Annotated in this window: 105 protein-coding genes (2 of these 105 only partly in view); 48 read left to right on the forward strand and 57 right to left on the reverse strand. The window is 68.5% G+C overall.

The features are described 5' to 3' along the window. A protein-coding gene (locus A176_RS03325) for a hypothetical protein (RefSeq protein ID WP_002636784.1) crosses the window boundary here: on the reverse strand, positions 1-167 show its 5' portion. It extends 115 nt beyond the left edge of the window; only the first 167 of its 282 coding nucleotides appear in the window; it begins with the start codon at positions 165-167; its stop codon lies off the left edge, out of view. 148 nt (positions 168-315) lie between these two features. Here A176_RS03325 and A176_RS03330 point away from each other — a divergent pair, with 148 nt between their 5' ends. The 5 genes from A176_RS03330 to A176_RS03350 all read left to right on the forward strand — a co-directional run bounded on the left by A176_RS03330 (position 316) and on the right by A176_RS03350 (position 3,683). Continuing rightward, a complete protein-coding gene (locus A176_RS03330; protein ID WP_002636783.1) occupies positions 316-1,047 on the forward strand; it encodes a suppressor of fused domain protein in 732 nt (243 codons plus the stop codon). Beyond that, entirely contained in the window at positions 1,047-1,640 is a 594-nt protein-coding gene (locus tag A176_RS39595; protein WP_002636782.1) for a toxin-antitoxin system YwqK family antitoxin, read from the forward strand. Before A176_RS03330 ends, A176_RS39595 begins: the two co-directional genes overlap by 1 nt. Next, positions 1,621-2,745 carry a S1 family peptidase gene (locus tag A176_RS03340; protein WP_044889735.1) on the forward strand — a complete coding sequence of 375 codons (1,125 nt, stop codon included), beginning with the start codon at positions 1,621-1,623 and terminating at the stop codon, positions 2,743-2,745. Before A176_RS39595 ends, A176_RS03340 begins: the two co-directional genes overlap by 20 nt. A 148-nt stretch (positions 2,746-2,893) precedes the next feature. Beyond that, entirely contained in the window at positions 2,894-3,268 is a 375-nt protein-coding gene (locus tag A176_RS03345) for an ArsR/SmtB family transcription factor (protein WP_002636780.1), read from the forward strand. Continuing rightward, on the forward strand, positions 3,261-3,683 hold the full coding sequence (locus tag A176_RS03350; RefSeq protein WP_002636779.1) for a VOC family protein: 423 nt from the start codon (positions 3,261-3,263) through the stop codon (positions 3,681-3,683). The genes A176_RS03345 and A176_RS03350 overlap by 8 nt, the downstream gene beginning before the upstream one ends. A 46-nt stretch (positions 3,684-3,729) precedes the next feature. Here the strand turns inward: A176_RS03350 and A176_RS03355 are convergent, their stop codons facing one another. Next, positions 3,730-3,969: a hypothetical protein gene (locus A176_RS03355; RefSeq protein WP_002636778.1), complete on the reverse strand. Its 240-nt coding sequence runs from the start codon at positions 3,967-3,969 to the stop codon at positions 3,730-3,732. A gap of 48 nt (positions 3,970-4,017) precedes the next feature. Between A176_RS03355 and A176_RS03360 the strand changes: the two genes are divergently transcribed. The 5 genes from A176_RS03360 to A176_RS03375 all read left to right on the forward strand — a co-directional run bounded on the left by A176_RS03360 (position 4,018) and on the right by A176_RS03375 (position 9,163). Next, a complete protein-coding gene (locus tag A176_RS03360) occupies positions 4,018-4,842 on the forward strand; it encodes an SDR family oxidoreductase (RefSeq protein WP_002636777.1) in 825 nt (274 codons plus the stop codon). Positions 4,843-4,971: 129 nt separating this feature from the next. Continuing rightward, positions 4,972-5,616 (forward strand): DNA glycosylase AlkZ-like family protein, encoded by a 645-nt coding sequence (locus A176_RS40675; RefSeq protein WP_250635853.1) that lies wholly within the window; start codon positions 4,972-4,974, stop codon positions 5,614-5,616. Then, positions 5,613-6,257: a winged helix DNA-binding domain-containing protein gene (locus A176_RS40680; RefSeq protein WP_420811433.1), complete on the forward strand. Its 645-nt coding sequence runs from the start codon at positions 5,613-5,615 to the stop codon at positions 6,255-6,257. The genes A176_RS40675 and A176_RS40680 overlap by 4 nt, the downstream gene beginning before the upstream one ends. Positions 6,258-6,398: 141 nt before the next feature. Continuing rightward, positions 6,399-7,715, forward strand: a complete 1,317-nt coding sequence (locus A176_RS03370) for a family 16 glycosylhydrolase (RefSeq protein WP_002636775.1) — start codon at positions 6,399-6,401, stop codon at positions 7,713-7,715. Between the two features lie 26 nt (positions 7,716-7,741). Beyond that, positions 7,742-9,163, forward strand: coding sequence for an RICIN domain-containing protein (locus tag A176_RS03375; RefSeq protein ID WP_002636774.1), 1,422 nt, complete (start codon positions 7,742-7,744; stop codon positions 9,161-9,163). A gap of 79 nt (positions 9,164-9,242) precedes the next feature. Here A176_RS03375 and A176_RS03380 read toward each other — a convergent pair whose 3' ends face one another. After that, the gene (locus A176_RS03380; RefSeq protein ID WP_002636773.1) at positions 9,243-10,130 is read right to left on the reverse strand and encodes an RNA polymerase factor sigma-32; all 888 of its coding nucleotides are present in this window, start codon (positions 10,128-10,130) and stop codon (positions 9,243-9,245) included. A 312-nt stretch (positions 10,131-10,442) separates the two neighbouring features. Here A176_RS03380 and A176_RS03385 point away from each other — a divergent pair, with 312 nt between their 5' ends. Further along, on the forward strand, positions 10,443-10,889 hold the full coding sequence (locus A176_RS03385) for a hypothetical protein (protein ID WP_002636772.1): 447 nt from the start codon (positions 10,443-10,445) through the stop codon (positions 10,887-10,889). A gap of 118 nt (positions 10,890-11,007) precedes the next feature. Further along, on the forward strand, positions 11,008-11,955 hold the full coding sequence (locus A176_RS03390; protein ID WP_002636771.1) for an alpha/beta fold hydrolase: 948 nt from the start codon (positions 11,008-11,010) through the stop codon (positions 11,953-11,955). A gap of 17 nt (positions 11,956-11,972) precedes the next feature. Here the strand turns inward: A176_RS03390 and A176_RS03395 are convergent, their stop codons facing one another. Both A176_RS03395 and A176_RS03400 read right to left on the reverse strand, forming a co-directional pair. Continuing rightward, the gene (locus A176_RS03395) at positions 11,973-12,542 is read right to left on the reverse strand and encodes an imm11 family protein (protein ID WP_044889733.1); all 570 of its coding nucleotides are present in this window, start codon (positions 12,540-12,542) and stop codon (positions 11,973-11,975) included. 19 nt (positions 12,543-12,561) lie between these two features. Next, positions 12,562-13,917 carry an AHH domain-containing protein gene (locus tag A176_RS03400; protein ID WP_044889732.1) on the reverse strand — a complete coding sequence of 452 codons (1,356 nt, stop codon included), beginning with the start codon at positions 13,915-13,917 and terminating at the stop codon, positions 12,562-12,564. Positions 13,918-14,194: 277 nt separating this feature from the next. Between A176_RS03400 and A176_RS03405 the strand changes: the two genes are divergently transcribed. Continuing rightward, positions 14,195-14,977, forward strand: a complete 783-nt coding sequence (locus A176_RS03405) for a hypothetical protein (RefSeq protein WP_002640662.1) — start codon at positions 14,195-14,197, stop codon at positions 14,975-14,977. 135 nt (positions 14,978-15,112) lie between these two features. On the opposite strand, the gene A176_RS03410 is transcribed toward A176_RS03405, so the two are convergent. The 3 genes from A176_RS03410 to A176_RS03420 form a co-directional block, all read right to left on the reverse strand. Further along, positions 15,113-15,490: a RidA family protein gene (locus tag A176_RS03410; RefSeq protein WP_002640661.1), complete on the reverse strand. Its 378-nt coding sequence runs from the start codon at positions 15,488-15,490 to the stop codon at positions 15,113-15,115. Positions 15,491-15,661: 171 nt separating this feature from the next. Then, positions 15,662-16,228, reverse strand: coding sequence for an imm11 family protein (locus A176_RS03415; RefSeq protein ID WP_021781137.1), 567 nt, complete (start codon positions 16,226-16,228; stop codon positions 15,662-15,664). Between the two features lie 15 nt (positions 16,229-16,243). Continuing rightward, a complete protein-coding gene (locus A176_RS03420; RefSeq protein WP_044889731.1) occupies positions 16,244-17,599 on the reverse strand; it encodes an AHH domain-containing protein in 1,356 nt (451 codons plus the stop codon). A gap of 123 nt (positions 17,600-17,722) precedes the next feature. Between A176_RS03420 and A176_RS03425 the strand changes: the two genes are divergently transcribed. The 3 genes from A176_RS03425 to A176_RS03435 all read left to right on the forward strand — a co-directional run bounded on the left by A176_RS03425 (position 17,723) and on the right by A176_RS03435 (position 19,255). Beyond that, the gene (locus A176_RS03425; RefSeq protein WP_044889730.1) at positions 17,723-18,040 is read left to right on the forward strand and encodes a hypothetical protein; all 318 of its coding nucleotides are present in this window, start codon (positions 17,723-17,725) and stop codon (positions 18,038-18,040) included. Between the two features lie 79 nt (positions 18,041-18,119). Beyond that, complete coding sequence (locus A176_RS03430) at positions 18,120-18,632, forward strand: DinB family protein (protein ID WP_002635928.1); 513 nt, start codon at positions 18,120-18,122, stop codon at positions 18,630-18,632. A gap of 257 nt (positions 18,633-18,889) precedes the next feature. Then, on the forward strand, positions 18,890-19,255 hold the full coding sequence (locus tag A176_RS03435) for a hypothetical protein (RefSeq protein WP_002635929.1): 366 nt from the start codon (positions 18,890-18,892) through the stop codon (positions 19,253-19,255). A gap of 134 nt (positions 19,256-19,389) precedes the next feature. Here the strand turns inward: A176_RS03435 and A176_RS03440 are convergent, their stop codons facing one another. Further along, the gene (locus tag A176_RS03440; protein ID WP_002635930.1) at positions 19,390-20,685 is read right to left on the reverse strand and encodes an AAA family ATPase; all 1,296 of its coding nucleotides are present in this window, start codon (positions 20,683-20,685) and stop codon (positions 19,390-19,392) included. A gap of 216 nt (positions 20,686-20,901) precedes the next feature. Between A176_RS03440 and A176_RS03445 the strand changes: the two genes are divergently transcribed. Further along, entirely contained in the window at positions 20,902-21,759 is an 858-nt protein-coding gene (locus tag A176_RS03445; protein WP_002635931.1) for a DUF2911 domain-containing protein, read from the forward strand. A 21-nt stretch (positions 21,760-21,780) separates the two neighbouring features. Here A176_RS03445 and bshA read toward each other — a convergent pair whose 3' ends face one another. From bshA to bshC, 3 genes are read right to left on the reverse strand one after another with little or no spacing between them, the layout of a single operon-like run. Then, positions 21,781-22,944 carry an N-acetyl-alpha-D-glucosaminyl L-malate synthase BshA gene (bshA, locus tag A176_RS03450; RefSeq protein ID WP_002635932.1) on the reverse strand — a complete coding sequence of 388 codons (1,164 nt, stop codon included), beginning with the start codon at positions 22,942-22,944 and terminating at the stop codon, positions 21,781-21,783. Beyond that, the gene (gene bshB1, locus A176_RS03455; RefSeq protein ID WP_002635933.1) at positions 22,941-23,747 is read right to left on the reverse strand and encodes a bacillithiol biosynthesis deacetylase BshB1; all 807 of its coding nucleotides are present in this window, start codon (positions 23,745-23,747) and stop codon (positions 22,941-22,943) included. Before bshB1 ends, bshA begins: the two co-directional genes overlap by 4 nt. Then, complete coding sequence (bshC, locus tag A176_RS03460) at positions 23,744-25,417, reverse strand: bacillithiol biosynthesis cysteine-adding enzyme BshC (RefSeq protein WP_002635934.1); 1,674 nt, start codon at positions 25,415-25,417, stop codon at positions 23,744-23,746. The genes bshB1 and bshC overlap by 4 nt, the downstream gene beginning before the upstream one ends. 94 nt (positions 25,418-25,511) lie before the next feature. Between bshC and A176_RS03465 the strand changes: the two genes are divergently transcribed. The 4 genes from A176_RS03465 to A176_RS03480 all read left to right on the forward strand — a co-directional run bounded on the left by A176_RS03465 (position 25,512) and on the right by A176_RS03480 (position 31,030). After that, complete coding sequence (locus A176_RS03465) at positions 25,512-27,995, forward strand: PIG-L family deacetylase (RefSeq protein ID WP_002635935.1); 2,484 nt, start codon at positions 25,512-25,514, stop codon at positions 27,993-27,995. Beyond that, positions 27,992-28,171, forward strand: a complete 180-nt coding sequence (locus tag A176_RS03470; RefSeq protein ID WP_002635936.1) for a hypothetical protein — start codon at positions 27,992-27,994, stop codon at positions 28,169-28,171. The genes A176_RS03465 and A176_RS03470 overlap by 4 nt, the downstream gene beginning before the upstream one ends. Continuing rightward, positions 28,168-29,880: a sodium:solute symporter family protein gene (locus A176_RS03475; protein WP_002635937.1), complete on the forward strand. Its 1,713-nt coding sequence runs from the start codon at positions 28,168-28,170 to the stop codon at positions 29,878-29,880. Before A176_RS03470 ends, A176_RS03475 begins: the two co-directional genes overlap by 4 nt. 82 nt (positions 29,881-29,962) lie before the next feature. Then, entirely contained in the window at positions 29,963-31,030 is a 1,068-nt protein-coding gene (locus tag A176_RS03480) for a hypothetical protein (protein WP_002635938.1), read from the forward strand. 1 nt (position 31,031) lies between these two features. On the opposite strand, the gene A176_RS03485 is transcribed toward A176_RS03480, so the two are convergent. From A176_RS03485 to A176_RS03500, 4 genes are all read right to left on the reverse strand, one after another. Then, positions 31,032-33,179: a catalase gene (locus tag A176_RS03485; protein ID WP_002635939.1), complete on the reverse strand. Its 2,148-nt coding sequence runs from the start codon at positions 33,177-33,179 to the stop codon at positions 31,032-31,034. A 225-nt stretch (positions 33,180-33,404) separates the two neighbouring features. Beyond that, positions 33,405-34,052 carry an SRPBCC family protein gene (locus A176_RS03490; RefSeq protein WP_002635940.1) on the reverse strand — a complete coding sequence of 216 codons (648 nt, stop codon included), beginning with the start codon at positions 34,050-34,052 and terminating at the stop codon, positions 33,405-33,407. A 124-nt stretch (positions 34,053-34,176) separates the two neighbouring features. Next, on the reverse strand, positions 34,177-35,592 hold the full coding sequence (locus A176_RS03495) for an L-serine ammonia-lyase (RefSeq protein WP_002635941.1): 1,416 nt from the start codon (positions 35,590-35,592) through the stop codon (positions 34,177-34,179). A 216-nt stretch (positions 35,593-35,808) separates the two neighbouring features. Next, a complete protein-coding gene (locus tag A176_RS03500) occupies positions 35,809-37,350 on the reverse strand; it encodes an SNIPE associated domain-containing protein (protein WP_044889727.1) in 1,542 nt (513 codons plus the stop codon). A 138-nt stretch (positions 37,351-37,488) separates the two neighbouring features. On the opposite strand from A176_RS03500, the gene A176_RS03505 reads away from it, so the two are divergent. Next, entirely contained in the window at positions 37,489-38,862 is a 1,374-nt protein-coding gene (locus A176_RS03505) for a tail fiber domain-containing protein (RefSeq protein WP_021781134.1), read from the forward strand. Positions 38,863-38,943: 81 nt separating this feature from the next. On the opposite strand, the gene A176_RS03510 is transcribed toward A176_RS03505, so the two are convergent. The 3 genes from A176_RS03510 to A176_RS03520 form a co-directional block, all read right to left on the reverse strand. Further along, positions 38,944-39,768 carry a hypothetical protein gene (locus tag A176_RS03510; protein ID WP_002635944.1) on the reverse strand — a complete coding sequence of 275 codons (825 nt, stop codon included), beginning with the start codon at positions 39,766-39,768 and terminating at the stop codon, positions 38,944-38,946. Positions 39,769-39,782: 14 nt separating this feature from the next. Continuing rightward, positions 39,783-40,586 (reverse strand): hypothetical protein, encoded by an 804-nt coding sequence (locus A176_RS03515; RefSeq protein WP_226994176.1) that lies wholly within the window; start codon positions 40,584-40,586, stop codon positions 39,783-39,785. 61 nt (positions 40,587-40,647) lie between these two features. Beyond that, positions 40,648-42,684: a serine/threonine-protein kinase gene (locus A176_RS03520; RefSeq protein ID WP_044889813.1), complete on the reverse strand. Its 2,037-nt coding sequence runs from the start codon at positions 42,682-42,684 to the stop codon at positions 40,648-40,650. Positions 42,685-42,846: 162 nt separating this feature from the next. On the opposite strand from A176_RS03520, the gene A176_RS03525 reads away from it, so the two are divergent. Then, positions 42,847-43,533, forward strand: a complete 687-nt coding sequence (locus A176_RS03525; protein ID WP_002635947.1) for a GNAT family N-acetyltransferase — start codon at positions 42,847-42,849, stop codon at positions 43,531-43,533. Between the two features lie 59 nt (positions 43,534-43,592). Here A176_RS03525 and A176_RS03530 read toward each other — a convergent pair whose 3' ends face one another. The 3 genes from A176_RS03530 to A176_RS03540 all read right to left on the reverse strand — a co-directional run bounded on the left by A176_RS03530 (position 43,593) and on the right by A176_RS03540 (position 46,554). Continuing rightward, positions 43,593-44,981: an ammonium transporter gene (locus A176_RS03530; protein ID WP_002635948.1), complete on the reverse strand. Its 1,389-nt coding sequence runs from the start codon at positions 44,979-44,981 to the stop codon at positions 43,593-43,595. A gap of 166 nt (positions 44,982-45,147) precedes the next feature. After that, positions 45,148-45,429 carry a hypothetical protein gene (locus A176_RS03535; protein WP_002635949.1) on the reverse strand — a complete coding sequence of 94 codons (282 nt, stop codon included), beginning with the start codon at positions 45,427-45,429 and terminating at the stop codon, positions 45,148-45,150. A 225-nt stretch (positions 45,430-45,654) separates the two neighbouring features. Beyond that, positions 45,655-46,554 (reverse strand): LysR family transcriptional regulator, encoded by a 900-nt coding sequence (locus A176_RS03540; RefSeq protein WP_002635950.1) that lies wholly within the window; start codon positions 46,552-46,554, stop codon positions 45,655-45,657. 145 nt (positions 46,555-46,699) lie between these two features. Here A176_RS03540 and A176_RS03545 point away from each other — a divergent pair, with 145 nt between their 5' ends. Continuing rightward, complete coding sequence (locus A176_RS03545; RefSeq protein ID WP_044889726.1) at positions 46,700-47,620, forward strand: pyridoxal-phosphate dependent enzyme; 921 nt, start codon at positions 46,700-46,702, stop codon at positions 47,618-47,620. A gap of 22 nt (positions 47,621-47,642) precedes the next feature. On the opposite strand, the gene A176_RS03550 is transcribed toward A176_RS03545, so the two are convergent. From A176_RS03550 to A176_RS03560, 3 genes are all read right to left on the reverse strand, one after another. Further along, on the reverse strand, positions 47,643-48,182 hold the full coding sequence (locus A176_RS03550; protein ID WP_021781132.1) for a GFA family protein: 540 nt from the start codon (positions 48,180-48,182) through the stop codon (positions 47,643-47,645). A gap of 155 nt (positions 48,183-48,337) precedes the next feature. After that, entirely contained in the window at positions 48,338-49,087 is a 750-nt protein-coding gene (locus A176_RS03555; protein WP_049872228.1) for a hypothetical protein, read from the reverse strand. Next, the gene (locus A176_RS03560) at positions 49,084-49,470 is read right to left on the reverse strand and encodes a hypothetical protein (protein ID WP_144429494.1); all 387 of its coding nucleotides are present in this window, start codon (positions 49,468-49,470) and stop codon (positions 49,084-49,086) included. The genes A176_RS03555 and A176_RS03560 overlap by 4 nt, the downstream gene beginning before the upstream one ends. A 989-nt stretch (positions 49,471-50,459) precedes the next feature. Between A176_RS03560 and A176_RS03565 the strand changes: the two genes are divergently transcribed. Together A176_RS03565 and A176_RS03570 are read left to right on the forward strand one after the other, a co-directional pair. After that, on the forward strand, positions 50,460-51,713 hold the full coding sequence (locus A176_RS03565; protein ID WP_226994177.1) for a M1 family aminopeptidase: 1,254 nt from the start codon (positions 50,460-50,462) through the stop codon (positions 51,711-51,713). A 19-nt stretch (positions 51,714-51,732) separates the two neighbouring features. Beyond that, positions 51,733-52,503 carry a glutathione S-transferase family protein gene (locus A176_RS03570; RefSeq protein WP_226994178.1) on the forward strand — a complete coding sequence of 257 codons (771 nt, stop codon included), beginning with the start codon at positions 51,733-51,735 and terminating at the stop codon, positions 52,501-52,503. Positions 52,504-52,632: 129 nt separating this feature from the next. On the opposite strand, the gene A176_RS03575 is transcribed toward A176_RS03570, so the two are convergent. Next, positions 52,633-53,577, reverse strand: coding sequence for a GlxA family transcriptional regulator (locus A176_RS03575; protein WP_226994179.1), 945 nt, complete (start codon positions 53,575-53,577; stop codon positions 52,633-52,635). 214 nt (positions 53,578-53,791) lie between these two features. Here A176_RS03575 and A176_RS03580 point away from each other — a divergent pair, with 214 nt between their 5' ends. Both A176_RS03580 and A176_RS03585 read left to right on the forward strand, forming a co-directional pair. Next, entirely contained in the window at positions 53,792-54,625 is an 834-nt protein-coding gene (locus tag A176_RS03580; protein WP_044889725.1) for a dienelactone hydrolase family protein, read from the forward strand. A gap of 225 nt (positions 54,626-54,850) precedes the next feature. Then, complete coding sequence (locus A176_RS03585) at positions 54,851-55,282, forward strand: hypothetical protein (protein ID WP_226994181.1); 432 nt, start codon at positions 54,851-54,853, stop codon at positions 55,280-55,282. A gap of 184 nt (positions 55,283-55,466) precedes the next feature. Here the strand turns inward: A176_RS03585 and A176_RS03590 are convergent, their stop codons facing one another. The 4 genes from A176_RS03590 to A176_RS03605 all read right to left on the reverse strand — a co-directional run bounded on the left by A176_RS03590 (position 55,467) and on the right by A176_RS03605 (position 62,327). Continuing rightward, positions 55,467-55,901, reverse strand: coding sequence for a hypothetical protein (locus tag A176_RS03590; RefSeq protein WP_002633455.1), 435 nt, complete (start codon positions 55,899-55,901; stop codon positions 55,467-55,469). A 166-nt stretch (positions 55,902-56,067) separates the two neighbouring features. Continuing rightward, positions 56,068-59,817 (reverse strand): bifunctional serine/threonine-protein kinase/formylglycine-generating enzyme family protein, encoded by a 3,750-nt coding sequence (locus A176_RS03595; RefSeq protein ID WP_002633454.1) that lies wholly within the window; start codon positions 59,815-59,817, stop codon positions 56,068-56,070. Beyond that, the gene (locus A176_RS03600) at positions 59,814-60,923 is read right to left on the reverse strand and encodes an ADYC domain-containing protein (protein WP_226994182.1); all 1,110 of its coding nucleotides are present in this window, start codon (positions 60,921-60,923) and stop codon (positions 59,814-59,816) included. Before A176_RS03600 ends, A176_RS03595 begins: the two co-directional genes overlap by 4 nt. 18 nt (positions 60,924-60,941) lie before the next feature. Continuing rightward, the gene (locus A176_RS03605; protein WP_021781130.1) at positions 60,942-62,327 is read right to left on the reverse strand and encodes a sigma 54-interacting transcriptional regulator; all 1,386 of its coding nucleotides are present in this window, start codon (positions 62,325-62,327) and stop codon (positions 60,942-60,944) included. A gap of 137 nt (positions 62,328-62,464) precedes the next feature. Here A176_RS03605 and A176_RS03610 point away from each other — a divergent pair, with 137 nt between their 5' ends. Both A176_RS03610 and A176_RS03615 read left to right on the forward strand, forming a co-directional pair. Next, positions 62,465-63,571, forward strand: a complete 1,107-nt coding sequence (locus A176_RS03610; RefSeq protein WP_002633450.1) for a helix-turn-helix transcriptional regulator — start codon at positions 62,465-62,467, stop codon at positions 63,569-63,571. A gap of 229 nt (positions 63,572-63,800) precedes the next feature. Next, on the forward strand, positions 63,801-64,163 hold the full coding sequence (locus tag A176_RS03615) for a hypothetical protein (RefSeq protein ID WP_002633449.1): 363 nt from the start codon (positions 63,801-63,803) through the stop codon (positions 64,161-64,163). Between the two features lie 63 nt (positions 64,164-64,226). Here A176_RS03615 and A176_RS03620 read toward each other — a convergent pair whose 3' ends face one another. Then, positions 64,227-64,472 (reverse strand): hypothetical protein, encoded by a 246-nt coding sequence (locus A176_RS03620; RefSeq protein ID WP_144429495.1) that lies wholly within the window; start codon positions 64,470-64,472, stop codon positions 64,227-64,229. A 343-nt stretch (positions 64,473-64,815) separates the two neighbouring features. On the opposite strand from A176_RS03620, the gene A176_RS03625 reads away from it, so the two are divergent. From A176_RS03625 to A176_RS03640, 5 genes are all read left to right on the forward strand, one after another. Next, positions 64,816-65,169 (forward strand): hypothetical protein, encoded by a 354-nt coding sequence (locus A176_RS03625; protein WP_049872232.1) that lies wholly within the window; start codon positions 64,816-64,818, stop codon positions 65,167-65,169. Between the two features lie 115 nt (positions 65,170-65,284). Further along, positions 65,285-67,636 carry a hypothetical protein gene (locus A176_RS03630; RefSeq protein ID WP_002633446.1) on the forward strand — a complete coding sequence of 784 codons (2,352 nt, stop codon included), beginning with the start codon at positions 65,285-65,287 and terminating at the stop codon, positions 67,634-67,636. A 422-nt stretch (positions 67,637-68,058) separates the two neighbouring features. Continuing rightward, the gene (locus tag A176_RS03635; protein ID WP_002633445.1) at positions 68,059-68,982 is read left to right on the forward strand and encodes a hypothetical protein; all 924 of its coding nucleotides are present in this window, start codon (positions 68,059-68,061) and stop codon (positions 68,980-68,982) included. 11 nt (positions 68,983-68,993) lie between these two features. After that, positions 68,994-69,158, forward strand: a complete 165-nt coding sequence (locus A176_RS41135) for a heavy metal-binding domain-containing protein (protein WP_226994183.1) — start codon at positions 68,994-68,996, stop codon at positions 69,156-69,158. A gap of 32 nt (positions 69,159-69,190) precedes the next feature. After that, on the forward strand, positions 69,191-70,270 hold the full coding sequence (locus A176_RS03640) for an SMI1/KNR4 family protein (RefSeq protein WP_002633444.1): 1,080 nt from the start codon (positions 69,191-69,193) through the stop codon (positions 70,268-70,270). Positions 70,271-70,592: 322 nt separating this feature from the next. Here A176_RS03640 and A176_RS03645 read toward each other — a convergent pair whose 3' ends face one another. From A176_RS03645 to A176_RS03660, 4 genes are all read right to left on the reverse strand, one after another. After that, positions 70,593-71,531, reverse strand: coding sequence for an alpha/beta hydrolase (locus A176_RS03645; protein WP_002633443.1), 939 nt, complete (start codon positions 71,529-71,531; stop codon positions 70,593-70,595). A 186-nt stretch (positions 71,532-71,717) separates the two neighbouring features. Next, a complete protein-coding gene (locus A176_RS03650; RefSeq protein ID WP_002633442.1) occupies positions 71,718-72,896 on the reverse strand; it encodes a metallophosphoesterase in 1,179 nt (392 codons plus the stop codon). Further along, positions 72,893-73,636 carry an SDR family oxidoreductase gene (locus tag A176_RS03655; protein ID WP_002633441.1) on the reverse strand — a complete coding sequence of 248 codons (744 nt, stop codon included), beginning with the start codon at positions 73,634-73,636 and terminating at the stop codon, positions 72,893-72,895. Before A176_RS03655 ends, A176_RS03650 begins: the two co-directional genes overlap by 4 nt. Then, positions 73,633-73,962 carry a putative quinol monooxygenase gene (locus A176_RS03660; protein ID WP_044889809.1) on the reverse strand — a complete coding sequence of 110 codons (330 nt, stop codon included), beginning with the start codon at positions 73,960-73,962 and terminating at the stop codon, positions 73,633-73,635. Before A176_RS03660 ends, A176_RS03655 begins: the two co-directional genes overlap by 4 nt. 112 nt (positions 73,963-74,074) lie before the next feature. Between A176_RS03660 and A176_RS03665 the strand changes: the two genes are divergently transcribed. The 3 genes from A176_RS03665 to A176_RS03675 all read left to right on the forward strand — a co-directional run bounded on the left by A176_RS03665 (position 74,075) and on the right by A176_RS03675 (position 76,406). After that, on the forward strand, positions 74,075-74,971 hold the full coding sequence (locus A176_RS03665; RefSeq protein WP_002633439.1) for an AraC family transcriptional regulator: 897 nt from the start codon (positions 74,075-74,077) through the stop codon (positions 74,969-74,971). Positions 74,972-75,033: 62 nt separating this feature from the next. Next, positions 75,034-75,720, forward strand: coding sequence for an IS5 family transposase (locus A176_RS03670; RefSeq protein ID WP_002633438.1), 687 nt, complete (start codon positions 75,034-75,036; stop codon positions 75,718-75,720). 380 nt (positions 75,721-76,100) lie between these two features. Then, the gene (locus A176_RS03675; RefSeq protein WP_021781128.1) at positions 76,101-76,406 is read left to right on the forward strand and encodes a hypothetical protein; all 306 of its coding nucleotides are present in this window, start codon (positions 76,101-76,103) and stop codon (positions 76,404-76,406) included. 407 nt (positions 76,407-76,813) lie between these two features. Here A176_RS03675 and A176_RS03685 read toward each other — a convergent pair whose 3' ends face one another. From A176_RS03685 to gstA, 10 genes are all read right to left on the reverse strand, one after another. Continuing rightward, positions 76,814-78,304: an MAC/perforin domain-containing protein gene (locus tag A176_RS03685; RefSeq protein WP_144429496.1), complete on the reverse strand. Its 1,491-nt coding sequence runs from the start codon at positions 78,302-78,304 to the stop codon at positions 76,814-76,816. A gap of 304 nt (positions 78,305-78,608) precedes the next feature. After that, entirely contained in the window at positions 78,609-78,800 is a 192-nt protein-coding gene (locus A176_RS38550) for a transporter substrate-binding domain-containing protein (protein ID WP_002633435.1), read from the reverse strand. Positions 78,801-79,523: 723 nt separating this feature from the next. Then, positions 79,524-80,936 (reverse strand): aminotransferase class V-fold PLP-dependent enzyme, encoded by a 1,413-nt coding sequence (locus A176_RS03690; protein WP_002633434.1) that lies wholly within the window; start codon positions 80,934-80,936, stop codon positions 79,524-79,526. A gap of 327 nt (positions 80,937-81,263) precedes the next feature. Continuing rightward, positions 81,264-82,028 (reverse strand): hypothetical protein, encoded by a 765-nt coding sequence (locus tag A176_RS03695; RefSeq protein WP_021781127.1) that lies wholly within the window; start codon positions 82,026-82,028, stop codon positions 81,264-81,266. 369 nt (positions 82,029-82,397) lie between these two features. Next, on the reverse strand, positions 82,398-82,772 hold the full coding sequence (locus A176_RS03700; protein ID WP_044889722.1) for a hypothetical protein: 375 nt from the start codon (positions 82,770-82,772) through the stop codon (positions 82,398-82,400). Positions 82,773-82,982: 210 nt separating this feature from the next. Then, entirely contained in the window at positions 82,983-83,309 is a 327-nt protein-coding gene (locus tag A176_RS03705; protein WP_144429497.1) for a hypothetical protein, read from the reverse strand. An 89-nt stretch (positions 83,310-83,398) separates the two neighbouring features. Then, positions 83,399-84,466 (reverse strand): excinuclease ABC subunit UvrC, encoded by a 1,068-nt coding sequence (locus tag A176_RS03710; protein WP_002633432.1) that lies wholly within the window; start codon positions 84,464-84,466, stop codon positions 83,399-83,401. 157 nt (positions 84,467-84,623) lie between these two features. After that, a complete protein-coding gene (locus A176_RS03715) occupies positions 84,624-84,899 on the reverse strand; it encodes a hypothetical protein (protein ID WP_002633431.1) in 276 nt (91 codons plus the stop codon). A gap of 120 nt (positions 84,900-85,019) precedes the next feature. Continuing rightward, positions 85,020-85,379, reverse strand: coding sequence for a VOC family protein (locus A176_RS03720; RefSeq protein WP_002633430.1), 360 nt, complete (start codon positions 85,377-85,379; stop codon positions 85,020-85,022). Beyond that, positions 85,376-85,984, reverse strand: coding sequence for a glutathione transferase GstA (gstA, locus tag A176_RS03725; RefSeq protein ID WP_002633429.1), 609 nt, complete (start codon positions 85,982-85,984; stop codon positions 85,376-85,378). The genes A176_RS03720 and gstA overlap by 4 nt, the downstream gene beginning before the upstream one ends. Before the next feature lie 234 nt (positions 85,985-86,218). Here gstA and A176_RS03730 point away from each other — a divergent pair, with 234 nt between their 5' ends. From A176_RS03730 to A176_RS03745, 4 genes are all read left to right on the forward strand, one after another. Continuing rightward, positions 86,219-87,073 (forward strand): hypothetical protein, encoded by an 855-nt coding sequence (locus A176_RS03730; RefSeq protein WP_002633428.1) that lies wholly within the window; start codon positions 86,219-86,221, stop codon positions 87,071-87,073. Between the two features lie 436 nt (positions 87,074-87,509). Next, positions 87,510-88,553 (forward strand): hypothetical protein, encoded by a 1,044-nt coding sequence (locus tag A176_RS03735; protein ID WP_002633427.1) that lies wholly within the window; start codon positions 87,510-87,512, stop codon positions 88,551-88,553. A gap of 108 nt (positions 88,554-88,661) precedes the next feature. Beyond that, positions 88,662-89,483, forward strand: coding sequence for a TIGR02452 family protein (locus A176_RS03740; RefSeq protein ID WP_002633426.1), 822 nt, complete (start codon positions 88,662-88,664; stop codon positions 89,481-89,483). 122 nt (positions 89,484-89,605) lie between these two features. Beyond that, positions 89,606-90,457: a DUF1206 domain-containing protein gene (locus A176_RS03745; RefSeq protein ID WP_002633425.1), complete on the forward strand. Its 852-nt coding sequence runs from the start codon at positions 89,606-89,608 to the stop codon at positions 90,455-90,457. A gap of 7 nt (positions 90,458-90,464) precedes the next feature. Here the strand turns inward: A176_RS03745 and A176_RS03750 are convergent, their stop codons facing one another. The 4 genes from A176_RS03750 to A176_RS03765 form a co-directional block, all read right to left on the reverse strand. After that, positions 90,465-90,839, reverse strand: coding sequence for a hypothetical protein (locus tag A176_RS03750; RefSeq protein WP_002633424.1), 375 nt, complete (start codon positions 90,837-90,839; stop codon positions 90,465-90,467). Between the two features lie 174 nt (positions 90,840-91,013). Beyond that, on the reverse strand, positions 91,014-92,705 hold the full coding sequence (locus A176_RS03755; protein ID WP_002633423.1) for a sensor histidine kinase: 1,692 nt from the start codon (positions 92,703-92,705) through the stop codon (positions 91,014-91,016). Between the two features lie 6 nt (positions 92,706-92,711). Next, positions 92,712-93,968, reverse strand: coding sequence for a hypothetical protein (locus A176_RS03760; protein WP_002633422.1), 1,257 nt, complete (start codon positions 93,966-93,968; stop codon positions 92,712-92,714). Positions 93,969-94,081: 113 nt separating this feature from the next. Next, positions 94,082-95,005: a hypothetical protein gene (locus tag A176_RS03765; RefSeq protein WP_002633421.1), complete on the reverse strand. Its 924-nt coding sequence runs from the start codon at positions 95,003-95,005 to the stop codon at positions 94,082-94,084. Between the two features lie 421 nt (positions 95,006-95,426). Between A176_RS03765 and A176_RS03770 the strand changes: the two genes are divergently transcribed. From A176_RS03770 to A176_RS03780, 3 genes are all read left to right on the forward strand, one after another. Further along, a complete protein-coding gene (locus tag A176_RS03770; protein WP_226994185.1) occupies positions 95,427-98,585 on the forward strand; it encodes an ATP-binding protein in 3,159 nt (1,052 codons plus the stop codon). Between the two features lie 89 nt (positions 98,586-98,674). Beyond that, entirely contained in the window at positions 98,675-100,411 is a 1,737-nt protein-coding gene (locus tag A176_RS03775; protein WP_002633419.1) for a DUF6311 domain-containing protein, read from the forward strand. 45 nt (positions 100,412-100,456) lie between these two features. Continuing rightward, positions 100,457-101,104, forward strand: a complete 648-nt coding sequence (locus A176_RS03780; protein WP_002633418.1) for an HAD family hydrolase — start codon at positions 100,457-100,459, stop codon at positions 101,102-101,104. Positions 101,105-101,166: 62 nt separating this feature from the next. On the opposite strand, the gene A176_RS03785 is transcribed toward A176_RS03780, so the two are convergent. The 3 genes from A176_RS03785 to A176_RS03795 all read right to left on the reverse strand — a co-directional run bounded on the left by A176_RS03785 (position 101,167) and on the right by A176_RS03795 (position 103,672). Continuing rightward, the gene (locus A176_RS03785) at positions 101,167-101,736 is read right to left on the reverse strand and encodes a hypothetical protein (protein ID WP_002633417.1); all 570 of its coding nucleotides are present in this window, start codon (positions 101,734-101,736) and stop codon (positions 101,167-101,169) included. Between the two features lie 132 nt (positions 101,737-101,868). Continuing rightward, on the reverse strand, positions 101,869-102,453 hold the full coding sequence (locus A176_RS03790) for a nucleotidyltransferase family protein (protein ID WP_002633416.1): 585 nt from the start codon (positions 102,451-102,453) through the stop codon (positions 101,869-101,871). 106 nt (positions 102,454-102,559) lie between these two features. Then, on the reverse strand, positions 102,560-103,672 hold the full coding sequence (locus A176_RS03795) for an XdhC family protein (protein ID WP_002633415.1): 1,113 nt from the start codon (positions 103,670-103,672) through the stop codon (positions 102,560-102,562). Between the two features lie 164 nt (positions 103,673-103,836). On the opposite strand from A176_RS03795, the gene A176_RS03800 reads away from it, so the two are divergent. After that, positions 103,837-104,238 carry a hypothetical protein gene (locus A176_RS03800; protein ID WP_002633414.1) on the forward strand — a complete coding sequence of 134 codons (402 nt, stop codon included), beginning with the start codon at positions 103,837-103,839 and terminating at the stop codon, positions 104,236-104,238. A gap of 7 nt (positions 104,239-104,245) precedes the next feature. Here the strand turns inward: A176_RS03800 and A176_RS03805 are convergent, their stop codons facing one another. From A176_RS03805 to A176_RS03815, 3 genes are all read right to left on the reverse strand, one after another. Next, entirely contained in the window at positions 104,246-105,298 is a 1,053-nt protein-coding gene (locus tag A176_RS03805) for a DNA glycosylase AlkZ-like family protein (RefSeq protein ID WP_226994186.1), read from the reverse strand. Between the two features lie 187 nt (positions 105,299-105,485). After that, on the reverse strand, positions 105,486-105,779 hold the full coding sequence (locus A176_RS03810; RefSeq protein ID WP_002633411.1) for a hypothetical protein: 294 nt from the start codon (positions 105,777-105,779) through the stop codon (positions 105,486-105,488). A 147-nt stretch (positions 105,780-105,926) separates the two neighbouring features. Continuing rightward, entirely contained in the window at positions 105,927-106,904 is a 978-nt protein-coding gene (locus tag A176_RS03815) for an NADPH:quinone oxidoreductase family protein (RefSeq protein ID WP_002633409.1), read from the reverse strand. Positions 106,905-107,223: 319 nt separating this feature from the next. On the opposite strand from A176_RS03815, the gene A176_RS03820 reads away from it, so the two are divergent. Continuing rightward, complete coding sequence (locus A176_RS03820) at positions 107,224-109,461, forward strand: M4 family metallopeptidase (RefSeq protein WP_002633407.1); 2,238 nt, start codon at positions 107,224-107,226, stop codon at positions 109,459-109,461. 81 nt (positions 109,462-109,542) lie between these two features. Here the strand turns inward: A176_RS03820 and A176_RS03825 are convergent, their stop codons facing one another. Together A176_RS03825 and A176_RS03830 are read right to left on the reverse strand one after the other, a co-directional pair. Further along, positions 109,543-110,373, reverse strand: coding sequence for a metallophosphoesterase family protein (locus A176_RS03825; protein WP_002633405.1), 831 nt, complete (start codon positions 110,371-110,373; stop codon positions 109,543-109,545). A 94-nt stretch (positions 110,374-110,467) separates the two neighbouring features. Continuing rightward, entirely contained in the window at positions 110,468-110,821 is a 354-nt protein-coding gene (locus A176_RS03830) for a response regulator (protein WP_002633404.1), read from the reverse strand. Between the two features lie 140 nt (positions 110,822-110,961). On the opposite strand from A176_RS03830, the gene A176_RS03835 reads away from it, so the two are divergent. Further along, on the forward strand, positions 110,962-111,216 hold the 5' portion of the coding sequence (locus A176_RS03835) for a helix-turn-helix transcriptional regulator (protein ID WP_044889718.1). 111 nt of this gene lie beyond the right edge of the window; only the first 255 of its 366 coding nucleotides appear in the window; the start codon lies at positions 110,962-110,964; its stop codon lies beyond the right edge, outside the window.

A 111,216-nucleotide genomic window follows, 5' to 3' on the forward strand; every position in this document is an offset into this window, starting at 1 on the left:
GGGTGCGGGACCTGACAGTGAAGCTCCGGGTCGAACGGGGGCTTGATGCTGAGGGCCGGGGACTCCTCCGCGGACTTCTCCATGTCGGACGCCTCGTCCGCCGGGCCACCACAACCCGCCGTCAGCACGGCGGCAAGGCACATCAGGGCTGCACGATTCAGGGGCATGGGTCTCTCCTGTGTTCGGCGTTGGTCGCCGGCCTCGGACATTAGGCCGGGAACTTCAGTTTTTCAGAGTGTGCGTATTGACGCTGATGTGCGCATCTATCTAGTTTCTCGCTCCCTGAGAATTCCCTACACCCCTGGAGTGAGCGCCATGAAGAGGGCTTTGTTGTGTGTGCTGATGGCTGTCGTGGTGGGTTGTTCCAACGCGCGGACGGAGCAGGCGGTGGACGCGGAGGGCTTCAAGCTCCTCCAGCACGACGCGACGACGTTGGAGGCCACGTACGGTTCGGGAGGCGCGTCCGTGCGGCTCCTGGTGGTGGAGACGCAGGCGGATGTCGTCGAGGTGACGTACGACTTTGGTGACCCCGTGGTCGGCTTCCACATCGACTACCGCCAGGGTGTGGGGCAGTTCATCCCGTCGGGCAGCCCGCTCGACGCCGCGCAGGCGCAGTTGCTCGCGCCGCTGCTGGAGGGGCTGGCCCAGGTCATCCCCGACGAGGGCCGCACGCGCGTGGAGACCGCCGCCGAGCGCCAGACGAGCTTCATGCAGATTGTCCCGGTGGGCGAGGTGCTCACCTCCTACGAGTACGTGTCCGAGCGCGGCTGGGTGCACATCTCCTGCTCCTGCAGCCGGCAGCACATCGGCTCGGGCCAGTACCGCACGGCGGGCATGGGCTGTGGCTGCACGGGCGGGTCGGGCAATGGCTGCAAGGGTCGCTGTGGCCAGGGGTGCGGTGGCACCAGCCTGCCGCGCTGCGTGGGCACCACGGCCTATACGCAGGACTGCGCCAAGCACGACTACGGCCTGGGCAGCTTCGCGGCGGCCTCGGATGACTACACGTTCGCGCGCAACAACTGCGGCTGCACGGGCTCGTGCTACTGATGTGGCGTCGGCTGTCACACGGGGCCCTGGCGCTCGTCGCCGGGGCGGTGCTGGGGTGCAGCAGCGCCGCCGGGCCCTGTCCGGACGGTGCTCGGCTCACGGGCCGCGCGCCGCCGGACGGTGTCCTTCAGTGGTGCGCGCGTGCCGACGGCCAGAAGCACGGCCGTTGGGCGGAGTGGCATGCCACCGGGAAGCTGAAGGCGGAAGGCTCCTACGCCGACGGGAAGATGGAGGGCCGCTGGGTCCACTACTTCGAGGACGGCGTGAAGCAGTTCGAGGGTGACTATCGCGGCGGGCTCAAGCAGGGCCTGTGGACCCTCTATTACGAAGAGGGGCAGAAGAACCGCGAGGAGGTCCATCCCCCCGGCGGTGGCGAGGTGCGGTGGACCGCCTGGCGTTCGGACGGCTCGAAGTGGGCGGAGGGCTCGATTCTGGGCCACCGCGCGCAGGGGACCTATTCGGAATGGCATGCCGGCGGCGCGTTGGCCGCGCAGGGCCAGTACGAGAAGGGTGAGAAGACAGGTGCCTGGAAGTACTGGGACGTCGAGGGGCAGTCCACGGACGTTCCGCAGGGTGACTTCACGAGCGAGTGAGTCCTGCGCCGCCGCCATCCTGTTCGGGGTGGCGGCGGCTGCTTGTGGCCCTGCGTTCGAGCCCGCTGCTCCATCCGCCGTGTCGCGGCGGGCCGTGGTGGGGGGCGCGCCCGAGCCGGGCTTTCCCTCCGTGGCCGCCATCGTCCCCGTGTCGCCTTTCTGCGGCGAAGCGGAGGCGGCGGCACCCGTCCTCTGCACGGGGACGTTGGTGTCACCCCGGGTGGTGCTGACGGCGGCGCATTGCGTGGAGAACGCCGATGCGCCGCAGGTGTTCTCGGTGGTGTTCGCGGAGGAGACGGCGCGCGCGTCCGCGGCGCAGCGCATCCGCGTGGCGGAGGGTCGGCCACATCCCGCGTGGCGGCCGGGCGTGAATGACATCGGGGTGTTGCTGCTCGCCGAGGACGCTCCGGTGACGCCGCTCGCGCTGGAGCTTGGGGCCTTGTCCTCGGACAGCGTGGGGCGGATGGCCCGCGTGGTGGGCTTCGGCTCGGATGCGCAAGGCGCCATGGGGCGCCGTCTGGGGGGCTTGTCTCGAATCACCTCGGTCAACGCGGACACGTTCTCCATCGAAGCTGCGCCCGCGATGTCGTGTGGCGGGGACAGCGGCGGACCGGTGTTCGTCTCGCAAGACGGAGTCGAGCAGCTCGCGGGCATCACGTCGTTTGGAGACCTCCTCTGCACGACGGGCACGAACACGCGTGTGGACGTGCACGCGGCCTTCGTCCAGGCGGCCATCGAGGATGCCGCGCGGCGGCCGCCGGCCCGGGCGCCGATGGACCCGAGGGTGGATGCGTGCGCGCAGCGGTGTGTCACGCACGCGGACTGTCCCCTGGGCATGGCGTGTGTTGCCCAGTCGGAGGACATCCGGAGTTGCGCGGTAGCGGGGCTCGAGGCGGGCCGCTTCGGGGATGTGTGCACCGGTGAGCAGGAGGGGCATCCGTGCGTGAAGGCCGCGGACACCTGTCGGCTGTGGCTGCCGTGCGCGGAGACGCCACCGGCCGCGGGGGGCTGTGCGGTGGTGGATGGGGCGCCGGGGCTCTTCGCGTGGGTGTTCGTGCTGCTCGCGCGCCGGCGAGTCGGCGCTGAGCGCTCGCGTCGCGTCTGACTTCCGGAGCGCGGCGCACGTTCAAGGCGCCGAATGGGAACGCGCCTGCCGGGATGCGGGGCGAGCGTCCGGCGCGCCCAGGAGACCTGCCGACCCACCCCCTGGTGCATTGTTTAACTGGGTGGTTTAATATGGGGTGGAGGTCCTCATGGTCAGCCCCACGATTCAGCAGCGCTCCGAGCAGCTCGACGCGGTCTTCCACGCGCTCTCCGACCCGACGCGGCGGGAGATGCTGCGCAGCCTCTCCGCGGGTTCACGGAGCATTGGCGAACTGGCGGCCCCCTTCAGCATGTCGTTCGCGGGAGCGTCCAAGCACGTCAAGGCGCTGGAGCGCGCGGGGCTCGTTCACAGGACGGTGGAGGGGCGCACGCACCGGTGCAGCCTCGCGCCCGAGCCCCTGGCGAGCGCGCTCGACTGGCTGCGCTTCTACGAGCGTTTCTGGAACGACCGTCTCGATGCGTTGGAGCAAGCGCTCCGCAAACCGGAGCGTGGCAGCTCCAGGAAGGGAGAACGTCATGAGTGAGGTCCGCATGCGGCCCGCCGTCCACATCATCACGCTGGGCGTGGATGACTTGAAGCGCGCGCTCGCCTTCTACCGGGAGGGCTTGGGGTGGACCGCGCCCGAGCTGGGAGAAGGGGAGGACCATGTGGCGCTCCCGCTCCAGGGCAACCTGTCGCTGGTGTTGTTCCCTCGCGGAGCGCTGGCGAAGGCGGGACGTCAGCCGGTGTCCACGAAGGGCCCACCGGCCGTCGTCCTGTCGCATGCGACGCCCACCCGCGAGGAGGTGGACGCCATCCTCCGGCGAGCGCAGGCGGCGGGCGGCACCGTGCCCGTTCCCGCCAGCGAGCAGCCCTGGGGCTACTTCGGCTACTTCGCGGACCTGGATGGGCACCTTTGGGAGGTGCTCTGTCATCCAGAACTCGCCGCCGGCGCGTAGCCGTGCGGTGGACCTCGTTCCGGGTTGCTCGTGCGCTCGCGTTGCGTCATCCCCCCTTGGGCCGCGTGCCCCACAGGCGCTTCAACAGGTGACGTGGCCAGAAGAACAGGGCCATTCCGGTCAGGACGAGGAAGAGGATGACGAAGGGCAGCAGCAGCACGCCACCCATGAAGCCGGCCGCCATTCCGCCCAGGCCCCACAGCAGGCCGTGGGGAAAGCCGAGGACGGCGCCAATGAGGGTGCCGACCACCGCGCCCGCGAGGATGCAGGGCTCGATGAGGTTCACGCTTCGCTCCCGCGTGGATGCACGTCACGGGCTCGAGTGGGAGCGCGCATGAGCAAGTCGCGACGCAAGGTGGTCTTCATCACGGGCGCATCCTCTGGAATCGGTCAGGCGTGCGCGGAGCTCCTGGGCGCGAGCGGACACACCGTCCATGGTACCAGCCGTCACCCTCGGGCGAATGGTGCGCACCACCGGATGACCGTGCTGGACGTCACGGACGAGGCGTCCGTGCAACGCGCCGTGGCATCGGTGCTCGCGGCCGAGGGCCGGCTCGATGTGGTGGTGAACTGCGCGGGATTCGTGTTGGCGGGCGCCGTGGAGGACGTGTCCGTCGAAGAGGCCCAGCGGCAGATGGACACCAACTTCTTCGGGGTGTTGCGCGTGTGTCGGGCGGTGCTGCCCGCGATGCGCGCGCAGCGCTCCGGCCTCATCGTCAACATCAGCTCGATGGGTGGGGCCGCGGGGCTTCCCTTTCAAGGCCTCTACAGCGCCAGCAAGTTCGCGTTGGAGGGCATGACGGAGAGTCTCCGGCAGGAGGTGGCCGCCTTCGGCATCGAGGCCACGCTGCTGCAGCCCGGAGACGTCCGCACCAACGTGCGCCAGTACCGGGAGCGCGCCCGGCAGTCCGGCCCCGGGTCCGCGTACAAGGAGGCCTTCGAGCGCGTCATGAACGTGGTGGAGTCCGGGGAAGGCGCGGGCATCGCTCCCGAGCAGGTCGCACGGAAGGTCCTGTCCCTGGTGGAGCGCGAGCGCGTGGACGTGCGCTACTCGGTGGGGCACCTGGCGCAGCGCGCCGCCCTGGTGTCGAAACGCCTGCTGCCCGCGCGTACCTTCGAGCACATCGTGATGGCGCTTCACGGGCTGTCGCGGCGTTGAGCGACGCCGCGTGGCGGGCCGCACATTCCTGACATACCACTGTCAGAGGCGGCTCGCAGGATGGCGTCCACGTAGCCCCTGGGGTCTCCAGACCTGGGGCTGCGCATCCACCCCCAGGTGCCACCCAACATGATTCCCTTCCTGATGTTGTTGCCGATGCTCGTCCCCACGGGTGTCAATCGTGGACGCTCCAGCAAGGCACGTGCGGCGCGGGCGCTGAGTCCGGTTCCCCCGCCCTCGGAAGCATCCGGGAAGGATGTCCCCGTCACGAAGCCTCCGGTCCGCGCCTCCTCACGGCGGCGCGGTCTGCCAGCCCAGGTCCTCAGCCAACGGGCGCTCAACCGGGCGCTGCTCCAACGGCAAGGGTTGTCGCAGCGCTCTCGGGCCGGCGTGGCGGAGACGCTGGAGCGCCTGATGGGGCTTCAGGCCCAAGCGACGCATGCTCCCTACGGCGCGCTGTGGACGCGGCTGGAGGGCTTCAAGCCCGAGGCGCTGACCCGCCTCATCACCGAACGTCAGGTGGTTCGCGCCGGGATGATGCGTGGGACGCTGCACCTGGTGACCGCGCGGGACTGCCTCGCGCTGCGGCCCGTGCTGCAACCCGCGCTGGACCGGGGGATGAAGCACGCCACCTTCCGCAAGCAGTTGGAGGGCGTGGACGCCCGTGCGCTGGTGGCCGAGGGCAGGGCGCTGCTGGCGGCCCGTCCCAGTCCTCGGGGGGGCTGGGTCAGCGGCTCCAGCAGAAGTGGCCGGGGCATGACGCGAACGCCCTGAGCATGGGGTTCTCCAGCCTGGAGCCGACCGTCGTGGTGCCGCCCTGTGGAACGTGGGGCCATGGCGAGCGGATGGCCTACACCACGGCGGAGTCCTGGCTCGGCCAGCGCTTCGAACCGGCCGGGCCCCCGGACGCGCTGGTGATGCGCTACCTCGCCGCGTTCGGTCCCGCGAGCGTCAGGGACCTCCAGGCCTGGTCGGGGCTGCCGCGCATGGGCGCTGTCCTGGAGCGGCTGCGGCCCGCGCTGCGCACCTTCCGCGACGAGCACGGCGCGGAGTTGTTCGACGTCCCCGGCGCTCGGCGGCCCGACCCGGACGCGCCCGCGCCGGTTCGCTTCCTGTCGGAGTTCGACAGCGTCTTGCTGGCCCACGCGGACCGCACACGCATCCTCTCCGAGGCCGCCCGCAGGCGCGTCTTCACCGTCAATGGCATCGTTCGCGCCACCATCCTCGTGGAGGGCTTCGTCCAGGGCACCTGGCGCATCGAACGGCAGCGGGGCACCGCGACGTTGTGCATCGACCCCTTCACGCGGCTGTCGCGGGAGACGCGCGGCGCGCTGACGGACGAGGGCGCACGGCTGCTCGGCTTCGCGGCCGAGGATGCCCGGCGCACCGACATACGCTTCGGCCGCGCGGGCTGATGGCGCCAAGCGCGGTCTTCTCGACCCTGCCCCCCTGCAAGACGGCCGCGTCCCAACAAAACGCCATTTAGCTTTAAATCGTGATTTCCTGGTGATATCCGGCGCCCTCTTTCCCGATTCGGGAGTCTGGAGGCGCGTCGCATGGCTCAGGGACACACCGTGGTGGCGGGGCGAAGCTGGGTGTTGGCGTTGGGATTGGGCGGTCTGTTGTCGGGACTGGCGGCGTGCGCGCCGTCCCCGGAGGTGGTCCCCTCGGAGCGGGAATCCCAGGCGCAGGGGCTGGCGGCGCCCATTGGCCGGAACATCGCGCTGAGGGCCTGTTCGACGCAGCAGTTCGTGTCCGCGGACCAGAACCTGGCCAACACGGCGCTGGTGGCGAACCGGGCCACGGCGCAGGGCTGGGAGCAGTTCCAGGTGGTGGACGCGGGCGGCGGCACCGTCGCGCTGCGCTCCGTGTCGACGGGCCTGTTCGTGTCGGCGGACACCAACCTGGGCGGGCAGCTCGTCGCCAACCGGAACGCCATCCAGGACTGGGAGCGGTTCGAGTGGGTGGAGTTCGGCGGTGACTCCGTGGGCCTGAAGGCGCGCAGCAACGGCTTGTTCGTGTCGGCGGACACGAGCCTGGGCGCGTCCGGGCCGCTGTACGCCAACCGGGCGGCGGCGGGGTGCTGGGAGTCCTTCTCCGTCAGCGTCATCGGCGGAGGTGGGGGCGGCTGGGTCGAGGTCTGGCGGGACGACTTCGACGGCAACAGCATCAACCCGGCGAACTGGTTCGCCAACACCGGCGTCCACGTGAACAGCGAGCAGCAGAACTACACGACGTCGCCGCGGAACATCCAGGTGAGCAACGGCACGCTGAAGCTCATCGCGCGCCACGAGTCGAGCAACGGCTATCCGTTCACGTCGGGCCGCCTGGAGAGCGCGGGCAAGCGCGAGTTCGGGCACGGCAAGGTGGAAGCGCGCATCAAGATGCCGGTGGGGCCGGGCCTGTGGCCGGCGTTCTGGATGCTCGGCAACAACATCGGACAGGTCGGCTGGCCCGAGTGCGGTGAGCTCGACATCATGGAGAACGTTGGCTATGCGGATTGGACGTCGGGCGCGCTGCATGGCCCGGGCTACTCCGGCGACACGCCCATCAACCAGCGCTTCCACCCCAGCTCTCCGGTGAGTGACTGGCACGTCTACGCCACGGAGTTCTCGTCCCAGGACGTCAAGTGGCTCATCGACGGCGTCGTGGTGAAGACGGTGACGCGCGCCGAGGTCGAGCGCTACGGCCGCTGGGTCTATGACCGGCCCTACTTCATCATCCTGAACCTCGCGGTGGGCGGCACCTATCCGTTCGGCCTCAACGGCGCGAGGACGCCGTCCTTCGGCGTGCCGCAGTCCACGCTGGACCACATCCGCAACACGGCGCCCGCGTTGGAAGTCGACTGGGTTCGCTACTCCCAGTGGCAGTGACTCGGCACGGAAACGAGGACTCCGTCATGCGAAAAGACATCGTCTCCATCAAGTCCCTGGCCCTGGCGGCCGCGTGTGTCTCCACCCTGTTGGCCTGCTCCGGCGCACCGGACGAGGCGGCAGTGGAGGCAGATTCCGTCGAGAGCACCGAGCGCGCGGCCCTGGCCACGCGGGTGGTGGGCTACCTGCCGACGTGGGCGGGTGACGTCAACACGCTCCAGTACGACAAGCTCACGCACATCAACTACGCCTTCGCGCTGCCCACGCCGCAGGGCGGACTCACCGGGGTGAGCAGCAATGACGCGCGGCTGCGCTCGCTGGTGCAGACGGCGCATGCGCGCGGCGTGAAGGTGCTCATCGCCGTGGGCGGTTGGAACAACGGCGACGACAGCGCCTTCGAGCAGCTTGCCGCCAACGCCTCCACGCGCACCGCGTTCGTGAACAACCTCATCCAGTTCGTCAACGCCACGGGGTTGGACGGCGTGGACCTGGATTGGGAGTACCCGGACCCGGGCGCGTCGGCGCAGAACTTCGCGGCGCTGGTGCGCGAGCTGGGCGCGGCGCTCCGTGCGCGCGGGAAGCTGCTCACCGCGGCGGTCATCGCGAACGGCTACTACGGCGAGGGCATCCCCACGTCGACGTTCAGCGACTTCGACTTCCTGAACATCATGGCGTACGACGGCGGCCATCCGCATTCGACGTACGACTTCGCCGTCCAGTCGCTCAACTACTGGGTGAACCGCGGGCTGCCGCGCTCGAAGGCGGTGCTGGGTGTGCCCTTCTACGGGCGCTCGCCGTCGTCCTACGTGGCCTACTCGGAGTTGGTGCGCCGGGATTCCCAGGCGCCGCACAAGGACTGGGTGGGCGACGTGCAGTACAACGGCATCGCCACCATCCAGGCGAAGTCGCGGCTGGCGCTCCAGCAGGGCGGCGGGGTGATGATCTGGGAGCTGTCCCAGGACACGCAGGGCGCCACGTCGCTGCTGAGCGCCATCGCACAGGTGGTGCAGACGCCCGGCGGTGGCAACGTGTACCGGCTGGTGAACAAGCTGACCGGCAAGTGCGTGGACATCGACGGTCCGAGCACGGCCGATGGCGCGAACATCCACCAGTGGGCCTGCCACACCGGAACGAGCCAGCAGTGGACGATGGAGCCCACCGACAACGGCTACGTCCGCTTCGTCTCCCGGCACAGTGGGAAGGCGCTGGACGTCCGGGACGTGAGCACCGCGGATGGGGCCCGGCTCCAGCAGTGGAGCTACTCGGGCGGCGGCAACCAGCAGTTCAGGGCCGTCGCGCTGGGCAATGGCTTCCACCGGCTGGAGGCGCGCCACAGCGGCAAGGTGCTGGACGTGGCCAACTGCTGGACCAGCGGTGACGGCGCGGCCGTGCAGCAGTGGGTGTGGTCCAACAACGATTGTCAGCAGTTCCGGCTCGAGCAGCGCTAGTCGAGTCGGTGCGGGGAGGCGGCGCTCCAGCCGGGCCGGGTTGGAGCGCCGTCATCTTCCCCGAGTGATGCGGTGCGGCTCAGGCGTTGAGCGTGGACTCGTCGACGCCGGCCTCGGCCATCAGCGTGGCCAGCGCGAGCTTGAGCTTGTCCTTCGCGCGAATCTCCAACTGACGGGCGCGCTCGCGGGAGAAGCCGAAGTGCTCGCCCAGCTCGCTGAGCGTCATCTCCGCGTCACCCATGACGCGCTGCTCGATGATGAAGCGCTCGCGCGGGTCCAAGCGGCGCAGGGCGCGCTGCACCAGCTCGCGGGTGAGGTTGGCCTGCTGCCGGTCGGCGACCTCGTCCACCGCGGAGGCGGACTCGGACTCGACGAAGTCCAGGTGCGTGGCGTCGCCGTCCTCGCCCATGGGGGCGTCCAGGGACAGGTCGCGGCCGCCCATGCGCTGCTCCATCTCGCGCACTTCCGAGGCCTTCACGTTCAGCTTGCGGGCAATCTCCTCGGCGTTGACGACGTTCGCGTCGCCGGCGCCCATCTTCTCCAGCTCACGGCGCGTGCGGGCCAGGCTGAAGAAGAGGCGGCGCTGCGCCTGCGTGGTGCCCAGCTTCACCAGGCTCCAGTTCTTCAGGATGCAGTTCTGGATGTACGCGCGAATCCACCAGACGGCGTACGAGATGAGGCGGATGCCCTTGTCCGGGTCGAACTTCTGCACGGCCTTCATCAGGCCGATGTTCGCCTCCTGGATGAGGTCGGACATCTTCAAGCCGTAGGAGCGGTACTCGTAGGCGACCTTCACCACGAAGCGCAGGTTCGCCGTCACCAACTGGTGGCCCGCGGCCAAGTCTCCCGCGCGGAAGCGCCTCGACAGCTCCTGCTCCTTCGGCTGGGTGAGCAGCGGGTACTGGTTGATCTCCGACAGGTAGGTGGAGAGCGAATCAGGGGAAGCGAAGGAGTTGGAAGCCTGCATGGTGTCTCTCGGGGAAAAAGAGATCTGGTTGGGGGAGCCGCGATGACGCTACGGGGGTTGCCCTTTGCGACCTGCGTGCCAAGGGGCACCAGCACTGTTTCCCAATGAGTCCAGGGGTTTGCTTCCAGGCCCGGCCATGCTTAAGGCCGTAAAACGGTCGTTTTTACAGCCAGCCCCACGGAAGTCTCTTCCGAGTGTCGACAGGCCAACATGGGTCTGGGCCCTGGGGGCGGACAGTCTCTTGCGGGCAAGCGGGGCCCCGCATGAGGGCTCGCTGTTTCTTGCTCAGCGCGTCATCGCCACCTTGAGGGGATGGGCGACCTCTTTCAGCTCTTCGCCGTCTCCGCCGTGGTGATGGGCGTGTCGCAGACGTTGTCGCGCGAGCGCATCTTCGCCCCGCTGCGCGCGAGGCTCGGCGGCAAGGACACCTGGCTGGGGTACCTGATGATGTGTCCCTACTGCGTGTCGCACTACGTGGCGTTCGCGCTGGTGCCGCTCACGGGGACGAACGTCGTCCGCGTCACGGTGGGGGGCTGGCCGGGCTATCTGCTGAGCTGGGTGCTCTCCGCGCTGCTCATCACCGTCATCGCCGCCTTCTTCCGGGTGGTGTTCTGGTTCTTCGACGAGTCCCAGGGCCTGGTGAAGCGGCGCCAGCGGACGGAAGAGGAAGAGACGGCCACGCGCCGCATCCAGCGCGAGCAGGCCGAGCAGACGCTGAATCACATCCATCATCCGCATGAGTCACAGCCGCCCCATTGACGCGGCGGGCCGCGTGCCCTGGGTATGGGTGGGATTGCACACGACATTTGCGCGCAACTTCCCGGAGCCTGCTGAGAGAATGGGGGAACACCCGTCCCCCATCGGGCAGGAGGTCCTCGTGAGCACCATCGACCGCAGCCGCAGCGCCGTCTCTCCCACGACCGTGAAGGCACCGGCGGCGGCTCCGAGGAACTCGCTGATTGGCGGTGTGGTGGATGCCATCAAGGGCGGCATCGCGGACGTGCCCCGCATCATCGACATGGGCAAGGACGTCTTCCAGGCCGCGCACGTGAACGAGCTGAAGCGCATCTTCGGCGGCGACGCGAAGCCGGACCGGATGGATGACGGCAAGTTCGTGGGGGCCAAGGGGCAGACCTTCCCTCCTGGCACGCCGCTGAAGGACATCCCGGGCGTGACGCCGCTGGACAACCCGAACCCGTCGAAGACGGTGCTCTACGTCAACGGCATCATGACGCCCACGGCGGGGCAGCTCTCCGAGATGCAGGCCATCGCGGAGACGGCGGACGCCAAGGTGGTGGGCATCCGCAACGCCACGCAGGGCCTGGTGGCGGACCTGGCTCAGTGCGTGGGAGACAAGCTGGACAAGGGCCACAACCCCGCGGTGGACACGCTGGCGGACACGCTCTACGGCGAGCTGAAGGCGGGCCGCGAGGTCCACCTCATGGGCTACAGCCAGGGCGGGCTCATCACCGCGCGGGCGCTGAATGACGTGGCGAAGCGGCTGCGCATCGAGGACGGCATGTCCCCGGCGCAGGTGGAGAAGACGCTGGGCAAGCTCAGCGTGGAGACCTTCGGCGCGGCGTCCACGCGGTACGTGGACGGGCCCAAGTACGTGCACTACGTCAACAACGCGGACCCGGTGCCCACGCTCACGGGCCTGGGCGGCAGCATCGACCCGACGGCCTTCCTGAAGGACGCGGGCAAGGGCGCGGTGGTGCACCGGTTCACGGATGGGAACGCGAACCTCGTCAGCAACCACATGCTGGACACGCTGTACATGAAGCACCGCGTGGACTTCGACCAGGCGCGGTCGGGGCAGTTCTGAGCGGGGTGCGGTGAGGGCTACACCGGTGTGAATTTCACGCCGGTGGCGCCAAGGTGCTCCAGGGCGAGCTTGATGTCCTCGGAGACGATGAGGGCGATGGTCCAGCCTTCCGTGCGGAAGACCTTGGCGTTGCCCACCTTCGTCGTGTCGATGCGCAGCCCCATCACGGATTTGTAGTCGCCAACCCGTTCGGGCTGCCCATGCGCGGGCTCCCAGTAGCGCACCTCCTCAGACGCTTGGTCGTCGATGCAGCGGATGCGCTGGGTTGCCACGAGGATGAGGTACTGGTCCGGGGCGCCCTGGATGTCCACGGGGACGAGCTGCACATCATCGGGAGCCATCTCCGCGAGGAGCGCTGCCACCCGGACATGGAGGATCGGCGCCGCACCGATGCCTGCCGTGCAGAAGTCCAATCTCTTCCCAGGCGCGTCCACGGGAACCTCTAGGCGCCCCTTGACGCTGACGGACTGTCCCGCGGCGAAGATGTAGGGGTCGTCCACCTCTTGCCCTTGCTCATCCAAGGGGTCGCCCAGGTCCCAGTGGCCAACCTGCATGTCCTCTTTGAGCCTGAAGTATCGCGTGGGCATGGTGGGTTGTCTCTCTACCTCACTTGCCCTGGGTCACGAGCTTATGGAGGCTCGTTCCCTTGGTCGTGACTTCCTCGGCCAGTTCCTTGAGCGCAGCCGTTAGCGCCGCACGACACGCAACCACGGTGCGGCATGTCCTTGTCGCATCTCGGAGTCTTTCGTAGACCGCCTCGTGGTACTCCTGCGGATGAGGGCCCTTGTGGCCGGGGACCGCAACGATGTTCTCGGGGTCCTTCAACTCCATCCCAGCCTTCTTGAAGATCCTCCTGAACTCTGGAGTCCAGGGCCCGCCGCGTGCCGTGGAGATGCTGTTCTTATCCGTGGCGAGGTGGTGGTTCTGGCTCCTGCCGGCGGAACCTCCCCGCACCCCCTGGTTCGCCATCGCGAGCGCATTGGGCGCGAGGGCCAGCGTGAATCCCTCGGCTGTCATGGCCACCGACTGCACTTCGCCCAAAGCCGCGTAGCGGTAACCCGCCTGCGCCTCCGCCGCGAGCGTGGCTTGGGGGGCGCCTGGAAGTCGTGGTGCCTTCGCCGCCAAGCCCACCGTGTGCCCAAGGGCCGCCGTGGCCAGCATGACGACGACGCGCGCCGCGTTCTCACCCAGGACTTCGCCGTACGCGCCACCTGCTGAGTGGAGTTGCTCGAAAGTGGTGGCCCGGTCGACCGCTTGCACGAGCGCCGTCCAGCCCTCCATCAGTCGCCAGACGGTGTCGACGCCCAGATAGGCGATGAGCGTGGCCGTCACGAGGGCCGCCACGCCTTTGGACACAGGTTCCGGAAGCGTCCAGAGCACCAGGTACATGGTGATGGAGGCACTCACGGTGGCCATGAGCGCCTGTGGATTCGCCATGTCCTCCAGGGCCTCGGTGGTTTCCTCCCAGACCGAGTCCATGGCGATGGCCAGGGCCAGTGAGTACTTGCCATCGCTGGCCATCAGGGGGCCGTCGGCCAGAAGCCGTAGACAGTCGCCCGGTTGTGACTTGCGCGCGCACCAGCGGCCGTAGGCGCGCGTCAGGTCGTCATCCGAATCGGCCTCGAGGAGCCGCGTGCTCTCGAAAGACGGTCCCGCCTGCTGCGGAATGAGCCGAGGGCCTCGGCCCTCGTACACGTAGACGCCGTGGCGTTCGGGAATGCCAAAGCGCTCACGGGCTGCTTTCAATGGATGGGAGGAGGGCCGGACATCGCGAGCGAGCATCACCACGGCCTCTGCGAATTCATCCTCATCCAGCTCCACGGGGCTGCTGCCGTCGTGTTCCCCTGGCGTATGGATGTGCGGAGGCCCGGCCCCGGTGTCCAGCCGTACGATTCTCGTGGCTGAACAGCCCGTGGTGAAGCAAATCGCTAGCGCGAGGCAGACAGCTCCAAGTGCTCTCATGCACGCCCTCCGTTGCCGGGCACGTTTGCATTCGAGACTGACGCCCTGCCCATCCGGTCTCCGTGATGTGAGGGTAGGGGCGTCGCGGACCCGGTCGGTTTGGAGCAGACCCGCGGCTCACATGACCGGGGTGTGAGGTGGATGCGGTTGGAACAGGCTCCGCGTCCATGGTGTCGCGTGAGCGATTGGCTACAGTGCTCACATGTCCCGTGAAGAGAACGCGCGCTATCTCGAGTCAATTCGGCAGCGCGGTACCGGCGTGCCCTGGAAGCGTTGGATGAAGCTGTGGCCGTTCCTGCTCATCGCTTACGCCGTCTTCTATTTCCTGTTCAGTGGAGGGAAGATGCCAGGGCCGCCGTCCTCCGAAACGGTCCGTCGCACCGGTTCGGAGGTGGGCTCCATTTTGCTGTTCGTCGTCCTGCTCACGGTCGGCCTCATGGCCTTTGTCTTCTGGAAGGGCCGAACGGCGCGACGTAAGTCCACGGTGGCCTTTCTGCATCCTGACCCGAGCGCACTGCTCGCCGTCTACGAACAGGTGCTCGCGTCGAGCAACCGGTTGCCGGATGGCGCCTGCTACCTCGCGAACTCGCGTGCCATGGCCCATGTTTTCTACGGTGACGCCGCCTCCGCGCGCCGTGAACTGTCGCGCGTCGACTGGGCGGGGCGCCCGCCCATCATCCGGGCGATGGAGCGCGCGAGTGAGGCGAGCATCCTCATGCTGTGCGAGGACGCGCCCGCGCAGGGCCTCCCGCTGGCGAGGGAAGCTCTCTCCATGATCGACCTTCCCAGCCCGGTTGTCGGTTCGGCTCAGGGGCGCGCTTACTTCGAGGTCTGCGTGAGCATTGGCGAGGTGCTCACCGGCACGGCGACTCCCGCCTCGCTCCAGGTGCTGGAGCAACATCACGAGAAGACCCCATTGGCCATGGTCCGACTGTTGAGTGCTTGGGGGCTCCGGGTCGCATATACGAGGGCAGGTGACACAGCGCGCGCCGAGGCGATGCGCGAGCTGCTCCAGCGTGAGGCGCCACACTGCGCTCCGCTCCATCGAATCCCGGGTTGAATTCCCGGGCCGTTCCCCGTGCTCGCGTTCAGGGACGCACTGACTCCGCCTGGACGCGAGCATGGCGCGGCGCCCGAGCGTCGGAGCGAGACGACGCGAAGCGCCGACCTCTGATTGCGAGGCCGGCGCCGCTGTTCAGCCTACCGCGATGGCTTCGATCTCGATCAGCAGGGGAGGGGCCGCAAGCGCCTTCACGATGAGCAGCGTGGTCGCGGGCGGCGGCGACGCGAGCGTGCCCGCGCCAGCGGCCATGAAGCCAGGCAGGTGCGCCGCGTCCGTGAGATAGATCGTGGTCTTGACGATGTTGCGGTTCGTCATGCCGGCCTGCTCGAGCAGCGCGTTGAGGTTCGCGAGTGCCTGACGTGCTTGTGCCTCGATACCTTCCGGAACGCTCCCGTCCGGGGCGACGCCGACCTGGCCCGAGATGTACAGCGTACGCTTCGCGTCGGTGACCTCGATGGCCTGGCTGTAGAATTCAGGGGCGGCTCTATCTGGAGGATTGATGGCCTTCATGACGTGGGTCTCCCAATGTGGGGTGTGCGCTTCGTTTGGTTGAAATCGTCTGAGGTGTATTTCCTCATGCGCGCTCAAGCAATCGTGAGTTGCCCGGTCATGCGAACATTGCGGCAGCGCCGAAGTCGACAAGTCCTTCAGTCGCGTGGTGTAGACCGCAGTGTGTGAGAGCTACACCGGTGTGAATTTCACGCCGGTGACGCCGATTCGCTCCAGGGCGCGTTTGATGTCCTCGGAGACGATGAGGGCGATGTCCCAGCCTTCCGTGCGAAAGACCTTGGCATCGCCTGTCTTCGAGACGTCGATGCGCATGTCGTCGACGGCGTAGTACTGACCTACCTTTTCTGGCAGCCCATCTTCGGGTCTCCAGTGCTGCACTTTGGACGCCGCGTCATCGATGCAACGGATGCGCTTCGTGGCCACGAGGATGAGGTACTGGTCCGGGTGCCCTTTGATGTGCACGGGGAGGAACTGCACGTCGTGGGGGGCCAGCTCTTGGAAGACCTCTGCCACTTTGACGTGGACCACGGGGGTCACGCCCACGCCTGCCGTGGAGAAGTCCTTCGCTCTGCCGGGCTCATCGACGGGAACCCTCAAGGGGCCTTTCACCTGAACGGGCTGCCCTGCCCTGAAGATCCAGGGGTCTTCCACTTCCTGGCCGTGTTCGTCCTCGGGGTCTCCCAGGTACCAGTGTCCCGCTTGGACGTTCTCGGCAAGGTCGAAGAATCGAGTCGGCATGGTGTGGTTCTAGCGTCACTGGACCCCGGTCAGGAGCTTGTTGATGTCCGAACCTGCCGTGGCGGCTTCCTTGGCCAATTGTTGAAGTGCCTGGGTCAGGAGTTTGCGGCACTCATCCACGGAGCGACAGCGGGCTGTCGCGCTGTTCAATCTCCTGAAAACCATCTCGTGGTACTCCTGCGGGTGAGGGCCCTTGTGGCCCTTGATGGGGACGATGTTCTCAGGGTCCTTCAGCTCCATGCCCGCCTTCTTGAAGATTCGCTGGAAGCGAGGCGTCCAGGGCCCGCCGCGTGCCGTGGAGATGCTGTTCTTGTCCGTGGCGAGGTGGTGGTTCTGGCTCCTGTCGGCTGAGCCTCCCCGCATCCCCTGGTTCGCCATGGCGAGCGCATTGGGCGCGAGCGCAATCGTGAATCCCTCGGCCGTCATGGCCACCGATTGCACGCCCGGCAAAGCCGCGTAGCGGTAACCCGCCTGTGCCTCCACCGTGAGCGCGGCCTGTGCGGAGCCTGGAAGTCGTGGTGCCTTCGCGGCCAGTCCCGCTGTACGCCCAATCGCCGCCGTGGCCAGCATGACGACGACGCGCGCCGCGTTCTCACCCAGGACTTCGCCGTACGCGCCACCTGCTGAGTGGAGTTGCTCGAAAGTGGTGGCCCGGTCGACCGCTTGCACGAGCGCCGTCCAGCCCTCCATCAGTCGCCAGACGGTGTCGACGCCGAGGTAGGCGATGAGCGTGGCCGTCATCATCGCCGCTACGCCTTTGGACACAGGTTCTGGAAGCGTCCAGAGCACCAGGTACATGGTGATGGAGGCACTCACGGTGGCCATGAGCGCCTGAGGATTCGCCATGTCCTCCAGGGCCTCGGTGGTTTCCTCCCAGACCGAGTCCATGGCGATGGCCAGGGCCAGTGAGTACTTGCCGTCACTGGCCAGCAGAGGGCCGTCGGCCAGAAGTCGCAGGCAGTCGCCCGGTTGTGACTTGCGCGCGCACCAGCGGCCGTAGGCGCGCGTCAGGTCGTCATCCGAATCGGCCTCGAGGAGCCGCGTGCTCTCGAAAGACGGTCCCGTCTGCTGCGGAATGAGCCGAGGGCCTCGGCCCTCGTACAAGTAGATGCCGTGTCGCTCGGGGATGCCGAAGCGCTCACGGGCTGCTTTCAATGGATGGGAGGAGGGCCGGACATCGCGAGCGAGCATCGCCACGGCCTCTGCGAATTCATCCTCATCAAGTTCCACGGGGCTTGCGTCGTCATGCTCCCATGGCGTGTGGATGCGTGGAGGACTCTCGCCGGTGTCCACCCTTACGACTCTCGTGGACGAACAACCTGGGGCGACGGAAAGCGCCAGCGCCAAGTAGATGACCCCAAGTGCTCTCATGCACGTCCTCCGGTTCCACAGGGGCTTGCTCCACGCGGACCGCGTTGACGCGGTCGTTCGCCAATCCTACTGTCAGTGAACGTGTACTCGACCGCGCTACGAAGACAGACAGTGCCGTTGGCGATGCTCCTGCTGACCGCATGCGGCAACGCGGCGCCCTCGAATGCCGTCCCCGCGTTGGCCACCGTGACGCACCTCACGGGCAGCAAGTGCTCCTGGCTCCCTGATGCGGGTGACTTGTGTCCGACGCTGACCGTGCGCGTGTACCTGAAGGAAACGCCGCCCTACGATGCGACCATCGAGGCGCGCATTCCGCAGATCGCTGCATCCCGCGTTCAACCTGGGGCGTGGCTCAACGTGCTGGTGGACCCTGTCACGACCTCGCGCGTATTCGTCGATGTCGCCTCGTTCTCGGCGCCTCCGCCAAGCCCTGTCCCTTGACGTTCTGTCCCCGCCGAGGTGGGGACAGAGAGGCCCTCATGCCTCCTCTGGGGACCTGTCCCGTGGAAGTCTTCCGACCATGACCTCCTCCATCACGCTTCAGGCGCTCGCGGCCTTTCCTTCGCAGCTCGAGGCCCACTACGCCGCCATCCCCGAGGCTTTCAAACACTGGGCGCCACCGTCGTGGGACGGCGTGCCCAGTGAGGCGCTGACCGCCATCGAGCAGGTCTGGCACGTGAGGGACATTGAAATCCTGGGCTACCACGTCCGCTTGCGCCGGACCCGGGACGAGTCGAACCCCACCTTGGCGTCATTGGACACGGATGCGCTGGTCCGGGAACACGCCTACGGAAGCCGGCCCGCGGACGTCGCGCTGGCGGAGTTCCGGGAGGCGCGCGCGCAAACGATGGCGCTCCTTGGAAACCTCTCGCCTGCGCAGTTTCGGCGCACCGCGGTGTTCGAAGGCTACGGACCCCTGTCACTGCAAAGCCTGGTGCACTACCTGTGCAGTCACGACCAGCAGCACCTCGCGGGGCTTCAGTGGCTGCTCGGGAAGATCGAGGCCACGCGCGGCGGACCCACGCCAGATTGAGCCCTTCGAATCCAGGGAACTCGCCGGATTCGACGTGGCGTGAGCCGACCCTGGGGTGAAGCCCGCAGGGCGGGAATCTGCGGCGACCCAGCGCCGACGGAACAGTTCGCTCAGGCGATGTGTTACAGCGACCATCAGCACCAGGCAGGCGATGGCCGCGATGGGATCCTTCCTACGCGACTCCAGGTTCTTCCGATGGTGAAAAGCCACGTGCGGTGGCTCGAGCGGATGGGGCAGCCAGCCATCGAAGGTGCGGTATGAGTGACGAGAAGGTTCGGTACGGGCGGTCGCAGAAGTTCCAGCTCTCGGCCAAGGGCACGGAGGCCGTGGCCTCTTATTCCGCCGTGATTGAGGCGGCCAAGGCAGGCACCGGCCGCGCCCAGTTCGACGCGGCTCGTGCCACGTGGGGCGCGTCGCTGGGGCTTGCCGCGGAAGACGGGCTGTACCTGGTGGAGTTCGAAGCGGGGGGGCGCACCATCTCGGAGGCGGCACGCAACCTCGAGGCCTGCGACACCACCCCGAAGGCGGTCAAGGACGCCGTCGAGCGGTTGCTGAAGTGCGGAATGCTCGAGCCCCTGCCCGCACCTCCGCCGCCCGCTGCGCCTCCTCGTCGCCTCTGGTAGGCGCGCGAAGCCGAAGGAGCCCGCCGCGGAGCGCGGGCTTCAGGCCCCGGAGGACGAGCCCCGCTGCACGGAGCCCGGTGCGCGAGGGGCACGGTGACGCCGCGTGCCCCAACGCTCGGGACCTTCGGCGGCGCTCACCACAGCCCCTGCTGGCGCAGCAGCTCCGCCAGCGGGTGGGCACCCAGGCCGTGCGCGTCGAAGAGCTTGCCCGCGGCCTCGTGCGTCGGGTTCCTCCACGCGATGCGCTCCCGTTCCCCCTCGCGGACATTGCCGCACAGCAGGAGCGACGCGCGCAGCACCTCGGCGGACGGGAAGAGCGTGTGCTCGAAGAGGAGCGGATTCTGGCTGGTGAGGAACACCTGCCTCGCGCCCAACTCGCGCATGCTCGCCTCCACCCAGCGAGGGTGCAGGCCATTCGCCAGCTCGTCCGCGATGGCGAAGTCCTCATTCACGTCCAAATAGTAGAGCAGTGACAGCAACCGCTTCTGCCCGAAGCCCAGCTCCGCGTGCGTCAGCTCCCGTCCATCGCGCCGCGTGAAGTGGAATCCAAAACCCCCAAACCCCACGCGCCCGCCGTTCTCGAACGAGCGCTTCTCCAGCACCTCCACGCGGAACCGCCCGGACGCGAAGCCCGCCAGCGCCACGAACTTCGCCAGGAAGCTGCCTTCACGCGCGTCGTGCGCCAGCTCCAGCACGTCGGGAGCGGACGGCTGCTCCATCCGCTCGCGCAGCCAGCCCGGCATCCACGTGGGCAGCGCCATCAGCCCGAGCGGGAACACCTCTCCGTCCCGGACCTCCATCGCGTAGCGGATGTCGCCAATGCGCTCGAACATCCCCAGCGCTTCATCGAAGCGCTGCGGCGCCAGCAGGAAGGTGCGGCGCAGCAGCTCCTTGAGCCGGTCCTTCATCCCCGCGTCGATGAACTGCGCCGTCATGAACAGCAGCGTCCACACGGACCGGTCGAGCAGCGACCAGTGCATGCTCCGCGACCACACTGCCTCGCCGTCCACCTTGCAGTCGATGCCCGCCGCGTCCGCGCGCATCTGGAGCCGCGCTGCCGGCGACTGGAATCGCACGTCCACCTCGATGCGCGGGTGCAGCCCGGACTCGGGGACCGCGGGCGTGCGCAGGGGCATCAGCTCCGCGCCCTTGCGCGGCGGCGCCTCCGCGTCCGGCTCCGGGGCGTCGCGCTCGTTCCGGACGAAGACATGCAGCTTCATGCCCGGGAAGGCCAGGTCGTATTCCAGCGCGAACGGCTCGTGGAGGATGCTGGAGAAGTCCGACCCCAGCACCGTGGAGATGAGCTCCAGCAGCGTCGTCCTGCCCGTGCCGTTCTCCCCCAACACCAGGTTGTAGGAAGGGCTGAACACCAACGAAGTGCCAGGGACGACGTTCCGGTAGTGGTGGACCTCGAGCCGCGTGAGCTTCATGGGACTCCTCGGCGCGCAGCATGGCCAGTGTGGGCGCGTGGGGGAACCACGCAATGTCACGGAATGTCCACCGTCATTCGTGTGTAGAGGGCGCCCGAGCCCCTCCTTGGACGCTCGCCGCATGACGCGGTGCAGGCCAAGGTGGAACGTGAGGTGGAGCGAGACCTCGTCTATACACTCCGCCGGCTCTGCGACCCTAAGGTCGGAAAGGACGAAGTGAGGACGATGAAGAACAAGCTTCTCGGCTGTATGGCCTCCGCGCTCATGACCCTGACGGCGATGCCCGCGCTGGCGCAGCTCAAACTGCCGTCGCCCAGCCCCGCGGCGAAGGTGACGCAAGAGGTGGGCGTCTCCGAGATTTCCGTCGAATATTCCAGCCCCGCCGTGAAGGGCCGCAAGGTCTGGGGCGAGCTCGTTCCCAACGACAAGGCGTGGCGCAGCGGCGCCAACTCGGCGACGAAGATTACGTTCAGCCACCCCGTCACCTTCGGCGGCAAGGCCGTCCCGGCGGGCTCGTACTCCATCGTCAGCCTGCCCTCGCAGAAGGGCTGGAAGGTGATGCTGAACACGGACCTGGGCCTGTGGCGTGGCGGCACGCCGTATGACGCGGCGAAGGACGTGGCCTCGGTCAGCGCCACCACCACCGAGATTCCGTCGCGCGAGCGCCTGACGTACCTCTTCACCGACACCACGGACGACGGCACGCGCCTGGACCTGGAGTGGGAGAAGCTGCGCATCTCCGTGCCCATCCAGGTGGACACGGCCGCCCTGGCGAAGGCCAACATCGAGCAGGCGCAGAAGAACACCGCCGGCATGCACGCGAGCGCGGCCTCCTACATCGCGGAGACCTCCAAGGACTACGCGGCGGCCCTGAAGCACGCGGACGCGGCCGTGGCCGCCAGCCCCACCTGGTACAACCACTGGGTTCGCGCCGGCGTCCTGTCGAGCATGGGCAAGTGGGCGGATGCGCGCAAGTCCGCGCAGGCCGCGTGGGACCTGGGCCAGAAGGACAAGAACTTCTTCTACCGTGACCAGGTCTCCAAGGCCCTGGCGGAGTGGAAGAACAAGAAGTAGTCCGCAGCCTCCCGAGGCCCCTCAGCGACGATGGGGCCTCGCGAGGAGCTGGCGGTAGAGCGTCTCGTAGCGGTCGATGGCGGGCTCCTTCTGGAAGTGCTCCAGCACCCGAGCCCGCGCCCGCCGCGAGAATCCCACCCAGCGCTCCGCGTCCTCCACCAGCGTGAGCACGTGCTGGGCCATGGCCTGCACGTCGCCCAGCGGCGCGAGGAAGCCCGTCTCTCCATGCGTCACGAGCTCGGGGATGCCGCCCAAATCGCTCGCCACCACGGGGACGCCGCAGCTCAGGGCCTCCAGGGCCGCGAGCCCGAAGCTCTCCTGTTCGCTCGGGAGGAGGAAGACGTCCGACGCGGCGAGCAGCTCCTCGAAGCGGTCCTGCTTGCCCAGGAAGGCGACGCGGCCCTCCAGGCCCCTCTCGCGCAGCATGCGCTCGGCGGGTGAGCGCTCCGGGCCATCACCAATCATCACCAGCCGGCAGGGCCGCCGCTTGTGGACCTCGGTGAAGATGGCCACCACGTCGGCGATGCGCTTCACCGGACGGAAGTTGGAGATGTGGATGAGCACCGGCTCGGGCTCACGCAGCGCCGGGAAGAGGGGCCGCAGGCACGCGCGGTCTCTCACCGGCGCATAGCGCGCGGTGTCCACGAAGTTGGAGATGACGTCGATGGGGACGCTCTCCGGAATGTCGAAGCCCTTCCACGTCGCCCGTCGCAGATAGGCGGAGGGCACCGTCACCGCGTCGCTGCGCATGATGGAGAAGCGCGTGATGGGCAGGTAGCTGGGGTCGATGCCCACCAGCGTGGTGTCCGTGCCGTGCAGCGTGGTGACGACGCGCGGGGCCTTGTGTCCCAGCACCTCGCGCGCCATCCACGCCGCGGTGGCGTGGGGCACGGCGTAGTGGACGTGCAGGATGTCCAGGCGCTCGTAGTTGGCGACCTCGATCATCTTCGAGGCCAGCGCGATGGGATACGTGCTGGACTGCTGGAGCGCCGGGTAGTCGGTCTCCGTCACCTCGTGGAAGAAGACCTTCCGGTTCGCGCCGTGGAGGCGCACGGGCAAGTCCCGGGCGATGAAGTGGACGCGGTGGCCCCGGTCCGCCATCGCGAGGCCAATCTCCGTGGCGACCATGCCGCTGCCACCAAAGGTTGGAAAGCAGGTGATGGCCACGTTGAGCGGGGCATTCATGAGCGTGCCGGGAAGAACAGGGGCTTGGCGAAGCTATTCCTGCGGAAGTGGTCGACCGGGTCCGTCACGCCCAGCGCCTCACGCACGACGTAGGGCTCGCCGTGGGTGACGCCAATCTGCGCGCCGTAGAAGCGGTCCCGGGCCTCCAGGGAGGACAGCGACAGCGGCGAGCCCACCAGCGTGGGGGGCGCATCCGGCCGGGGCAGCACCTGGCTGGCGTAGCAGTGCACCGCCGCCAGCTTGCGCTCGTAGACGCCGGAGACGTCGACGATGAAGCTGGGCTCGGCGAGGTGCCGCAGCGGGTAGTACAGCACCTGCCGGGGCGTGAAGGGCTCCGCGGTGGGCTCGGCGTCGAACTTGCGCACGCCCGCGAAGAAGAGCGCCCGCGTCACCAGCGCGCTGGTGGCCTCGTGGTCGGGGTGCCGCTCCTTCTCCCAGGGGACGAGGACCAGCTCCGGGCGCAGGCGCCGCAGCGTCTCCACCACGCGCGTCACGGCGGCGGTGCGCGCGCGCTCGGGCTCGGGCGTGTCGAAGCCCGCCCACGGACTGACCCAACCGTCGGGCAGCTCCAGGTTCTCCCGGTGGGCCAGCCCCAGCGCGCGGCTGGCGGCCTCGGTCTCCTCTGCGCGGGACTGAAGCGTGCCGCGCGAGCTCTTCTCGCCGCGCGTCAGGTCGACGATGCCGGTGCGGTAGCCCCGGGCGGCCAGGCTCGCGAGGAGCCCGCCGCAGAAGAGCTCCACGTCGTCGGGATGCGGGCCGAAGGCGAGGACGTCGATGCCGAACGTCGTGGCCGGGGCGTTCATGGTGTCAGGTCCTTCGAGTCGCCGGAGAAGGGCACGCACGCCTCCAGCACCTGCCGCGTGAAGGCCCGCGTTCCAATGCGCGCCGCGAAGTAGGGCATCCCGAGCACCCGCTCCTGGGGCGCGTCATGGGGAAAGAGGAAGGCGCGCAGCCGGTCCACCCGCTCCGAGGCCGTGGTGTCGAGCCGGGCGAGCGCGCGGCGGTAGCGGCCCGTCAGCCGGGACACCGCGACGCGCACCGTGGCCCGCGTGCGTTGAACCGCGTCCTGGAGGTTCGCGTCCGCGGACGTCACCTGCCCGGCGAGTTGCTCCAGCTCCGCGGAGAAGGCGCCGAAGAGGCGCGCCTCCAGGGACTCGGGAGACGCCAGGGGCTCGGGGGCGTCGCGCGTGGCCAGCTTCGTCAGCAGGGCATCCCGGGGCACCTGGACCTCGTCGGGCTGGAGCCCCAGCTTGTGCAGCCAGCGGCGCGTGCGGTCATCGAGCACGCGGAAGCGCGACCGCGGAATGGCCAGGGGCATGGGCTTCTTCGCGTGGGCGTAGAGCGGCGCCAGTTGCGCGAAGTAGGCCAGCTCGCCGGGACCTCCGACATACGCCGCCGTGGGAAACCAGGTGTCCTGGAGGAGGGGCCGCAGCAACGCGGACGTGGTGAAGCGGTGGGGCTCGTGCTCCAGGGCTGCGCGCAGCGCGTCGCTCGTGAGGGTCGCGTTCTCCGGATGGCCCACCAGGCTCCAGGCGTCCGGGCCCGCCGGGTCCAGCCGGTAGCGAGGTCCGTCGAGGGCGCCTGGCGAATAGAAGCTGAGCGGCGCGCCCGGGCGGATGTGGACCTGCACGGCATAGCCGGCGGAGGACAGCGCCTCCACCCGGCCCGCGAGCGCGGTGGAGAGCGCCGCGGCTTCCTCGAGCGCGAAGCGGTGCACGGGCGCGGCGAGCGGCGCCAGCCGTGCGTCACGCGGGTCGATGAAGACGAGGCCCTCGTCGGCGAAGAGGGCGGAGAGGACGTCGGTGAAGGCTCCCGCGAGCGTGGCTTCCGGGCGGTAGGCCCGCTCCAGCAGGGAGAGGATTTCCTCGGCGTGGGGTTCGTCTCCCAGTTCGGCGCGGAGGGTGGCCAGGGCGGGGAGGACGCTCGGGCCGAGGTGACAGTGGGCGATGGGCGCTCGAGACGTTGCTGCGTCCTTCAGCTCGAGCGCCAGGCGACAGGGCCCTCCGCTCGGGCGTGGGATGACACAGTGGTCAATCTCCGGGAGGTCGTGGTCCTCCGTCTGGAGCCAGAAGAGGGGAACACAGGGCCGGCCCGTTTCTTCCCGAAGTGCCCGCGCGGTGACGATGGCGGACGCGGCCTTGTAGAGCGTGTACAGCGGGCCCAGGAAGAGGCCCATCTGCTGGCCCGTCACCACGACCACGGTGCCGGGCTGGGCGAGCAGCGCGAGGTGGTGCTCGCGCGCGGGGCTGGGGGCGAGGCGCGCGTTCTGGACTCGCAGCACGTCGAGCAGCGCGGGCGAGACCGTGCGCGACGCGGCGGCGTCCACGGCGCGGGCGCGGGCGTCTCGGTGTCGGTAGTCATCGGAGAGGAAGGAGAGCGCTGCCGCATCTCCACGAAGCCACGCGGTCGAGAACGAGGACGTCACGGCATGCCGTGATAACAGGTCGCCGCTGGCATGCCACCAGAAGTGCATGCCTGCACGTCGGGTGCGAGCGTGTCGGCGTGCGAGGCCTCACCACGAACGTGGTCCGCGCGCACGCGGGAGGCTTGTTATAGGGTCCGCCCGGATGCGGAACCTCCTCCTGGGAATGACGCTGGCCATGAGCCTTGGATTCGGGTCGACGGCGGTGGCTCAGCCTCCTCGGCAACCCCACGCAGGTGAAATCGCGGCGGGCCTGAAGCGGCTGGGCGTGACGGGCAGCGTGCTGTACGTCGCCGCGCACCCGGATGACGAGAACACGCGCCTGCTCGCATGGCTGGTTGGCGCCAAGGGCCTGCGGGCGGGTTACCTGTCCGTGACGCGGGGCGATGGCGGGCAGAACCTCATCGGCACGGAACAGGACGCCCTGCTCGGGCTCATCCGCACGCACGAGCTGCTCGCGGCGCGCACCGTGGACGGCGCGGAGCAGTTCTTCACGCGGGCGCGCGACTTCGGCTACTCGAAGAGCGCGGAGGAGGCGCTGCGCATCTGGGGCCATGACGCGGTGTTGGCCGACGTCGTCCTCGCCATCCGCCGCTTCCAGCCGGACGTCATCATCACCCGCTTCACCACGGAGCCTCCGAATCACGGCCACCACACGGCCTCCGCGTTGCTGGCGGCGGAGGCCTTCGTCGCGGCGGCGGACCCGAAGCGCTTCCCCGAGCAGCTCACCGAGGTGAAGCCGTGGAAGGCGAACCGCCTGCTGCAGAACGCCTCCCAATGGTGGTTCAAGCCCGACGAGGACCTGTCCCGCTACCTGCGGCTGGACGTGGGCGGCTACGACGCGCTGCTCGGGCGTTCGTGGGGCGAGGTGGCCGCGGAGAGCCGGAGCCAGCACAAGAGCCAGGGCTTCGGCGCCGCGGCGGACCGCGGCCCCAGCATGGAGTACTTCACGCCGCTGGCGGGGACGCTGCCGAAGCGTGACGTGTTCGAGGGGCTCGACTTCTCGTGGAAGCGTTGGAAGGGCAGTGAGGCCGTGGCCCGCGCGGTGAGCGCCGCGACGAAGTCCTTCGATGTGTCCGCGCCTCACCGCTCCCTGCCCGCGCTCGTGCGGGTGCACGATGCGCTGACCGCGCTGCCGGACTCCCACCCGGGGAAGGCCGTCAAGCTGCGGGAGACGGAGGCGCTCATCGCCGCGTGCGCCGGGCTGTTCCTGGAAGCGCGAGCCGCCAGCCCCATGGGCGTTCCCGGCGCCGCGGTGGAGGTGGAGGCCGTGGCGCTGAACCGCTCACCGGCCTCGCTCAAGTGGGTGGGCATGACGCTCCCGGGCGAGAAGCCCGAGGCCGTGGGGCAGGCGCTGGGTGAGAACACGCCCGTGAAGCTCAAGCGCTCGGTGCCGCTTCCGATATCGGCGCGCATCTCCACGCCGTACTGGCTCCGCGAGCCCGTGAGCGGCGGTCTCTATGCCCTGGACGAGAAGGACCGCGCGCTCACCGGTCAGCCGGAGGGCGGTCCCGCCTTGGAGGTGTCGTTCGAGTACGAGGTGGCGGGGCGCCGCTTCCGCGCCGTCCGGCCTGTCGTCTACGTCTGGACGGACCCTGTGCGCGGCGAGCTCTACCGCGACTTCGAGGTTGTCCCGCCGCTGACCGCGACGCTGCAGCAGGACGTCATCATGTTCCCCAACGGCGAGGGCCGGGCGGTGAACGTGGTGGTCTCCGCGGGCATGGACAACGCTCCGGGCACCGTCCGTTTGGAGGTTCCGCGGGGGTGGCGCGTGGAGCCCGCGTCCGTGGAATTCAAACTCGCGGCGCGGGGCGATGAGCGCACCTTGCGCTTCCAGGTGACGCCGCCGCGCGGGAGCACCGAGAAGGCGGAGCTGCGTGCCTGGGTGGACGTCGGGGACCGCGCCTGGTCGTGGAAGGCGCGTTCGGTGTCCTACGCGCACATCCCGCCGCTGACGGTGCGTCAGCCGTCCGTGGCCACGCTAGTGCCCTTCACGCTGGCGACCAAGGGCAAGCGCATTGGCTACATCCCGGGTCCGGGCGACCGCGTGGCGGAGAGCCTGAGCGAGGTGGGCTACGAGGTGACGCTGCTGCCGGATGAGCGGCTCGCGCTGGAGCCCCTGGAGCGCTTCGACGCCATCCTCGTGGGCGTGCGCGCCTTCAACGCCAACCCGCACCTCTACGCCCACCGGGAGCGGCTGCTCCGCTACGTGGAGGGCGGCGGCCGGCTGGTGGTCCAGTACAACACCAACAGCCGCGTGGGGCCGCTCACCTCGCTGGTGAGTCCCTATCCGCTGGAGATTGGCCGAGACCGGGTGACGGACGAGACGGCGGCGATGACGCCGGTGTCCCCGGACGAGCCGTTGCTGCGCGCGCCCAACGCGCTGTCGCCCGCGGACTTCGCGGGCTGGGTCCAGGAGCGCGGCCTCTACTTCGCGTCGTCGTGGGACTCCCGCTACCGCCCGGTGTTCTCCCTGCGGGACGCCGATGAGGCGCCGCTCCAGGGGGCGCTGCTCGTCGCCCGTCATGGCAAGGGCACGTTCGTCTACACGGGGCTCTCCTTCTTCCGTCAGCTCCCCGCCGGGGTCCCCGGCGCCTACCGGCTTCTGGCCAACATCCTGTCTCCATGAGCACTGCTCCCAACCTGACGCCCCGTGAGCCCACGGCCGAGGCCAGCGCGCCCCGGCCCGAGCTCGATGACGCCCCGCCGCTGCTCGGCTCGTGGCGGAACATCTACCTCCTGGTCATGGCCACCTTCGTGGCGTTCGTCGTCGTGGGTTGGGTCCTCACCGAGGTGTACACATGACGGGGCTCGACTGGCTTGTCCTGGGCGGGACGATTGCCTTCATCGTGGGATGGGGCCTCTGGAAGTCCCGGGGGGCGGGCACCAGTGAGGATTACCTGCGCGGAGGCCGCGATTTGAAGTGGCCCACCATCGGCCTGACGGTGATGGCCACGCAGGCGAGCGCCATCACCTTCCTGTCCGTGCCCGGGCAGGCGTACGAAGATGGCATGCGGTTCGTGCAGTTCTACTTCGGACTGCCCATCGCGATGATCATCATCAGCGCGGTCTTCGTCCCCATCTACTACCGGCTGAACGTCATCACCGCGTACGAGTACCTGGAGTCGCGCTTCGACCTGAAGACGCGGCTGCTGGGCGCCTTCCTCTTCCTCATCCAGCGCGGCCTGGCGGCGGGCATCACCATCTACGCGCCAGCCATCATCCTGTCCGCCATCCTCGGCTGGCCGCTGGAGCCCACTGTCGTCGGAATGGGCGCGCTGGTCATCCTCTACACGGTGACGGGCGGCGCCAAGGCGGTGAGCCAGACGCAGAAGCAGCAGATGGTGGTGATGATGGGCGGCATGGTGGTGGCGGCGATTGTCATCGTCTGGCGGCTGCCCGAGCACATGTCGTTCGGCAAGGCCGTGGACGTCGCGGGCGCCTTTGGCCGGATGAACGTGGTGAGCTTCGACTTCGACATGTCGGACCGTTACAACTTCTGGTCCGGCATGACGGGCGGCCTCTTCCTGTCGCTGTCGTACTTCGGCACGGACCAGTCGCAGGTGGGGCGCTACCTGTCGGGGCGCTCCGTCTCCGAGAGCCGGCTGGGGCTGCTCTTCAATGGCGTGCTGAAAATCCCGATGCAGTTCCTCATCCTGTTCGTCGGGATTCTCGTCTTCGTCTTCTACCAGTTCAGCACGCCGCCGCTGCTCTTCAACGAGACGCTGCGCACGCGCGTGCAGGGCACGGCGCAGGCGGGCGAGTACGCCGCGCTGGAGTCGAAGTGGGAGCACGTCCAGACCCGCAAGCGCGCCGAGGTGGAGCGCTACCTCGCGGCCGTGGAAGCGGGGGATGCCGTGGCCGGGGAGACGTCTCGCTCCCTGCTCCAGAACGCGGAGCAGGAGGCCAGCGCGGTCCGCAAGGAGGCCAAGGAGATGGTGGTCCGCGCGCTGCCGGGCGCGGAGACGAAGGACTCCGATTACATCTTCATCACCTTCGTGAAGCGCTGGCTGCCCAGCGGCCTGTTTGGCCTGCTCATCGCGGTCATTCTTTCCGCGGCCATGAGCTCCATCGCCAGCGAGCTGACCGCCCTGGGCGCGACGACGACGGTGGATTTCTACCGACGCGTGTTCCACAAGAATGCCTCGGACCGGCACGTGCTGGTGGCCTCGAAGCTGTTCACCGTGTTCTGGGGATTGGTGGCCGTGGGCTTCGCGACCTTCGCGTCGTTGCTCGACAACCTCATCCAGGCGGTCAACATCCTGGGGTCCATCTTCTACGGCACGGTGCTGGGCATCTTCCTGGTCGCCTTCTTCGTGAAGCACGTGCGCGGGCATGCCGTGTTCGCCGCTGCCGTCGTCTCCCAGACTGCGGTGATTGGCCTCTTCTTCCTCTCCGACGTCGGCTACCTCTGGTTCAACGTCATCGGCTGCGCGCTGGTGGTGGCGCTGAGCCTGGTGGCGCAGGTCGTCCTGCCTCGCGGCGAGACGCCGGCCCCGGCCCCGGGGGCCTGAGCCGGGGGCACGGAAGGCCCGGACGTCCATGAAGGAGCGCGTTCCGGGCCTTGAAGTATGCTCGTCCCGGTGAGGGACGGACATGCCTGACGGGAACAGGCGACCCGGTCGCCCGGGGCGCTCCGACGAGCGACACAGCTCGCTCGACGAGGACGAGGACGCGACGCGCGACATTCCGCTCCTGACGCGCCCCGAGGAGACGCGGATGGGGCCCGTGGAGCCGCGCTTCGAGGAGACCCGCATGGGCCCGGTGGAGCCGCGCTTCGAGGAGACGCGGATGGGGGTGGTGGACCCTCTCACCGAGGAGACCCTCATGGAGGCCGAGGAGGAGGAGGCCTTGCCCCTGCCCCGGTCCGAGAAGCCTCGTGCCCGCGGCAAGCCCTCTCGGGCCGCGCCGCCACCGCCCCCCGCCACCGAGGTGCAGACGGAGGTCATGCCGCAGAAGCTGCCCGCCGCGCGCGCGGGGGGACCGCCGGCGAAGCCCACGGGCTGGCTTGCGGCGGGAGGGGACAAGCGCCCCAGCCCCCCACGTGCCAGCGAGGCGCCGGCCAGCCTGGGCGTGGTGCGCTTGAGTCCCTTGGAGCCCCTGGGCGCGAAGGTGAAGGCGGCGGAGGACGAGGCGCCCGCGCTGCGGACGATGTTCGCCAACCACTCGGCGCTGCTCGCGGAGCAGCTTCGCGAGGCCCTGTCGAAGAAGATGTACGGGCGCGGGCCGCACCGCGTGCTGCGCATCGACGAGCCGGAGGGGCCCAGCACCGCGGGTGGCAAGCTCGCGCGGCAGGCCATCTCCCTGGTGCCGCGCAAGGGCAGCGGGCCTTCGCTGACGTGCGGTTGGGTGGACGTGTCGAAGCGCGAGGCGCAGCTTCGCAACTTCGAGGCGGTGGCCAAACGCTACGAAGTCCACCACGGCGAGCCGCTGGAGCTGGCGCCCGAGGAGTACGAGCGCTTCCTCAACGACGTGGAGGCGGTGCTCCTCCAGGCCGTCATCAAGGTCCGGGTCATCATCCCGGAGGAAGCCGCGGCGGTCCGCGTCCAAGGCCCGGCGGCGGGCTCCCGGACGAAAGGAGTCCCACCCCTGTGGGCGGGACTCCTGGCCGCGCTGGCCTTCGCGTTGGGCCTGCTCGCGGGGCGGATGGGGACGGGCGGCTGAGCTACGCCAGCGGCGTTTCACGCTCCCAGTGACGCTTGGCGATGGCCTCGGCGAAGAGCTGCCCGAAGCCCTTCGTCTCCGTCTTCGCGCTGCGGACGACGCCTCGCATGGCCTCCACGCCCTTCGTGGGGGCCGGCTCCAGGTCGTCCACGCCCGCGGCGCTCAGCAGCAGGACGGCGTCCGCGGACAGCGCCAGGGCCTTGCAGTGGATGTAGGCCTCGCGCACGAAGTCCACCGCCTGGGGCACGCGCTTCAGGGCCGCGACGCTCTTCTCGCCACCGGGCACGTAGACGGCGTCGTACGTCACCGAGGACGTGTTGGCGAAGGTGCGCAGGGGCCGCTCTTCCCGGCCCTCCAGGCTCGTCACCGGGCTCAGCGTGGGGCCCACCACCTCCAGCGTCGCGCCGCGCTCCGCGAGCGCCTTGCGCACGCCGTCCAGCTCCTTGCCGGCGAAGCCGTCCGACACCAGGGCGGCGATCTTGCGCGTCTTGATGGAGTCGTGCGGCGAGTTCTCCATGCTGAGGGCGGGAGACGTGTCCACCGAGGGCGCCCCCTTCTTGCCCGAGGCCTTGGGGGCCTTGGCCGGCTTGGTGGCCTTGGGCGGCTCGACGCCCACCGCCCGGGCCACGCGCGCGGCCAGCGCCGGGTCGATGTTCACCAGAATCTGGTTCACCACGCGCTCGCGAATCTCCACGCGCTCCACCTTGCCAATCTCGAACTCGAGCGCGGCGACGACGTGCTCCTGCTCGGGCTTGGACAGGCTCTTGTAGAAGAGCGTGGCCTGGCTGAAGTGGTCGCTGAAGCTGTTGCTGCGCGCGCGAATCTTGTGCCCCTCCACGCGCTCCTGGCGGTGGTGGAAGGCCATGGCCGGGTTGGCCAGCACCGGGCAGCCGCCGCCCAGTGTGTTGGGGTGGTAGTTGGCCCGCGACGTGGGGATGGTGTGCCGCCCGAAGCCGTCCTGCTGGTGGTTGGTGACGGGGCACACGGGCTTGTTGATGGGCAGCTCCGCGAAGTTGGGGCCACCCAGCCGCGTGAGCTGCGTGTCCAGGTACGAGAACAGCCGTGCCTGCATCAGCGGGTCATTGGTGAAGTCGATGCCCGGCACCACGTTGGCCACGCAGAAGGCGACCTGCTCCGTCTCCGCGAAGAAGTTGTCCGGGTTGCGGTTGAGCGTCAGCTTGCCCACGCGCTGCACCGGCACAAGCTCCTCGGGCAGCAGCTTGGTGGCGTCCAGGAGGTCGAAGCCGTACTTCAGCTCGTCACCCTCGGGGAGGATTTGCAGCCCCAGCTCGTACTCGGGGAAGTCGCCCGCCTCGATGGCATCCCAGAGGTCGCGGCGGTGGAAGTCCGGGTCCTTGCCGGACAGCTTCTGGGCCTCGTCCCAGGCGAGCGCGTGGTTGCCCAACAGCGGCTTCCAGTGGAACTTCACCAGGTGCGCCTTTCCCTCCGCGTTGACCAGCCGGAAGGTGTGGACGCCGAAGCCCTCCATCATCCGGTAGCTGCGCGGGATGGCGCGGTCGGACATCAGCCACATCACCATGTGCGACGTCTCGGGGACGAGCGACACGAAGTCCCACAGCGAGTCGTGCGCGGAGGACGCCTGCGGGATTTCGTTGTGCGGCTCCGGCTTCACGGAGTGGACGAAGTCCGGGAACTTGATTCCGTCCTGGATGAAGAAGACGGGCATGTTGTTGCCCACCAAGTCGAAGTTGCCCTGCTCCGTGTAGAACTTGGTGGCGAAGCCGCGCACGTCGCGGACGGTGTCCGCCGAGCCGCGTGAGCCGCCCACGGTGGAGAAGCGCACGAACACCGGCGTGCGCAGGGACGGGTCGGTGAGGAAGCTCGCCTGGGTGTACTTCTCCAGCGACTTGTAGACCTGGAAGTAGCCATGGGCTCCGGAGCCGCGCGCGTGGACAGCGCGCTCCGGGATGCGCTCGTGGTCGAAGCGCATCATCTTCTCCCGGAAGTGGAAGTCCTCCAGGAGCGTGGGGCCGCGAACGCCCGCCTTCAGCGAGTTGTCGGTGTCGGAGATGGGGATGCCCTGGTCCGTGGTGAGGACCTTGCCCTCCGCATGCATGCGGTGCGGTTCAAGGCTTTCGACCTTGAGCGTGGTGGGCCGGCTCTTCGCCGAGGGCTTGCGCGTTTTCATGGGGGCCTGTCGCCAACGAGAGGGGTGAAGGCGCCGTGGAGCTGGCGCGGTAGCCGTCTACGCTCGTCACGTCCACCCCGGTGACTTCAGGGGGTGGGGACGTCCGCGAGTCGGCACTTCCCTGGGCGATTGGTCGCTCGCGCGCGTGGCAGTGTCCACGATCGCGCGGTTCGCGACGTGACGCTCCCGTGTGGCCCCTGCCTGCACGGGAGCGTCAGGCGTGCATCACGGCGTGGCGGGAGCGGCCACGGCCGGGGCGCCTTCCGCGGGCTGCGCGGCGGCCTCTGCTTCCGCGCGCGCCTTCTCCGCGGCGCGAGTGGCCTCCGCCTCCGCGTGCTTCTTGGCGTCCGCCACGGCGACGTCCTTCAGGGTCGCCAGGCCCCGCTCGAAGTCCTTTCCAATCATCGCGTCCATGTCCATGAACAAGCCCATGGCCTTGCTGATGAAGTTGTTCTCGCCCGACATGGCCCAGACGACCTGCGTGCCACCCTCGGCGGCGCTGAAGGTGAACGTGGTGGTGTTGGTGGCGGCGAAGGGCTTGATGAACTCCAGCCGGATGGTGACCTGCTCGTTGACCTTGCTGTCGGTGATGGTCATCCGGCCTTCACCAATCTGGTCGTTGCCCGCCCAGGTGTAGTCCGCGCCCGTCCCCGACTCCGGGCCGGAGTACGTGCGCTTCTGCTGCGGGTCCAGCCCGTCCCACGGGGACCATTCGGTCCAACGGTGGAAGTCGTTCACCAGCGGGAAGGCGATGTCCGCGGACACGGGGAGCACCGCGCTGCGCTGATAGGTGAACGTGCCGGGACGGGTGGCGACGAAGCCGACGAACAGCAGGATGGCGGCGGCGAGGCCGGCCAGAATCTTCTTGAGCATGGGGGTGGGTCCTTGGGCGGTGGCGGGGGGGACGGCCGCGCACCAGCCGCGCGTCTTAGAGGCCGGACGGTGCCAAGCGCAAGACACCCACAGCGTGGGCGCCAGGTCGGCGGGAGCGCGCGGCTCAGCACTCCGGGAGGCCCACGCTCAGGTTGGCCACTTCCAGGACGTTGGCGGCCAAACCCCCCCGCGCCGTCTCCTTGTACTTGTCCTTCATGTCGCGGCCGGTGTCGCGCATGGTGCGGATGACCTTGTCCAGGCTGACGAAGTGGCGTCCGTCGCCGGAGAGCGCCATGCGCGTGGCGTTGATGGCCTTCACGGAGGCCATGGCGTTGCGCTCGATGCAGGGCACCTGCACCAGGCCGCCAATGGGGTCGCAGGTGAGGCCCAGGTTGTGCTCCATGGCGATCTCCGCCGCGTTCTCCACCTGGAGCGGCGTGCCGCCCATGACCTCGGTGAGCGCGCCCGCGGCCATGGAGCACGCGCTGCCGACCTCGCCCTGGCAGCCCACCTCGGCGCCACTGATGGAGGCGTTCTCCTTGTAGAGGACGCCAATGGCCCCCGCGGTGAGCAGGAAGCGCACCACGCCGTCCTCGTTGGCGCCCGGCACGAAGCGCCAGTAGTAGTGCAGCACCGCGGGGATGATGCCCGCCGCGCCGTTGGTGGGCGCGGTGACGACGCGCCCGCCCGCCGCGTTCTCCTCGTTCACGGCCAGCGCGTAGAGGTTCACCCAGTCCAGCACGGTGAGCGGGTTGGTGAGGCCGGCCTCGGGGCGGCTGATGAGCTTCTGGTACATCCCCGCGGCGCGGCGCTCCACCTTGAGGCCACCCGGGAGGATGCCGCCGCTGGTGCAGCCACGGCGCACACAGGCCTGCATCACGTCCCAGACGCGGAGCAGCCCGGCGCGAATCTCCGCCTCGTCGCGCCACGTCTTCTCGTTGGCCAGCATGATGGAGCTGAAGCTGATGCGCTCCCGCTCACAGTGCGCGAGCAGCGCCGCCGCGGATTGGAAGGGGTAGGGCAGCGGCGTGGTGTCCTTCGTCAGCGGGTCCTTGCCCGCCGCCGCCGCGGTGTCGTCGACGACGAAGCCTCCGCCCACGGAGTAGTAGACGGTGGACAGCAGCTCCACGCCGTCGGGGCCGGTGGCGGTGAAGCGCATGCCGTTGGGGTGGAAGGGCAGCGAGCGCCGACGGTGCATCACCAGGTGCTCGCCGTCTCGGAACGTCACCTCGCGCTGACCCAGCAGCGCCAGGCGGCCCTCGGCGCGCCAGCGGGAAATCACGGCGGGTACGGACTCCACGTCCACGCCCTCCGGCGTCTCACCGAGCAGGCCGAGCACCACCGCCTTGTCGCTGCCGTGCCCCTTGCCCGTCGCGCCCAGCGAGCCGAACAGCTCCACCTTGAGCTTCGTGAGTCGCTCCACGTGCCCCGCGTCCGCCAGCTTGCGCGCGAACATCCGCGCGGCCCGCATGGGGCCCACGGTGTGCGAACTGGAAGGTCCGATGCCAATCTTGAAGAGGTCGAAGACGCTGACGGCCATGGCGGCGCAACATGCCACGTTTCCAATTCCGTCCCAGCGCCTCCGGTCGAAGCGCATGTCACCGCGAGGACGGATGCAGCTCCTTGGGATGCCAACGAGCGACGTCCACGCACGGGCTTCGTGCGTGCGCGGCTTCGTGCCACCTCCGCGTGACGCGATAGACGCAGCGCGTTGGTCGCCGGATGTCTGGCCCGCTGCGTCGTAGCGGCCGAGCGCCTACGCGGCCGGACGTCTCGCCGTCCCTTCCTTCGTCCGCTGCTCCTCGTCGGTGAGGGCGAGCGACTTGCGGTACTCGGCGGCCTCCGCCACGCGCGTCAGCTCGAAGTCGCCGTGGTGCTTGCGCACGGCGTCGGCGATTTCGTCCAGGCTCGCCCGGAAGAACTCCTTGCGCTCGTTGATGCGGTTGACGCGCCGGTGGGCGAACGTGCGGTGCAGCTCGGCCTCCAGCTTGGGCGCGTCCACGGTGCGGATGATGGCGTGGACGTCGAACTCGAAGGGGACGGAGGCGTCGCCCAGCTCGTCGATGCGGTCCTGCGGGACGAGCCGCCGCGTCATGCCCAGCTTGAAGATGTCTTCACCGAAGGAGCCGATGTTGGAGATGACGTAGACGTGCCCCGTGCGGGTGAGCTGTGCCTGGGAGATCGCGCGCTGTCGCTCCAGGTCCTCGGCGAGGCGCCGCTCAAGCTCCGCGATGCGCTCCTGGAGCTTCTGCTGCTGCGTGCCGGTGCTCTGCTCGAATTCGGCGCGGGCCTTGCGCAGGGCTTCCTCGTCGCGCCGGGCCTCGCGCTCGGCTTCGAGGCGGGCGCGCTCCAGCTCACGCTGCGCGGTTTCCTCTTCGCGCATCTGTTCGCGGATGCGCCGCTGCTCGTCCTTCTCCTGCTGGCGCTTCTCCTCGTACTCGTGCGCCAGGTGCAGTTCGTCCAGCTTGAGGTTCACGTACCTGGCGTCGATGAAGCACTGCTGAATCTTGGCGAGCTCGGTGATGGCGTCGGCCGCCTTCTGGATGCGCGCCTCCATCGCCTTGACGTTCTTGTACGTCACCTTGGCCACGCAGGCGTCCGCTTCGCCGTTGAAGGCGCGCAGCATCAACTTCAGCGTGCGCTCCGTCTGCTTGCGGCCCTCCGCCTTGCTGCCGTTGACCTCCCACTCCGCGGTGCAATAGGCGGCCTTCTTGTCCTTGAGCAGCGTCTTCTGCTGCTCGCGGAGGTCGTCCAGGCGCTCCTCGTACTTCTGCGATGTGGAGAAGTTGTAGATGGGTTTGTAGAGCCCGTAGGAGCGGAGGACGGCTTCCTCCTCCAATGGCCGCAGCTCCGCGCTCAGCCGGGAGATGGCGTTCTCGAGCTGGGAGCGTTCGACCTGGGCTTGTTGGCGTCGCACCTCCGCCTCGCGCGCGGCCGTCTCCGCCTGTTCGCGCAGGCGTGTCAGCTCACCCTGGGTTCGCGTGCGCTCCTGGCTGATGGCGCGCTCGTTCTCCTCCTTCACCCGGAGCAGCTCTGCCTGGGCTTTCCGGATGGCGGTGTCCGCATCCTCGCGGGCTCGCGTCAGCTCCGCGGCCACGCGGTTGCGCTCGGCGGCCAGGGCGTGGGCGGACTCGGCCTTCGCGCGCTCCAGCTCCGCGGTGACGCGCTGGCGTTCCGCCTCCACGTCGAGCACCGGCTTGAAGCGCTTCCTCACCGACGCCAGCCGCACGGCGGTGAAGAGGAACAACCCGGACATCAGCAGGCTCACGGCGCCTAGGACCCAGACGGCAGGTTGCATCGGTGCATCCCCCCTCGCATGGCGGGAGGTTCACTCAACGCATGGGCGCCCCGGAATCCCTCCGTGGGAGTATGGACCTTCCCGCGAAGGAAAACGGCCAAGGTCGTTTTCTACCCAGATTCGACATCAGGAGACGCCATGCAGGGGAGTCGTGTGTTCGTCGCGCTGAGTTGCCTCACCTTGGCCGCCACGGGGTGTGGTTCGGAGGCTCCACCCGCCCAGAACTGGGAGGTGGGCTCGGGCCTCCGGTTGGGCGACGACAACGTCGTCAGCGTCGCCTACGGCGCCGGACCGGGGACGGTCGTGGAGGGGAACGACCCGCGCCTCCATGACGCGCGCCCGCCGCTCCCGGGGAACGAGGGCTACATCCAGAACGGGACGCAGCCCCAGGACGCCTCGTTGTCGCTCGCCGGGACGGTCAGCACGAAGTCCGGCCTCTTCGTGGATGCGACCGCCGCGGTGGCGTCACCCGTTCCGTTGCTCCGCGTCACGAACACCCATGCCGCCGCGCCGGCGTGGGACGCCTTGCCCGTCTTCAAGGTGGATTCCGGCGGCGGCCTGCTGTCCCGAGGCGAGTTCGTGTCGGGCAACGGGCCGCTTCCCATGAGCAGTGGTGTCGGCACGCGGCTCATGTGGGCACCGGCACGTGGTGCCTTCCGCGCCGGCACCGCGCTGGACGAGTGGGACGACGACAACGTGGGCGAGTACTCGTGGGCCGGCGGCAACCGGACCCGGGCCAGCGCGTACGGCGCCTTCTCCTTCGGTGACCAGTGCGCCGCCAGCGGCACGGTGGCCACGTGCTTCGGTTCGGCCAATCGGGCGTCGGGAACGGCGAGCTTCACCAGTGGCGCGTCCAACATCGCGAGCGGCTTCGCCTCCACGGCCATGGGGTACACCAACACCGCGACGGGGCAGGGGAGCGTGGCGATTGGCTACCGCGTCCAGGCGGAGGGGAACTACGGCGTCGCGCTGGGCTATCGCGTGTCCACGGGGGGGCGCACGGGCTCCTTCATCTGGGGTGACGAGTCGACCACCACCGCGTCCACCAGCACCGCGAACAACCAATTCATGATTCGCGCGGCGGGAGGCGTCCGCCTGCGAACCAGCTCCAGCCTGTCGACGGGCTGCGACCTGCCGGCGGGCTCGGGCGTGTTCTCCTGCACGTCCGACCGGAACCTAAAGGAGGACTTCCGCGACGTCGACGGCGAGGCCCTCCTGGCGAAGGTGGCGGGGCTGCCGGTGGCGTCCTGGCGCTACAAGGGCGAGGACGGGCAGGTGCGCCACCTGGGGCCCGTGGCCCAGGATTTCCGCGCCGCGTTCGGCCTGGGGACCGACGACACCAGCATCGGGATGCTCGACATCGACGGGGTGAACATGGCCGCCATCCAGGCGCTGGAGCGGCGGACGCGGGAGCTGCACGCGAAGAGCGCCGAGCTCGACGCGCTCAAGGCGGAGCTGGCGGCGCTGAAGGCGAGCGTGGCGGAGTTGAAGGCCTCGCTGCCCCGGCGTTGAGCCGCTGACGCTGGAGACACGAAGGGCCGGGAAGACGTCCGTGGGACGCCGGCTCCCGGCCCTCGTGCGCCGCGCGGACGATTACTGGTCGTCGCAGGGCGTGCCCAGGCGGAGGCCCTCGTACACACCGAGCTCGTTGTAGATGAGCGGCAGGTTCTCATCCACGGGCACCTGGCGCAGCTCGTGGCGGCGCTTGGTGTTCTCAATCCACATGGCGGGCTTCGCCTTGTCGAGCAGCAGGCGGAGGTCACCGCGCTTGGTGGAGAAGATTTCGCCCTCCGAGTCGGAGATGACGTTGGTCATCTTCTGCGCCTTGAGGCCACCGCGAGGTCCAATGAAGACGCGGTAGTTCTTCTTCTCGGACTCGTGGAAGCCGCGGTCCACGAAGTAGTAGACGCCCTTGGTGTCACGCAGCAGCGCGTAGGGGCGGAACTTCTGCGGGTTGGGCAGGTAGGTGGACTTGCGCAGCACCTCGGCGGCGGGCTCTCCCTCCAGCATGGTGAGGGGGATGTCCTTCTCACCGCAGCGCAGCTTGCAGGTGCGCTCCTTGCGGTCGATCTCCACCTCCGACATGACGCGCCAGTCGATGCCGCGGAAGTTGGGGTTGGAGCCCTTGTTGAAGAAGCGGGGGTCCAGGAAGGACGTGGGCGAGGTGTAGGGGCCCGGGTGGGCCACCTGCACGAACTGCTTCCCATCGCCGTAGTAGAGGGCGGCGTTGATGTCCTCGTCGTCGGGCGTGAGCGCCACGAAGTGGCCCTTGCCGTCGGTGCACACCGACGTGCCCTCCAACATCATCTTCTCGCCGAGGTTCGACTCCTTGCCCCAGGGGGGCTGGATGGGCTCGGCCGCCATGGCGGCGGTACAGGCGAACGACATCGCCGCGAGGGCGAAACGCTGGAATCGCATCGTGGAGGCTCCGACTACAGGTTCTGCTTGAAGTACTTGTTGGCGAACTTGTCCTGATTGGAGACTTCGCGGTTCGTCGTCCAGATGACGTGGTCCGCTTCAATCTTCGGCTCCAGGCCCGAACCGAAGCGGCAGCTCACCCGCTTCACCTTCTCCTGGACGGTCTGCTTCGCGATGGCGGACGCGCTGCACAGGTCCTTGAGCGTGGTCAGCGGCGTGCCGCAGAAGCTGGAGATGGCCAGCTCCTTGAGCTGGTCCTCGTCGATGCTGCTCCAGTCGATGCGGGCGGACACCGAGGTGCCACACGCGTTGTTCATCTCCAGGAGGCTGGCGGCATATTCCTTGTCGTGGCCGGACTCCTCGCCCTTGCGGTCGAAGGCCATCAGCTTCGTCAGGGTGCCGTCCTTCATCTGCTTCTGGTGCGCCGAGTAGACCTCTTCGGCTTTGAGCGCGGCGGTCTTCTTCTCGTCGTAGGTCATGCGGATGGGGCGCTGACGGCCCGGGACGTAGAGCTCGTAGCGGGTGTCGCGCACGTGCAGGGCCGTGTACTTCCGGCCGCGCCACTGGGTGCTGTAGTTGAACTGCTCGGTGCTGCGGGTGCTCCAGTCGTTCTGCTCGTAGGGGAACACGAGGTTGTCGAACTCGGAGCTCGTGCCCTTCACCCGGAGGAGGAACTTCTTGTCGGAGCGGGGCGTGAGCGGCACCACGGCCACCTCTTCGCCCTCCGAGCCGGAGTACACCTTGCCCGCTTCGACCGGCGCGGCAGCCAGGGCCTGTGAAGCGCCCAGCGTGACCGCGGCCACAATCACTGCAACCATGTTTCTCAAGCGAATCACCTCGTGATGCATGAGGGCCCCCCTTCGCGGATGGCCCGCTGTTTCAGAGCTCGATGTCGTGCTTCTGGCAGAACTTCCGGACCTTGGCACGCTCCGCTGACGCGACCTTGGGCCACTCACTCACCGCACCTCCCAGGTCCTTCTGCTGGCAGTAGGCCCGGGTGAGCAGTGAGTACACCGCGGTGGAGCGCTGCGCCCGCTGGCTGCTGCGCGCCAACGAGATGGCTCGGGCTGCGTCACCCGAGGCCAGCGCGGTTTCTCCTTCCTTCAGGAGCTTGCGGACTTGTTCGGACAGCGTCTCCTTGGGCTCGGGACGCGGCGTGCGCGGCGTCACGGGCTTGTCGGGCGTCGTGTTCGCGACCACGTCCCCAGGCGTCGTGCCCGTCGTGTCGGTGCCGGTCGGCGGGTCGGAAGGCGGCGGCTGAATGCCCGTCGTGCCGGTTTGCGGATTCGGCGGCGTCGCGACGGCCTGCGGGTCGGAAGGCGGCGGCTGCGTGTTGGCGATGGGCGGGTCCAGCGTCGGGCGCGTGTCCACCACGGGGGGCGGGGGCGTGACGGCGCCGGAGCTCGTGTCCTTCAGCCACCAGACGAGCCCCAAGCTCGAAGCCAGCAGGACCGCGGCCGTGAGGCCAATGACGGCGCCCTTCCCCTTGGGCGCGGCCACCGGCGCCGTGGAGGAGGGCGTGGCCGACAGCAGGGCCGCGGCGGCGACGGCCTCGCTGCCCGGGATGGGCACGGGGACGCTCACGGCCGTGGACGGCTGCGCGGGGCGCTCGGGCGCGGGGAGGGCGGGGACCTGCTTGGAGATGAGCGTCGGCTCCAGTCCCGGAGGGTCCATCCCGGCCGACGGCTGCGCGACGCCCATCTGTCCCGTGGCGGAAGGACTGAAGCCCTGGGGCTGCGCGACGCCCATCTGGCCCGTGGCGGAGGGGCTGAAGCCCTGCGGCTGCGCGACGCCCATCTGTCCCGTGGCGGAGGGGCTGAAGCCCTGCGGCTGGGGCGTGGATGGCGGCAGGTCCAGCCGGCCCGTGCCGGGAGGCAGCGTGGAATCAAAGCCCTCACGTCCCGTGTCCGGGGCCACCCTGAGGCTCCCGGGCGGGACGGTGGAGGACAGTGAGGGCGGGCCCTCGGAGGGCAGGGCAATGCCAGACGCGGGCGCCTGGGGGCGCGGCGCGGGCTGGCCCCCGAAGGTGGTGGACAGCGAATGCAGCGGGGTGCCCGTCAGGTCCGCGATGAAGGAGGCGACGTCCGGATAGCGGTCGTTCGCGCTCTTCTCGAGCGCGCGCATCACCGCGGAGATGGCCTCCGGCGAGGCTTCGGGGCAGAGCGGGGCCAGGGGCTCGGGTGGCTCGTAGACGACGCGGAAGATCATCTGCGCGAGGCTGCCCGAGCCGAACACGGGCTTGCCGGCCATCATCTCGTAGACGATGCACCCGAGCGCGAACACGTCCGTGCGCGCGTCAATCTCCCGGTTCTTCCCCTGCGCCTGCTCGGGCGACATGTACTGAGGCGTGCCGATGATGGTCGCCTCCTGCGTCTGCACCGTCGTGGAGCTGAGGACCTTGGAGATGCCGAAGTCGAGCAGCTTCACGCGCTCGCCCACCACGCCGCCGGAGTCGGTGGGGACGAGGAACACGTTGGCCGGCTTGAGGTCGCGGTGAATGACTCCAGCGCCGTGGGCCGCCTGGAGCGCGGAGCCCATCTGCCGCGTGAATGAAACGACGTCCTCCAAGGGGAGGCGCCCGCGCTCCAGCCGGGACTGGAGGCTCTCGCCGCGCAGGAACTCCAGCACCAGGAACGGGTTGCCGTTCTCCAGGGTGTCGTAGTCGTGCACCTCGACGATGTTGGGGTGGCCCAGGCGCGAGGCAATCTCCGCCTCGCGGCGGAAGCGCGCGAAGATTTCGGGCGTCAGGTGGTCGCCGCCGCGCAGCACCTTGACCGCCACCTGCTTGCCGGGAAGGCGCAGGTGTTGGGCCAGGTAGACGGAACCCATCCCACCCCGCCCCAGCAGGGAGACAATCCGGTAGGTGTTCCGTAGGACCTCGTCGATGCGGAGGTCCCCGTCAGCGGGTCGGGTCATGGGGTTGGAGCTCACAGGCAGGGCATTCCGGGGAAACTTCGCCCATTCCATCCTCCCACCCCCCCGCGAGGCAACCCTCCTGATGTCGCAGAGCACCCAGTCGGGCCGTGGCACGCGACGAGACTGGGCGTCCCTCCGTCGGCCTGCTAAGGAGGCGGGCGTATGCCGAAGGCCAAGACTCCCAACCCCCCGGACTCACTCGAAGTCCGAGTCCGCCGCATCCACCGGCGCGACCTGAACCGGACCTGGGAGTTCCTCAAGCTCGTCTTCCGCGACGTGAATCGCGAGACGGTGGAGTACCAACGGCCCCGTTCGAAGCGGCGCTTCCTGGAAGTTTACACCTCCGAGTGGATTGAACAGCTCCTCTACGAGGTGGATGGGAGCATCGTCGGATACTCCGAGTGCGCCTTCGAGGCCACCGGAGACGACAACTGGGTGAACCCGCGCTGGTTCGAGAAGCGGGGCATGCGGCCGCTCTTCGTGGAGGAGCTGGCCGTCCATCCGGACTACCAGGGCCGAGGCGTGGGCAGCTTCATGCTCGATCAGCTCCAGCACCTGGCCAGGACGCGGGGCTGCACGCACCTCGTGCTGGAGGTGGCGGAGAACAACGAGTCCGCGCTGGCGTGGTACCGGACGCGCAGCTTCTACAAGCTGGACGCGGCCATCTTCCTGGCCCAGAAGGTGCCCGGTGAGCCGGACCTGCTGCCGCCGCGCCGCCTCAAGCGCCGGCAGAAGGCCACCGCGGAGACGGGCGCGCCCACGACGGGGCCCATGCCCGAGGTCGTCACCGTGAAGGTGGGGGCCGCGCGCAAGAGCCGGTCGACGGCCGCGCGGAAGAAGAGCGGTTGAACGTTCGCCGCCGCCCGATGCTCCGAGCGGCGGCGTGACGTGCTTGTGCTCGCGTCCGCTCAGGCCGGCTGCGGCACGTTGTCCGCCCGCGCGGGCTCGGTGGCGACGGCCGTCGTCGCGGTGCGCGCGGGCTGCGGCACGGGCGCGATGACCGACTCGCCCACCGTCTCTCCGTGCTGGCTCAGGTCCAGGCCCTCGTCCTCGTGCTCGCGGGTGACGCGCAGCGGGACGATGCGGTCCACCAGCTTGTAGAGCAGGTACGAACCCACGAAGGAGAACACCGACACCAGCACCAGCGCGAGCATGTGCATGGTGAAGGTGCGCGTCTCGCCGTGGATGAGGCCCACGTCCTTGGCCAGCACGCCCGTCAGCACCATGCCCACCACGCCGCCCAGGCCGTGGCAGGGAAAGACGTCCAGCGTGTCGTCGAGGGACGTGCGGTTCTTGAAGTGAACCGCCGCGTTGCTCACGAAGCTGGCGACGAGGCCCACGACGATGCTCTGGCCCACGGTGATGAAGCCGGCCGCGGGCGTCACCGCCACCAGGCCCACCACCGCGCCGATGCAGGCGCCCATCGCGCTGGGCTTGCGGCCGCGCAGCCAGTCGAAGGCCATCCACCCCAGCATCGCCGCGGCGGACGCGGTGTTGGTCGTGGCGAAGGCCAGCGTCGCCAGCGACGAGGCCGACATCGCCGAGCCCGCGTTGAAGCCAAACCAGCCGAACCACAGCATGCCCGTGCCCAGCATGACGAAGGGGATGTTGGCGGGCGTGTGCGCCGCGTTCTCCACGTGCACCTGGCGGCGGCCCAGCACCAGCGCGCCGGCCAGCGCCGCGAAGCCCGCGGACATGTGCACCACCGTGCCGCCCGCGAAGTCGAGCACGCCCCAATTGCGCAGGAAGCCCTGCGGGTGCCACGTCCAGTGCGCCAGCGGCGCGTAGATGATGAGCGTGAAGAGCACCATGAAGAGCAGGTACGCCTTGAAGCGCACGCGCTCCGCGAACGCGCCGGTGATGAGCGCCGGGGTGATGATGGCGAACTTGAGCTGGAACAGCGCGAACAGCATCAGGGGAATGGTGGGCGCCAGGTCCGGATGCGTCTCGCCACCCACGCCGCTGAACATGAAGAAGGTCCGCGGGTCGCCGATGAAGCCGTGGAAGCTGTCACCGAAGCTCAGGCTGAAGCCCACCACCACCCAGAGCAGGCTGATGACCGCCATGGCGATGAAGCTCTGCAGCAACGTGGACACCACGTTCTTCAGCCGCACCATGCCGCCGTAGAAGAAGGACAACCCGGGCGTCATCAGCAGCACCAGCGCCGTGGCCGTGAGGATCCACGCCGTGTCCGCCGTGTTGATGGGCTCCCCCCGCACCACCTGCTCCGCGGGCTTCACCAGCAACCCCGCCACACCCACACCCACCAGAAGGGCCACCGCCAACCACTTCTTCATTGCGCCTCCACTTGGAAGACTGACGCAATGCAGTATGGGGCGACTTCGGGCTAGATTCAACGCTCGACGGGTTAGTTCGGCGCTGAAGTAGGTTAATTTCGTCCGGACTTAATCTAAAGGGTTCGACTTGGAGCTGGCGGGCGGCCGGGTGCCCGGCAGGTGAGTCCTATTTGACCTGGATGCGGCCGTCCTTGATCTCCAGGTCCTCGCCGCCCTTGAGGACCACGGTGCCCGCATCCGTCTTCACGGAGCAGGGCCCGGAGCCCTGGATGGTGACGGAGGCCGTCTGGCTCTTTCCGAACGTCACCGACGTCTTCACGCCGCTGCAGACCACGGGCCACGTGTGGCCGCGCGAATCGCGGTTGTAGTAGCGCACCGTTATCGCCGCCGACGCGGATGATGCGAACAGGGATGCAACCAGGGTGACCGCGGTGAGCTTCGTCCTCATGCCTTCTCCTCGAAGCAGGCGTGTTGGTGCCGCGCACACTGGAGCACGGCGTTGGTGTTTGTCCATGCCGTGCGCGTGGCGGAGCACGGCCGTCATACGACAAGTCCCTGACACCCGCGCTGGCGGACAGGTGCTTTGCGTACGTACAAACCACGACGCTTCAGTGGGCTGGCGTGGGGCGCATGAACGAGTGACGCCCTCGCTCCACCTCGGGTGGGGGCCCGCTTATGCGTTGGTGGTCGCGCGCAGCGCAGCGAGGAATTGCTGCACGACCGGCGAGTCCGCTTGGCCGTCGTACACGAATTCGACGTCGAAGCGGCCGTCGAGTTCGTCAAGCGCGACCAGCCGCACCGTGCGCGGGCACGTCGGTGCCGTGCTCTCTGGTACGAACGCGTAGCCCATCCCCGCTGCGACGAGCCCGATGAGCGTCGGGATGTCGGTGCCGACCTGCGCGATGCGCGGCGTGAAGCCGGCCCGCCGGCACTGCTCGAACAAGAACCGGTGATGCGCGGCGGACCGAAGTGGGTCGAACCAGATGAACGGCGCGCCTGTGAGCTCGGCCAGTTGACGGGGCGCGCGGAAGCGCTGGCCCGGCGTGGACAGCATCGCGAGCACGAACCTGTCACGTAGCAGCCGGATGCCTGACAGGTGTGGAGCCTCGTCCTGCCGCCACGCCATGATGCCGCCATCAAGCTCGCCGCGTGCGATGGCAGTCGCCTGCTCGGCCGACAGCATGGGCACGATTGACAGCATCACGTCCGGGCAGGCCTTTCGGAAGGCCTTGAGCACGTTCGACACCACCGGCAACGGGAAGTAGTTCGGCAGCACGCCGATACGCAGCTCACCGCGCTGGCCGGCCGCGCTGCGCAGCGCACGTTCGCGGCTGCCCTGTAATTCGAAGAGCAGGCGCGTGGCGTCCTGCAGGAAGCTCGCGCCGGCCGCCGTGAGCGTGATGCCCGTCGAGCGGCGGATCAACAGCGGGGTGCCAATCGCCTCCTCGAGCTCGCGGATCTGCCGGGAAAGCGCGGGTTGCACAATGCCGACCGCGCGGGCGCCAGCCATCATGCTGCCGGCTTCAGCGACCGCCACGAAGTATCGCAGATGGCGCAACTCGACCTGCCGCATGGGATGTCTTTCCACGTTGGGGATATACCTGTAGAGCATGGCGGACGGCACTGAAGAGCATTGGGAAGTATGATTGGCTCGGTTTAGGTTGGCCAACGTCATGACGACTGTTCGCGCTTCGCGGACGTTTGGCGCACCTCTTCAGATGCCACTCCACATTCAGACTCCGTACATTCGTTCACACGCTGCATCCCTCCGGCTGGGTCAAGACGTCCTGCTCAAGCTCGAGGCAATGCAGCCGTCCGGCTCGTTCAAGCTGCGCGGCGTCGGTGCGGTATGCGAGGCGCGGCGCGCGGCAGGCGCCCGCCGTTTCGTGTCGTCGTCGGGCGGCAACGCGGGCATTGCGGTCGCCTATGCCGGTCGCGAGCTCGGGGTGCCCGTGCTCGTCGTTGTTCCGGAGAGTACCTCCGCGCGCGCACGCGACGTGCTCCGTCACGAGGGCGCGGAGTTGATCGTCCACGGCGCGTCTTGGGCGGAGGCGAACGCCTTTGCTCAGTCCGTGCTCGGCGCGCACGACGCGTTCGTGCATCCGTTCGACGACCCCGTGTTGTGGCAGGGCCATGCAACGATGATCGACGAGATGGCGGCGGCCGGACCGAAGCCCGACGCGGTCGTGCTGGCGGTGGGCGGCGGAGGGCTGCTGTGCGGCGTGCTGGAGGGACTGGTGCGCAACGGCTGGAGCGATGTGCCGGTCGTCGCGGCCGAGACCCAAGGCGCGGACTGCTATGCGCGTTCGGTTGCGCAGGGGCGGCCCGTCGAACTGGCGGAGATCACGAGCGTCGCCACCTCGCTCGGCGCGAAGCGGCCTTGCGACGCAGCGGTTGCGTGGGCGACGCGCCATGCGGTCGATAACATCGTCGTGTCCGATGCGGCAGCGGTGGCGGCCTCGCTGTGGTTCCTCGACGAACATCGGATTCTGGTGGAGCCCGCGTGCGGGGCGGCACTGGCCGCGCTCGACGCGGCGTCGTCGGCGCTTGCAGCCGCGTCACGCATCGCGGTGATCGTCTGCGGTGGCGCCACGGCGACGGTCGAGCATCTGCGGGCATTGAGCCGTCGTGAGCGGTGACCGCGGGAGAACGCCGCCGATGTCAGACGTGGAGCTGTCCGTTGACCACGGCGACCTTCGGGCTTCGGAACCCCATCCGGATCCACGCGCCGAGGAGCCTGGCGAAGAATGAGACCTGTTGCCACTTGCCGTTCGGGACCTCACCGGGGAGCGTGGTGCCGGCCGGAAGGTCACCTGTCATCGTCCGCATCTCGAGCGGAGGCAGCGTTCCCTCGGGCCAGAGGCAGCCATAGAGACTGAGCCAGTGGCCGTTCTCGAACTCGAGGAAGACGGGCGTGTTGCAACAGGTGGCGACGACCCGGCGAGTCTTGGACTCGGGCGTGAGGCGGAACTCCTTGAGGCGTCCGGCGTGCTCGATGAACCGGACGCGATCCTTGCGGTAGAGCACGAAGCGCGTCGTGCCGTGGGGTTCCATCACCGGACGAGCGGTGGGGAGGGTCTGCAACCTGTCGCCAGCCGCACGGCAACTGTCGCAGCAGCACTCGACGCTGACGATGGGCGCGCCCTCCACCTGGAGTTGGACCTGTCCACAGGCGCAGCCGAGTCGATGGGTCTGTGTCATTGCAGCACTCATACCTTGAGGGGGCAACGGAAGAGGAGGCGGATGTACCGGTCGAGGTGATCGAGGCGCGCGCGCGCCAACGGCAGCGCGAAGCCGCTACTTCTCTCACATCTTCGACGGTCCCCGGGCGGAGCCCTGAACGGCGCCGTAGCGCGTCATTCCGCGGGCGCGGAGCCCTCGCGTTCAGCCGGGTTCGCGCTTCGTTCTTGCTCTTGCTGGGCTTCGACCCAGCGCTGGATACACGCGGCCGGGGTGGCATGCTCCACACAGTGCTTCGGGGGCCCTTCTCCACGGAAGCTTCCGCACTGCGTGAGATTGAAGACAAGGGCCTTCTCCGTCTCTGGGGCCCACTGCTCGCGGAACACCACCTCCGCGGCCTTGCGGCAGAGGGGGGTGTGTCGCAGGTACAGCACCCGGTCCGACCACGCCCATTGCGTGTCCAGGTCCAGTTTCCCGTCCTTGGGCTCTGGGAAGAACTCAGTCACCAGGTCCACCGCGCTCAGGGGCGCCTGCCGCGCCCGGTACACTGTCTCCGCGATGAGCTTCCGGCGAGCCGTGGGCTTCAACTTCGTCAGGCGTGCACGGACGGAGGCGAGTTCCCGCGGGGAGAGCCGCCTCGCCCAGTCATGGCGCTGGTCCGCAAACAGTCCCTCTCCTCGGCGTGCATCCTCCAGCCAGGGCCTCCATTCAGGAGGTGCCTTCAGCCAGACATCAACCTGCTCCATCGAATTCGATGAGCGCATGGCTTCCGGATGGAACATCTGAATGGCCAGCAGCACGTTGTCTGCGTCATCCCAGGTGATGACGGAGAAGAACTCGGGTTCCAGCGTGAGCCACTTCGGATGTGCACAGCCCGCCGCGAGGAGCTGCTCCCGGCCCTTCGTGAAGGAGGGCTGTTCCCTCACCTGCTCGGGGGAGGACAGCGCTCCTTCGCTGGAACATTCGGCAGCTTGAGTATCGCTTCCAGCACCCGCCCTCCCTGGCGTGTCTCCTCCAAGTACCCACCCAGCGAAAAGCGATAGGTCCCGCGATACTCCACCTGCATTGATTCGGTGACGTAGCCGCCTCGTTCGCCCATCCACGTGTGCATGAACCGGGTTGCCACCATCGGTCCGATAACGCTCAAGAGGTCGATGTGTGTATCCGGCTCTTTGCTCGGCAGGGTGGGGCCATCGGCAGTCAGCACCGTCAGCGACTGCGGAACACCCTCGACCTTCCAGGTGAGCACCCGCTGGGCGGGATTCGGCTTGGCTGCGCTCGCCGAGCCCTGGGCCATGATGGCGAACATGATGCCCAAGCACCACCTCGTGGAGTTCATGGTGATGAGTCTACGTCGAATGAGTCCGGCCGGGTGCGGGACTCCCTGGGGCAGGCTGCTGTCGCCTCGGCGGACGCCGCCCTGGGGGCGGGCGCGGGGCCCTGCACGGATGCATTCAAGGCGAAGTCGGTGGTGGCCCCGGCGCGGTGCTTGCCGCGGCGCTCTCTCGGACGCCCTTGATGAATGGAGGACGACGGGTTCCTGTTGAGCAATCCCTGACGCCTTCCCTGAGACGCTTGCATGTCGTGCGGTTGCGCGATGAATGACAGGGGACTGTTTGGCCGGAGCTCGAGGACGAGCGGCATGTTGGTGGGGTTGCTGCTCCGTCCGGGGCATCCGAGCCAGGAGTCATGTCATGCACATTGGGAGTCATCTCGGTCTGCAACACGCCGTGGATGCGCAGCGGAACATTGTCCTCATCGCTGAGTCTCTCGAACCGGCTGCTGATGACAATCTCCGCGAGTACATCGCGGAGGGTGTCAAGCCGTGGAGCTTCCTCGTCATGGAGTCCGCCCAGAGCGAAGGGTTCCAGGGCTCTACATGGCGCCCATCGCCCTTTCAAAACAAGGCCGCCCCACCATCATGGGACGCTTCTGGGAATGGCGTGTCCGAGGCCGGGAACCCTTCGCCCTGGGCGTGGGGTTCCTGGCGGCTCGACCTCCGCTTCGAGCCACGCTCCATTCGTCCCTGGCTCGGCTCGGTTCGTCCCCGGGCCTCGCCCTGACAGCATGGGCGCGTGTACCGTTGGAGTCGTGGCGGGGGCGTTTCCTGCTGGGGGGTGTTACTTGAGGCGTTTCGTTCTGGATACCGCCGTTCTTCTCTGGGTCATGGGCGGAATGGGGGCTTGCAGGTGCACGGGGCCTCTGGATGCGTCCGAAGCAGGACTCCTGGAGGCCCAGGTGTGTTCCGCGCCGGGGGAGGGTGGGGCGCTCGCCGCGTGCCCACGGCTCTGTGACGCCGTGGGGGGCCAACCTGCGCCTCCGCCGCTGGCGGGGCTGGCGCGAGACATTGTCGCGACAGTGCTGGACGTGAAGCTCGGCTCGCTGCGGGGTACGGCCACGATCGAGGTGGCCGAATCGAAGGCGCCAGGACTGTCGCTGCGGGTGGACTCGCTGACCATCACCGGGGTGCGAGGTCGCTGCGGCGGCCTTCAGTACACGGTGAAGGATGGGCAACTCGACATCGGCGTTCCAGCGTGGGCGAGCACCGTGGTCGTCGACTACGCGTTCCCCGCCTCTGGGAACACGGATGGGTACCGGCATACCGGTAGCACCTATACGTGGCCGACGTTCTGCCGGAACCTGTTTCCGTGCCATCCCTCTCCGGACGACGGGATGCGTTTCTCGTTGCGGCTCGGAGAACTGCCAGAGGGGCAGACGTCGGTGTACCCGAGGAAAATCGAGGGTGACGTGCCTGCGTACATGCTGGGGTGGGCCGTGGGGGCCTACTCGGAGCGGTCGCTGGGGGCCACCCGGGCGGGGACGCAGGTTTCCGTTTGGTATCTTCCGGGAGGGGAGTCGGCCGCGATCGAGGGCACACGCCACCTGCGGGATGCGATGGACTTCTTCGAGACGACGTATGGCCCGTATGCCTTTGGCGACAAGGTGGGCTCGGTGTCAGTGGATTGGGGACCCAAGGGGCAGGGCGGTATGGAACACCATCCCTATTGGCACGTGGCCGTGCAGTCGATGGCGGAGCGCCTGATGCATCATCACGAGGCGGCGCATGGCTGGTATGGAAATGGCGTGCGCATCCAGTGCTGGGAGGACTTCGTGCTGTCCGAGGGGACCACGGATTACCTCACGGCTCGTGCGGTGCGAGCCACCGAAGGCGAGGCCGCGGAGGCGAAGCTGTGGGCGTCGAGGCGGGAGGACCTTGAAAAGGCGGTGGCCAAGCGAGACACGGTGGCCCTGCCCGACGAAACGTGCAATGCGATTGACATGAGCAAGCACCCGCTTGCGTCCCAGATTCCCTATCTGAAGGGGGGCCTCTTCTTCCACGAACTGGAGCAGCAGGTGGGCACCGCCGCGCTGGATCGTGTCTTGGCGCGCTTCTACGGACTCCATCTGGGGAAGTCGGCACGTATGCAGCAGTTGCTTGACTTCGTGAAGTCGGAGACGGGCCAGGACCCCGGCCCCCTCGCGCAGGGGTGGCTTCGAGGGCTCGGCATTCCGGCTTCGACGTCCGTGGCCGCGGAGCCAGTGTCGCGGTGAGTGGGTTGGAGAAGGCGTCATGGCGCGGTTGCTGCGCCTGCTAGAAAGGAGTCGTGCCATGCCGCAATCGCCCATCACCCTGGTTGGCGAAGCGTTCTCGCCGTGGACTCAAAAGGCTCGCTGGGCACTGGCGTATTGCGGCGTCGCGTTCGCGTATCAGGAGTACATCCCGACGCTGAGTGAGCCGTTGCTGCGCTGGCGCATGCGGCAATGGTCGGGCGCCGTGTCGGTGCCAGTGCTGCTGGTGGGGCCGCAAGTCGTGCGCGGCTCCTGGGACATCGCCCGCTATGCGGCACAACGGGCCGGTGACGAACGGCTGGGCGACTTCGAAGCCGTCGCGCCTTGGAACCAGCTTGGCGAGGCGGCACTCGCCGAAGCACGGACGCGCGTGGTGCGCCGTGTACTGGCTGACCCAGAGGCGCTCGATGAAGCCTCTGCCGCGGTCCTGCCACGGCCCCTGCGCCGTCCCCTGCGGTTTATCGCACGCGATGCCGCGCGTCGGCTCGACCGAAAGTATCGGCATCTGGTCGTGCCTGGCTCGTTGAGGCAGGCGCTGGAGCGGACCCGCGCTGGATTGCTCGCGGCGGGCGGGGACCATCTGCTCGGGCGCTTCAGCTACGCCGATGTCATCATGGCCGTGGTGTTGGAGGCCGTGGCTCCGGCCGCACAAATCGAACCGCCGTTGGGGCCCGCGACGCGTCGCTGCTGGAGTGATGATGCCCTGGCGGGCGAGTTCGCCGATTTACTGCAATGGCGCGCGCGCCTCGTCGCGGCGCACTCGGCCCGGTAGGCGAGCTTTCTGGTCCCTGTCTGATGGTGAGGGGCCTCGATGAAGCCAGCGCCAACCGGTGGCGGCAAGACGGAAGGGCACCGCGCACGACTCCTCACAGGGGGCACTACGAGGCCGACGCTGTACCCCTCATGAACGAGCGGCCTGCCGGAAGCCGCTCGCCCGACTTGTGCGGGGCGCTTCTCCGGTTTCGCGCCGGAAGACACGCCGGAATGCTGCCGCATCGGCGTAGCCCACGCGGGCGGCGATGTTCTCGACAGAGTCGCCTGTCGTCTCGAGCAGTTGTACCGCTCGGGCGACCCGCAGCCGTTGCGCAAGGTGGTGAGGTGTCGTGCCGAGCGCATCCTCGACCCTTCGCGCCAGGGTGCGCGGGGAGGTGGCCGTTGCGCGCGCCATCTCGTGAACCGACACCTGCCGTTCGATGTTCGCCAGCACGAAGGCCTCGAGCTCCCGAACCGTCGGATCCGCGCCGCGAAGGTGCTCCGTCACCATGTAGCGCGCCTGGGATATCCGCTCATCGAGCACGAGGTACCTCGCCACCATGTGGGCCAGCGACGGGCTCAGCGTGCGCGCCACGATGGCGAGCATGAGGTCCGCGTGGGCGAACGCGGAGCCGGCGGTGAGCACCTCCCCTGCGTCGATGACCATCTTGTCCGCGCGCAGCGTCACGCGCGTGAAGCGTCTCGCGAACGCGGCCCCGAGCCACCAGGTGGTGGTGGCTTGTTTCCCGTCGAGCGCGCCGGAGGCCGCCAGCACGAACGTGGCTGAGCACGACGCCGCCAGCACCACGCGCTTGGTGGGCGCGCGCCCGAGGAGCGCGATTGCGCGCAGGATGTCGGGCCGCGTGAGGAGCGCGGCGGCCTGGGCCTCGGTGGCGGCCCCAAGCCCCGGCATCGCCACCACGTCGCCCGCGTGAAGCCCGCGCGCCGTGAATGCGCCGTCGACCGGCAGCAGGCGTCCGGCCCCCGTGCGAACGGGCTTGCCGTCCACCGAGACCACGCGCTGGCGCACGGCTCGTTCCGTCGTGGGGACGTTGACGAGCCCCGAACGCAGGAGACGCGCGGCGGTGCTCATGACGTCCAATGCGACGCCCAGTGGACCGTCCGCGACCCCATCGAACACCAGGTGCGTCACCATGTGGCAAGAGTAGACCGAACATCGTCAACCCTGCCACTGGGCATGCTGTGTCAGCCCGCGCATCCTGAAGCCATGAGACACGAAGGAGCGCGTTGATGAGGCTTGCAAGGTCCCGTGGGTCCGTCGCGGTAAGGGAGGCAGCTTGACGCACATGAACGACGCCGTGGTTGACGACCCCCTCGATGATTTCGAGCGGCGCCTCATAACCCTTCGGGAGACGCAGAAGGCTGTCTGGGTCACCGGCAGCGGCCCCGCCGTCATCGTGCTGGCCGAGATGCCTGGAATCAGTCCTCAGGTCGCGCGCTTCGCCCGTTGGGTACGAGACGCGGGCTTCACCGTCTATATGCCCTCACTCTTCGGCCGAGACGGTGCCTACCCGCTCGCGGGGGAGGGGCGCGCGGTGATGCAGCGCGCGTGCGTGAGCGCCGAGTTCCGGGCCTTCGCGGCGAACGCTTCGAGCCCCATCACCCAGTGGTTGCGTGCGCTGGCGAGCCTCGCTCACCAGGAGTGTGGTGGGCCCGGGGTCGGCGCGATAGGGATGTGCTTCACCGGCAATTTCGCGCTCGGCATGATGCTTGAGCGCGCGATGCTCGCGCCGGTCCTGTGTCAGCCGTCGTTGCCACTGAACGACCCTGGCGGGCTCGAAATCTCGCCCGCCGAGGTGGCCGCGGTGAGGACGCGGCTCGAGCGTGAGGACCTGACGGTGCTCGCCTACCGTTTCGAGGGGGACCGGTTCTGCACGGCCCAGCGGTTCCAGGCGTACTCCGCCGCGTTGGGGGAGCGCTTCGTTGCGCGGGTGCTGCCTTCGTCCGCGGCCCACCCGAACCCGCCACCGTTCTTCGCGGAAGTGGTCGGGAGCCCTCACAGCGTGGTGACGGCCCACCTCATCGACGCGGCGGGCGAACCCACCCTGGCGGCACGCGATGAAATCCTCGCGTTCTTCTCTCAACGACTGCGCCGTGACAACCCGCTGACGGGAGAATGACGCCGCCGCGCGGCTCCTCGATTCCGTTCATCGTGAGCGCACCGCCGACGGCACATGCGTCTCACGAGGTACGCTCCACGGGCCCATGAAATTTCGGGCCCTGATGCGGAGCGCGTTGCATGAATGGAGGAGTCTCCATCGTCGCCGATGACACCCGGACCTGGGGACTGGAGACCCCGGGCCCTGGACTGTTGCTGAGCGTGCCCTCCACGGGTCGCTGGGCGCGTGAAGACCTGGCGAAAGCGCGCGAGGGGCGGGACGTTGCCGCCCGTGCTGCTGTTCTTCGTGGACATCCTGGCGAAGTGGGTGGTGCTGGATGGCCATGACCGCCTGCACGCCGCGTTGCTCGAAGGCGTGACGCCTCCGCTGCTGGGCTTGTGGCCCTTCATCGCCCGGTCTCGCACGGAGAGCGCCGTCCGCGAGGAGGGGGCCCTGTTCAGCGCGGAGGTCCAGCTTCGCGCGGGAGCGACGCCGGAGACAGTGGAGCGCGTCAACCGCATGTTGTTGTTCAACTTCACCCCGGACCCACGGGGAACTGTCTCACGCGCCTGGCCGCTGCCGGGTGGACGGGACGCCTGGCGCGAGGAGGTCTCCGCCCGGCGCCGGCGGGAACGGACTCCGCTCCTGGATGATGCCGACTGGAAGTGGCTCCTGTGACAGCCTTCAGCGACAGCCGCCTGAGAGACCTGGCGCGATTCAAGTGAAGGCTCGCAGCTCGTCAGAGGGCGGCGCGTTCCCCATCCGCCCACCAACAGCCATGGCTTCAATCCCATGGCGCTGTGGCGGGCGGACCTGGAGCGTCAGCGTCGCCGGCTTGCGGCTCGGGTAACGCCTCCCTGCGTTACTTCAAGGTGTGGGTTCCGAGGCTCGACAGCACTCCCGTGCCTCCCGCGGGCAGGTAGGACCTCACGCCCGTCGCGGCGATGACGCCGGGCTGCGTGAGAATGCCCGACCAGGCGTCCGCCAGCAGATAGGACCTGTCAGCAGGCCGCGTCGCCGCGGAGAACTCGAGGGCCAGCGGCACCAGGTTTCCATTGGGGTTGTTGACGAAATGGAAGGACCCCGAGACGGGCATGGTCAACGGACCGACGGGCGTGAACTGGGCGACGTAGGTCCCGCTGAAGCTGCCATTGAAATCGTTGGATTGGGTGATCGTCAGGACGAAGTCACCGTTCTCGGACGTGTACGTCCCATTGATGTTGAAGGCGTGGGCGGAGGTGCTGAGCATCAGCATCGGAAGGACGAAGAGGAGGCCGAAGAGCTTGCTCTGCTGCATGAGTGAAACCTCTCTGGGGAGCGAGGAGCCCTGCGTGGGCTCGGACCTTCCCTTGAGCACGCGTTGTGCCAGCCCGCACGGAGGGTGTGTCCGCAGGGGCGGTGGTGTGCGGGCGCCTGTCCTGAACATGTCCGGACATGTCCGGACGCGGACGGCTCCAGTCACATCACGGGTCGTGACGCGGAACGGGGGCAGGTGCGCAGACGCGGAGGCCAATGCGGATGTCCCTCAGCCAGGGCTCGTTGGGCATTCGCGTGTTGGAGCGATTGGAGATGCGGTCGTAGTACCAGGACCCGCCGCGGGCCACCGCCTCTCCGGGCGCGCGGACGGATTGCACCCATTCGATGGCGTTACCGGCCAGGTCCATCACCCCGAAGGGGCTGGCGGAAGCAGGGTGGGCGCCCACCTCGTCGGGGCCGAAGCCCAGTGGGTGGCGGCCATAGGTCTCATCGAAGTTCGCGTCGTCCGGTGAGAGCAGGTCACCCATGGGAAACAGGCGGGCGTCCGCGCCACGCGCCGCGCGCTCCCACTCGTATTCGGAACACAGCCGGGCTCCCGGAACGCGCCCGGAGCGGTCCAGCCACGCGAGGTACGCCCACGCGTCCTCCAGCGAGATGGCCGAGACGGGAAAGCGCAACCAGTCCTGCGCGGCCCTGTGCGTGCGGCCCGGGTAGCGGATGGGCTCGCCGCTGCGCGCATCGAGAGGATGCTGCGTGGGCTGCAGCATGAGTCGCCAGCCCGTCTCCTCCCGGGTGAGCGCCAGCGCGCCGGCCGTGGACCTCACGCCGGGCGTCAGTCGCCGCTGCTCGTCGGGGGGCAGGGCATCGAGGAACGCGATCCACTCGGCGAACGTCACCTCATGGCGGGCGATGAGGTAGCCGGCAGTCGTCACCGGCCGGAGCGGGGGCGCCTGGAGGAACTCGCGCCGCAGCGCTTCGTCATCGCTGCTGCCGAAGAGGAAACGGCCCGGCGGGATGTAGACGAAGCCCTCCGGGATGTCGGCCACCCGCGGCAGGGGGATGCGCGCCCGCAGGCGCTCTCCCGATGACAGCACCACCGGGAGGACGGCGCGTGTCAGGCCCGGCGACTGGAAGGTGAGGACATAGGACCCCGGGCCCGATTCGAGGGCGTGCGATGCGATGGGCGTCAGGCCCAGGGAGATGCCTTCGGACAGCCTGGGCGCTCCGGGCACGCCCAGGTCGCGCTGGAGCAGCACCTCCACGCCCGACGGCTCCGTGGCGAGCTCCAGGACCGGTGGCGCGAGGAGCTGGCGTCGACCCGTGCCGTCGTCGTCGAGGCTCGCCAGCCTGCGCAGGGCTTCACGCCGCTGTCCGGGGCGGAAGAACCACTCCGCCAGCTCCATGCGCCCGGTCAGGACCTCCGCGAGCAGTCCGCGGGCCTCTCGCTGCGAGCCGTCCAGCAGCAGGGCGGTGTCGAGCGCCTGGGTGGCGCGCTGGTAGGCCTCGTCCGCGTGGCCATCGCTCTTTCGTGCCGCGCTCCAGGCCTCCTCGGGTTCTTCCTCGTCCCCCAGGGCCGGAGCACCGGTGAGGACGCGCTCTCCTCGCGCGTTCAAGCGCTGAAACGCTTCCGCGCGCGTGGCCTTCGCCTCGGCATGGTGAGTGCGGGCTTCGGTGAGGGACGCCCGGGCTTCATCCAGGTGCGCCTGCACGGTGCGCTCCAGCGCGTGGCGGCCCTTCATCCAGGCCGCGCCGCCCGCGACCAGCGCCGTGAGGGGCAGGGCCAGCGCCAGCCCCATGCGCCGCGCGAAGGTGCGCCGGAGTGCCCGCCGCGAGGCCTTGAGGAAGGCCGCCTCCTGCCGCGTCAGTGCCAGCGCTCCGGCCGAGGTCACCGCGTTGAGTTCGCGCCGGCTCCACAGCGCCGAGGTGGAGCGGTCCGCGCGCTCCCAACGGGCCGCGGCGAGCCTCACCCGCTCGAGCACCTGCCGCTCCTGGCGGGCTGCTTCGAGCCATCCGCGCAGCGTGGACCAGCCTTCGAGAAGGGCTTCGTGCGCGACCTCGTGGACGTGCGCCTCGCCGTCCTGGCGGACCACGACGAGCCGCGCCCGGACCAGGGCCTCCAGCGCGATGCGATTCGTGGGGGACTCGGCACCGAGCTCCCTGGTGGTTCGCCGGACTCGGGCGCCTTCCGGACTGATGAGTCGCAAGAGCAGGTCTCGAGCCGCCTGGCGCGCCTCGGGTACCAGCGCCGACAGCGCCCCGTCCGCGTGACGGCCCAGGGCTCCTGCCACGCCCCCGAGCGCCTCCAGCGACGCCTCTCGGATGTGCTGGGTCGCCCGGTCGCGTGCATCCCACAGCTCGGCGAGCGTGAACTGCAGGAGGGGCAGTCCGCCTGGGGCGTGAGCAGAGGACGCCACGAGCGTGTCCACCAGGGCCTCCGTCTCGAACGCGACGCCCGTCACGCGCGCTGGACCGACCACGGCCTCGCGCGTTCCTTCCGGGCCCAGCGGCTTGACGAGGAAGAGGGCGCGCGCCACTTCATCCTCCAGCCCCGGCAGCGCCGCCAGCCGCGTGAAGTAGTCCCCTCGCACCGTGGCCAGCGTGCGCACACCCCGGGCCAGGATGGCCAGGTGCCCGAGCACCTGCGTGAAGGCGGACGCCTCGTCCGGCTCGCTCTGGGTGAACAGCTCCTCGAGTTGGTCGATGAACAGCAGGGTGCCCCGCGTGGGCCCGGCGGCGCGCAGGGCCCGCGCCATCGCCGCGGGCTCATGCCGCACCTGGGCCGCCAGGGTCTCCTCGGACAGCCCGAGTCGGCCCGCCACCGCGGCAACCAACGCCGTGAAGGGCCGGCGCCCGGGCATGAGCGACAGCACCGTGTAGGCACAGCCGTCCTCGAGCCCCGCTTGCGTGACGCGCGGCGAAACGCCCGCCCGGCACAACGAGGACTTGCCCACGCCCGAGTCTCCCGCGACGAGCACCAGCGCCTGGGCGCGAAGCCGCTCATGGATGGCGCGGACCTCCGCGCCGCGTCCGAAGAAGACCGAACGGTGCTCCGCGTCGAAGGCCTGGAGCCCGCGATAGGGATTGCCAGGGGGCGCCGGCGCCGCGTCGCCGTCCACCCTCAGGCGTTCCAGCTCCGCGCACAGCGCGTCGGCGGAGGCGAAGCGCCGTGCCGCATCGTATTCGAGACACCGAAGGATGACGGCGCGCAGGCGGACTCCGAGCCCGCTTCCGGAGGGTTCCACACTGGGAGGACGCGCTTCTGGCGTCGTCGGTTCGTCCACCGCTCCGCTCGCGGTGGGCGTGTCGAAGGGGCGAAGGCCCTCCAACAGTTCGTGAAGCACCAGGCCCAGCCCATAGACATCTCCCCGTGGGCCGGGCGGTTCGCCACGCAGCACCTCCGGTGCCATGTACCCGCGCGTGCCGGCGATGGGGACGGTGGCCCGGGCGGCGGTGTCTGCCTGCTCCGCCGCCCAGGAGAGGGCGAGCCCGAAGTCGACGAGCTTCACCTCGCCCTCCGGAAGCACCATGACGTTGTCCGGCTTGATGTCGCGGTGGAGCACGTGCGCGCGGTGCGCGGCGGCCAGTCCCCGTCCCAGCCCCAGCGCGATGGCCAGGACCCGTTCCGGCGGCAGCGGCGTGGCCAGGTCCCGCAGGGAGACGCCGGGGAGGAACTCCTGCACCAGATAGGGGTGGGAGCCCACTTCCGAGACCCGGTACACCGTCACCACATTCGGGTGGCGGAGGCGGGCGAGCGCTCGGGCCTCGGCGAAGAGCCGGTCACGCTGGCCCGGGCCGGGCCGCTCCGCGCCGATGAACTTGATGGCGACCCGCCGCTGGAGGGCCGTGTCCTCGGCCAGGTAGACGCGTCCCATTCCCCCTTGGCCCAGCAGGCGGATGAGGCGGTACTCGTCGAACGCCGGGGGCGGCTCCCAGCCCTCTGGGATGGCGTCGCTCAAGGCTGCGGAGAGGACGCGCAGCTCCCCCCATGACAGGTCCTTGGCCCGAGTGGCTCCCCGTTGCACGCGGGGCAATGGGTGCGGAGCCCACCACCCGGCCCTGTGTCCGTGACGCAGTAGTCGTTCTTCCAGGTCTGGGTCAGCAGCAAGAAGGGCACGCCCGCATCGAAGTAGTTCTTCAAGGGGGTCCCCGCGTCCCCGGGCTGCTGGCAGTCGTAGCTCGCCTTCATCCACGCGCCTGGCGCTCCTCGGATTCGGGAGAGGGGGGCGGGGGTGTAACGCGGCCGCAGACAGCTTTCCCCGCTCGGCGTCACGCCGAAGGGCAGGGCGCCGTGCTCATTCCAGGCGGCCTCGAAGAGCATTGGCGGAAGCCCTCCGTCGAAGGTGTCCTGGGTCTGGATGCCATGGCCATCGACGAAGTCGACGTAGGTGCCCTGGCACGTGAAGGACTCGCCGTCGCCGTTGTAGTCGGCGCGCGCGGCCCGCACACACGCCTGGAACAGCCGTGCGAGCGGGGGCCCGCCATCCCACTCCTGGTTGGGGAGGTAGCCCCAGTGCGCGCAGACGCCGACCGCGCCCGTCGTGCAGCTCGCCGTGAAGCAGGGCGTGTCGCCACCTCCGTCGTTGAAGCCTCCATCCGGCATCCAGCAGCCGGGGATGATGACCGCCTTCCCTTCATAGAAGTGGCTCGTGGGCGGTGCGCATTCATCGGGGTTCCGCGTGCGATAGCCCTTGCCTGCGCAGACGTTGCTGTTCAGGGCGACGTCGGTGACGGTGTAGAGCTTGAGCTGGGCGCCCGCGTCTTGAAGGACCGCGGGCAGGCATGGGTCCACGGGCGGAGTCTCGAGGATTCGGTAGGCCCGCCCATCGCTTCCCACCCAGACGCCAGCGCCTCCGTCGAAGTGTCTCCGGAAGAAGACGCTGCCGCCATCGACGCCAGTCCAGCCGGTGGGGCTGGGCGCCTGAGGATTGACGTGATCCGGCTGGAGGGGCGTGGCCTCGTAGGAGGTCTGGGGCTGCGGCCCGGACTCCGTGGGCGGAGTGCAGTTCCTGGCGCTCAGCGTCGCCATCCAGGCCATCATCGTCAGGGGGAGGAGAGAACGCATGGGACCCTCTGGGAAGTCTCAACTGAGGCGCGGTGGGGGCGCGCGGTAGTGGTCCAGTTCGAGTCCGAAGTCCTCGATCCACCGGTACACCTGCTGCCGCGAGCACCCGAGGTGCCGGGCGACTTCCGCGACCTTGCCCTGGTGCGCGCGCAGGTGGGTCTCCAACTCCTGAGGGGTGGAGTCGATGGCGCGCGCCGGACGCGGAGCAGGAGGTTGGGAGGACGCCTCCTCCACGGCTGGCGGCGCGGAGGCTCTGGCCGCGAGCATCCGCTGCTCCGCCTTCAGCTCCTGCTCCACCTGCCCCCCCCACTTCAACGGCCCCCCGTCCGAAGCGATGACCGCGATGGAGAGCACGTTGAGCAGGCCCCTCACGTTGAGAGGCCAGTCATGCAGGAGCAGCGCCTCGGCGAGGCTCACGTCGATGGGCCGCGACTCGGCCTTCATGCGGCCGAGCAGGTGGAGCGCGATGGGCGCGATGTCCTCGCGGCGCTCGCGCAGGGGCGGCATCAGGAGGCGCCATTGGACGAGCCGCGCGTAGAGGTCCGCGCGGAAGGTGTCCTCATTCACCTGGGAGACGAGGTCCCGGTGGGTGGCCGCGAGCACCCGCACGTCGATGGGGACCTCCTGCGTTCCTCCCAGGGCGCGGACCCGCCGCGTCTCCAGCACGCGGAGCAGCTTGACCTGGAGCATGGGCGGCATCTCCCCCAACTCGTCCAGGAACAGCGTGCCCCCATGCGCTTCGCGCAGAAGACCGTCCCGGGAGGACGCCGCGCCCGTGAACGCGCCGCGCACATGCCCGAACAGCTCGCTGTCCAGCACGCTCTCCGCGATGCCTCCGCAGTTGAGCGCGATGAAGGGCCCCGTTCGGCCGCTCCGCTCATGGAGCGCGCGCGCCACGACTTCCTTGCCCGTCCCGGTCTCGCCCAGGATGAGCACCGACTGCACATACCGCGCTGCCCGCTCCAGGTCGCGGTGGAGCCGCGTCAGCGCCGCGCTCCTGCCCACCAGCCCCTCCATGGGTTGTTCGTCATTCGGGGGCTCGGGGGCCTCGGCGAAGACAAACAGCGTGTCCCCCATTCGAAGGACATCCCCCCACGCGAGCGGGGCGCGTCCCGTGAGCGGTCGTCCATTGAGATGGGTGCCATTGTGGCTTCCCAGGTCTTCGACGAACCAGGTCCCCCCGGCGCGTTCGATGCGCGCATGGCCCCGGGAGAGCCGGGCGTCGTCCAGGGCGACCCGGGGGAAGAGGGGGGCGCCACGGCCCAGGAGCGTCGCGCCGCTGCCAAGCCCATGACGCTCATCCTCGATGAACGCGTGACGCGTATAGGCAAGGAAGAGCGTCGCCGCGCCGGTTTCACTTTCAAATGAGGGGGCGTGTTCGGCGCTGAGGGTGTCGTCGGTCATCGGGGGCGATGCCTGTCATATGGCAAGGAGAGGGCTTCCGGAAATAGTGGTATTTACCGTAATTTTACAGGCCCCACGGACCTGGGAAATGCTTTGAGTGTCGTGCCTACGCTTGAATCCAGACGTGGAGGAACGTCATGCGCGTGAAGGGGTCGCCGGATTTCAGACAGGGAGAGCAGGTGCTTTTGGAGGTGATGACGGCGCTGACCAGCTCGCTGGACCTGACGGAAGTCTTCTCGAACTCCTACGAAATCCTGTCACGCGTGCTGGCCGCGGATTTTGGAGGGCTCTGCGTGTCCAGGCCCGGTGCGCCCCATCAGTACGACTGGCCGATGGTGCGCGACATGCCTCAGGCCTTCTTTGACCTCTACCCCGAGATTTCGGACGAGTGCTTCGTGAGCTCCGCGGTGATTCAGCAGCCCAACACCGTGCTGCGAGACTCCGAGATGTTGTCGCGCCAGGAGATGTGGAACAGCGCCATGTACTCGCACTGCCTCGAGCTGGACATGCGGGTGGAGCGTGTGATGGCGGTGGCGCTGGACATGGGCCTTGGCTGGCACGGCGGCTTCACCCTGTACCGGGACAACCGGAAGGCCTTCTCGGAACGGGAGCGGGCCTTTCTCCAGCGCCTGACGCCCATCCTGGCGAGGACGATCCGCAACTGCCTCATGCTGGGAGACATGGCCCGCCAGGGAGACCTCCTGGAGCAGCTCTTCCGTCATACGGGGCTCGAGAGCATCGTGCTGAGCCCTCCCAACGCCGAGCTGATGCGCACGCCCCGCTCCACGGCGCTGCTCCATCGCTGGTTTCCCGATGCGCCCTGTGGCCGCTTCGGTCTGCCCCAGGTCCTCCTGGGCGTGTTGGAGGACCTCAGTCGCTCCGGACCGCGGAGGCTCTCCGAGCAGGACGTCCTGACGTTCCGGCGGCCGGGGCGGAGCTTGAAGGTGACCTTCCTCCGGTTGCCAGGCCTTTCGGGGAGGACGCCCTGGGCGCTGTTGTTCCAGGAGGTGGTTCACGCGGCCCAGGTTCCCACGCAGTGGCGCAAGCGCCTCACCCCTCGTGAGTTGGACGTGGTGGAGCGTGTCTTGAATGGTTGGGACAACCAGACCATCGCGGACGACATGGGCAGCTCGCTGAACACATTGAAGACGCACTTGAAGCGGGTGTTCGTCAAGCTGGCGGTGCCCAGCCGCGCCAAGCTGATTCTCCTCGCGCAAGAGCGGAGCGCGGAGACGGAGCGGTGAGCGTCAATCAGGTGGAGAGGCATGGATGCGCCGGGTCAGGTGTCATGCCCGGCCATGTCACACGTTCCCGACGCGGGGTGTCAGGGATTGATGCCTGCTGCATTGTCAAAAAGAGGTCGTTCCGGGGGCCACCAGGACGGTGGACGCATTGGCGGAAATCAAATGCTGGCTTAAACTGGTTTAGCCGGACTAATCGTCTTAGCATGCACACCCCAACTGGAGTACACCCATGCGTTTGATTGCATCCATGCTCGCTGCGACCGCCCTGCTCGTTGGCTGTGGAGGGGAGGAGCTGGCTCCGGAGTCCCAGCAGGAGGCGCCGGTGGCGCCCGCGTCGCAGAATGACGGCGAGGGCACGGTGTCCGCGATGGCGGGCCCGTACTACTACGCGACGGCGGCTGACAATGGGAAGCGGCTCATGGTCTGTGCGGACTCCCTGACGGTGCGTCGCCCCAACGGTTCGACTTGTACGATTGGCTACCCCCAGACCTTCACCGTGTACAGCGGTGGCAGTGAGTGGGTTTCCGGCCACGGCTGGGGCGGCTGTGGCGTGGATGGCGTGGTGCAGAATGGCTGGTTCTGCTGGCCCTGACGTGTTGTCCCGGGGCCCGCGGGTGGCGTTTCGCCGGCCGCGGGCCTCGGTCCCTGCCCACCGTCAGTCCTGTGCCCCGTGCGATGGAATGAGATCGCGTCCGCCGACGTAGCGACAGGTCCAGCGGAGGCCGCAGACGAAGCCAGGAGGGCAGCGGCCCTGCGGGTCACAGGAGATGGCCTGCTGGTAGGTGTCCTCGGATTCGGCGGCTTGGAGGTCCACGGCCGGCACCTGATCTGGCGCCACGTCCTCTTCCACTCCACCACAGGCCGTCATCGCCATCGCCACAGCGACAACCATTGCGTTCATCCATCGGCTCTTCATGTCTGGCTCCTTGTCCGAGTTGAGGGGCGCTCGCGCGGCTCCCGATGCGACTGGTGAAAAGGATGCCCGAGTCCGCGGGACAATGGGATGACCTCGCAAGAAGCCTTCACTCCCTCCGATGTCTTACGTGTGTTCACCCGGTGAGACGCTCCCTGTCGGGTCACGGTCCTTCGCTTGATAAATCGCCTGGCTTGGTAGGGAATCTTCGGCCTGCTCGCAGCGCGCCGCTGAAACGTCAATCCTGTCATGCCAATTCCCCGCGTCGGGATGGACTCACACTCTCTTCTCCCCCGTAGCGTGGCATCCGGGCTGAATCACGCAGACGCTCGTGAAGGGATGGCCCTGGCTCGTCACGATGCAGGGCACCTTCAACCTGTGGAAGAACAACAGCGTCGCGGGTGAGAAGTCCGGTCAGCCTGAGCCCATGTTCCCGAGCCCGAACGTCGCCAATCGCAACGTCGGGTTCGACCCCGAATTCGCCTTCGCCGGCGTGAAGGCCCCTGGGGGGCTCTCCGCTGCGGTTCAGCGCCATCCTGGACGGGGGAAGACCTGGGCCCACCCTGCTTCCTCTGCGGCCTTCGACGCACGCGAGGACAAGTCCACGTACGTGCTGACGGGCGCGGACGCTCCGCTTCATGTGCGCCTGTCGGACACCCCCTCTCCGACAACTCCTGAGGCTTGAGAATCCTCGTCCTGTCCGGGAGTCAGGCCCCCTCAGCGCTCCCACCTGTCCGATGCATGGCGCGGGGTGGACACTATGCAGGGCGCTTCCGTCTCGCTGTAGTAGGTTGGCGTGAATGGTACGCACTTCAAGGCTGATGTTGCTCGGGTTCTTCATCCTCGCTTCCGCCGAAACCTTCGCCGCGCCCGCCGAGGCTGGCGCCGCGAAGTCCATCGGGGAGGCCTCGAAGCGAGTGGAGCGGGCTCGCGCTGACCTCGCGACGGCGGTGCAGCGCATCGAAGTGGAGCCGCCGCGCAACGCCGACCTGGACGCCGCCCTCGCGGCGGTGGAGGCGCTGAAGGTCGCGCTCGATGCCGGAGCGAGCTTCGAGACGGAGGACCTCGAGTACGCGAAGCTGGTCCTGGCGGCGCGCAAGCAGCTCCGGACGCAGCGGGAGTACGTCGACGAGCGCCGGGCCAAGGTTCATATCCACGAGTACCGTCGGCGCATTGACGGCGCGCTCGCGCCCTTGAACGAGCGCATGGCGAAGCTTGGCCAGGGTGACCCGGGCGCCAAGGCGATGGACGAGGCCCGCGCCGCGGTGGACGCGCTCGAGAAGCTGGCGGCGGAGGGCCGGCCCCTCAAGAGCCAGGACCCGAAGTTCTCCACGTACCTCACCGAGGTCGAGGCGACCCTCGCCCGTCACCGGAAGACGCTCGACGAGCGGTGGCTGCAATTGTCGGCGCAGAAGCAGCGGGGCCTGCTTGACGAGAGCCGCAAGAGCCTGGCGAGCGCGCTCACCGAGGTGGGCAAGGCCTGGTCGGACGAGAAGTTCGCGGCCACCGACAGGGCGGTGTCCGCGCTGCAGAAGCAGCTCGAGGAGGGCAGGCCGCTCGAGGCTCAGGACAAGGCCTATCGCGCGGACGCGGACAAGGCCCGCGCCGAGGTCACCCAGGCCAAGCGCCGGATGGACGAGCTGGTGGTGCAGGCGGGAGTCTCGCGGGTGAAGGTGGAGCTGGAGCCCGCCCATGAAGAGCTCCGCGCGTCCGCCAAGGCGCTCCGGGCGAGGCGGCCCACGCCCGAGCAGCTCGCCGAGGCGAAGACGGCGGCGTTCGTCGTCCGGAAGCTGGTGGACAAGTACGAGCCGCAGGCCGCGCGGAGTCAGGCCATTGGCCAGTACCTCACCGAGGTGAAGAACACGCTCGTCGAGGTGGAGGTGGCGCTGCAAGTTCGCACGCTGGACGCGGCGCGCGCCGAGGTCGTCCAGGCGCTGCGGAACGTGGAGAAGCGGTCCGCGACCGCCGAGCAGTTCGAGGAGGCGAAGACGGCGATGGTCGTCTTGGAGAAGACGCTCGAGACGGTCCACGTGAAGAACCCCGCCATCAGCCCGTCCGCCGCCGAGGCGCGTCAGTTGCTGAAGGACGGCAAGGCGACGATGGAGCGGCGCCGGTACGAGGTCGACTTGCAGCAGCAGCGCGCGAAGGTGGACGAGGCGCGGAAGAACGCGGTGGCGCTGGTCTCCCAGGTCCAGAAGGAGACGCCGTCGGAGGCGCAGCTCCAGGAGGCGGAGAACGCGGTCAAGCAGATTGGCGTGGTGCTGGAGGCTGGCGTCGCGCTCGTCAAGAAGGACCGCGACTACGCCCTGTACGCGAAGGAGTCGAAGGAGCGCATGGCGGAGCTGAACGACCGCATCCACCGGCGGAAGGTCGTCCTGGCCGCGGCGGATGCCCGGGTCCAGCTCGCGTCCCGGCTGGCCACCACGAAGGAGAAGCTCGAGGTCGCCAAGGCCATCTCCGCGACCGACGCCGAGGTGGAGACGGCCTCGAAGAGCGTGGACGAGGTCATGCAGTTGTTCGAGACGCACTCGGCGCTGGAGCGGCAGGACGCTGGCTACGCGGCGGCCGCCGAGCGCTCGCGCGCCGACTGGCTGAAGCTGGTCGAGGCGCTCGAGTTCGCGAAGCAGGCGAGGGCGCTGCGCCGCCTGACGGGTGAGGCGCTGGACGTCGCGGGCAAGGCGTCTGCATCCGCCGCGTCCTCCGCGGACCTGCGCAAGCGTCGGGCCTTGTACGCAAGCGCGGCGGCGACGTTGAAGACCTGCCAGGACGAGGGCGCCCGGATGGTGAAGGAGAACGCCGGCCTCGCGGCGGTCGACGTGCTCGTGGACGGGGTCCGCACCGGGCCCCAGGACGTGATGGCCCGGTGCGCCCAGCGGGCCGAGGCCCTGCAGGCGCCCCTCCAGCGGGTCGACGTGGAGCTCCGGTTCCAGGAGGGCCAGCGGAAGGCCTACGACGCGGCGAAGGCCCACCTCTCCAAGGGGCGCAAGAGCGAGGCGCTCGCGCAGCTCAACGACTGCATCGCGGAGGGGCGCATCCTCGAGAACCGCTACCCCGACTTCAAGGATCAGAAGTTCGACATCGGTGGGTCCAGCATGAGCATGCTGGAGCTGCTCCAGGTCTGCGCGAAGGAGCGCAAGGCGTTGCAGCCCTAGCCTTGCGTGCTTTGCCTGGGGCGGGAGATGTCACCGCCCCAGGGGCTCCCCAGGTCTGAGGCAGCGCGGAGGCCCGCTGGGGCCTTCCTGCCTCGACCCGAAGGCTCCTCGCTTGAGAGGATGCGCGTCCTGTCATTGACACGTCAGCGACACCCCATGACGTGTCAGGCAGGCGCCTTGTAACGGCTCAGGTCCCAGGGCCGCGCCTCCCACGCAGGGGGAGCCCCGCACGATGCGCTTGCCGGAGCAGGGCGTCCGTTCGCACACGTGAGGACTGGCATTGGCGTTGCAGATGCACGGGCCCGCATGTCAGCCTGTTCCGACATCCTTTGCTCGGCCATCCCCCAGCGCATCAACGTCTGAGCGCGCGGCGCTCCTGCCCGGACCTGAAAATGCAAACCAGTGATTCGCTTGCAAATGGAATGTTGAATCAAACTCCAGAATATCAATCCTGTATTCAGAGTTCGGAGAAGGTGTCCTGGCGTCTTGATGAACTGTTTCCCAAGGACACGGTCCTGGATTTCAGTCACCGGTTCCTTTCGGATGCGCTGACAGGCACGGACGCGATTCCCTTCCTGAGCGCGGAGGAGCGGCTGATGCTGAATCACATCCGCTCCAACAGCTATGCGCACCTGTTCCTGTTCCTGGAGGAGTACGCCGTGGCCCTGGCCGCCCAGCGCGCCAGCCTGGAGTTGCACGGGAACGCGACGCACATGCGCGCGCTCCTGCGCTTCACGGAGGAGGAGCTGAAGCACCAGCAGCTCTTCGCGCGCTTCACCGGCGCGTTCGCCCGAGGGTTCAAGGTGGTCCCCGCCCTGCTCGACAACCACGTCGAGGTGGCGCGGGCCATCATGGCGAAGTCGAACCTGGGGGTGCTCATCTTCAACCTGCACCTGGAGCTGATGACGCAGCAGCACTATCTGGAGACGGTTCGCGGAAACAAGACGGAGACGTTGGATCCGCTGTTCTGCAACCTGCTCAAGCACCACTGGCTCGAAGAGGCGCAGCACACCCGGCTGGACTTCCTGGAGGCGCAGAAGATCCTCGCCCGGGAGCCCGACACCCTGGACGCGGCCCTCACGGAGTACGGGGAGTTGCTCCAGGCGCTGCGGGGAACGTTGAACGCCCAGCTCGCGCTCGATCTCCAGACGCTGGAGAAGGCGGTGGGGCGCGCGTTCACCCCGGAGGAACACAAGCACCTGTCCGAGTCCCAGGAGCGTTCGTATGTCTGGGGCTTCATCGGAATGGGGATGAAGGCACCCCTCTTCCTCTCACGCCTGCGCGCGCTCTCCCCCATCGCGGAGCAGCGCGTCCTGGAGCTGGCTCCGACGTACTACTGTGACTGAGTCGGGCTTCGATGCATCCAGAGCTCCGACAGGACAAGCCGGGCACGTGTCCGAACTGTGGGATGGCCTTCGAACCAGAGTTCCCGAGCTGGCGATGTTTGTCTCGCAGCTCGGGTGGTTCGACATGGCCACGCAGGCCTGAGGCGAGCTGGTGCTGTCGACGCCAGTCATGCTAGGGCGCAGTCACCTGCAGTGCGGAGAGCGTATCATGGAAAGTGGAGACGGCCGGCGCGGGCATGCCGTAGTCGAGAAGTTGTGTGCCTTCGTCGCGGAAGGTGCACATCGCGGCATCGTGTTGGAAGCGCAGAAGAAGGCGCCGAGGGGCCTCGAGCTGGGCACCGCGACGAAGCGTGTCGGACGTTGGCTGAAGGGGGCACCCTTCGACGTGTTGGTGCCCGACTTCGTGCCGGCGTCGTATCGCGTGTTCCTCCAGATGCATGGTTCGCTGACCTGGCTCGCGCCCGACACCGACGCTCCCGATGGTGCGTTCTCGTTGCAGAACACCGGCGCGTGGACGCTCGTCGACTTGCCGGATGCCAACGGTTGCATCGACCTCTACGATCTTGCGGGTGAAGAAGCGTCGGAGCACCTGTGGGTCTTTCACGATGGCTACAGCGACAGCTTCGCGTTCGACGCGCGCGTGAAGAACGAGCACGGTGAAGCGCTCGTCATTCGCTTCGAAGAGCATCATCTGATGCAGTCGTTCGAAGAGCGCGAGCTCGAGAGGCTGGGCACGTTCGACGATTGGCTCGCCGCGCGGGTTGGCCACCTTATCGCGTTGCTCCAAGACCGCGCGCCGCGTCCGAAGGTGAAGCAGCTCGTCGAGGTGCCCGCCGACATCACGGTTCCCGTTGAGCGCGCACACGATGAGATGGCGTTTCACCTGGCGTTGATGCGTGGGCTCGATCAGGTCGCCGCCGGAGATTTTCCGGGCGCGCGAGCAACCGCGAAGAAGCTGCTGTCGATGAGCGGCTCGCTCTACGCGTTGTCACTCGCGCTCGACGCGAGCGAGGCCCCCGAGGAGCGGCGTCGTCTCGGCTGGCAAATGCTCGCGAGCTGCCGCGCCGGCACCAGCCCACTGCACGCCGACTACCTCAAGTTGTACCGACAGCGCGCCGCCACCGTGCTCGCCGAGCTCGCGCTGTCGCAGCCGACGTTGGTGTCGATGGACGACGCGAAGCTGCTCATCGTCGAAGCGAGGGCCGTGCGGGTCGGCAAAGACCAACAGACCGCGATGACCGGCGCGTGGGACACCGTCGCGGTCGCGAAGCGCTTGGAGTCGAAATGAGCGCATTGCATTTCGTCGTTCTCTCTCTCTGATACCGGGCAGAGAGACGGGCCACCATGACGCGCAAGGTTGTCCGCACCGGATGGATGAGACACCAGATTGGGATCCCATGGCGAATCGCGGCCCGCCTGGCCGCGCGCAGCAGCAGCATGGTGCGCCCCGCTGCCGCCCCCGGTGCTCCACCTCTCCCTTCGCCATTACGGGCTCTCGGTGGTCTCGGTCCCCCACGCGCCTCGCTCACGCGCGGTGACGCACGGCTAAATGCAGCCTTCACGGGCTCATGGCGCAGAGTCGAATTTTGGGTAGGCACACCTCTCCCGAATCATCGAAGCAAACGCGCGAGTGCACTCCGAAGGTCAGCGACAAATCGGGCTGCGGAGGCTGTCGGGAACAAGTCGAAGCCATGGATGCCGCCTGGGTAGACGTGCATTTCGACGGGCACGCCCGCGCGGGACAGGCGCAGCCCGTAGTCGACGTCCTCCTCCAGGAAGAGGTCCACGCCCCCCACCGCGAGGAACGTCGGAGGCAATCCCTCGAGCCCGGACGCCAGCGAGGGCGAGTAGTGGCCCTCGCGCTCCTTCGGAATCGCGGCGCTACCCCGCAGCGCCCGCCACGCGAATTGATTGAGCGAACGCGTCCACCCGAACTCGCCAATGCTTGGGTTGTCGACCGGAGCGTCCGGCGTTCCGGTGCGGGCGTCGAGCATCGGGTAGATGAGGACCTGGCCCGCCAGGGGAGCGCCGCCGCGGTCACGGTGCAAGAGCGCGGTCGCCGCCGCGAGCCCTCCGCCAGCACTGTGCCCCATGATGACGACCCGCGAAGCGTCGACCCCGAAGGCGGGCGCCTCTCGCATCAACCAACTCAACGCCGCGTAGCAGTCTTCCACGGGGCCGGGGAAAGGAGTCTCCGGCGCGAGGCGGTAGTCGACGCTCACGACGAGCGACTGGTACTCCTCGGCGAGTTGCACGCACGCCGCATCCGTCATCTCCGCGACGCCCGCGATGTAGCCGCCGCCGTGCACATAGAGGATGGCCCCCAACACCGGAGGCGGGTTGTGCGGCCGGTACACCAGCACTCGCACCTCGGGGTGTCCCGGCACCCAGCGCTCCTCCCGTGCGTGAGGCATTGGAGCGGCAATCTGCGCATAGCTCGCGAGGAGCTGGGCGCGGAACGTCGCCAGCGGCTCCTGCGCGGGGTCAAAAGCCTTCATGGAGGCGACGATGTCGCGCACGGCGGGGTCGACCAGGTGAAGTGTCTTCATGGCTTGTCTGTTTTCCGTGTTGGAGCGTGGCCGCGATGAAGCGACGCTCGTGAGGCTGTATCGGTACTGCCTGCTTGGGAGCTTCTAGGATTTAAACCCAGACGTTGATTTCCCGAGACGAGACTTGAGTCGCCTCATGGGCATCCCGAGTGCCTTGGGCTTTCCGCTGCCTGCATCGGCACCTCGTCACGCTGCTCGCAGGACGAGGTGCGTAATCTCCGCGGGAACGCCGACTCGCATGGGCGGCCCCGAGAAACCCGTGCCGCTGCTGACGTAGACCCAGGTCTCGCTGAACCTGGCGAGACCCGCGACCATCGGTTGCCCCAAGCGCAGCAGCCAGCCCAGCGGCCACAGTTGCCCTCCGTGGGTGTGCCCCGACAACTGCAGGTCGACTTCGTGCAGGACGGCTTCGTGGACGGCCTTGGGCTGGTGCGCCAGAAGAACGAGCGCCCGACGCGTGTCCCGGCCCGCCACAGCCCCTGGGAGGTCAACCCGATGGCCGATGTCGAAGTTGGCCGACTCGTAGTCGTCGATACCCGCAAGGTGGAGCACCTGCTCGCCACTTCCCAGTTCCACGTATTCGTTGCGCAGGACTCGCACGCCGAGCTGGCCGAGGTACTCGCACCACCGACTCGCATCCGCGTGGTACTCGTGATTGCCCGTGACGAAGTAGGTGCCATGGGTGGAGGTGAGGTTCGCGAGCGGCGCGACGTGCTGCCCGAGGTCCTCGACGCTTCCGTCCACCAAGTCTCCTGTAATGGCCACGACGTCTGGCGCCAGCGCATTCACCGCCTTCACGACGTGCTCGACGAAACCCCGACCAATCATCGGCCCGATGTGGATGTCCGACAGTTGGACGATGCTCAGTCCGTCGAGTTCGGGCGGCAGCTTCTTCAGGGGAATCTCCACCCGCTTGACGCGAACCCGGCGGGCTTCTCGAAGCCCCCAGCCGCTGGCGACGACGCCGACCGTCACCGCGACCATCGCGCTCATGCGCGCCAACGCCTGCCGGCGACCAGCGTCCAGTGGCTCGGAGCCCCCAAACGACATGGAAGCGCCGACCTGCATTGCGTCCACCACCACGACCGACATCAGCAAGAGCGTGGACACGCCAATCCACACGGAGACCGGCGTGAGCCACCACACTGACACGTCGGGAGGCACCAGACGGCTCGCGAACACGCCCGCGGGAATGCTGACCGCGAGGACAACCAGGCTCCAGGTCAGCGCCGAAGCGGCTGGCTTGGGGATGCCGACATCCCGGACCAGACGTGCCCACAAGTAGTAGTGCTCGAATGCGAGCCACCCAACGCCGAGCAGCAGAAACCCGCTCAGCGACGTCCATGCCTCACCGAGCTTGCTCATGCCAGCCGTGCCAGTGCGACCGCATCAGGGCCCGCGGGATAACGGAGCTTCGCCGACGTGTCGTTCGCGGCAAGCCACACCCCTTCGGCCACGTCGGACTCGCGCGTCACCGCGGCCGGCTGCCCGAAGGAAGCGAAGATGCGCTGTGCGAACGGCGCATACGCCTCGGGGAACAGCCCTTCCATGCGGGCGCTTCCGTTGCTCGTAAAGCGGGTGCTCGGGCCATAGCCCGGCTCGACGAGCTTCACGCGCACGTTGAAGGCTTCGAGCTCGAAGGCGAGCGACGCGGTGAACCCTTCGATGGCCACCTTGCTCGCGGTGTACACGGCCACCAGCGGCATGGGCGCCAGCGTCGCGCTGGACGTCACGTTGACGACGACGCCCGACTTGCGTGCGCGAAACTGGGGCAGCACCGCCTGCGTCATCGCCATCACCCCGAAGACGTTCGTCTCGAACACCTCACGCACCGTGGCCATCGGCGTGGCCTCGAAGGCCCCCATGAGCCCGATGCCCGCATTGTTGACGAGCACATCGATGGGCCCGCTCGCCTCCAGCGCCGCCGTGATGCTCTCGGGCTTCGTCACGTCGAGCGCCACCACATGCATCCGGTCCGAACGAGGGAGGGTGTCCTCGCGGGGAGTTCGCATGGTGGCAACCACGCTCCATCCCTGCGCGTGAAAGTGGCGCGCCGTCTCAAGTCCGTAGCCGGAGGAGCAACCCGTGATGAGCACCGTCTTCATGACACCACCCCCGCGTTGAGCTTGCCGCCAACGGGCACTTCGTCCTGGTACTGCGCCTCGCCCGTGACGAGCGGGGCGAGTTCGGCGACAAGCGCCTGGGAGCGTGGGCTCGCGAAGTTCGCGGCGTGCGCCTCCTTCGTGGTCCACCCCTCCGTGACGTAGACGGTGTCTGGGTTGCTCGCGGAGCGCCCCACCCGATAGAGGACGCAGTCCTTGTTGGTGACGAGGCCGGCGCCACTCACCGCGGTGAGCAAGAGCGCCACCAGTTCATCGCCTTTTCCCGGCAGAGCAGTCATCGTCGCCCGGAACCCGTACGTTGCCTTCATTTCGACCCCTTGGTTTGCCGCGATGTGTGTGGCGTTGATGGTCCGAAGGTACGCGCGGCACGCAGGACGCTCCACCATGCATGGTCCATATTTCTTTTGTTAGAGTCCGGGCATGACCGACCCCCTCACGGAAGTCATCGCCTTGCTTCAACCCCGCGCCGTCTTCTCGAAGGGCATCAGCGGCGCAGGTCGCTGGGGGGTTCGCTACTCGGACTTTGGCCAGCCGAGCTTCAGTGCTGTCCTCGAAGGGAGCTGCCGACTTGCTGTCGACGGCCAGCCCGCCCTCACGCTCCAAGCGGGCGATTTCGTGCTCCTGCCGGCGACGCCGGGCTTCACCATGTCCGGCTTCGAGCCGGTGGTGCCCGAGCGCATCGACGCCAAGGCGTCGGCCTCGCCGAAGGGTGAGGTGCGTTACGGCACGCGTGGTGGCCGTCCCGACGTGCGCATGCTCGGCGGTTACTTCGTCTTCGACTCGCCTGACGCGGCCCTGATGGTGTCGCTGCTCCCGGCCCTGGTGCACGTGCGCGGCGTGGAGCGGCTCTCTCCGCTGGTGGGACTCGTCCGCGACGAGGCGAGCGACCAGCGCTCGGGCCGGGACCTTGTGCTCACGCGTCTCGTGGAGCTGCTGCTCATCGAGGCGCTGCGGTCGACCTCGAGCGACGACGCCCCTCCAGGGCTCCTGCGCGGCCTGGCGGATGTGAGGATTGCCCCTGCGATACGGCAGATGCACGCTCACCTCACGCGGTCCTGGACGGTGGCGCAGCTCGCGAAGAGCGCGGCGCTCTCGCGCTCGGCGTTTTTTGACCGCTTCACGCGCACCGTGGGGCGGCCCCCGATGGAGTACCTGCTGGACTGGCGGATGGCCGTCGCGAGGGGGCTGCTGCGTCGCCGGGAGTTCGCCATCAATGAGGTCGCCGAGCGCGTCGGGTACAGCTCCGCGAGCACCTTCACCACGGCGTTCAGTCGGCGCGTGGGCCAGTCTCCGGGCCGCTATGCGCGGGCGAGCTAGCAGGCTGTCGAGAAACCCCTCTGGGGGATCGACACCCCGCACCGTGGCGTGGTGTCCTCCATGTGACGGAGGGCGCGAAGCGCGGACGGCCCGAGCAGCAGACGACGCTCTTCAGCCTGCGGACGCCGGGAGACCGGGTGCCCGCGGGCCATCCGCTGCGCAGGGTGAAGGACATGGCGGACGCCGCGCTGGCGGCGCTCTTGCCGACGTTCGACGCGATGTACAGCGGCACCGGTCGGCCGAGCATCCCGCCGGAGCCGTTGCTGAAGTCCTGCCTCCTCATGGCGTTCTACTCCGTGAGAAGCGAGCGGCTCGACCACAACCTCTTGTACCGGTGGTTCCTCGACACGGGGATGGAGGACGTCTCCTTCGACCACAGCACCTTCTCGCAGAACCGGGACTGGCTGCTGGAGCACGACGTCGCCCGGAGATTCTTCATGGCGGTGATGGGCCAGGCGCAAAGCGCGGGGCTCACCAGCAGCGAGCACTTCAGCGTGGATGGCAGCCTCATTGCGGCCTGGGCGTCCCTGAAGTCGTTTCGCCCGAAGGAGGAGAAGGAGCCGCCCGACGACAAGGGCACCCCGACGGTGAACTTTCACGGGCAGAAGCGAGGCAACGCGACGCATGCCTCGACGACGGACCCGGAGGCGCGGCTGGTGGCGTTGGCGACAGTACAGCCCCAAGGGCCCATGTCCACAGCCGGCGCCAGTCAGCGCCACGGGCAGCCTTCTCCGCGTGCTGTGCCATGACTGCATCGAGCTCTGCTCCTCACCGGAGGACAACAGTAGCGAGCCTTCCCTGGGGCTTCGAGGAGTTGGGGACTCACCCTTGAGCGGTCTGGACGAAGAGGTTGTGCTCTGCCTTCGGACGTGTCGCGCCTGAAGGCATGGACGAGCGGCCCCTGGAGAGTCTCTGTTCGCGGGCAGAGACAGCGACGTGCAGGCACGGAGCGATTCTTCGGGGCGGTCTTCGGCCCTCAGAGAGAGACTCACCAAGAGCCGGAGTAGCGGCTTGACGAGGGGAGTAGGGAAGGCGGCATCACCCCGGCATGAGTCAGGCCTCTCCTTCTCAACCGCGTTCGCCTCCTCCTTCGCAGCCGACGCCGCAGAAGGGGATGCCCGTCCTTGCCATGCTCATCGCCTCCTGTTTCGTGCTGGCCTTCATGGGCTGGGTCATGAGGCTTGGATACCCTGGAGCGGTGCTGGGAGTGGGCGCCCTCGCTGGGGCCATCGCAATCTTCAGGAAGAAGAACTCCAAGCACCGCAGCGCTGCCGTCATTGGCGCAATTGCTTCTGGCATTGTCGTCTTCGGCGCCATCGGGAACGAGAAGTCGCGCAGCGAAGCTGCGAAGGCGGCATCCATCGAAGCGGCGCGGCAGAAGGCGGAAGCAAGTCGCGCTCATGAAGAGGACGTGTCCTCGCGCTCAAGAAGGTGACGGACGACCCGGACAGCTATGAGCATGTCTCGTCGTCGGCTCCCGTTGCCCGCGATGCCTACTGGATTGTGAAGAGTTCCTTCCGCGGGAAGAATGCCTTCGGCACCGACTCACTCTTCATCGACATCAGGACACTCGCGAGCTTCGACGATTCATCTGAGGCTTGCGCGAAAGAGCTGGAGGTTCGGCTTGTTTGACTTGTAGTTGAGCGGATGGGTCTTCGCTGCGAGGAAAAGAGCGCCCACCTCCTGCTGCTGTGTTGCACGTATGTTGCCCACGGGTGCGAATGCGCGCCAGTCAGAAGACGGTACCGCTGGCGCGCTGTGCTGTCCCCGATGTCGAGACCAGGTCATTCTTGTGTCGTGTCGATGCTCAAGGAGAGCAGCTCACCTGGAGAGATGCGGCTTTCAACCCGTGACCGGCACGAGTTTCCACGGAGTGAGGTCGTATCGATTGTCCTTGTGGTAGAGCTCGACGTTGTCGCCCGTGAATGCCATGTGATAATCAGTGCGCCGGTCGCCCTGCTCCGCCTTCCAGCGACTCCTGACGTAATACTCGCCGGGCCTGTTTGGGACGGGGATGAAGCGCCAGGGTGTCAGGTTCTCGTGGTCGCTCTTCCCAGTGAGGACAATGTTGTCCCCGCTGAATCCGATGTACATGTCGAGACGTCTTTCGTTTTCACTCTCTTTCCATTTGTTTTGAATGTAGAATTGATCGACCGTGTTGGGCACTGGCACGAGCAGCCAGGGGGTCAGGTCCGTCGTATTGTTCTTGCCGTAGAGTTCGAGGCTGTTCCCCTGGTAGGAGAGGTGCATGTCTACGCGCCGTTCTCCGATGTCTGCACGCCAGCGGTTGATGAAATGGAATTTCTTGTTGGCCAGTTCCTGCAGGGCCGGCTTGATGTATGCGTTGGCCTTGATGTAGTCCGTGACGGCCTTCTCCATCAGCTTCTTCTTGTCGGCAATCTTGCTGTCGCTTTTGAAGTAATTGCTGGTGAAGAGTTCGTACACCGGACGCAGCTCCATCTGCACCGGTTTGGGGTCCTTGCGGATGGTCTGGACCCAGTCGTCAAAGTTCGTGTGGGGTGTGCCGCCTACCCACTTGATGTCTTCGACTGAAACGTTGCTGTTCGACTCGAAGGCCGAACTGGAAGATGAGCTCGAGCTGCTCCCCGCCTTGACGGTGGCCTTCTTGTAGGTGCCTTCTGCGGAGGTAGAGACGTCTTTCCCGGACTCCTTCAGGTTTCGATAGGTCTTGGTGTCGATCCTGATGCGCTGGTACATCCTCCCGCCGAACGTGATTTCGTGCGCATAGTGTGTGCCGAATTTCTGTATGAATTTGGTGCAGTCGTCCTGGGTCTTGAGTGCTCCGACCGCCCCGGCAAACTCGGCGTTGATGGGCAGATGCTCGTGGACGTTTTTCAGGAAACCGATATGGCAGTCTTCAAAATAACTTTGGACGAACGTCTCCATCTTCTCGTTGGTGCTCGTCGTCTTGTTGAATTCACTGTAGGTCGAGCTTTGGCTGAACGAAACGAGCCCTGGGATGCTCAGGCCACTGCTCACTGTTTTTTCAAAGCTTGAGCTCAGCTCCGTCGAGTCAAACCAAGTTTCTGCGCGCGACGACCGCATCCCACGCGATTCGGAATCGAGTTTCGTTCCCGGAGGAATATAGACGCTCTGGTCGGAGCACTCGACTTTCACCAGATTGGCGGGAATGTCGATGGCGCGTCCAGCCATGCCTCCTCCTCCATCTCGTACTCGCGCGCTCAAGTCGAACGGATCCATCTTGATGAAGTCGTAGCAACGCCCCAGATGGTCAATGCCTGGGTAGGGCAGGGTACCCTCATAGTTGATGTTGATGCGTTCGAGTTTTGACGTGTCTTGTGCGTCTGCCATGGATGGGCTTCTCGCTTGTGGATGATGGGGTGCTGTGGGGCGATGAAGGACGAAAGCACTGGGAGTGCTTAGGTTCAATTGCACTGGTCTTCTTTTTGTCAATGACACGATATTCTGTCCTGGGGCGTCAATTGACGCCGAGCGTCGGGACTGGCTTCCCTGTGGGTCGGATTGGAAATCAATGCCTTGAGACCGTCGGAGAGAGGGAGGTTCAGGTTCTTGGGCGGTATCGGTGACGTGAACCCGCGCTATGGCAAGGCCATGGATTTCATGGGACTGGGGAGTGCCTGAGATTCTCCACCCGTCAGGTTTTCGCTTGGGCTGTCATTCCTGCCAGCAGGACATCATCCATGACGAGCGCGACGGCTCGGCCACTCTCCAGCATGCTGAATGCTTCACCAGGATCGATTGCTGAGATGATGTTCATCCTCATCTGCGAGTTTGCGTTCATGGCCTTGATGATGCGCTCAGAAGTCGTGCCTGCCGTGGTGAGCACGTGCTCGGCACGGCCCCGCAGCGGGCGCTGGCGGCGGACGCGGGCGCATCCTCCACCTGTCTGTCCTCGCCCAGATGGAGCCACCACGGCGCTCGGACAAGGGCCGAGAGGTCGGGGGAGAGGGCCGTGCCGAGGACGCGGCCAAGAGCTTCTAAGCGCCCTCTCGGAAAGTCTGTGCGCGAGGCGAAGTCGAGAATGCCGAGTAACGGAAAGCCCTCTTTCGCTCTCTCAGTCAACAGGTGGCCTTTTGGCCTTTTGAAAGAGGGAAATCTCGGCCTCTCTCTTCCCAAAACGGGTGAAAGAGCGGTCCAGAGAGCCCAATCAGTGGCGGAGGAGAGGGGGCGTCTCGCTCTGCGGGGTAGAGGGCCGAGAGCGCCCTCTTCAGCACCGCGAGCCAGAATCCCTTGGGATTCAGCGGCTTGAGCACCAAGGCCCCGTGATTTTCATCGCGAGGCCCGTGTAGAACAAAAGGGCCCTACCGGTTGATAGGGCCCTTCGTTCAGCTCCCCGATTGAGTGTCCGTGAACTTCGCGGTTGCCTTTCTGGCCTGGTGTACAGCGGTAGGATGCGTGCCCGCCTTGCAGGAGCTGGGAACGGAAGGCTTCGTTCCCTTGCCTCACCCCGTCGCAAGGGCTGTGTACCCGCTACGGGGACCACGTATGTGATGCGCGCATGACGCGGCGACCCAATTGTGGGTCGACACACCTGTCGCGGCCCCGTCCATCACGAACGCCTGTCGTCGTACCAGGCATTCATTCCATCGACGGCTCGGTCCACATCGGCGAGCGTGTTGTAGATGTGAGGGCACAGGCGGAACGTCTTGTCGTCCCCGGAGCCCGCGATGCGGTAGCGCGGGTCCTCGTAGAGCCAGTCGTACAGCGTCTTCTCCCGGTGCTCCTTCTGTGCCTCGACGCGCACCACGCCCCAACTGCGCGCTGGGTCGCTCGGCGTGACGAGCCTCCACCGGCTCCCCGTCTGCTGGAGTCGTGACATGAGGTGCTGGGCGAGCTGGGCGATGCGCTCGTAGGGTTTGCGAGGCTGCAGGGCCGCCCACATCCTTTGGGTCAGGTCGAGTGCGATGATGTTCACGTCGTCGCGCTGGCCGATGAGCTCGAATCTCAGCGCGTTCTCCGGGAGCTCCCGGTACGGCACGATGACGATGCGGTAGTCGTACCCGAAGATGCTCGGCATGAAGTTCCGGGCCTTCTCCTTGCGCATGAAGAGGATGCCTGTCTCCTTGGGGCCCAGGAACCACTTGTGGGCGCTGGAGACGAGGCTGTGGCAGTACGCGTTCGCCAGGTTGAGCGGGCGCGCGCCCCACGCCATCGTGCCATCGATGTGGACGTGGCAGTCTGGCCGGTTCGCCTTCACGTGTTCCCAGATTGCGCGCATCACCGACTCGGGCATGCGGAAGCCATTGCTGTTGGCCGTCTCCGTGTACGTGACGAAGCGCGTGCGTGCGGTGATTCGCTGAATGAAGGCCGCCGCGATGTCCGCCTCCGAGGCGTTCGTCGGGAAGGACACCTCCTCCACCTTGAAAGGCGTCGGACCGCCGGGCCACTCGGCTCGCATCTTCCAGGCCTCGCGGTTGGTGGGGTGGTTCTCCGCCCACATCACCACGGTGTCATTCCCGTCCGCACTCCAGCCCCGGAAGCCGCAGTTGATGGCGTTGTTCGCCTCCGTGGCGTTGCGCACGATGGCGAGGTCGTTCGGGTCGCTCAGGCCCAAGCCGAAGGCGAGACTCTTGCGCGTCCGCTCCAACTGGAGCACCCGCTCGCCCTGCACGGTGCGCATCTGCTGCGAGACGTTGAGGTTGTATTCGAGGCGCAGCTCGTTGAGCGACTCGATGAGCGCCGCGGGCTCCGGGCAGAGGTTGGCGGCGTTCATCGGCGTGACGCGCTCGGAGGGCGCGACCTTGGCGAAGCCGAACTCCTGCTGGAACGCCGTCCAAAACGCCTCGTCGGTCTTCTTGGATGGGGCACGGACCGCCTCGAAGAAGCGGTTCAGCTTGTCTGTCAAAGCGCGTCCCCGCTCCTTGGAAAGGAGTCCCACGTCGGACAGCGACGTGAGGAGGAGGCGGCTGTCGTCGGGCTCGGCCGCGCTGGCGGCCACGTCGGAGTTGGGGGCGTTGAACATGGGGCGCTCCGAAAGGGATGGGTCGGCCACAGTGCACCTGGTTGCGACTCCAGGACACCCCCCCGCGGGGCACCGCGCCAGTCAGAAGCCGGACATTTGCCGGCCCGCCCTCTCGGCCATCGTGGGTGAGACAGTCGCTAGACGTCGGAGCAGCGGGCCCGGGCTGGTGGACATGGCAAGGCACGTCGACCCGAGGATGCTCCGCAAGCATCCTCGGGGGCCCACGCCACGGAAGAAAGGCTACGCTCCATGACTCGAGGTGCGCCGACAGGTCGCGACGTCACGCGTCCTTTCAGCGGGCGCCATCGATGACATCAAACAAGATGTTCAATGGGGTTCGCTTGATGGCTCGACGAGCCATGTATTGTCTTCTTGTAACGTCGCAGTGAGTGCGTAGGTATTGTCTGGGTAGATGGCCGCAGCCGTCTGGGTGACTGTCTGGATGTCCAGCACCGTCCCCACTTTCTGGTCATCCCCGGCCGCGACCCAATACGAGGGCGTGGGCGTAAAGACATGCTTGAGATTGGCGCCAGCCTGGGCCGCGAACGTCCCGGCATCCCCCATTCCGATGCCCACCGAGAACGTTTGCTTGGGGACAAGCGTATCATCGTAGATAGTCAAGGTCCCGGGGGCGTTGCCGGGCTTCGCAGGCGTCAGGTTCGGTCCAGGCTGTACCACAAAATTAGTCGTGTCCCCTGCTGTTGGATCCGCATCGATTGACATCCCTGCCACGAACGAAACGCCAGGCGTCAACTCACCCGTTTCTGCCCAGACGAAGGAATAGTTGATCTCCCACTTGAAGGTAATCTCCGCGCCCGGAACAATCATGTACGGGCTGGCGAGCCATGCCAGTGAGAAGATTTCGTCTGTCTGTTCTGGGAATGTCTGGTAGACGTAGAAAATCCACGGCAGGGCGGATTTATTCACCATGGTGAGGTAGTAGGTCGTGCCGGGGGCGGTCGACCTCACTCCCTCCATCTCGAAGCCGTAGGGATTGCTCCCTCCACGCTTCGGTGCATCCACCTTGGCAATGTAGGCGCTCTGGTTTTCCGGGGGCGTCGTCGCTGGGGGTACGTCCATGGCAAACATCATGGGCTTCTCTCCGGTGTGGTGACTGCTGTTTGTTTCTGCGTGAGACGTCTGCCGTCGCCCACGGTCACGGACGCTGGGCGCTTGCAGGGAATGAAGGCGGGGGGAGCGGCTGCGCCTTCCCACTCGGCCATCTCTCACGAGCACGCGTCATGCCAGCCGGCGCTGACACGGTGACGACAGTGGGGGCGGCGGCGCTGTCGCGTGCGGGCGCCTGTCCCGGACATGTCCGGACATGTCCGGACGCGGGCGGCTTTGGCCTCGTCACGGAGCGTGATGCACCCGTGTCGCGGCGACCCATACGCGGGTAGGGCCGCCTGTACGAGGAGGGGGTCGCTGACGCCGGTCAGGGCGCGTCGCCGGCTCTGGGCCTCACGGTGCTGGTTCTGGTGCCTTCACCAGCGACAGGCGCCAAATCCCCCAGACGTATGACGCGACCAGCACCCCAAGCGTCACAGCCGACCAGGTCAGCATCTCCTCATGGCGGAGTGTGTCACCGTGGTAGGCGCCCGCCGAGCAGAGTGCCAAGACCCCGAGGGCGGGAAGCGCGCAGAACAGCAAGATGAACTGCCAGACAGCCGCGGCCCTGTGGCTTCGGACGATCGCCCCCACGAGGGCCGCGGTGAGGGCCAGCAGGTAGATGGGCGGCAGGAACACGAACATCGCCAGCGGGCACATGTCGCTCGCCCATGCGGGAGTGGCCAGCAGCGATATCGCAACGCCGTACGTCCGCGTCAGCGCACGCATCAGGACTCCTCTACCCGTGGGCCGACTCCCAAACCATCGCATGTCGGGACCATCCCATGGCCTGCCCTGAAGAGTCACTCCATGTATCGACTCGGAGGCCGGTGCCCAGGCGTCAATCCATCGCATTCCACGCGCGGACCCGCTCGATGTGGCTGGACATGGCGAAGGCCCGTTCAGTCGCCAAGGGCCCTCGTGGGCGGCGTTGGCTTTTCAGCTCCCCGCGATGAGTGCCTGGAGGGCGTGCTCGTAGGCTTGGCGCTCGAATTCGAAGGGGCCGAAGCCGACGTAACTCCACTCGCCCGCCGCGCTGTTCGGCCCTCGCTGGGGATTGGCGAAATCGCACCAAACGACTCGGTCCTCCCGCACTTCGATGCGGCACTCCAGGGGCCAGCAGCCGGAGAATCCACAGTCACCGCATGTCAGCACAGGGATTCCGTCGTTGTGATGAACGTGCTGCAACGGGTGGTGCGTGGCCTCGTCGTAGGCCAACCAGGTGTAGGCGCCCGCGATGCTCGGGCTCCCCTCGCGTATTGCCATGGGGCGTTCGAACTCGCGCACCAAGTCAATGAGCAGATGTTCGTTGATGCGGATGCGAAGGCAGCAACAGGGCCCCGCGAGGCCCGTGCTCAACAAGAAGGCGCTTCCGTTGGGCAGGGCATTTCAGGCAGCGCCTCGGGATGGAGACGGAACCAGCGTGCGATGAGCATCACTTCCTGTGCCTCGTGCGCTCGGAAGCCGAGCGTCTCCGGTTCAGGCCGCTCGAAGATTTCGCGAGCGGTCGCTTCCAGCGCGTGTTGCTGTTCGGTCGTGAAGGGCGCGGGCAGCTCCGCGCGCACGCTGCCCCGGCGCACCACGTAGACGCGGTCATCGCCTCCATACCCAGGCACCGCGTACACGAAGGTGAGGCGCTTGAGCATGCGGCTCAGCTCCACCACCCAGCCGCGCATCAACTCCAGCCGCTCGGCCCGGTCTCGCAGCTCTGCGGCGTATTCGAACTGAAGCCGGCGGGCCGCCATCGCCATGCGTTCGCGCAGCAGCGTCAGCGGTGTGTCGGAGGTGCCTTCGAGGAAGGCCCGGGCCTGGGCGACGCGTGCGCTGTACTCCGCATGGGTGCAGCCCGATGCGCAGGGCGCCAGGCAGCGTGACAATTGGCCGCGCATGCACAGCGGCTCTTGTTTCAGCGGGAAGAGCAGACCCTGGTCCGCCAGTCGCATGGGCGTGTCCGCCGCGCAGTCGCGCAGTTCGAGCAGGTCGCTCACCGCGCGCACCACGTCGGACACGGCGCTCCTGCCGTGGAAGGGGCCGTAGTAGTCGCCGCTCTCTCCGGTGGCGCGGGACACGACGCGCAGGCGCGGCACGGCTTCTCGCGTGAGGTGGATGAAGCAGTGGCCCCGGTCGCGCTTGTGCTCCACGTTGTAGAGGGGCCGCTGCGACTTGATGAGCCGGAACTCATGCAGCAGCGCGGCGAACTCGCTGGGTGTGTACTCCCATTCGAGGCGGTGTGCGTGGGCGATGATTTCCGCGGCCTTCTCGTGCTCCTCCGCGCGGAAGTACGACAGCAGCCGCGTGCGCACCCGCACCGACTTGCCCACGTAGAGCACCTCGTTGGACGGCCCGAGCATCCGGTAGACGCCAGGGCGGTTCTCGGCGTGCTCGCGGACGTGGGCGAAGAGGGCTGCGACGCGGGATTCCATGGGACGGCGGGCCCGTACCGTAACGTGTGAAGCGTGTGGCTTCCACGGCCCGGAACCCTGCGCTCCGCTCGCGAGGTGAAGCCGCTTGGGGAGGCACCTGCCGGACGTTGCCGTTCGCGGCGGCGAGCAGGCGCGAGGACCTCCCCGCGTGACGAAACTACTCCGCCTGCGCGCTGGGACAGCCAAGGCCCGGGCACGGACAGAAGGTGAACTCGCAGAGCAGCCGGGACTCTTCGCATCGCTGCGCGGCTTCAAGCGTCGGCGCGTTGCGCATGCAGCCGTTGTAGAGCCAGCCGCAGTCATTGCACGCCATCGCCTCGACCTCGCCACGCGCGTCGATGCCCTGCGGTGCCGCGGACTCCGCGGCGTCTTCGATACCGCCACATCCCATCAGCAGCCCGACCGCCAGTACCGCTCCCAGCAATCCTCGCATGTGACCTCCTGATATTGGGGATTGCCAGTATATCCGGACCGGCCGTGTCCGGCGCGGGGGGGCGCGGTGGGCGGCGGCTCTCAAGGGAAGCCGCTCGCCCTGTGCCGCGGTGAAGCGAGACTACGTGGGCTCGATGAAGTTCAGCCGGTACCCATCCGGGTCGGTGACGATGAGCTCGCGGGTGAACCAGGGCTGCACCGTGGGGCCGTCCACGGCGGCGCCCTGGGCCTGGGCCCGCAGGAGCACCTCGTCCACGCTGTGGGGCGCCTCGGCGCGCAGGCCGATAAGCACACCCGTACCGCGCCGTCCCTCCAGCTTCAGTTGGGGCGGCGGGGTGACCAGGTAGACATCCAGGACCTCGGCCCACCGGAGGTGGACAAAGGGCGGCTCAGCGCTCACACGCTCGAAGCCCAGCGCTTCGTAGAAGGCGACCGAGCGCGCGCTGTCCGTGACGAGCAGTTTGACGAAAGCCGCCGTCACTTCACGAGACCTTCGGCCTTCAGGGCCTCCTGCACGGCGGGGCGCTCGGCCACGCGGGCGTGGTAGGCGCGCAGCGCGGGGAAGGGCGTCAGGTCCACCTTCGTGTGACCGGCCCAGTTGAGCACGGTGAAGAGGTAGGCATCCGCGATGGTGAACTGGTCGCCGGCGATGAACGCCTGCTTCGCCACCACGGACTCAGCGTGTCCCAGCCGCAGGGCCAGCCGCTCGCGCGTCAACTGCCCGGCAGCCTCCGGGAGGGCGGGATTGAAGAGCGGGCTGAAGCCCTTGTGGAGCTCCGAGGAGATGAAGGAGAGCGTCTCCTGGAGGCGGTAGCGCTCCAGGGTGCCGTTGGCCGGCGCCAGCTTCTTGTCGGGGACCTGGTCCGCCAGGAACTGGAGGATGGCGGGGACCTCCGTCAGCACGCTGCCGTCGTCGAACTGGATCGCCGGGACATAACCCTTGGCGTTGATGGCGAGGAAGTCCGCGCCCGTCTCCGTCTTCTTGGCGCGGATGTCCACCTTCTCGAGCGTGAAGGGGAGGCCCCCTTCACGCAGGACGATGTGCGGGGACAGCGAACAGGCGCCGGGAGCATGGAAGAGTTTCATGGCGCGGATTCCTGCACGAGTCCGGCTCCGGGTGCCATGAATTCAAATGCACGCCAGGGTAGGTGCTCGCACGCCACGTCGCGCGAGGCCCCCCGGGTCGGCCTTGCCCAGGTGACCGGCTGGCACTGCGAGTGATAGTGGTGCGCGCGGGCCGGCAACGGTCCGGGGAGCTCGTCCGGTCATTTCACCTCAGCGCATGCCCGGCCCCGCGGGCCTGCTCGGATACCTGAACCTATGCGTTTCAAGCAGTCTCTCCTGCTGCCCCTCGCGGTCCTCTCCCTGGGTGTGCTGCCGGCGTGCTCGGATGATGGCGATGACAACCCGCCGGGTGGCGATGCGGGCACGACGGACGCCGGTACCGATGCGGGAGTCGACGCGGGTGACGACTACCCGGGGCCCAGCACCGAGCCCGGTACGTGTCCCGAGGGCGCGCTGCTCTGCGAGTTGTTCGACGACGGGGCGTCTCCGCCCGCGCACTGGATGGCGGAGACCGAGAACGCCACGATCCAGGTCGATGGTACGCGGACGCGCAACGGCGCGGGTGCGCTGCACATCGTCACCGTGGACGGACGCGACGAGCGGGTGCAGCCGGGCGCCACCATCGCGCGGTTGCGGCGGCGCATCGACGCGTTCGACACCCGGCTCTTCGTGCGCGCGCACGTCTACATGCGCTCGTTGCCGGGGATGTTCGGGCAGATGGGCACCTTCTTCGTGCTCTCCAACTTCGAATCGGACTTCGGTGGCTTCGAGCTCCAGGTGATGCAGGACAGCGGCTTCGCGCTGGACGACTGGACGATGCGCGAGGGGCAGGGGTGGAACCGTCAGCCCGAGCCCATCGGGGTGGGCATGGAGGCCGGGCGGTGGGTGTGCCTGGAGTGGGAGGTCCGCCGCGACAGCGCGTCGAGCACGCACGGCAACACGCGCGTCTACGTGGACGGCACGCTGGCGCATGACTTCACGAGCGTCGGCATGCGCGCCTTCAACAACATCGCCGTGGGCTACGGCTTCGTCCATCCGTTGGGGCCGTCGGGCTCCGAGACGTGGCTCGACAACGTCGTGGTCAGCACGCGGCGCATCGGCTGCGACTGAGTCCACGCGCGGCCTCCACCGTGCTTGTCAGGCGCCGTGGTGACACGAAGGCTCGCGCGCCGATGCGCGGGCCTCGTGAATGGACACACGGCATGTCGTTGAATGGCATGGGACCGAGGACGTTCGACCTGACGGCGGGGACGAGCGGCGCCGTCGGCGGGTGGAGGCAGGGGCGTCGCACGTGGGCTCGCGGCGCTTTGCGTCTGCGACGAATCACGGTGGCGGCTTCCTGGGCCGTGCGAAGGTCATGAATCCCAATGCATGCCGGGTTAGGTCTCTGGCGCCTTGGCGGGCCCCGGGTCTGTCTTACCCGGGTGACCCGCAGGCATTGTGAGTGATAAGGGATGCGTTGGTCGGCCCTGGTCTGGGGAACCCGTCCGGCCATTTCATCTCACCGCATGCCCGGCCCCGCGGGCCTGTCCGGATACCCGAGCCCATGCGTTTCAAGCGGTCTCTCCTGCTGCCTCTCGTGGTTCTTGCTCTGGGCGTGCTGCCGGCGTGCTCGGAGGGTGGTGATGACAACCCGCCCCGCACGGACGCGGGCATGGATGCCGGCGCGGGAGGGGACACCGACGCGGGGGCGGGCGAGGAGTCCGACGCCGGGGCCGACGCGGGTGCAGGTGAGGACGCCGGTGCCGATGCGGGGGCGGGCGAGGACGCAGGCGCCGACGCGGGTGCGGAGTCCGACGCGGGTGCGGAGTCCGACGCGGGGATGGATGCCGGCGTGGGCGAGGACTCTGACGCGGGGACGGACGCGGGCGCTGACGCCGGCGACGACTACCCCGGGCCCAGCAACGAGCCCAGCACTTGTCCCGATGACGTGCTGCTTTGCGAGCTGTTCGACGAGGGCATGACTCCGCCCCCGTATTGGACGGTTCATGAGGATCACGCCACCCTCCAGGTCGACGGTACACGGACGCGCAATGGCGCGGGCGCGCTGCACATCATCACCGAGGACGGGCACGACGGGCGGGAGCAGGTCGTTTCCACCATCGCGAATGCGCAGCGTCGAATCGACGCGTTCGGCACCCGGCTCTTCGTGCGCGCGCACGTCTACATGCGCTCGTTGCCGAGGATCTTCGGGCAGATGGGCACCGTCTTCATGCTCGCCAATCTGGATGAGGACTTTGGTGGGGTCGAACTCCAGGTGATGCAGGACAGCGGCTTCGCGCTGGACGACTGGACCGGCCGCGAGGGGCAGGGGTGGACCCCTCAGCCCGAGCCCATTCTGGTGGGCATGGCAGCCGGGCGGTGGGTGTGCCTGGAGTGGGAGGTCCACCGTGAGAGCACGTCCAGCACACACGGCGACATGCGTGTCTACGTGGACGGCATGCTGGCGCATGACTTCGTCAACATCGGCATGCGCGCCTTCAACAGCATCACCGTGGGCTACGGCTTCGTCCACCCCTTGGGGCCGTCGGGCTCCGAGACGTGGCTCGACAACGTCGTGGTCAGTACGCGACGCATCGGCTGCGACTGAGCCCACGCGCCGCCACGGCGTGTGTCAGGATGCCTTGGGAATGTTCGTGTTGAGGTGACACGAAGGCTCGCGCATCGATGCGCGGGCCCTGTGGACAGGACACACGACATGTCGCTCAAGGGCATTGGACAGCAGACGTTGGACGTCATCGAGCGGGGCCAGTACCTGGCTCCCTCGGGGCGGCGCGTCGATTTGGGAGATTCGGTCGAACGCGCGGTTCAAGGCACGGTGTTGTACCGGCCGGGCGAGTTCTCGCGCATCACGGTGGACACCTCGCCCGTGGAACCTCCGTCCGGAGTCCGCATTGAGGTGACGGCGGAGAAGACCGGCGCCGCCGCGCGTCGGCTGGTGGAGGCGGGCGCCGCGCACGTGGGCGCGCTGAACTTCGCGTCGGCGAAGAACCCCGGTGGCGGTTTCCTGGGCGGTGCGAAGGCGCAAGAGGAGGACCTGGCGCGCTGCTCGGCGCTGTACCCGTGCCTGCTCACGCAGCGCGACTACTACGACGCCAACCGCGCGGACCCGTCACCGCTCTACACGGACCATCTCATCTACGCGCCGGACGTGCCCTTCGTCCGGGACGAGTCCCTGGCGTTCCTGGAGCAACCCTTCCAGGTCTCCATCCTCACGGCGCCCGCCCCCAACGCGGGCGTGGCGCTGTCACGCGACTCGGGCGTGGGCGCGAGCATCCGCGAGGTGCTTCAGTCCCGCGCGCTGAACGTGCTCCGGGTGGCCGCGCACCAGGGCCACCGGACGTTGGTGCTCGGCGCGTGGGGCTGCGGCGTGTTCCGCAACAACCCCGTCGAGGTCGCCGAGGCCTTCGCCCTCGCGCTGGCCTCGTTCCCCGGCGCCTTCACGCACGTCGTCTTCGCCGTCTACGAGCGCGGCGGCGATGGGCCGAACCTGCGCGCGTTCCAGGCGCGCTTCGGCTGAGGCGCGCCAGTGTCCGACGGGACTGAGCGAGCAGCCAGGCGAGCGGCCGTTGGGGCCCGGCGGGGCCATGTGCATCGTTCCCTGACGGACGGGGCTGTGGCACCGGAAAGGAACGACGACACATGGCGACGGGGACGTTGCGCCGGCCCGACCTCCAACGGGCGGCACGGGCGGGGCGGGAAGCAAGCCGCAGCGGCGTGGAGTGGGCGGCCCGAGCGGGCTACACGGCGCGTGGCGCCGTCTACGCGGTGATTGGCGCGCTGGCGTTGATGCTGGCCACGGGCGAGGGCGGCCAGGCGACGGACACCCATGGCGCGGTGGCGGAAGTGGCGCGCCAGCCCTTCGGTTCGGTGCTGCTCGTGTTGCTGGGCGTGGGCCTGCTGGCGTTCGCGCTGTGGCGCTTCGCCCAGGCCGCGTGGGATTTGGAAGACAAGGGCCGCTCCGGGAAGGGGCTGGCGGCGCGCGTGGGCATGGTGGGCAGCGGGGTGATTCACGCCAGCCTCGCGCTCACGGCCTTCAACCTGCTCCGTGGCCGTGGAGGCGGTGGGGGTGGTGGCAATCAGAGCCTCACCGCGAAGCTGCTGTCACAGCCCTTTGGTCAGGCGCTGGTCGTGCTCGTGGGCCTGTCGGTGATGGCGTTCGCCGGCTACCAGTTCTACCGGGCCTGGAAGGGGAAGATGCTGGAGAAGCTCACCCTGTCCGGACTGGCGGCGCGTCAGCGGACCTGGGTGGAGCGCATCTGCAAGGCCGGGGTCGCCGCGCGCGGCGTGGTGTTCCTGCTGGTGGGCTGGTTCTTCATCCAGGCCGCGTTGAACGCGGACCCCGGTGAAGCGGGCGGCCTGGGCGAAGCGCTGGGCACGTTGGCGGCACAGCCCTTCGGACCCTGGTTGCTGGGCGCCGTGGCCCTGGGGTTGGTGGGGTACGCCGTGTACCAGTTCTGCGCGGCGCGCTACCGGCACATCCCCACGCCGTGACGGGGGCTCAGACGCAGCGCCGCTCGAGGGACGGGGCGGTGGTGCCCAGCAGCTCGGCGGCCATCGGTCCGTGCGTTCCCACCAGTGCGGGGTAGGCGTCGATGGGCGCGGCGCAGCCCACGACGAAGTCCGTGGCCTCGCGCAGCTTCGTCAACGCGAAGTCCGTGCAGTGAATGGTGAGGAGGGGGAGGATGCCGGGCTCGCTGAGCCACTTCACGCCGTCCGACAAGTCGTGGGCGCTCACGAAGGATTGCACCGCGTCGCGGAGCCTGCGGCTCTCCGCCATGGCGACGGGGAGCCCGCTGCGCCGGTCCCGTTGTGGGGCGGGGACGTAGGGGGCCGAGTCATCCTCGCGCGGCATGATGATGCTCTCAATCCACATCGGATGGACCCCTGACGGAAGCGCTGGTTCGAGCATGACGACGGGCGCGGAAGATTCCGTCGCACGCCGAACCGTGACGGCATGATGCACGAGTCCTGATTCCGTTCCGGCGCCAAGTCCTTCCCGGAAGGCGTCACGTGTACGAAAGCGGAGGATATTCGGGGGGCCCTCGGGTCAGGCCTCGCGTGGCAAATCCACCACGAAGGCCGCGCCGCCGCCAGGGGTCTCCTCGACGTGGACACGCCCTCCGTGGGCCTCGACGATTTGCCGGACGATGTGGAGCCCCAGGCCCAGGCCGCCGCGCCGCTGGGCGTTGTCGCCCTGGGTGAAGCGCTCGAAGACGCGGTCCCGGTCCGCCGCGGGGATGCCCGGTCCGCTGTCCTGCACCACCACGCGGATGGTGGCGGGCTCGCACGTCAGCGACACCTTCACGGGTTTGCCCGCGCCGTAGCGGAAGGCGTTGCTGAGCAGGTTGCTCAGCACCTGCTCCATGCGCAGCCGGTCGAAGCGGCCCGTCGCCGTGGCGTCCACCTGCGCGTCCAGCGCCACACCCGCCAGCCGCGCCTCTTCGGTGAAGCGGGAGACGACGTCCGTCACCACCAGCGCCAGGTCCCCTTCGGAGAACTGGAAGTCCAGCTTGCCCGTCTGGATGCGGCTGACATCCAGCAGGTTGTCCACCAGCGCGCCCAGCCGGCGGAGCTGGCGCTCCGTGTTGTCCAGCTTCCCCACCACCTTCTCCGAGCCCAGCAGTTGGCCGGGCGCGGTGTCCCCCATGCGCCGCAGCGTCTGGACCTGGAGCCGCAGCGAGGTGAGCGGCGTGCGCAGCTCGTGGCTGGCCATGGAGAGAAAGTCGTCGCGCGTGCGCACCGCCTCCTGCAGCGCGGCCTCCGTCTCCTTCAGCGCGGTGATGTCCAGGATGGCCCCGCGCACCACGGCCACGTTGCCGGAGGCGTCGCGAATCACCCGGGCGCGGCTGGTGAGCCAGTGCCAGCTCCCGTCCGGCCAGCACGTGCGGAAGGTGGAGGTGTAGGCGTCCACCTGCTGGGTGAACAGCAGGGTGACCTGGGCCTCCACCTCCGCGCGGTCGTCCGGATGGATGGAGGCGAGGAACATCTCGTGGGTCCACACCGCCTGCGGCTGCGCGTAGCCGTAGAGCCGGTCATGCGCCTCGGAGCGGAACACCTGTCCGGTGACGAGGTTCGTCTCCCAGACGGCCATCTGCGCGGAGTCGAGCGCCACCTGGAAGCGCTCACCCAACTGCCGGAAGCGCTCCTCGATGCGCGCCACCTCGCTCTCGGCGTGCTGGCGCTGGGTGATGTCCGCGGCGAGCACCCACGTCTCGTCGCCCACCGCGCGGACCGTCACCTCCAGCCAGGTGCGTGAGGGCAGCTCCGCGAGGAAGCGCCCGCCTTCGCGCGCGTTGAGCGCCGCCATCAGCCGCTCGTGCAGCACCGTGCCCGTCAGCTCGGGGCGGGCGAGCCAGGGCTCCTGGCCGCGCACCTGCTCGGCGGGCAGGCCCAGCAGGGCGGCGGCGCGCGCGTTCAGCTCACGCACCCGGCCCTGGGCATCCAGCGTGAAGAAGGCCTCGCCCATCATCTCCTGAAGCACACACAGCCGGGCCTCGGCGGACAGGGCGGCCTGGTCGGCGGCGTGGGCGGGCATCTCGGTGAGGGGGGCCAGCTCCGAGGGACGGCCGGGCTCGGAAGACGGAGCGAGTCTCATGGGGCCTGGAAACGTCTCCTGACCTTCCGGAGGCGTCAAGCCGTCTGGCTCGGAGCTCGTGGGAGTGCGCGGCGCGTCACGCGGTGCGTGATGCCGGTCCCTCCGCCCCCGCTTCCGGCCCCCCGGAGGCCCCGACTCACCCATGCGCGCTCAGCCTCCGTTTGCTTCCGCCGTGGGGTCCACCAGGGGTTCAGGCATGACCCAGAGCGCCGTGGGCTGAAGATAGGCCGCGTTGAACGCGAAGAGGATGCCCGTCCAGCGGTCCCAGAAGTCGGCCCAATTGTACTCAGTGGGCGGCGAGGTGAACGGATTACCGTCCCGGTCTCCCTGGCTGTAGGCGAAGTCCGCGTACGTCCACGTCATCGTCCCGAAGTCCGTGGACAAGAGCGGGGTGAGGGTCCGCAGCAGCTCGACGCGCGACACTTCATCCGGGCGTTGGACGGCGGGCGAGAAGACGGGCTGCGCCATGTCGTGCTGCTCGCGCCAGGCGATGTAGTTGTTGCCCATGGCAATCAGCGCGTCGCGCGTGGCGGGCGTGGGCGCCAGGCGGGCCTCTTCGTACAGCGCGAAGGCCGCCACCAGCAGGCTCTTCCAGTGCATGCCCGGAAAGAGGGTGTTGAACTGGAAGGGACGCGGCGAGTCGAAGGCGTGGGCGAGCGCGTAGTCGAAGGCCTGCCGGGACTGCGCGGGCACCGCGTCCACCAGCGTGAACTCCGTCAGCACGCGCTCGGGCGTCACCGCGCCCGCGCCCGCGCGCCAGTTCATGTAGAGGCGCCCCGAGCCGCCGATGTCCGAGAAGATGGCGAGGTTGCTCTCGTTGAGCGTGCGCTCCAGCGTGTCCACCACGCGCTCCGCCTTGTCGAGCGGGTGCACGCCGGGCGCGCTCGCGTAGAGCGCCGCGAGCCGGGCCGTGGTGGTGAGCAGCGTGCGCGGGTCCAACAGGGCCGCGCCATTCATGGCCGTGGTGAGCGAGGCGAGCGACGCCGCCACGTCGAAGGGCAGGCCGGACAGCACGAGCTGCAGGCCCAGCCGCTCCACGGAGAGGTGCAAGGTGCCCGAAAGGCCCACGCGCCCCAGCGCCTGCTGGAGCGACAGGGAGGGCTGGCCCCTCGCGACCCGGATGATGCCGCGGGCCAGGGACGCGCCCAGCAGGCCCTCACCACCCGTGCGGGAGGCGTGCGGCGCGAAGACGAACCAGTTGGGTCGCACGGCGCTGGTTCCACCCGGAGTGAGCGTGGGGTCCAGCAGGCCGCCGATGTCGTACGCCAGCTCGATGTAGCCCGCGGTGATGAGGTTGTTGTCCTCCAGCGGCGTGGTCTGGGCGTGGGACGGCGTGGCCAGCAGCACGCTCGCGAGGAGCAGCGCGCACGGCAGGCGCAGGGCGATGTGGGGAGGGGTGAGGTGCATGGGCGCGGAACCACCTGCAAAGGGGTTCCAGGGAAGTAGTCACGTCCATGCACCTTCCAATGCATTCCTCGGGCGGCGTGAGCAAAAGCGTCCGCCACGCGACGCTCACATCCTCACGGGCAGGGGCCGCAATCCAGTGCGCAGTTGTCGTACCGGTGGGAGGTGCCGCAGCGCTCGGTGGCCTGGCACACCCCGTCCCCACATTGATTCACATCCGCGGGGGACAGCCGCGTGGTGATGGGGAGGTAGGTGACGCCGCCCGCCGTGCAGGTGGCGAAGAAGAGCCCGCCTTCGTCCAGCGTGCAGTGGGACGTACAGTCGCCCACGTGCACCATGGGGGCACATGGCACCTCGGTCTCCGTGCCGTCGTCGAGCAGGCCCGCGCAGGCGCGAGAGGTGCTCTCCTGCGGGCCCAGGGGCGCGCGCTCCGCGGCCACGTAGAGGCCTTCCTCGTTGAAGAGGTTGCCGAAGAAGCACGACTCCTTGCGGGAGTAGGTGATGATTTCCTCCGCCGTGTAGGGGATGACGTCCCCGGCGGCGTCCCGGCCGAGCACGGAGATGAGCAGCGACTCTCCCAGTCGGTTGCCGTGGGCCGCCAGGCACGCGGAGACGATTTGCTGCTCGGCCAGCGTGGCCGCGTTGCCCGCGGCCCAGCTCGGCGCCAGTCCCAGCCCGCCGTCCCAGGTGTACTGCACGCTGGTGGTTGGGGAGGTGAAGGTGCGCGTCTGCCCGTCGGGCACCGCGCAGCGGACCACGTAGCGCATCGCCATGTCGGCCAGGGAGGGATTGGACTGGAACCAGGTGGTGAAGGCCGTCGACGACAGCCCATTGAACGACAGGCCGTTGAATGACAGCCCATTGAACGACAGGCCATTGAATGACAGGCCATTGAACGACAGCCCGTTGATGGACTCCTGCGGTTGCACCTGCGCACCCGTGGGAGGCGGTGCCTCCGGCATCAGGGGCTCACAGCCCGTCAGGCCCAGCGCCGTCACAGCGAGCAGCGGAAACGTCTTCGCGAACAGTGGCTTTTTCATCGACTCCCCAAGTGGGTCCAGGTCGCCGGGTGGCTCGCGGTGCGAGACCCGGAAACGGCCAGTCGAGACGTGCGGGCATGCGGCAGGGTGGCCTGCGCGCAAAATTGCGCCAGTGATGCGTGCGGTCAACCAGCACCCACGGGTGATGTTTGCAATCGCTGACAGTCTGGCCATGTGGGAGTGCGCGCCGTGGGGGCTGGTGGACGTGCCTTGGGGGGCGAGGGCGCCGTGGCGTTGTGGACGCGGCCGTGAGCTTCCGTCGGTTGATGGATGCTGCCTGTGTTGAGGCCCGGAGCTTGGGCCCGGCACGCATGGGCTGCGTCCGTTCCGCGTGGTGTCATCTCTTCAGCGGGAACTGGCATCGCAGGAGCGTGCGATGGGTGATGCGTCCTCAAGACGGTTGGCAGGCTCGGTGACGAGCATGCTGAGGGCTCTGCCCGGCCATGAACAGCAGGCGGCCTCGACGATGCCTCCCGAAGGTTCAGTGGCCCTGGTCTTCACCGACGTTCAAGGCTCCACGCGGCTGTGGGAGCGGTGTGGCGCGGGCATGCGCGCCGCGCTGGAGGTCCATGACCGAGTGCTTCGCTCGCTCCTGGTGGGCAGCACCGGCTACGAGGTGAAGACGCAGGGTGACTCCTTCATGATCGCCTTCCCCTCGGTGCTGGACGCGCTGGGGTGGTGCCTGGAGGCGCAGGACGCGCTGCTGTGCGCGGCGTGGCCCGCGGACATCCTGTCGCAGCCGGAGGCGGCGGAGGAGGTGGGGCCAAGGGGCCTGCTGTTCCGGGGGCTGCGGGTGCGCATGGGCGTGCACGTGGGCGAGCCCGAGTGCCGGCTCGATGAGCGCTCCGGCCGCACCGACTACCTGGGCCGCATGGTGAACGTGGCGGCGCGGGTGGCCGCCGCGGGCCATGGCGGGCAGGTGCTGGTGAGTGGGAGCGCCTGGGCGCAGGCCGCGCAGGCCGTGGAGGCCCTGGGGCGTCCCGCGGTGCGGCCTTTGGGCGCGTTCCGGCTGAAGGGCATCGACGACGCCGTGGCGTTGGTGGAGGTGCTGCCCGCGCATCTGTCGGAGCGGCGTTTCGGTGTGCCGCGCGCACCGCGAGACAGGCAGGGCAACGTGCCGGTGCTTCAAGATGGGTTGGTGGGCCGGTGCGTGGAGCTGGGCGTGCTCCGCCGCTGGTTGTCGGAGGGCGCGCGGCTGCTGACGGTGCTGGGGCCCGGCGGCATGGGCAAGACGCGGCTGGCCACCTTCCTGGGCGCGCTGGAGCTGGAGTCCGGCACCTGGGAGGGCGGCGTCTGGCTGTGCGAGCTGTCCGAGGCGCAGACGGCGGAGGCGCTCTGTCTGGCGGTGGGCCAGACGCTGGGCCTCACCCTGCGCGGAGATGGCGACCCCACCGAACCGGTGGAGCGGCTGGGGCGCGCGCTGCATGACTGCGGTGATGTGCTGGTCATCCTCGACAACCTGGAGCAGGCGGTGCAGCACGTGCCCGCCACGCTGGGACGCTGGATGCAGATGGCGCCGCGCGCGCGCTTCCTGGCCACGTCGCGCGAGGCGCTGGGCCTCGTGGGAGAGCGGCTGCTGGATTTGACGCCGCTGTCGGTGCCGGAGGAAGGCGAGTCGCGGCTGGAGGAGCTGGTCCGTTCGGAAGCGGTGCGCCTGTTCACGCTGCGGGCGCGTGAGGCGCGAGGGCACTTCGAGCTGACCGCGGGCGAGGCGCCCTTCGTGGCGGACATCGTGCGCCAGTTGGATGGCATCGCCCTGGCCATCGAGCTGGCCGCGGCGCGGATGGCGCTGCTCAGCGTGAGTCAGCTCCGCGAGCGGCTGTCGCGCCGCTTCGAGCTCCTGCGCGCGGGACGCCGGGACGGGCGCGCGCGGCAGGCGACGCTGCGAGGCGCCATCGACTGGTCCTGGAACCTGCTGGAGCCGGAGGAGCGGGCGGCGCTGGCGCGGTGCTCGGTGTTCCGTGGCGGCTTCACGCTGGAGGCGGCGGAGGCGGTGCTGGGGCTGCCGTCGGACGGGCCGGCCGTGCTGGACGTGCTCCAGTCGCTGCGCTCCAAGTCGTTGCTGCGCGTGATGGAGGCGGAGCTGCCCGGCGGCGACGCTCGGCTGGGGCAATACGAGAGCATCCGTCAGTACGCCGCCGTCCGGCTGAGCGAGGAGGGCTCGGAGGTGGCGCTCGCGGAGCGGCACGCGGACTGGTACCTCGCGCTGGCCCGCAGCCTCCGCGCGCAGGTGCGGTGTCAGGGCGGCGCGGAGGCCCTCCAGCGGCTGGCGCAGGAGCGGGAGAACCTGCTGGCCGCGTGTGACAACGCCCTGGCCGTGACGCCCGCGACGTCCCGCTCCGTGGAGCGGGCCCTGGAGGCGCTGGTGGCGCTGGAGCCGGAGGTGGTGGCCCGGGGCCCCGTGCGCCTGCTGCTGGAGCGGTTGGATGCGGCGTTGAAGCGGGCCGAGCAGGTCCTGGTGTCGCCCCAGCTCGTGGCCGAGGCCGTGGCGGTGCGAGGCCGGGTGTACCTGGAGGCGGGACACCTGGACTCGGCCCGGAAGGACCTGGAGTGGGCGCGTGGCTCCCTGCGAGGGCTGGGCGCGGTGGCGGGGGAGAAGCGCGTGTTGGTGGACCTGTCGATTGTCGCCCGGCACGAAGGGGAGCTGTCCCAGGCCTGGGAGCTGGTGCGCGAGGCCCGGCAGCTCTCCTCCGGCGGCGACCGGTGGCTGGACGCGTACACGGTGGGGAACCTGGGCCTGGTGGAACAGGCGCGGTGTGGCGCGGAGGCGGCCATCCCGCATCTGCGCGCGGCGCAGGCGCTGTTCCACGGCGTGGGCGACGTGACGTTCGAGGTGGGCTTCCTGACCAACTGCGCGGTGGCGATTGGCGAGATGGGGCGCACGCGCGAGGCGATGGGCCTGCTGGAGGAGGCGATGGCGCGCTCGGCCAGCGTGGGCGACCGCGCCGGGCATGCGTTGGCGCGGCTCAACCTGGGCTGCTACCTGCTGGAGGAGGCCCGTCCCCAGGACGCGCGCGAGCACCTCCTGGCGGCGGCGCGGATTGGCCGGCAGTTGGGGCAGCGGCTGTTGGAGGGATCCGCGCTGGGCGAGCTGGGGCGCGCGGAGCTGGCCCTGGGCGAGTGGAGCGAGGCGTGGGCCCGCTTGTCTGAGGCGGTGTCCGGCCTGGGCCGGGTGTCGCGCGGGCAGGTGCTGCGCTTCGCGGTGTACCGCGCGGTGGTGGAGGCCTACGTGGGAGACGCCTCGGCGGCGGAGGCGAGCTTCGTCGTGCTGGAGGGCGCGCCGGAGCTGCTCGCCAACCCGGTGCTGCGCGAGCTGGCCCACCTGCTCCGCGCGGCGGTGGACCTGGCGGAGGCGCGGGCCGCGCGCGAGGATGCCGTCCGGGCGCAGCACGCCTTCGATTCGGTGCGGCAGCGCATCGCGAGGGCCCGGAGCGCGCCGCCGGAGGCCGCCTCGTCGGACCTGCGAGGCGCGGCGAACTTCCTTGAGGAGGCGCTCTGGCGGCTCTCCCCGGAGCCTGTCGAGGTGGAGGCGGCGGACCCGGAGGCGGGTGGCTCCCCTGCCTGCGCCGGGGCTGCTTGACGCGCTGGAAATGGCTGTGCTTCAAGCGGCGGCTCCATGCCCGAAGCGCGCGACACCTCGGCTTCCGCCGCCTCGTGTGAGTCCCGTTCGTGAGCCCCGCCCTGCCCGAACGGCTGCGGCGCCTTCCGACGGTGGCCTCCACGTTCGTCATTGCTCACCTGGGACCGCTGGGGGCCGCTGGCGTGGGCCTGCTGGCCTTCCTGGCGGTGTACGGCCCGGCGGCGTTGGATCCGACGCGGCTGGGGTGGCTGCTGCGTGACGACTTCAGCCAGCACCTGCTGGGCTGGTTGTTCTTCCGCAACGAGCCCCTGCGCTTCCCGCTGGGGGCCATGGAAGGGTTCATCCATCCGCTCGGGACGACGCTCGGCTACATGGACGCCATCCCCTGGGTGGCGCTGCTGCTGCTGCCGTTCTCCGCCGTGTTGCCCGTCGACTTCCAGTACATCGGCCCGTGGATGTGCGCGTGTCTGATGTTGCAGGGCGCGACGGGCGCCTGGGTGGCGCGGCGTCTGGACGCTTCGGTGCCGCAGCAATGGATGGTGGGCGGGCTGCTCGTGTTGTCGCCCACGCTGCTGGCGCGCATGAGCATGGCGCACGAAGCGCTGTGCGCGCATTGGACGCTGATTCTGCTGGTGGGGCTGCACCTGATTCCCCAGCGGTCCGCGCGCGACGCGAAGCAGGCCCTGGGGCTCGCGCTGGCGATGTGCGTGTTCGCCGCGGGCGTGCACCCGGTCATCACCGCCATGGTGGTGGCGCTCTCGGTGTCGCTGTGCGTGCGCACGGCCCTGGAGCGCCAGTTGCCCTGGCGTTGGCCGGTGCTGGCCGCGGGGGTGAATGTCGGCACCGTGCTCGTGCTCTTCTACGTCTTTGGCTATCTGGGCACGGTCCGCACGTTGGGCGCGGGCGCGTTCGGCGGGTTCTCCGCGGACCTGGCGGCGTTCATCAATCCCTTGGGCTACCGCGACCTGCTCTGGTCGCGCTTCCTGAGCGCGTTGCCCCGGCAGGGGGCCCAGTACGAGGGCTTCGCCTATCTGGGGCTCGGCGTGCTCTTCGCGCTCTGGACGGCGCTCGTGCTGGTCGCGCGGGACGCGCCCCAAGTGGCCCGGCTGTGGCGCAGGTTCGTTCCGGTGGGCCTGGTGTCGCTGGGGTTGTTCTTCTTCGCGCTGTCCTCGCACATCACCCTGCGCGGCGAACTGGTCGCGAACGTGTCCGCGCTGTACGCGCCGGTGATGCGGTGGGTGGAGCCCTTCCGCTCCTCGGGCCGCTTCGTGTGGCCGCTGTACTACCTGCTCGCGCTGGGCTCCGCGCTCGTGCTCATCCGGTTGCCACGCCCGTCCGTGGCACCGTCACTGCTGGCCCTGACGGTGGTGCTGCAAGGCTTCGATGTGAACCTGGGCCGTGGCCGGCAGGGGCAGGAAGGCCCGGCCTGGACCACGGCGCCGTCCGAGGCGCTCCGCGAGGCCGCCGAGGGACGCAAGCACCTGGTGCTCTATCCGCCGCAAATCCATGACGGCTCGGGACGGGGGTGCCGCGCGGGCCCCAGGGAGTTCCCGCTCTGGGCGTATCGCGCCTACCGGCTGGGGCTCACGTTCAACAGCGGTTACGTGGCGCGGCTGGATGACTCGCGCGCGCAGTCCTATTGCCTGGGATTGGATGACGATGTCCGGGCAGGCAGGCTCGACCCGGACACTGTCTACCTCTCCATTCCCCAACGGATTCATGAGTTCCGCGCCATTCGCGGTACGCGCTGCGTGCAGGAGGACCGGCTGTACCTCTGTGTCCTGGAGAAGGACGCTGCCTCGCCAGGGCGGCAGGCCACGCCCTGAGCGGGGAGGGACGACAGCGGGCGGCGGAGGCGGTATGGGAAGGGTGTGAGCGCCTCTCCTCCCCGTGGAATCCTCTTCGACCTCGACGGCACGCTGGTGGACTCGCTGCCGGACATCATCGACAGCTTCCTGCACGCCTTCGCGCGGCAGGGGCTCCCGGCGCCCACGTACGCGCAGGTGCGCGCGTTCATCGGCCATCCGCTCGACTGGATGTACAGCCAGTTCGCCGCGTCGGAGCACGTGCCCGCGTTGTGCGCGGCCTACCGTGAGCACTACCCACTGCACTTCCACCGGAACTCGCGGCCCTACGCCGGGGTGACGGAGGTGCTGCGGACGCTGCGCGAGCGCGGCTACCTGCTCGCCGTGGCCACCACGAAGCGCCCCGACATGGCCCGCAGCTTCGTCGACGCGATGGGACTGGGGCCGCTGCTGCACCACGTGCAGGGCACGGAGGGCTTTCCGCACAAGCCCGCGCCGGACGTCCTCCACCACGCCCTGGCGGCGCTGGGCACGGGGGGGCTGTGGATGGTGGGGGATACCGCGCTGGACGTGCGCGCGGGCCAGGCCGCGGGGCTGCGGACCTACGCCGTGACGTGGGGCACGCATCCCGAGGACGTGCTCGCGAGCGCGTCGCCGGACGAGCTGCAGCCCGACTTGCAGCGGCTGCTGGCGCACCTGCCGCCGCTGGCGTGAGCGGGGGCGCGGTGGGGCCCGCCTCACGACGAGGCGCGGCCCATCGCACGACCCGGGTGGACTCAGTCCGCCGCCATGCCCGGGCACTTGCCGGTGGCCAGGTACTTGGCGTTCCGGTGGATTTCGGAGCTCAGCTTGTCCTGCCGGGCCGGGTCCACGGCGGTGTAGACGATGACGACTCCCTGCGGAGCGTCATGCACGCTGGCCACGGACGGCACGGACGGCGCGCCCGCGGAGCCCGGCTCCTCGCGCCCGCCCATCTCGTCGTAGTCGACGCCCGGCGGCTGCGCCATGCCGCTGCCACCCGTGCCGTGCTCCTGCTGGAACTGCATCATCCGGCGGCTGCGCTGCTGGAGGTCCGCCACCTGTTCGGCCTGGGGCGTGACGATGACGAGGGCCACGCCTTCCGGGATGTCTTCCGCGCGCGCTTGCGCACCCGGCACGTCCATGGGGCAGTCCCGCTTCATGTCGGCGCGCGCGTTGGGTGGAGGCAGGCCCCCCTGGTCCTGGGGCGTCTGCTGCGCGGTGGGTGGCATGCCTTCGTGAGACATCTTCGACTTCCGGGAGCAGCCCACGGAGAGACACATCACCGCCGAGGCGGCCAGCACCGCCGGGAACCTGAACTTGGACATGGAGACCCCTTCCGCTGAACGTCGTGCGCGGAAAAGGTGGGGAACGGTGCGTGGCGCTGGCAATACGCACTGACGTACCAGTCCGCCAGCCCAGGGGCCGATGCGCGTATCCGCGGCGTGACGAACGCGGACTCACGTCAGCCGCGCGACATCCTCGGGGGTGTCCACGTCGTCTCCGCCGCCGGGGAGTGTCACCTCCGCCACGCGCGAGGGTTCACGCGCAATCACGCCGCGCGCGCCCTGGTGGGGGCTCAGCGCCTCCAGTTCCGGGAAGCACGCACGGGCGAAGAGCGCGGGCACGCCTCGGGTGCCGTCGTACGCGGAGGCCACCACGGGCGCACGCGTCCGCTCGAAGGTGTCCAGCAGGGCCCGCAGGTGCGCGGCGTCCACGCGGAGCTGGTCGCACAGCATGACGAGGATGGCGTCCAGGGCGGGGGGCTCCGCATCCGTCAGGGCCCGCAGGCCCGCGCGCAGCGAACCCCCGGGCCCGGCGGCCCAGTCCGCGTGGTCCACGGTGCGCACGGAGAGGCCGGTCAGTTCCGCGGCCACCGCGTCCCGCGCGGCGCCGAGCACCACCACGACGGGGCCGCATCGCACGGCGTCTGCTGCCTCCGCGGCGCGGCGCACCAGTGTCTTGCTTTGGTATCTGACGAGCTGCTTCGGGTGCCCCAGGCGCGATGAGCCGCCCGCGGCCAGCAACACCACGCCAACTGTCACGCGTGCCTCCGTGGCTGCAGGGGCGTCTTGCCCTGATACCGGACGCACTGACGGGGATGCTCCCTGCGTGACGAACCGTGCTCGGCCAGCAACACCACGCCCACTGTCACGCGAGCCTCCGCACCGGTGGGGGCGCCGCCGTGTGGATGGGGGCCTGCCGCTCGCGGAGCTTGCCGCCCTCGCGGTTGGAGACGACGGCTTGCAGCTCCGCGATGATGGACAAGGCAATCTCGTCCGCGCCTTCCGCGCCCAGGTCCAACCCCACGGGCGCGTGCAGCTTCTCCAGTTGCGCGGCGGTGGGCATCGACGGCAGCTCCGCCAACACCCGGTCCGTGCGCGACCGGGGGCCCAGCACGCCCAGGTACCGCAGCGGACGCGGAAGCAGCCGCGCGAGCAGCTCGCGGTCCTGCGGCAGGCTGTGGGTCATCAGCACGGCCAGCGTTCGTGGCGACAACGGCAGTGCCTCCACCGCGCTCACCGCCTTCGCCGACACCACCGCGTGCGCCCGGGGGAAGCGGTTGCGCAGGCTCTCCGCGGGCCGGTCCGCCACCACCGTGACGTGCCAGCCCAGTCCCGCGGCCTGATTCACCACCGGCGCCACGTCGAAGCCGCTGCCAAAGAGCACCAACGCGTGGGGCGGTTCCACGACCTCCACCAGCACGTCCGCGCCCCCGCAGGGGCCGCTCCAGGTCTTGCCCGCGGCCAGGGCCTCCCGGGCCGCTTCACGCACGGCGTCTCGCAGCGCGCCGGCCAGATTGCCCGCCTCGGTGCCGTCATCGCGAAGCAGCAGCCGCGCGCCCACGGCGTTCGCCGGACCCCGGTACACCGTCGCCACCACGGCTCGCCGTCCCGCCAGTCGGGCCTCGGCGGCGAAGGTGAGCGCTTCCTCCACGCCCGCTTCGCAGCGCTCCAGCAGCACGTCCACCACGCCGTTGCAGCCCAGCGCGAAGGAGAAGGCGCCCTCATCCTCTTCGCTGTCGCTGGTGGAGTCATAGCGCAGCAGTCGCGGGCCGGTGGTCGTCCAGAAGAAGGCCTTGCGGACGATGTCCGCCTCCAGGCACCCGCCGCTGATGCCTCCCGCCAGCCAGCCCTCCTCGCTCATCAACATGCGAGCACCCGGGCGGCGGTACGCGGAGCCCGACACCGCGACCACGGTGGCCAGCACCGACGGGCCTCGCGAGCGCGAGCGTGCGCGGAGGATGGCGTCCAAATCCTTCATGCTCGTGTCTTCCTGGGTGGGGGTGGCCGACGCGCGACGGGAAACTGTAGTCGGCGGGGTTTCATCCCGGCCAGTGACGTTCTCTGGAGGCAGGCCCGGGTGTGGTTCCGGACACACGGGGTCGCTGGATGAATCCGCGCGTCTGGGGTGTAGTCCCCATCCGCATGCCCGTCCTGCGCTACGCCTTCACCTTGAACGCCGTGCGTGAGCTCGGCCGTCTGGCCCCGGACATCGCCCGTGCGCGGGCGGCGGCCTCCCTGGACGCGAGCCTGCTGCACATCCGCGAGGCCTGCACGGCCACGCTGGGCATGGAGTTCGACACCCTGGTGTGCTTCGACGCCCGCTCCGTGGTGCGCCTCTTCTCCCACGCGGAGCAGGCGCGCATCCTGGCCCGGCTGGTGGACGAGCGGGCTCGGACGCTGGCGCAGGCGGGGCGTTTCCAGGAGGCGCTGGAGGACACCGTCTACGCGGGGCACCTGCTGTCGTGCTCACGCCAGCGCTTCGGGCTCCCCAAGGACGCACGCGCGGCGGAGACGCTGGAGCGCGAGGTGCCCGAGCTGCCCTGAGCTCCGCTCACGCCACGCGGGCCCGGGGGCGTTTGACGCGGGTGGCGCCACACGCCGCCGCATGGCGCGCCAGGGTTTCGTCCAGCGCCGCGTCGTCCAGCTTCACGCCTTGCTCGCGCCACACGTTGTCCACCGTCAGCGTGCCCTCGCGAACGCGCGCCTCCAGTCGGCCCACCAGCCGCCCGCGGTGCAGCAGCGGACACACGTACCAGCCCCACTGCCGTTGCGCGGCGGGCTTGTACACCTCCCACACGTAGTCGAAGCCGAAGGCGACGCGCACCAGCTCGCGGTCCCACAACACGGCATCCAGCGGGCCCAGGATGCGCATCCGCGCATCGGGCTCGGGAACGTCGCGGCGCCGGAACCCCGAGGGCGCCAGATAGCGGCGGGGCGAGCCGGAGACGGCCACTTCCTCCAGCAGTCCTTCCCGCACCAACGTGTCCGGCAAATCGCTGGTGCGCACGTGTTTCAGCGACGACCAGTGGGCCCCGCTGGCGCGGCTCAGCAGGCCCGCGGCCTCCACGCGCTCGACCAGCGCCCAGGGGTCCACGGGTTGAGTCACGGCGGCGTCCGCGTGGCGGGGCAGGGCGCGATGCGGAACGTCGTACACCTTGCCGCCCGGCGCGCGTCCACACACCACCACCTGACAGCGGGCGCCCAGCACGTCCAAGGCCATGGCGGTGGCGCGCGCGGTGCTCTTCCAGCCGCTCCAGTCCAGCGGCACCACGGCGCCGTGGTCCTTCAGCGTCTTCGCGGAGGCGGGCCCTGTTTCGGTCAGCTCCGCGAGCACGGCCTGGAGCACCTGCTCCGGCACCCGCGCGAGCCGCTCCTCCAACCGCCACGTGGGGAGCTGCGCGGCGCGCTCGCGGTAATACGGAAACGCGCTGACGGGCAGCAGGCATCGCTCCTTCGCGATGTGCTCGAAGGCGTGGCCCGGCAGCAGATGTTTGTACACGTCACCCCGCGCGATGCCGTCCACGCGCGCCAGGGCCACGAGGTCCGCGTTGGTGCCAATCACATCCAGCGGGTCCAACTGGATGCAGCGAAGGTCCTTGAGCATGGCGCGCACACCCCGCGCGCCGGAAGGGAACACGGGCCTCGCCAGCCCGAGCTGGCCGACGAGGTACCGCCGTGCTTCGTCTGGAGTGAGTGTGACGGCGGGAGGGGAGGGAGGCACGCGCGGAGGTTAACAGCCCCGGTGTCGCGCCGCCGGGGTTGCCTCGGCGCGCGGCTCACGCCCGCGCGGGTCAGCGGCCGCGTGCATCCGCGTCGTCGTCCGCCCGGGGTTCGGGCTCGGGCTCCAGCCGGGCTTGTCGTTCGCTGGCCTCCCAGGAGGCCTCGGCATCTCCCGCGTGGACGCTCCGGGCGGACGCATCATCCTGCAGGCCCGTCCACGTGGTGTGGCCTCCCGCGAAACCCTCGAGGGGTCGTGGTCCCCGGTGGGATTCCACGTCCAGGTCCTTCTCTTCCTCCTCGCGCAGCCGCTTGCGTTCCTGTTCGCGCTCTCGCTGGTGCTGCCGGTCCAAGGGGTCGTTCGCCATGGTGCCATCACCTCCTCGACGAAGGTGGTGGCACCGTGGCGGGGATGGCAGCGCGGCGCGGCGCCTCGCGCGGCAGGCTGCACGCCCGGCGGACGGTCGCCGCGTCTCGTGAGGCCGCTTGTCCGAGGCCCGGCGCCGTGTGGCCGCTCAGCCCTCGCGCATGCGCAGCACCACCTTGCCCGTCGCCCGTCGCGCGTCCAGCTCCCGCAGGGCCTGGGCGCCCTGCTCGAGCGGGAACACCGACCCGACGATGGGCGCGAGCACCCCGCGGTCCGCCATGGCCTCCAGGTCCTTGGCGATGGTGCGCGTCAGCGACGGCTCGTGCAGCAGGAAGCCGCCCCACGCGACGCCGACCACGTCGATGTTGCGCAGCAGCAGCCGGTTCACCTGGACCTCCGGGATGCGTCCGCTCGCGAAGCCCACCACCAACAAGCGGCCTTCGGGCGCCAGGCACTTGAGGCTCTTGTCGAAGACGTCGCCGCCCACCGGGTCCACCACCACGTTGGCGCCCAGGCCGCCCGTCTTCTCTCGGATTTGCGCCACCCAGTCCCCCGTCGACAGGAGCACGTCGTCCGCACCGGCCCGCCGCGCCACCTCCGCCTTGCGCTCATCACTCACCACCGCGATGACCCGGGCCTGCGCGCCACGCGCCACCTGGACCGCCGCCGTGCCCACGCCCCCCGCGGCGCCGTGGACGACGACTGTCTCCTCCGCCTTCAACCGGCCCCGCCGGTGCAGCGCGAAGTGCGCGGTGTGGTAGTTCATCACCACGCCGGCCGCCGCCTCGAAGCTCCAGGGCGCGGGGATGGGGAACACCATCTCCGGCTGAATCGCGGCCACCTCGGCGAAGCCGCCCAGCCCGAAGCTGAAGGCCATCACCCGCTGGCCGGGTTTCACCGCCGCGCCCGCGGGCGCCTGCCGGACCACGCCGGCCACCTCCACGCCAGGGATGAAGGGCAGGGCGGGCTTCAGTTGGTACTGCCCCCGGGTGAGCAGCAGGTCGGGAAAGCTCACCCCGGCCGCCACCACGTCGATGAGCACGGAGTCCCCCGCTTCGGGTTCCGGCACGTCCACCAGTTGGAGCCCTTCGGGCCCGTCCAGCCGCTGTAGCTGCAGTGCGCGCATCGTTGCCTCCCAACACGGAAGCGTAATGGCCGGCGACGTTGATTCCAGTCCCGCGCACATGCACCGGAGGGCATCCCCGTGATCCACGAGGCGCTGACTCCCACGCGCCTGAAACGAACGCGCCGAGCACGACCTGATACGTCGTGTGATGGTTGGCCCGCACGCATTGTGGGGCGCGTAAGTCCACGAAATTATGGGAATAACGTTAATTAGCTTGAAGTCTGAGAAGAGAATAATAACTGAAATAATCGCGCAACCTTGAAATTCGTGTCAGCCCTGTGTCACCATCATTCCTAATCTTTCCGCTTAGGAGGATTACATGGTGCAGAAGACAATGCGTGGTGCGCTGGGTATCGCAGCGCTGTCCGTCGTCGTTGGTTGCAACGAGTCCACCCCCGCCCCGGAGGCAGAGACGCCGGCCGAGGCCGCGAAGTCAGCGGCGCTGGAGAATGGTGCGAAGGTTGTCCAGAAGGACAAGCAGGACGCCGCGCAGTTCGTGACGAACCTGGCGATTCCCCTGCCGGAGATTCCCGCCGGCGGCGCCAAGGCGCTCAACGCGTCCGCGCTGACCCCCGTCATTGACGCCGTGGCGCCGATGTTCCGCCTGGATCCGAACAGCCTCGTCTTCAAGCGGGGCTACACGGACAAGCAGGGTGACAGCCACTACCGTTACTCGGTGCGTCACAACGGCATCCCCGTGCTGGGTGGCGAGCTTCGCCTGCATGCCCGCAAGGGCAAGGTCTTCGCGGCGAACACCAACGTTCGCAGCGACCTGAAGGCCGACGCGAAGGCGACCATCGCGGGTGACATCGCCCTGTCCGCGGTGGATGTGGACCGCGACGCGCTGCCGGGCTGGGTCACCGACAAGAACCCGGAGCTGGTGTACTGGCGCATCGATGACGAGCTGCGCCTGATGTACAAGGTTGTCCAGCACGGCACCAAGCCGGACCAGACGCCGGTGCGCGATTGGGTCCTGGTGGATGCGCGCAACGGCGACGTGATGCTGCGCATCCCGCAGATCAAGGAAGCCCTCAACCGCCGCATGCACGACGGTCAGAACGGCACCGCCCTGCCGGGCCCGGTCGTTCGCCGCGAGGGCGAGGCGCCGGTGGCGGACCCCGTGGTCAACACCAACTACGACCACCTGGGCACCGTCTACGAGTGCTACTCCGAGCTGTTCGGCCGCGACTCCATCGACAACAACGGTGGCCTGCTCATCAGCACCGTGCACCACCGCGTCAACTACGTGAACGCCTTCTGGGACGGTACCCAGATGGTGTACGGCGATGGCGACGGCGTGACGGCGACCAACCTGGCCAACTCGCTGGACGTGACGGCGCACGAGCTGACGCACGCCGTGACGGACTACGAGTCGGACCTCATCTACTCGGGTGAGTCCGGTGGTCTGAACGAGTCGATGTCCGACGTGTTCGGCGCGGTGTGCGAGTGGTACGGCGACGGCGCGGACGAGGTCCTGCCGCGGCACTGGCTGATTGGCGACGACGTGTGGACGCCGAACATCCCCAACGACGCCCTTCGCTACATGAACGACCCGGCGACGGACGGCGACTCGCTGGACCACTACCACAGCTACCAGACGGGGACCGGCGTTCACTACAGCTCCGGTATCTCCAACCTGGCGTTCTACCTGCTGTCGCAGGGTGGCACGCACCCGCGGGGTCGCAGCACCATCCAGGTGACGGGCATCGGCATCCAGAAGGCCGCGCAGATTTTCTACAAGGCCAACGCCGACCTCCTCGTCCCGTCGTCCAACTTCGAGGCCGCGAAGACGGCCACGGAGCAGGCCGCCGCGCAGTTGGGCTACAGCGCCGCGGAGATCGAGTCGGTGTCGAACGCCTGGCGCGCCGTGGGCGTGAGCGTCCCGATTCCGCCTCCGGTCACGGACCCCATCGTCAAGGACACCCCCATCGTCATCGCGGGTGGCCGCAACGAGAAGAAGTACTTCGATGTCACGGTCCCCGAGGGTGCGTACAACCTGAAGTTCACCATGTCGGGTGGCACGGGTGACGCGGACATGTACGTCCGGTTCGCCAACGCGCCGACCACCACCACCTATGATTGCCGCCCGTACCGCTCCGGCAACAACGAGGAGTGCCTCTTCGCCGCGCCGCAGCACGGCACCTGGTACGTGATGGTGAACGGCTTCAGCCCGTACACGGGCGCCTCGCTGTCCGTGACCTGGGAGGGTGGCTACACCCACCTGGAGAGCGGCATCGCGGTCGAGAACCTCTCGGGCGCGGCGGGCTCCTCGCAGGTGTTCATCCTGGATGTCCCGGAGCGTCGCCCGGGCCAGGGGAAGAACAACATCTACATCCAGACGGGCGAGGGCAAGGGCAACCCCGACCTCTACGTCAAGCGCGGTGGCGCCCCGACGCACGCGGACTACGACTGCCGCAGCGTGAAGGAGCACCAGTCGGAGAAGTGCAACCTCACCAACGCGCCGGCCGGCCGCTACTACATCGAGGTCTACGGCGCGAAGGGTGGCTACGAGAACATCGTTCTCATCGGCTCCTTCCTCGAGCCGCTGCCTCGCTAGCTTGAAGTGACGGCGCGGACTGGTCCGCGCCGCCAAGGCCCCGGGTGCTCCGCTTCACGCGGCGCCCGGGGCTTCGCATTTCTAGGGCGCGGCGTCCGGGAGGATGACGCGCAGGCAGCTCTCCAGGCCCCGCACGCCCCGGAACTTCCACTGCGCGGGGTAGCCCAGCGAGACTTCCTCGAAGCGCACGCCGTCCCGCCACAGCGTGGCGGGCATGTGCAGGTGCCCGGTGACGACGACCTCCGCCCGGTAGCGCGTGTGCCAGTCCTCGGTGCTCTTCGTTCCGCACCAGATGGAGAAGCGGGGGATGCGCGGCAGCCGCACGTGTTCGTAGCGCAGCGGGTAGTGGTTGATGAGCACCGTGGCGCAGCCCGGGGGCAGGGCCTCCAGCCGCGCCCGCGTGGACGCGACGCGCGCGGCGCACCAGGCGGAGCGGCTCGCGTAGGGCTCGGGGTGGAGGAGCACCTCATCGGTGCACATCAGGTCGTCCTCCCAGGCCCACTCCAGCGCCTTGTCCGCGGGCACGTGGTCCGGGCGGAACGTGTAGTCGTAGCCCAGGAACATGGGGACGATGACGCGCTCGGGGCCGGGGCCGGGCCAGCGGGGATACGGGTCCTCCGGCGTGAGGGCGCCGTAGCCGCGGCACAGGCTCACCATCCGCTGGTAGCGCGCCTCGCCCTTGAGCTGCGGCTGCTCGGACGGCATCGTCCACAGCTCGTGATTGCCCGGCACCCAGATGACCTGGCGGAAGCGCTGGGTGAGGGTGCTGAGCATGAACTCCATCTCCGCCAGCGTCTCGCCCACGTCCCCAGCCACGATGAGCCAGTCCTCGGGATGGGCGGGGAGCGCCTGGAGCGCCAGTCGGTTGTCGTTGTGGCGCAGGTGCAGGTCGCTGATGGCGTAGAGCTTCATGGGGCGTGAAGGGACGCACCTTAACGCGAGGCTCCCAGGGATGCTGCCCGGAGTGGGACCGACCTGGGAGGTCCTGCCCGAAGGAGCCGTTGTCTCAGGCCGGGTGGTGGACCTGGCCGGCGCCCAGCATCCGCAGCAGGGCATGGACTTCCGAGGGCGGCGCGGCGCGGTCCATCCAGGTGATGTCCTGGAGCCGGGGCGGCATCACCGCGTGCAGCGCGCAGGCGGTGCGTGGATGCTGCGCCCGCACCTGCGCGAGGAGGCCCAGCCCGTCTCCGTCCGGGAGCAGGTCACCCGTCACCACCACCGCGGGGCGCTCTTCCCTCACGAGCGCGAGCGCTTCATCCATGCATCGGACGAAGCGCTTGCCACCCGGCAGGTCCCTGACGAGCCGCCGCAGCGCCGCGAGTGAACGCGGGTCTTCATCCACGAACAAGAAGGTCAGCATGTTCTTCGCTTCAGGAGGGTGAGACCTGTGTGGTTGGCCAAACGCACGAGGTTGCCTACCTACAAGACTACTCAGGAAGTTCTTGGATGCCAACCTCTCAAGTCATATCGACATGTGCGGACCCGGTAGGTTAACGACCCATGGAAAAGACCCTCGCATCCCGCCTTGGAGGCGCGGCACGCCTCGCTCGAACCCGCCTGAACCTGACCCAGGCAGACGTGGCGGAGCGGATTGGCATCGCGAGCGAAGTCTACGGTCGGCTCGAGCGCGGCCACATGCTGCCGAGCATCCAGACGTTCCGCCGGTTGTGCACGGTGCTCTCCATCTCCGCGGACGAAGCGTTGGGGCTCAAACCGGTGCAGGACGTGAAGTGGGCCAACGAGCCGCCCAGTGAC

The sequence above is a fragment of the Myxococcus hansupus genome (genome assembly GCF_000280925.3).
Classification (GTDB): Bacteria; Myxococcota; Myxococcia; order Myxococcales; family Myxococcaceae; genus Myxococcus; species Myxococcus hansupus.

Excerpts from the sequence above, each read along its gene's own strand:
- A176_RS03330 (WP_002636783.1), top strand. The coding sequence starts at position 316 with ATGAAGAGGGCTTTGTTGTGTGTGCTGATGGCTGTCGTGGTGGGTTGT.
- A176_RS39595 (WP_002636782.1), top strand. The coding sequence starts at position 1,047 with ATGTGGCGTCGGCTGTCACACGGGGCCCTGGCGCTCGTCGCCGGGGCG.
- A176_RS03345 (WP_002636780.1), top strand. The coding sequence starts at position 2,894 with ATGGTCAGCCCCACGATTCAGCAGCGCTCCGAGCAGCTCGACGCGGTC.
- A176_RS03350 (WP_002636779.1), top strand. The coding sequence starts at position 3,261 with ATGAGTGAGGTCCGCATGCGGCCCGCCGTCCACATCATCACGCTGGGC.
- A176_RS03360 (WP_002636777.1), top strand. The coding sequence starts at position 4,018 with ATGAGCAAGTCGCGACGCAAGGTGGTCTTCATCACGGGCGCATCCTCT.
- A176_RS40675 (WP_250635853.1), top strand. The coding sequence starts at position 4,972 with ATGATTCCCTTCCTGATGTTGTTGCCGATGCTCGTCCCCACGGGTGTC.
- A176_RS03370 (WP_002636775.1), top strand. The coding sequence starts at position 6,399 with ATGGCTCAGGGACACACCGTGGTGGCGGGGCGAAGCTGGGTGTTGGCG.
- A176_RS03375 (WP_002636774.1), top strand. The coding sequence starts at position 7,742 with ATGCGAAAAGACATCGTCTCCATCAAGTCCCTGGCCCTGGCGGCCGCG.
- A176_RS03380 (WP_002636773.1), bottom strand. The coding sequence starts at position 10,130 with ATGCAGGCTTCCAACTCCTTCGCTTCCCCTGATTCGCTCTCCACCTAC.
- A176_RS03385 (WP_002636772.1), top strand. The coding sequence starts at position 10,443 with ATGGGCGACCTCTTTCAGCTCTTCGCCGTCTCCGCCGTGGTGATGGGC.
- A176_RS03395 (WP_044889733.1), bottom strand. The coding sequence starts at position 12,542 with ATGCCCACGCGATACTTCAGGCTCAAAGAGGACATGCAGGTTGGCCAC.
- A176_RS03400 (WP_044889732.1), bottom strand. The coding sequence starts at position 13,917 with ATGAGAGCACTTGGAGCTGTCTGCCTCGCGCTAGCGATTTGCTTCACC.
- A176_RS03405 (WP_002640662.1), top strand. The coding sequence starts at position 14,195 with ATGAAGCTGTGGCCGTTCCTGCTCATCGCTTACGCCGTCTTCTATTTC.
- A176_RS03410 (WP_002640661.1), bottom strand. The coding sequence starts at position 15,490 with ATGAAGGCCATCAATCCTCCAGATAGAGCCGCCCCTGAATTCTACAGC.
- A176_RS03415 (WP_021781137.1), bottom strand. The coding sequence starts at position 16,228 with ATGCCGACTCGATTCTTCGACCTTGCCGAGAACGTCCAAGCGGGACAC.
- A176_RS03420 (WP_044889731.1), bottom strand. The coding sequence starts at position 17,599 with ATGAGAGCACTTGGGGTCATCTACTTGGCGCTGGCGCTTTCCGTCGCC.
- A176_RS03425 (WP_044889730.1), top strand. The coding sequence starts at position 17,723 with ATGCTCCTGCTGACCGCATGCGGCAACGCGGCGCCCTCGAATGCCGTC.
- A176_RS03430 (WP_002635928.1), top strand. The coding sequence starts at position 18,120 with ATGACCTCCTCCATCACGCTTCAGGCGCTCGCGGCCTTTCCTTCGCAG.
- A176_RS03435 (WP_002635929.1), top strand. The coding sequence starts at position 18,890 with ATGAGTGACGAGAAGGTTCGGTACGGGCGGTCGCAGAAGTTCCAGCTC.
- A176_RS03440 (WP_002635930.1), bottom strand. The coding sequence starts at position 20,685 with ATGAAGCTCACGCGGCTCGAGGTCCACCACTACCGGAACGTCGTCCCT.
- bshA (WP_002635932.1), bottom strand. The coding sequence starts at position 22,944 with ATGAATGCCCCGCTCAACGTGGCCATCACCTGCTTTCCAACCTTTGGT.
- bshB1 (WP_002635933.1), bottom strand. The coding sequence starts at position 23,747 with ATGAACGCCCCGGCCACGACGTTCGGCATCGACGTCCTCGCCTTCGGC.
- bshC (WP_002635934.1), bottom strand. The coding sequence starts at position 25,417 with ATGCACTTCTGGTGGCATGCCAGCGGCGACCTGTTATCACGGCATGCC.
- A176_RS03465 (WP_002635935.1), top strand. The coding sequence starts at position 25,512 with ATGCGGAACCTCCTCCTGGGAATGACGCTGGCCATGAGCCTTGGATTC.
- A176_RS03470 (WP_002635936.1), top strand. The coding sequence starts at position 27,992 with ATGAGCACTGCTCCCAACCTGACGCCCCGTGAGCCCACGGCCGAGGCC.
- A176_RS03475 (WP_002635937.1), top strand. The coding sequence starts at position 28,168 with ATGACGGGGCTCGACTGGCTTGTCCTGGGCGGGACGATTGCCTTCATC.
- A176_RS03480 (WP_002635938.1), top strand. The coding sequence starts at position 29,963 with ATGCCTGACGGGAACAGGCGACCCGGTCGCCCGGGGCGCTCCGACGAG.
- A176_RS03485 (WP_002635939.1), bottom strand. The coding sequence starts at position 33,179 with ATGAAAACGCGCAAGCCCTCGGCGAAGAGCCGGCCCACCACGCTCAAG.
- A176_RS03490 (WP_002635940.1), bottom strand. The coding sequence starts at position 34,052 with ATGCTCAAGAAGATTCTGGCCGGCCTCGCCGCCGCCATCCTGCTGTTC.
- A176_RS03495 (WP_002635941.1), bottom strand. The coding sequence starts at position 35,592 with ATGGCCGTCAGCGTCTTCGACCTCTTCAAGATTGGCATCGGACCTTCC.
- A176_RS03500 (WP_044889727.1), bottom strand. The coding sequence starts at position 37,350 with ATGCAACCTGCCGTCTGGGTCCTAGGCGCCGTGAGCCTGCTGATGTCC.
- A176_RS03505 (WP_021781134.1), top strand. The coding sequence starts at position 37,489 with ATGCAGGGGAGTCGTGTGTTCGTCGCGCTGAGTTGCCTCACCTTGGCC.
- A176_RS03510 (WP_002635944.1), bottom strand. The coding sequence starts at position 39,768 with ATGCGATTCCAGCGTTTCGCCCTCGCGGCGATGTCGTTCGCCTGTACC.
- A176_RS03515 (WP_226994176.1), bottom strand. The coding sequence starts at position 40,586 with ATGGTTGCAGTGATTGTGGCCGCGGTCACGCTGGGCGCTTCACAGGCC.
- A176_RS03520 (WP_044889813.1), bottom strand. The coding sequence starts at position 42,684 with ATGACCCGACCCGCTGACGGGGACCTCCGCATCGACGAGGTCCTACGG.
- A176_RS03525 (WP_002635947.1), top strand. The coding sequence starts at position 42,847 with ATGCCGAAGGCCAAGACTCCCAACCCCCCGGACTCACTCGAAGTCCGA.
- A176_RS03530 (WP_002635948.1), bottom strand. The coding sequence starts at position 44,981 with ATGAAGAAGTGGTTGGCGGTGGCCCTTCTGGTGGGTGTGGGTGTGGCG.
- A176_RS03535 (WP_002635949.1), bottom strand. The coding sequence starts at position 45,429 with ATGAGGACGAAGCTCACCGCGGTCACCCTGGTTGCATCCCTGTTCGCA.
- A176_RS03540 (WP_002635950.1), bottom strand. The coding sequence starts at position 46,554 with ATGCGGCAGGTCGAGTTGCGCCATCTGCGATACTTCGTGGCGGTCGCT.
- A176_RS03545 (WP_044889726.1), top strand. The coding sequence starts at position 46,700 with ATGCCACTCCACATTCAGACTCCGTACATTCGTTCACACGCTGCATCC.
- A176_RS03550 (WP_021781132.1), bottom strand. The coding sequence starts at position 48,182 with ATGACACAGACCCATCGACTCGGCTGCGCCTGTGGACAGGTCCAACTC.
- A176_RS03560 (WP_144429494.1), bottom strand. The coding sequence starts at position 49,470 with ATGTTCGCCATCATGGCCCAGGGCTCGGCGAGCGCAGCCAAGCCGAAT.
- A176_RS03570 (WP_226994178.1), top strand. The coding sequence starts at position 51,733 with ATGGCGCGGTTGCTGCGCCTGCTAGAAAGGAGTCGTGCCATGCCGCAA.
- A176_RS03575 (WP_226994179.1), bottom strand. The coding sequence starts at position 53,577 with ATGAGCACCGCCGCGCGTCTCCTGCGTTCGGGGCTCGTCAACGTCCCC.
- A176_RS03580 (WP_044889725.1), top strand. The coding sequence starts at position 53,792 with ATGAACGACGCCGTGGTTGACGACCCCCTCGATGATTTCGAGCGGCGC.
- A176_RS03590 (WP_002633455.1), bottom strand. The coding sequence starts at position 55,901 with ATGCAGCAGAGCAAGCTCTTCGGCCTCCTCTTCGTCCTTCCGATGCTG.
- A176_RS03600 (WP_226994182.1), bottom strand. The coding sequence starts at position 60,923 with ATGCGTTCTCTCCTCCCCCTGACGATGATGGCCTGGATGGCGACGCTG.
- A176_RS03605 (WP_021781130.1), bottom strand. The coding sequence starts at position 62,327 with ATGACCGACGACACCCTCAGCGCCGAACACGCCCCCTCATTTGAAAGT.
- A176_RS03610 (WP_002633450.1), top strand. The coding sequence starts at position 62,465 with ATGCGCGTGAAGGGGTCGCCGGATTTCAGACAGGGAGAGCAGGTGCTT.
- A176_RS03615 (WP_002633449.1), top strand. The coding sequence starts at position 63,801 with ATGCGTTTGATTGCATCCATGCTCGCTGCGACCGCCCTGCTCGTTGGC.
- A176_RS03620 (WP_144429495.1), bottom strand. The coding sequence starts at position 64,472 with ATGAACGCAATGGTTGTCGCTGTGGCGATGGCGATGACGGCCTGTGGT.
- A176_RS03630 (WP_002633446.1), top strand. The coding sequence starts at position 65,285 with ATGGTACGCACTTCAAGGCTGATGTTGCTCGGGTTCTTCATCCTCGCT.
- A176_RS03635 (WP_002633445.1), top strand. The coding sequence starts at position 68,059 with ATGTTGAATCAAACTCCAGAATATCAATCCTGTATTCAGAGTTCGGAG.
- A176_RS41135 (WP_226994183.1), top strand. The coding sequence starts at position 68,994 with ATGCATCCAGAGCTCCGACAGGACAAGCCGGGCACGTGTCCGAACTGT.
- A176_RS03640 (WP_002633444.1), top strand. The coding sequence starts at position 69,191 with ATGGAAAGTGGAGACGGCCGGCGCGGGCATGCCGTAGTCGAGAAGTTG.
- A176_RS03645 (WP_002633443.1), bottom strand. The coding sequence starts at position 71,531 with ATGAAGACACTTCACCTGGTCGACCCCGCCGTGCGCGACATCGTCGCC.
- A176_RS03650 (WP_002633442.1), bottom strand. The coding sequence starts at position 72,896 with ATGAGCAAGCTCGGTGAGGCATGGACGTCGCTGAGCGGGTTTCTGCTG.
- A176_RS03655 (WP_002633441.1), bottom strand. The coding sequence starts at position 73,636 with ATGAAGACGGTGCTCATCACGGGTTGCTCCTCCGGCTACGGACTTGAG.
- A176_RS03660 (WP_044889809.1), bottom strand. The coding sequence starts at position 73,962 with ATGAAGGCAACGTACGGGTTCCGGGCGACGATGACTGCTCTGCCGGGA.
- A176_RS03665 (WP_002633439.1), top strand. The coding sequence starts at position 74,075 with ATGACCGACCCCCTCACGGAAGTCATCGCCTTGCTTCAACCCCGCGCC.
- A176_RS03675 (WP_021781128.1), top strand. The coding sequence starts at position 76,101 with ATGCTCATCGCCTCCTGTTTCGTGCTGGCCTTCATGGGCTGGGTCATG.
- A176_RS03685 (WP_144429496.1), bottom strand. The coding sequence starts at position 78,304 with ATGGCAGACGCACAAGACACGTCAAAACTCGAACGCATCAACATCAAC.
- A176_RS03690 (WP_002633434.1), bottom strand. The coding sequence starts at position 80,936 with ATGTTCAACGCCCCCAACTCCGACGTGGCCGCCAGCGCGGCCGAGCCC.
- A176_RS03695 (WP_021781127.1), bottom strand. The coding sequence starts at position 82,028 with ATGATGTTTGCCATGGACGTACCCCCAGCGACGACGCCCCCGGAAAAC.
- A176_RS03700 (WP_044889722.1), bottom strand. The coding sequence starts at position 82,772 with ATGCGTGCGCTGACGCGGACGTACGGCGTTGCGATATCGCTGCTGGCC.
- A176_RS03705 (WP_144429497.1), bottom strand. The coding sequence starts at position 83,309 with ATGGCAATACGCGAGGGGAGCCCGAGCATCGCGGGCGCCTACACCTGG.
- A176_RS03710 (WP_002633432.1), bottom strand. The coding sequence starts at position 84,466 with ATGGAATCCCGCGTCGCAGCCCTCTTCGCCCACGTCCGCGAGCACGCC.
- A176_RS03715 (WP_002633431.1), bottom strand. The coding sequence starts at position 84,899 with ATGCGAGGATTGCTGGGAGCGGTACTGGCGGTCGGGCTGCTGATGGGA.
- gstA (WP_002633429.1), bottom strand. The coding sequence starts at position 85,984 with ATGAAACTCTTCCATGCTCCCGGCGCCTGTTCGCTGTCCCCGCACATC.
- A176_RS03730 (WP_002633428.1), top strand. The coding sequence starts at position 86,219 with ATGCGTTTCAAGCAGTCTCTCCTGCTGCCCCTCGCGGTCCTCTCCCTG.
- A176_RS03735 (WP_002633427.1), top strand. The coding sequence starts at position 87,510 with ATGCGTTTCAAGCGGTCTCTCCTGCTGCCTCTCGTGGTTCTTGCTCTG.
- A176_RS03740 (WP_002633426.1), top strand. The coding sequence starts at position 88,662 with ATGTCGCTCAAGGGCATTGGACAGCAGACGTTGGACGTCATCGAGCGG.
- A176_RS03745 (WP_002633425.1), top strand. The coding sequence starts at position 89,606 with ATGGCGACGGGGACGTTGCGCCGGCCCGACCTCCAACGGGCGGCACGG.
- A176_RS03750 (WP_002633424.1), bottom strand. The coding sequence starts at position 90,839 with ATGTGGATTGAGAGCATCATCATGCCGCGCGAGGATGACTCGGCCCCC.
- A176_RS03755 (WP_002633423.1), bottom strand. The coding sequence starts at position 92,705 with ATGGGTGAGTCGGGGCCTCCGGGGGGCCGGAAGCGGGGGCGGAGGGAC.
- A176_RS03760 (WP_002633422.1), bottom strand. The coding sequence starts at position 93,968 with ATGCACCTCACCCCTCCCCACATCGCCCTGCGCCTGCCGTGCGCGCTG.
- A176_RS03765 (WP_002633421.1), bottom strand. The coding sequence starts at position 95,005 with ATGAAAAAGCCACTGTTCGCGAAGACGTTTCCGCTGCTCGCTGTGACG.
- A176_RS03770 (WP_226994185.1), top strand. The coding sequence starts at position 95,427 with ATGCTGAGGGCTCTGCCCGGCCATGAACAGCAGGCGGCCTCGACGATG.
- A176_RS03785 (WP_002633417.1), bottom strand. The coding sequence starts at position 101,736 with ATGTCCAAGTTCAGGTTCCCGGCGGTGCTGGCCGCCTCGGCGGTGATG.
- A176_RS03795 (WP_002633415.1), bottom strand. The coding sequence starts at position 103,672 with ATGAAGGATTTGGACGCCATCCTCCGCGCACGCTCGCGCTCGCGAGGC.
- A176_RS03800 (WP_002633414.1), top strand. The coding sequence starts at position 103,837 with ATGCCCGTCCTGCGCTACGCCTTCACCTTGAACGCCGTGCGTGAGCTC.
- A176_RS03805 (WP_226994186.1), bottom strand. The coding sequence starts at position 105,298 with ATGCTCAAGGACCTTCGCTGCATCCAGTTGGACCCGCTGGATGTGATT.
- A176_RS03810 (WP_002633411.1), bottom strand. The coding sequence starts at position 105,779 with ATGGCGAACGACCCCTTGGACCGGCAGCACCAGCGAGAGCGCGAACAG.
- A176_RS03815 (WP_002633409.1), bottom strand. The coding sequence starts at position 106,904 with ATGCGCGCACTGCAGCTACAGCGGCTGGACGGGCCCGAAGGGCTCCAA.
- A176_RS03820 (WP_002633407.1), top strand. The coding sequence starts at position 107,224 with ATGGTGCAGAAGACAATGCGTGGTGCGCTGGGTATCGCAGCGCTGTCC.
- A176_RS03825 (WP_002633405.1), bottom strand. The coding sequence starts at position 110,373 with ATGAAGCTCTACGCCATCAGCGACCTGCACCTGCGCCACAACGACAAC.
- A176_RS03830 (WP_002633404.1), bottom strand. The coding sequence starts at position 110,821 with ATGCTGACCTTCTTGTTCGTGGATGAAGACCCGCGTTCACTCGCGGCG.